Origin of the sequence: Nonomuraea sp. NPDC050383 (assembly GCF_044459125.1) — a bacterium.
In the GTDB taxonomy this organism is placed as follows: domain Bacteria; phylum Actinomycetota; class Actinomycetes; order Streptosporangiales; family Streptosporangiaceae; genus Nonomuraea.
Genome location: NZ_JBITIP010000005.1, coordinates 411,193 through 525,298, shown reverse-complemented (window position 1 = coordinate 525,298; position 114,106 = coordinate 411,193). Strand labels below are relative to the sequence as shown.

Annotated in this window: 103 protein-coding genes, 3 tRNA genes and 2 pseudogenes (2 of these 108 running past the window's edge); 57 read left to right on the top strand and 51 right to left on the bottom strand. The window is 68.2% G+C overall.

Features of this window, described 5'->3' with window-relative positions; translation table 11 throughout:
* Positions 1–831, bottom strand: the 5' portion of a protein-coding gene (locus tag ACIBG4_RS16580; RefSeq protein WP_397202486.1) for an MFS transporter. 432 nt of this gene lie to the left of the window's left edge; the window shows 831 of its 1,263 coding nt (coding positions 1–831); the start codon lies at positions 829–831; the stop codon falls past the left edge of the window.
* A gap of 191 nt (positions 832–1,022) precedes the next feature.
* Here ACIBG4_RS16580 and ACIBG4_RS16575 point away from each other — a divergent pair, with 191 nt between their 5' ends.
* Entirely contained in the window at positions 1,023–2,321 is a 1,299-nt protein-coding gene (locus ACIBG4_RS16575) for a hypothetical protein (protein ID WP_397202485.1), read from the top strand.
* A 25-nt stretch (positions 2,322–2,346) separates the two neighbouring features.
* Here the strand turns inward: ACIBG4_RS16575 and ACIBG4_RS16570 are convergent, their stop codons facing one another.
* Complete coding sequence (locus ACIBG4_RS16570) at positions 2,347–2,547, bottom strand: EF-hand domain-containing protein (protein WP_310715583.1); 201 nt, start codon at positions 2,545–2,547, stop codon at positions 2,347–2,349.
* A gap of 102 nt (positions 2,548–2,649) precedes the next feature.
* Between ACIBG4_RS16570 and ACIBG4_RS16565 the strand changes: the two genes are divergently transcribed.
* Positions 2,650–4,338 carry an alpha-amylase family protein gene (locus ACIBG4_RS16565; protein ID WP_397202484.1) on the top strand — a complete coding sequence of 563 codons (1,689 nt, stop codon included), beginning with the start codon at positions 2,650–2,652 and terminating at the stop codon, positions 4,336–4,338.
* Positions 4,339–4,384: 46 nt separating this feature from the next.
* Here the strand turns inward: ACIBG4_RS16565 and ACIBG4_RS16560 are convergent, their stop codons facing one another.
* The 4 genes from ACIBG4_RS16560 to ACIBG4_RS16545 all read right to left on the bottom strand — a co-directional run bounded on the left by ACIBG4_RS16560 (position 4,385) and on the right by ACIBG4_RS16545 (position 8,335).
* Entirely contained in the window at positions 4,385–5,125 is a 741-nt protein-coding gene (locus ACIBG4_RS16560; protein ID WP_397202483.1) for a cytochrome d ubiquinol oxidase subunit II, read from the bottom strand.
* Between the two features lie 20 nt (positions 5,126–5,145).
* Complete coding sequence (locus ACIBG4_RS16555; RefSeq protein WP_397202482.1) at positions 5,146–6,396, bottom strand: cytochrome ubiquinol oxidase subunit I; 1,251 nt, start codon at positions 6,394–6,396, stop codon at positions 5,146–5,148.
* A 131-nt stretch (positions 6,397–6,527) separates the two neighbouring features.
* A complete protein-coding gene (locus tag ACIBG4_RS16550; RefSeq protein WP_310715576.1) occupies positions 6,528–7,196 on the bottom strand; it encodes a response regulator transcription factor in 669 nt (222 codons plus the stop codon).
* Positions 7,196–8,335: a sensor histidine kinase gene (locus ACIBG4_RS16545; protein WP_397202481.1), complete on the bottom strand. Its 1,140-nt coding sequence runs from the start codon at positions 8,333–8,335 to the stop codon at positions 7,196–7,198. The genes ACIBG4_RS16550 and ACIBG4_RS16545 overlap by 1 nt, the downstream gene beginning before the upstream one ends.
* Before the next feature lie 95 nt (positions 8,336–8,430).
* Between ACIBG4_RS16545 and ACIBG4_RS16540 the strand changes: the two genes are divergently transcribed.
* Positions 8,431–8,643, top strand: a complete 213-nt coding sequence (locus ACIBG4_RS16540) for a hypothetical protein (RefSeq protein ID WP_310715573.1) — start codon at positions 8,431–8,433, stop codon at positions 8,641–8,643.
* Positions 8,644–8,662: 19 nt separating this feature from the next.
* Here ACIBG4_RS16540 and ACIBG4_RS16535 read toward each other — a convergent pair whose 3' ends face one another.
* Together ACIBG4_RS16535 and ACIBG4_RS16530 are read right to left on the bottom strand one after the other, a co-directional pair.
* The gene (locus ACIBG4_RS16535) at positions 8,663–9,694 is read right to left on the bottom strand and encodes a fatty acid desaturase family protein (protein ID WP_397202480.1); all 1,032 of its coding nucleotides are present in this window, start codon (positions 9,692–9,694) and stop codon (positions 8,663–8,665) included.
* Positions 9,695–9,789: 95 nt separating this feature from the next.
* On the bottom strand, positions 9,790–12,747 hold the full coding sequence (locus ACIBG4_RS16530; RefSeq protein ID WP_397202479.1) for a BTAD domain-containing putative transcriptional regulator: 2,958 nt from the start codon (positions 12,745–12,747) through the stop codon (positions 9,790–9,792).
* Between the two features lie 136 nt (positions 12,748–12,883).
* Here ACIBG4_RS16530 and ACIBG4_RS16525 point away from each other — a divergent pair, with 136 nt between their 5' ends.
* Together ACIBG4_RS16525 and ACIBG4_RS16520 are read left to right on the top strand one after the other, a co-directional pair.
* Positions 12,884–13,882: an NAD-dependent epimerase/dehydratase family protein gene (locus tag ACIBG4_RS16525; protein ID WP_397202478.1), complete on the top strand. Its 999-nt coding sequence runs from the start codon at positions 12,884–12,886 to the stop codon at positions 13,880–13,882.
* Positions 13,883–13,918: 36 nt separating this feature from the next.
* A complete protein-coding gene (locus tag ACIBG4_RS16520) occupies positions 13,919–14,602 on the top strand; it encodes a glycosyltransferase family 2 protein (RefSeq protein WP_397202477.1) in 684 nt (227 codons plus the stop codon).
* Between the two features lie 19 nt (positions 14,603–14,621).
* Here ACIBG4_RS16520 and ACIBG4_RS16515 read toward each other — a convergent pair whose 3' ends face one another.
* Entirely contained in the window at positions 14,622–15,560 is a 939-nt protein-coding gene (locus ACIBG4_RS16515) for a beta-ketoacyl-ACP synthase III (protein WP_397202476.1), read from the bottom strand.
* A 68-nt stretch (positions 15,561–15,628) separates the two neighbouring features.
* Between ACIBG4_RS16515 and ACIBG4_RS16510 the strand changes: the two genes are divergently transcribed.
* Both ACIBG4_RS16510 and ACIBG4_RS16505 read left to right on the top strand, forming a co-directional pair.
* A complete protein-coding gene (locus ACIBG4_RS16510; protein WP_397202475.1) occupies positions 15,629–16,255 on the top strand; it encodes a TetR/AcrR family transcriptional regulator in 627 nt (208 codons plus the stop codon).
* Positions 16,256–16,264: 9 nt separating this feature from the next.
* A complete protein-coding gene (locus tag ACIBG4_RS16505; protein WP_310715561.1) occupies positions 16,265–16,771 on the top strand; it encodes a GNAT family N-acetyltransferase in 507 nt (168 codons plus the stop codon).
* 53 nt (positions 16,772–16,824) lie between these two features.
* Here the strand turns inward: ACIBG4_RS16505 and ACIBG4_RS16500 are convergent, their stop codons facing one another.
* The 7 genes from ACIBG4_RS16500 to ACIBG4_RS16470 form a co-directional block, all read right to left on the bottom strand.
* Positions 16,825–17,037 carry a hypothetical protein gene (locus tag ACIBG4_RS16500; protein WP_397202474.1) on the bottom strand — a complete coding sequence of 71 codons (213 nt, stop codon included), beginning with the start codon at positions 17,035–17,037 and terminating at the stop codon, positions 16,825–16,827.
* 131 nt (positions 17,038–17,168) lie between these two features.
* Complete coding sequence (locus ACIBG4_RS16495; RefSeq protein ID WP_397202473.1) at positions 17,169–17,498, bottom strand: DUF3140 domain-containing protein; 330 nt, start codon at positions 17,496–17,498, stop codon at positions 17,169–17,171.
* A 57-nt stretch (positions 17,499–17,555) separates the two neighbouring features.
* Entirely contained in the window at positions 17,556–18,212 is a 657-nt protein-coding gene (locus ACIBG4_RS16490; protein ID WP_310715558.1) for a response regulator transcription factor, read from the bottom strand.
* On the bottom strand, positions 18,209–19,381 hold the full coding sequence (locus ACIBG4_RS16485; RefSeq protein WP_397202472.1) for a sensor histidine kinase: 1,173 nt from the start codon (positions 19,379–19,381) through the stop codon (positions 18,209–18,211). The genes ACIBG4_RS16490 and ACIBG4_RS16485 overlap by 4 nt, the downstream gene beginning before the upstream one ends.
* A gap of 70 nt (positions 19,382–19,451) precedes the next feature.
* Positions 19,452–20,039 (bottom strand): hypothetical protein, encoded by a 588-nt coding sequence (locus tag ACIBG4_RS16480; RefSeq protein WP_397202471.1) that lies wholly within the window; start codon positions 20,037–20,039, stop codon positions 19,452–19,454.
* Positions 20,040–20,241: 202 nt separating this feature from the next.
* Positions 20,242–20,805, bottom strand: a complete 564-nt coding sequence (locus tag ACIBG4_RS16475; RefSeq protein ID WP_397202470.1) for a bacterioferritin — start codon at positions 20,803–20,805, stop codon at positions 20,242–20,244.
* A 90-nt stretch (positions 20,806–20,895) separates the two neighbouring features.
* On the bottom strand, positions 20,896–21,705 hold the full coding sequence (locus tag ACIBG4_RS16470; protein ID WP_397202469.1) for an alpha/beta fold hydrolase: 810 nt from the start codon (positions 21,703–21,705) through the stop codon (positions 20,896–20,898).
* Positions 21,706–22,265: 560 nt separating this feature from the next.
* Here ACIBG4_RS16470 and ACIBG4_RS16465 point away from each other — a divergent pair.
* The 3 genes from ACIBG4_RS16465 to ACIBG4_RS16455 all read left to right on the top strand — a co-directional run bounded on the left by ACIBG4_RS16465 (position 22,266) and on the right by ACIBG4_RS16455 (position 25,732).
* Positions 22,266–24,179: an ABC transporter ATP-binding protein gene (locus ACIBG4_RS16465; RefSeq protein WP_397202468.1), complete on the top strand. Its 1,914-nt coding sequence runs from the start codon at positions 22,266–22,268 to the stop codon at positions 24,177–24,179.
* 78 nt (positions 24,180–24,257) lie between these two features.
* Entirely contained in the window at positions 24,258–25,076 is an 819-nt protein-coding gene (gene ppk2, locus ACIBG4_RS16460) for a polyphosphate kinase 2 (RefSeq protein ID WP_355435897.1), read from the top strand.
* Positions 25,073–25,732 (top strand): dienelactone hydrolase family protein, encoded by a 660-nt coding sequence (locus ACIBG4_RS16455; RefSeq protein ID WP_397202467.1) that lies wholly within the window; start codon positions 25,073–25,075, stop codon positions 25,730–25,732. The genes ppk2 and ACIBG4_RS16455 overlap by 4 nt, the downstream gene beginning before the upstream one ends.
* Here the strand turns inward: ACIBG4_RS16455 and ACIBG4_RS16450 are convergent.
* From ACIBG4_RS16450 to ACIBG4_RS16425, 6 genes are all read right to left on the bottom strand, one after another.
* Entirely contained in the window at positions 25,723–26,160 is a 438-nt protein-coding gene (locus tag ACIBG4_RS16450) for a hypothetical protein (protein WP_397202466.1), read from the bottom strand. The genes ACIBG4_RS16455 and ACIBG4_RS16450 overlap by 10 nt on opposite strands.
* Positions 26,157–26,318: a hypothetical protein gene (locus ACIBG4_RS16445; RefSeq protein WP_397202465.1), complete on the bottom strand. Its 162-nt coding sequence runs from the start codon at positions 26,316–26,318 to the stop codon at positions 26,157–26,159. The genes ACIBG4_RS16450 and ACIBG4_RS16445 overlap by 4 nt, the downstream gene beginning before the upstream one ends.
* Positions 26,315–26,596 (bottom strand): hypothetical protein, encoded by a 282-nt coding sequence (locus ACIBG4_RS16440; protein WP_397202464.1) that lies wholly within the window; start codon positions 26,594–26,596, stop codon positions 26,315–26,317. Before ACIBG4_RS16440 ends, ACIBG4_RS16445 begins: the two co-directional genes overlap by 4 nt.
* An 81-nt stretch (positions 26,597–26,677) precedes the next feature.
* Positions 26,678–27,127, bottom strand: coding sequence for a hypothetical protein (locus ACIBG4_RS16435; RefSeq protein WP_310715537.1), 450 nt, complete (start codon positions 27,125–27,127; stop codon positions 26,678–26,680).
* Positions 27,108–27,761 carry a DUF433 domain-containing protein gene (locus tag ACIBG4_RS16430; RefSeq protein ID WP_310715535.1) on the bottom strand — a complete coding sequence of 218 codons (654 nt, stop codon included), beginning with the start codon at positions 27,759–27,761 and terminating at the stop codon, positions 27,108–27,110. Before ACIBG4_RS16430 ends, ACIBG4_RS16435 begins: the two co-directional genes overlap by 20 nt.
* A 332-nt stretch (positions 27,762–28,093) precedes the next feature.
* Positions 28,094–28,966 carry an SPFH domain-containing protein gene (locus tag ACIBG4_RS16425; protein ID WP_310715533.1) on the bottom strand — a complete coding sequence of 291 codons (873 nt, stop codon included), beginning with the start codon at positions 28,964–28,966 and terminating at the stop codon, positions 28,094–28,096.
* 93 nt (positions 28,967–29,059) lie between these two features.
* Here ACIBG4_RS16425 and ACIBG4_RS16420 point away from each other — a divergent pair, with 93 nt between their 5' ends.
* The 10 genes from ACIBG4_RS16420 (at position 29,060) to ACIBG4_RS16375 (ending at position 41,255) form a co-directional block, all read left to right on the top strand.
* On the top strand, positions 29,060–29,605 hold the full coding sequence (locus ACIBG4_RS16420) for a YceI family protein (RefSeq protein WP_397202463.1): 546 nt from the start codon (positions 29,060–29,062) through the stop codon (positions 29,603–29,605).
* A 111-nt stretch (positions 29,606–29,716) separates the two neighbouring features.
* On the top strand, positions 29,717–30,901 hold the full coding sequence (locus ACIBG4_RS16415) for an ROK family transcriptional regulator (RefSeq protein ID WP_310715530.1): 1,185 nt from the start codon (positions 29,717–29,719) through the stop codon (positions 30,899–30,901).
* Positions 30,892–31,686, top strand: a complete 795-nt coding sequence (locus tag ACIBG4_RS16410; RefSeq protein ID WP_397202462.1) for an ABC transporter permease — start codon at positions 30,892–30,894, stop codon at positions 31,684–31,686. The genes ACIBG4_RS16415 and ACIBG4_RS16410 overlap by 10 nt, the downstream gene beginning before the upstream one ends.
* On the top strand, positions 31,683–32,468 hold the full coding sequence (locus tag ACIBG4_RS16405; RefSeq protein ID WP_397202461.1) for an ABC transporter ATP-binding protein: 786 nt from the start codon (positions 31,683–31,685) through the stop codon (positions 32,466–32,468). Before ACIBG4_RS16410 ends, ACIBG4_RS16405 begins: the two co-directional genes overlap by 4 nt.
* Entirely contained in the window at positions 32,465–33,454 is a 990-nt protein-coding gene (locus ACIBG4_RS16400) for an aliphatic sulfonate ABC transporter substrate-binding protein (protein WP_397202460.1), read from the top strand. The genes ACIBG4_RS16405 and ACIBG4_RS16400 overlap by 4 nt, the downstream gene beginning before the upstream one ends.
* On the top strand, positions 33,451–34,920 hold the full coding sequence (locus tag ACIBG4_RS16395; protein WP_310715524.1) for a sulfatase-like hydrolase/transferase: 1,470 nt from the start codon (positions 33,451–33,453) through the stop codon (positions 34,918–34,920). Before ACIBG4_RS16400 ends, ACIBG4_RS16395 begins: the two co-directional genes overlap by 4 nt.
* 4 nt (positions 34,921–34,924) lie before the next feature.
* Positions 34,925–36,340: a sulfatase gene (locus ACIBG4_RS16390; protein WP_397202459.1), complete on the top strand. Its 1,416-nt coding sequence runs from the start codon at positions 34,925–34,927 to the stop codon at positions 36,338–36,340.
* Positions 36,341–36,389: 49 nt separating this feature from the next.
* The gene (locus ACIBG4_RS16385; RefSeq protein ID WP_397202458.1) at positions 36,390–37,256 is read left to right on the top strand and encodes a formylglycine-generating enzyme family protein; all 867 of its coding nucleotides are present in this window, start codon (positions 36,390–36,392) and stop codon (positions 37,254–37,256) included.
* A gap of 96 nt (positions 37,257–37,352) precedes the next feature.
* On the top strand, positions 37,353–38,663 hold the full coding sequence (locus ACIBG4_RS16380; protein ID WP_397202457.1) for a family 43 glycosylhydrolase: 1,311 nt from the start codon (positions 37,353–37,355) through the stop codon (positions 38,661–38,663).
* A gap of 78 nt (positions 38,664–38,741) precedes the next feature.
* The gene (locus ACIBG4_RS16375) at positions 38,742–41,255 is read left to right on the top strand and encodes a polysaccharide lyase family 8 super-sandwich domain-containing protein (protein WP_397202456.1); all 2,514 of its coding nucleotides are present in this window, start codon (positions 38,742–38,744) and stop codon (positions 41,253–41,255) included.
* Positions 41,256–41,308: 53 nt separating this feature from the next.
* Here ACIBG4_RS16375 and ACIBG4_RS16370 read toward each other — a convergent pair whose 3' ends face one another.
* Entirely contained in the window at positions 41,309–44,377 is a 3,069-nt protein-coding gene (locus ACIBG4_RS16370; protein WP_397202455.1) for a DUF3427 domain-containing protein, read from the bottom strand.
* Positions 44,378–44,455: 78 nt separating this feature from the next.
* Here ACIBG4_RS16370 and ACIBG4_RS16365 point away from each other — a divergent pair, with 78 nt between their 5' ends.
* The gene (locus ACIBG4_RS16365) at positions 44,456–45,337 is read left to right on the top strand and encodes a phosphorothioated DNA-binding restriction endonuclease (RefSeq protein WP_397202454.1); all 882 of its coding nucleotides are present in this window, start codon (positions 44,456–44,458) and stop codon (positions 45,335–45,337) included.
* 727 nt (positions 45,338–46,064) lie between these two features.
* Complete coding sequence (locus tag ACIBG4_RS16360) at positions 46,065–47,048, top strand: hypothetical protein (protein WP_397202453.1); 984 nt, start codon at positions 46,065–46,067, stop codon at positions 47,046–47,048.
* Between the two features lie 409 nt (positions 47,049–47,457).
* On the opposite strand, the gene ACIBG4_RS16355 is transcribed toward ACIBG4_RS16360, so the two are convergent.
* Positions 47,458–48,432, bottom strand: a complete 975-nt coding sequence (locus tag ACIBG4_RS16355) for a helix-turn-helix domain-containing protein (protein ID WP_397202452.1) — start codon at positions 48,430–48,432, stop codon at positions 47,458–47,460.
* Between the two features lie 641 nt (positions 48,433–49,073).
* Here ACIBG4_RS16355 and ACIBG4_RS16350 point away from each other — a divergent pair.
* A complete protein-coding gene (locus ACIBG4_RS16350) occupies positions 49,074–49,964 on the top strand; it encodes an MBL fold metallo-hydrolase (protein ID WP_397202451.1) in 891 nt (296 codons plus the stop codon).
* A gap of 111 nt (positions 49,965–50,075) precedes the next feature.
* Here the strand turns inward: ACIBG4_RS16350 and ACIBG4_RS16345 are convergent.
* Positions 50,076–50,523 (bottom strand): annotated as a pseudogene (locus tag ACIBG4_RS16345) (transposase); the annotation flags it as partial.
* Positions 50,524–50,831: 308 nt separating this feature from the next.
* Between ACIBG4_RS16345 and ACIBG4_RS16340 the strand changes: the two are divergent.
* The 5 genes from ACIBG4_RS16340 (at position 50,832) to ACIBG4_RS16320 (ending at position 55,810) form a co-directional block, all read left to right on the top strand.
* Complete coding sequence (locus tag ACIBG4_RS16340; protein WP_310717435.1) at positions 50,832–51,566, top strand: NrtR DNA-binding winged helix domain-containing protein; 735 nt, start codon at positions 50,832–50,834, stop codon at positions 51,564–51,566.
* Entirely contained in the window at positions 51,563–52,681 is a 1,119-nt protein-coding gene (locus ACIBG4_RS16335) for a purine phosphorylase (RefSeq protein ID WP_397202450.1), read from the top strand. Before ACIBG4_RS16340 ends, ACIBG4_RS16335 begins: the two co-directional genes overlap by 4 nt.
* 65 nt (positions 52,682–52,746) lie before the next feature.
* Positions 52,747–54,642 carry a hypothetical protein gene (locus tag ACIBG4_RS16330; RefSeq protein WP_397202449.1) on the top strand — a complete coding sequence of 632 codons (1,896 nt, stop codon included), beginning with the start codon at positions 52,747–52,749 and terminating at the stop codon, positions 54,640–54,642.
* A 491-nt stretch (positions 54,643–55,133) separates the two neighbouring features.
* The gene (locus ACIBG4_RS16325; protein WP_397202448.1) at positions 55,134–55,334 is read left to right on the top strand and encodes a hypothetical protein; all 201 of its coding nucleotides are present in this window, start codon (positions 55,134–55,136) and stop codon (positions 55,332–55,334) included.
* Positions 55,335–55,468: 134 nt separating this feature from the next.
* Positions 55,469–55,810, top strand: coding sequence for a hypothetical protein (locus ACIBG4_RS16320; RefSeq protein ID WP_397202447.1), 342 nt, complete (start codon positions 55,469–55,471; stop codon positions 55,808–55,810).
* A gap of 67 nt (positions 55,811–55,877) precedes the next feature.
* Here ACIBG4_RS16320 and ACIBG4_RS16315 read toward each other — a convergent pair whose 3' ends face one another.
* From ACIBG4_RS16315 to ACIBG4_RS16305, 3 genes are read right to left on the bottom strand one after another with little or no spacing between them, the layout of a single operon-like run.
* Positions 55,878–56,204, bottom strand: coding sequence for a hypothetical protein (locus tag ACIBG4_RS16315; protein WP_397202446.1), 327 nt, complete (start codon positions 56,202–56,204; stop codon positions 55,878–55,880).
* The gene (locus ACIBG4_RS16310; protein WP_397202445.1) at positions 56,197–57,708 is read right to left on the bottom strand and encodes an ADP-ribosyltransferase; all 1,512 of its coding nucleotides are present in this window, start codon (positions 57,706–57,708) and stop codon (positions 56,197–56,199) included. The genes ACIBG4_RS16315 and ACIBG4_RS16310 overlap by 8 nt, the downstream gene beginning before the upstream one ends.
* Positions 57,709–57,710: 2 nt before the next feature.
* On the bottom strand, positions 57,711–57,950 hold the full coding sequence (locus ACIBG4_RS16305) for a hypothetical protein (RefSeq protein ID WP_397202444.1): 240 nt from the start codon (positions 57,948–57,950) through the stop codon (positions 57,711–57,713).
* A 539-nt stretch (positions 57,951–58,489) separates the two neighbouring features.
* Here ACIBG4_RS16305 and ACIBG4_RS16300 point away from each other — a divergent pair.
* Positions 58,490–58,894 carry a hypothetical protein gene (locus ACIBG4_RS16300; RefSeq protein ID WP_397202443.1) on the top strand — a complete coding sequence of 135 codons (405 nt, stop codon included), beginning with the start codon at positions 58,490–58,492 and terminating at the stop codon, positions 58,892–58,894.
* 254 nt (positions 58,895–59,148) lie between these two features.
* On the opposite strand, the gene ACIBG4_RS16295 is transcribed toward ACIBG4_RS16300, so the two are convergent.
* Positions 59,149–59,256, bottom strand: a complete 108-nt coding sequence (locus ACIBG4_RS16295; RefSeq protein ID WP_397202511.1) for a molybdopterin-dependent oxidoreductase — start codon at positions 59,254–59,256, stop codon at positions 59,149–59,151.
* Between the two features lie 416 nt (positions 59,257–59,672).
* Here ACIBG4_RS16295 and ACIBG4_RS16290 point away from each other — a divergent pair, with 416 nt between their 5' ends.
* Entirely contained in the window at positions 59,673–61,655 is a 1,983-nt protein-coding gene (locus ACIBG4_RS16290; RefSeq protein ID WP_397202442.1) for a hypothetical protein, read from the top strand.
* A 356-nt stretch (positions 61,656–62,011) separates the two neighbouring features.
* On the opposite strand, the gene ACIBG4_RS16285 is transcribed toward ACIBG4_RS16290, so the two are convergent.
* A tRNA-Arg gene (locus ACIBG4_RS16285) sits at positions 62,012–62,096 on the bottom strand.
* A 462-nt stretch (positions 62,097–62,558) separates the two neighbouring features.
* Here ACIBG4_RS16285 and ACIBG4_RS16280 point away from each other — a divergent pair.
* The 3 genes from ACIBG4_RS16280 to ACIBG4_RS16270 all read left to right on the top strand — a co-directional run bounded on the left by ACIBG4_RS16280 (position 62,559) and on the right by ACIBG4_RS16270 (position 67,510).
* Positions 62,559–63,221: a hypothetical protein gene (locus tag ACIBG4_RS16280; protein ID WP_397202441.1), complete on the top strand. Its 663-nt coding sequence runs from the start codon at positions 62,559–62,561 to the stop codon at positions 63,219–63,221.
* Positions 63,211–66,477 (top strand): hypothetical protein, encoded by a 3,267-nt coding sequence (locus tag ACIBG4_RS16275; RefSeq protein WP_397202440.1) that lies wholly within the window; start codon positions 63,211–63,213, stop codon positions 66,475–66,477. The genes ACIBG4_RS16280 and ACIBG4_RS16275 overlap by 11 nt, the downstream gene beginning before the upstream one ends.
* Before the next feature lie 268 nt (positions 66,478–66,745).
* The gene (locus ACIBG4_RS16270) at positions 66,746–67,510 is read left to right on the top strand and encodes a transposase family protein (protein WP_397202439.1); all 765 of its coding nucleotides are present in this window, start codon (positions 66,746–66,748) and stop codon (positions 67,508–67,510) included.
* Between the two features lie 1,543 nt (positions 67,511–69,053).
* Here the strand turns inward: ACIBG4_RS16270 and ACIBG4_RS16265 are convergent.
* The 3 genes from ACIBG4_RS16265 to ACIBG4_RS16255 all read right to left on the bottom strand — a co-directional run bounded on the left by ACIBG4_RS16265 (position 69,054) and on the right by ACIBG4_RS16255 (position 72,784).
* Positions 69,054–70,127, bottom strand: a complete 1,074-nt coding sequence (locus ACIBG4_RS16265; protein WP_397202438.1) for a hypothetical protein — start codon at positions 70,125–70,127, stop codon at positions 69,054–69,056.
* Positions 70,128–70,143: 16 nt separating this feature from the next.
* Entirely contained in the window at positions 70,144–70,638 is a 495-nt protein-coding gene (locus ACIBG4_RS16260) for a hypothetical protein (RefSeq protein ID WP_397202437.1), read from the bottom strand.
* A 160-nt stretch (positions 70,639–70,798) separates the two neighbouring features.
* Positions 70,799–72,784 carry an AAA family ATPase gene (locus ACIBG4_RS16255; RefSeq protein ID WP_397202436.1) on the bottom strand — a complete coding sequence of 662 codons (1,986 nt, stop codon included), beginning with the start codon at positions 72,782–72,784 and terminating at the stop codon, positions 70,799–70,801.
* 579 nt (positions 72,785–73,363) lie between these two features.
* Between ACIBG4_RS16255 and ACIBG4_RS16250 the strand changes: the two genes are divergently transcribed.
* Positions 73,364–74,701, top strand: coding sequence for a hypothetical protein (locus tag ACIBG4_RS16250; protein ID WP_397202435.1), 1,338 nt, complete (start codon positions 73,364–73,366; stop codon positions 74,699–74,701).
* A gap of 461 nt (positions 74,702–75,162) precedes the next feature.
* A pseudogene (locus tag ACIBG4_RS16245) lies at positions 75,163–76,406 on the top strand (IS3 family transposase).
* A 181-nt stretch (positions 76,407–76,587) separates the two neighbouring features.
* Here the strand turns inward: ACIBG4_RS16245 and ACIBG4_RS16240 are convergent.
* Positions 76,588–76,660, bottom strand: a tRNA-Arg gene (locus ACIBG4_RS16240).
* A gap of 1,225 nt (positions 76,661–77,885) precedes the next feature.
* Between ACIBG4_RS16240 and ACIBG4_RS16235 the strand changes: the two genes are divergently transcribed.
* Positions 77,886–78,977: a D-alanyl-D-alanine carboxypeptidase family protein gene (locus tag ACIBG4_RS16235; protein WP_310709531.1), complete on the top strand. Its 1,092-nt coding sequence runs from the start codon at positions 77,886–77,888 to the stop codon at positions 78,975–78,977.
* A gap of 149 nt (positions 78,978–79,126) precedes the next feature.
* Here ACIBG4_RS16235 and ACIBG4_RS16230 read toward each other — a convergent pair whose 3' ends face one another.
* Complete coding sequence (locus tag ACIBG4_RS16230) at positions 79,127–79,600, bottom strand: SAF domain-containing protein (protein ID WP_397202434.1); 474 nt, start codon at positions 79,598–79,600, stop codon at positions 79,127–79,129.
* Between the two features lie 364 nt (positions 79,601–79,964).
* Positions 79,965–80,771 carry an S-methyl-5'-thioadenosine phosphorylase gene (locus ACIBG4_RS16225; RefSeq protein WP_397202433.1) on the bottom strand — a complete coding sequence of 269 codons (807 nt, stop codon included), beginning with the start codon at positions 80,769–80,771 and terminating at the stop codon, positions 79,965–79,967.
* Between the two features lie 142 nt (positions 80,772–80,913).
* Here ACIBG4_RS16225 and ACIBG4_RS16220 point away from each other — a divergent pair, with 142 nt between their 5' ends.
* The gene (locus ACIBG4_RS16220; RefSeq protein ID WP_397202432.1) at positions 80,914–82,881 is read left to right on the top strand and encodes an MFS transporter; all 1,968 of its coding nucleotides are present in this window, start codon (positions 80,914–80,916) and stop codon (positions 82,879–82,881) included.
* 693 nt (positions 82,882–83,574) lie between these two features.
* Here the strand turns inward: ACIBG4_RS16220 and ACIBG4_RS16215 are convergent.
* From ACIBG4_RS16215 to ACIBG4_RS16205, 3 genes are all read right to left on the bottom strand, one after another.
* Positions 83,575–83,898: an FmdB family zinc ribbon protein gene (locus ACIBG4_RS16215; RefSeq protein WP_397202431.1), complete on the bottom strand. Its 324-nt coding sequence runs from the start codon at positions 83,896–83,898 to the stop codon at positions 83,575–83,577.
* A gap of 72 nt (positions 83,899–83,970) precedes the next feature.
* Entirely contained in the window at positions 83,971–85,476 is a 1,506-nt protein-coding gene (locus ACIBG4_RS16210; RefSeq protein ID WP_397202430.1) for a potassium/proton antiporter, read from the bottom strand.
* Positions 85,477–85,499: 23 nt separating this feature from the next.
* A complete protein-coding gene (locus ACIBG4_RS16205) occupies positions 85,500–86,069 on the bottom strand; it encodes a 5-formyltetrahydrofolate cyclo-ligase (RefSeq protein WP_310709537.1) in 570 nt (189 codons plus the stop codon).
* 24 nt (positions 86,070–86,093) lie between these two features.
* On the opposite strand from ACIBG4_RS16205, the gene galU reads away from it, so the two are divergent.
* The 7 genes from galU (at position 86,094) to ACIBG4_RS16170 (ending at position 90,707) form a co-directional block, all read left to right on the top strand.
* The gene (galU, locus tag ACIBG4_RS16200; protein WP_397202429.1) at positions 86,094–86,996 is read left to right on the top strand and encodes a UTP--glucose-1-phosphate uridylyltransferase GalU; all 903 of its coding nucleotides are present in this window, start codon (positions 86,094–86,096) and stop codon (positions 86,994–86,996) included.
* Between the two features lie 5 nt (positions 86,997–87,001).
* Complete coding sequence (glp, locus tag ACIBG4_RS16195; protein ID WP_397202428.1) at positions 87,002–88,189, top strand: gephyrin-like molybdotransferase Glp; 1,188 nt, start codon at positions 87,002–87,004, stop codon at positions 88,187–88,189.
* Positions 88,190–88,211: 22 nt separating this feature from the next.
* Positions 88,212–88,682, top strand: a complete 471-nt coding sequence (moaC, locus tag ACIBG4_RS16190; protein WP_357633793.1) for a cyclic pyranopterin monophosphate synthase MoaC — start codon at positions 88,212–88,214, stop codon at positions 88,680–88,682.
* Entirely contained in the window at positions 88,679–89,161 is a 483-nt protein-coding gene (locus ACIBG4_RS16185) for a molybdenum cofactor biosynthesis protein B (RefSeq protein ID WP_397202427.1), read from the top strand. The genes moaC and ACIBG4_RS16185 overlap by 4 nt, the downstream gene beginning before the upstream one ends.
* Positions 89,162–89,193: 32 nt before the next feature.
* Positions 89,194–89,847, top strand: coding sequence for a GNAT family N-acetyltransferase (locus ACIBG4_RS16180; protein ID WP_397202426.1), 654 nt, complete (start codon positions 89,194–89,196; stop codon positions 89,845–89,847).
* 124 nt (positions 89,848–89,971) lie between these two features.
* Positions 89,972–90,577: a hypothetical protein gene (locus ACIBG4_RS16175; protein WP_397202425.1), complete on the top strand. Its 606-nt coding sequence runs from the start codon at positions 89,972–89,974 to the stop codon at positions 90,575–90,577.
* A gap of 56 nt (positions 90,578–90,633) precedes the next feature.
* A tRNA-Ala gene (locus ACIBG4_RS16170) sits at positions 90,634–90,707 on the top strand.
* A gap of 247 nt (positions 90,708–90,954) precedes the next feature.
* Here the strand turns inward: ACIBG4_RS16170 and ACIBG4_RS16165 are convergent.
* The 3 genes from ACIBG4_RS16165 to ACIBG4_RS16155 form a co-directional block, all read right to left on the bottom strand.
* Positions 90,955–92,745 carry a hypothetical protein gene (locus ACIBG4_RS16165; protein ID WP_397202424.1) on the bottom strand — a complete coding sequence of 597 codons (1,791 nt, stop codon included), beginning with the start codon at positions 92,743–92,745 and terminating at the stop codon, positions 90,955–90,957.
* Positions 92,742–93,104, bottom strand: coding sequence for a hypothetical protein (locus ACIBG4_RS16160; protein ID WP_397202423.1), 363 nt, complete (start codon positions 93,102–93,104; stop codon positions 92,742–92,744). Before ACIBG4_RS16160 ends, ACIBG4_RS16165 begins: the two co-directional genes overlap by 4 nt.
* Positions 93,105–93,346: 242 nt before the next feature.
* Positions 93,347–93,838 (bottom strand): hypothetical protein, encoded by a 492-nt coding sequence (locus ACIBG4_RS16155; RefSeq protein WP_397202422.1) that lies wholly within the window; start codon positions 93,836–93,838, stop codon positions 93,347–93,349.
* Positions 93,839–94,578: 740 nt separating this feature from the next.
* Between ACIBG4_RS16155 and ACIBG4_RS16150 the strand changes: the two genes are divergently transcribed.
* Both ACIBG4_RS16150 and ACIBG4_RS16145 read left to right on the top strand, forming a co-directional pair.
* Positions 94,579–95,304 (top strand): ABC transporter ATP-binding protein, encoded by a 726-nt coding sequence (locus tag ACIBG4_RS16150; RefSeq protein ID WP_397202421.1) that lies wholly within the window; start codon positions 94,579–94,581, stop codon positions 95,302–95,304.
* Positions 95,301–96,614 carry an FtsX-like permease family protein gene (locus ACIBG4_RS16145; protein WP_397202420.1) on the top strand — a complete coding sequence of 438 codons (1,314 nt, stop codon included), beginning with the start codon at positions 95,301–95,303 and terminating at the stop codon, positions 96,612–96,614. The genes ACIBG4_RS16150 and ACIBG4_RS16145 overlap by 4 nt, the downstream gene beginning before the upstream one ends.
* 74 nt (positions 96,615–96,688) lie before the next feature.
* On the opposite strand, the gene ACIBG4_RS16140 is transcribed toward ACIBG4_RS16145, so the two are convergent.
* Positions 96,689–97,276: a hypothetical protein gene (locus tag ACIBG4_RS16140; RefSeq protein WP_397202419.1), complete on the bottom strand. Its 588-nt coding sequence runs from the start codon at positions 97,274–97,276 to the stop codon at positions 96,689–96,691.
* A gap of 577 nt (positions 97,277–97,853) precedes the next feature.
* Between ACIBG4_RS16140 and ACIBG4_RS16135 the strand changes: the two genes are divergently transcribed.
* From ACIBG4_RS16135 to ACIBG4_RS16125, 3 genes are all read left to right on the top strand, one after another.
* On the top strand, positions 97,854–98,000 hold the full coding sequence (locus ACIBG4_RS16135; protein WP_310717431.1) for a hypothetical protein: 147 nt from the start codon (positions 97,854–97,856) through the stop codon (positions 97,998–98,000).
* 299 nt (positions 98,001–98,299) lie between these two features.
* Positions 98,300–98,824 (top strand): hypothetical protein, encoded by a 525-nt coding sequence (locus ACIBG4_RS16130; RefSeq protein WP_397202418.1) that lies wholly within the window; start codon positions 98,300–98,302, stop codon positions 98,822–98,824.
* Positions 98,825–98,923: 99 nt separating this feature from the next.
* Positions 98,924–99,316: a DUF4158 domain-containing protein gene (locus ACIBG4_RS16125; RefSeq protein WP_397202417.1), complete on the top strand. Its 393-nt coding sequence runs from the start codon at positions 98,924–98,926 to the stop codon at positions 99,314–99,316.
* Here ACIBG4_RS16125 and ACIBG4_RS16120 read toward each other — a convergent pair.
* Entirely contained in the window at positions 99,299–100,273 is a 975-nt protein-coding gene (locus ACIBG4_RS16120) for a LysR family transcriptional regulator (RefSeq protein WP_397202416.1), read from the bottom strand. The two genes, ACIBG4_RS16125 and ACIBG4_RS16120, sit on opposite strands and share 18 nt — an antisense overlap.
* Positions 100,274–100,382: 109 nt before the next feature.
* Here ACIBG4_RS16120 and ACIBG4_RS16115 point away from each other — a divergent pair, with 109 nt between their 5' ends.
* The 4 genes from ACIBG4_RS16115 (at position 100,383) to ACIBG4_RS16100 (ending at position 104,874) form a co-directional block, all read left to right on the top strand.
* Entirely contained in the window at positions 100,383–101,006 is a 624-nt protein-coding gene (locus ACIBG4_RS16115) for a LysE family translocator (RefSeq protein WP_310717422.1), read from the top strand.
* 554 nt (positions 101,007–101,560) lie between these two features.
* Positions 101,561–101,998 (top strand): hypothetical protein, encoded by a 438-nt coding sequence (locus ACIBG4_RS16110; RefSeq protein ID WP_397202415.1) that lies wholly within the window; start codon positions 101,561–101,563, stop codon positions 101,996–101,998.
* A gap of 305 nt (positions 101,999–102,303) precedes the next feature.
* On the top strand, positions 102,304–103,410 hold the full coding sequence (locus ACIBG4_RS16105; RefSeq protein WP_397202414.1) for a hypothetical protein: 1,107 nt from the start codon (positions 102,304–102,306) through the stop codon (positions 103,408–103,410).
* Between the two features lie 522 nt (positions 103,411–103,932).
* Positions 103,933–104,874: a tyrosine-type recombinase/integrase gene (locus ACIBG4_RS16100; RefSeq protein WP_397202413.1), complete on the top strand. Its 942-nt coding sequence runs from the start codon at positions 103,933–103,935 to the stop codon at positions 104,872–104,874.
* Positions 104,875–105,319: 445 nt separating this feature from the next.
* Here the strand turns inward: ACIBG4_RS16100 and ACIBG4_RS16095 are convergent, their stop codons facing one another.
* The 5 genes from ACIBG4_RS16095 to ACIBG4_RS16075 all read right to left on the bottom strand — a co-directional run bounded on the left by ACIBG4_RS16095 (position 105,320) and on the right by ACIBG4_RS16075 (position 108,675).
* Entirely contained in the window at positions 105,320–106,279 is a 960-nt protein-coding gene (locus tag ACIBG4_RS16095; RefSeq protein WP_397202412.1) for a phosphotransferase family protein, read from the bottom strand.
* Positions 106,280–106,367: 88 nt separating this feature from the next.
* Positions 106,368–106,781, bottom strand: a complete 414-nt coding sequence (locus ACIBG4_RS16090) for a hypothetical protein (RefSeq protein ID WP_397202411.1) — start codon at positions 106,779–106,781, stop codon at positions 106,368–106,370.
* A gap of 199 nt (positions 106,782–106,980) precedes the next feature.
* Positions 106,981–107,547 (bottom strand): TetR/AcrR family transcriptional regulator, encoded by a 567-nt coding sequence (locus ACIBG4_RS16085; protein ID WP_397202410.1) that lies wholly within the window; start codon positions 107,545–107,547, stop codon positions 106,981–106,983.
* The gene (locus tag ACIBG4_RS16080) at positions 107,547–108,014 is read right to left on the bottom strand and encodes a DUF1348 family protein (RefSeq protein ID WP_397202409.1); all 468 of its coding nucleotides are present in this window, start codon (positions 108,012–108,014) and stop codon (positions 107,547–107,549) included. The genes ACIBG4_RS16085 and ACIBG4_RS16080 overlap by 1 nt, the downstream gene beginning before the upstream one ends.
* 388 nt (positions 108,015–108,402) lie before the next feature.
* A complete protein-coding gene (locus ACIBG4_RS16075) occupies positions 108,403–108,675 on the bottom strand; it encodes a tyrosine-type recombinase/integrase (protein WP_397202408.1) in 273 nt (90 codons plus the stop codon).
* Positions 108,676–108,790: 115 nt separating this feature from the next.
* Between ACIBG4_RS16075 and ACIBG4_RS16070 the strand changes: the two genes are divergently transcribed.
* Both ACIBG4_RS16070 and ACIBG4_RS16065 read left to right on the top strand, forming a co-directional pair.
* Positions 108,791–109,153, top strand: a complete 363-nt coding sequence (locus ACIBG4_RS16070) for a hypothetical protein (RefSeq protein ID WP_397202407.1) — start codon at positions 108,791–108,793, stop codon at positions 109,151–109,153.
* Positions 109,154–109,477: 324 nt separating this feature from the next.
* Entirely contained in the window at positions 109,478–109,783 is a 306-nt protein-coding gene (locus ACIBG4_RS16065) for a hypothetical protein (RefSeq protein WP_397202406.1), read from the top strand.
* A 621-nt stretch (positions 109,784–110,404) separates the two neighbouring features.
* On the opposite strand, the gene ACIBG4_RS16060 is transcribed toward ACIBG4_RS16065, so the two are convergent.
* Both ACIBG4_RS16060 and ACIBG4_RS16055 read right to left on the bottom strand, forming a co-directional pair.
* Positions 110,405–111,553: a hypothetical protein gene (locus tag ACIBG4_RS16060; RefSeq protein WP_397202405.1), complete on the bottom strand. Its 1,149-nt coding sequence runs from the start codon at positions 111,551–111,553 to the stop codon at positions 110,405–110,407.
* 302 nt (positions 111,554–111,855) lie between these two features.
* On the bottom strand, positions 111,856–112,755 hold the full coding sequence (locus tag ACIBG4_RS16055; RefSeq protein WP_397202404.1) for a tyrosine-type recombinase/integrase: 900 nt from the start codon (positions 112,753–112,755) through the stop codon (positions 111,856–111,858).
* Positions 112,756–112,996: 241 nt separating this feature from the next.
* On the opposite strand from ACIBG4_RS16055, the gene ACIBG4_RS16050 reads away from it, so the two are divergent.
* A complete protein-coding gene (locus tag ACIBG4_RS16050; protein ID WP_397202403.1) occupies positions 112,997–113,692 on the top strand; it encodes a hypothetical protein in 696 nt (231 codons plus the stop codon).
* Positions 113,689–114,106 carry the beginning of a LysR family transcriptional regulator gene (locus tag ACIBG4_RS16045; protein ID WP_397202402.1) on the top strand. Its footprint extends 467 nt past the window's final position, so 418 of the gene's 885 nt are visible here — the first part of the coding sequence; its start codon is at positions 113,689–113,691; its stop codon lies off the right edge, out of view. Before ACIBG4_RS16050 ends, ACIBG4_RS16045 begins: the two co-directional genes overlap by 4 nt.

Sequence of the window (114,106 nt, the reverse complement as noted above, 5' to 3'; positions counted from 1 at the left end):
CACCCCGGCGATCGTGCCGACCGCCTCGCCCGTCAGGAACGCCGACCAGACCAGCGGCCCGCCCAGGCTCTCCTTGGCCAGCAGCGGCCCCAGCACGCCGTGGCCCGCCTGGATGGCCATCACCATGATCGAGAACTGTGCGACGACCACCCAGATCCACTGCCGGGAGCTGAACTCGCGCCAGCCGTCGCGCAGGTCGGCCAGCATCGAGTGACGCGGCCCGGCCGGCCGCTCGCCGGGTGCCAGCCGCAGCGCCGCCACCAGCACGCCGGCCACCGCGAACATCACGCCGCTCACCGACAGCGCCCATCCGCCGCCGAAGAGCACCACGGTGCCGCCGCTGAGCACGGCCCCGGCCACGCGCGAGGTGTTGGCGCCCAGCCCGAGCAGGGCGTTGCCGGTCTGCAGCCGGTCGGCGGGCACCACCTCCGGGATGATGCCGGTCAGCGCGGGGAACAGCATGGCCATCGCCAGGCCGCTGATCGCGGCGGCCGTGGCCATCGCGGGCAGCGGCGTCCATCCGGTGAACATCATCGCGGCCAGGGCGAAGAAGGCCAGCGCGTTGGTGAGCTCGCCGGCCGTCATGACCAGGTGCCGGGGGAAGCGGTCCGCGATGACGCCGCCGACCAGCATGAAGAGCACCATCGGCAGCGACTCGGCGGTCAGGACCACCGAGAGCGTGGTCGCGTCGGCGCCGGGCAGGCCGAGGATGCCGAAGGCGAGGGCCACGGGGGCGAACGTGCTGCCCAGCACCGAGATGGTCCGCGCCGCCAGCAGCAGCGTGAACCGCCGCTCGCGGAGCAGGCCGAGGTCTCCGAGATGTCCGCGCACCTGATCCCCCTTGCTTCGCGGAAAACGGGGCTCATTCTTCCGGGACGCCGGTGGAGTTGTCTTCTGGTTATCCGGCAGGTGAAGAAACGGGTCAGAAAAGCGGTCAAGACCCCCTGATCTCATTGAACGTCACTGATCATCCAGATATCGTGCCTAATGCCCGACGATCACCCCTCACGTAAGGCGCCTCGATGCGACCTCGACTGCGGCAGCTCTTCGTCATAGGACTCGCCCTCTCCCTGCTCGGCATCGGCGTCCCCGCGTGGTCGGAGGACGATCCCCGCAGCTGCAACGACCTGATGGCCGGCGACACCCCCGCCTACGTCGTGTGCCGGTGGATGGCCACCCCCGACGAGGCGCTGGACATCGCCAGGTTCTGGCTGGCCAACGACGGCGAGAACCTGGAGGCGGCAGCACCGCTCGACTCCATCGGGGTCGACTGCGGCGACGCGGGCAACGTGTGCGACCCGACCCCGCCCGACGGCGTGGGCGACGGGCAGGCGCACGACGGGGGCGACCCGGACGTCGAGGGCGCCGAGGACGGCGGCACGCCGGAGTGCAAGGCGGGCGAGGAGTGCTCCGTCCCGCCGGCGGGCCTGTCGGCCGAGCAGATCTCCCAGGCCGAGGAGAGCACCACCGGCAAGGCCGTGAAGAGCGCCGTCGCGGCGGGCCTGCGGGTGTGGGTGGACGCCGAGCTGGCCGACGACTGGAAGGCCGGCAAGCTCGCCGAGGGCGCCAAGCAGGTCGCCGCGCTGGCCGCGCAGCCGGGCGTCGTGGGTGTCCGGTTCACCCGGCAGCTCGGGGACGGGCAGCTGTTCCAGAGCGCCGACGAGATGGACACGTTCGTCAACGAGGCGTCGGCCGAGCTGCGCAAGCTCGCCCCGGGCCGCAAGCTGGCCGCGCACACGATGGTGCCGCTGTTCGGCTGCGGCGCCGACGAGGCCTGCAAGACCGCGATCACCCAGAAGTACCCGCTCCTCGACCCCGAGCGGATCGGCGCCTGGCTGGCCAAGGGCAAGATCGACCAGCTCGCCCTCGACAGCGGTCACCTGGCCACTGAGTACACCACCTGGAAGATCGACGCCGCCACGGCGCAGCGCAACCAGTGGATCCAGGTCCGGGCCCGGGCGTGGGACGCGTACGCGCAGATCTCCGTCGAGGACGCGGCGCTCGCCGCGCCCGGCGCGCCCCAGCTCACCGGGGAGCAGGCCACCAAGGCCATCACCGAGCACGTGGCGAGCCCGCTGCAGGACGACGCCGCCGAGACCGTCACGCTGTGGAGCCGCTACGAGAACGGCCAGGGGCAGGTCAGCCGCGCGTACGGCGAGAAGTGGGCGGCCAACACCACCTGGGACCAGCTCAAGAAGCTGACCTCGGTCCGTCCCCGCCTGGCCACGGTCTACGACCCGGCCAAGCCGGAGGTGGACGCCGCGACCGACCTGAAGGCCCTGTCCGAGGTCTTCGGCCAGGTCTACCTCTACGCCGCCTGACCTCGGGGCCCGGGCGGCCCCGGGCTCAGTCCTTGAGGAAGGCGCCGAACTCGTTCAGATCGATCAGCCCGTCGCCGTCCTGGTCGAGCCGGGCCACCCCGGCCTGGGCCCGCTCCAGGCTGATCGGCTGCCCCAGGGCCTCCATCAGCCGGACCAGCTCCTCGGCCGAGATGCGGCCGTCCTTGTCGACGTCGATCAGGTCGAAGGTGATCGCGTGGTCGCTCATCGTGCCCTCCTGGGGGATCGTGTGGGTCAGACCTTAGTGGCGATCTCCGCTTCCCCGGGAGGCGTCCGGCATTCCGGGCGATCCTGTGGGTAGCGGCGGTCCATGCGATTGACGTACACCTCGGATCTGTGGTGGAAGAACGCCGTCGTCTACTGCCTGGACGTGGAGACGTACAAGGACGGCAACGGCGACGGCATCGGCGACTTCCGCGGCCTCACGCAGCAGATCGACTACCTCGCGGGACTGGGGGTGACGTGTCTGTGGCTCATGCCGTTCTACCCCACCCCCAACAAGGACGACGGCTACGACATCACCGACTTCTACGCCATCGACCCCCGGCTCGGCACGCTCGGCGACTTCGTGGAGTTCATGCGGACCGCCCATGACCGGGGGCTGCGGGTCATCGCGGACCTGGTCGTCAACCACACCTCCGACCAGCACCCGTGGTTCAAGGAGGCGCGTAAGAGCAAGGACTCGCCGCGCCGCGACTGGTACGTCTGGTCCGACAAGAAGGAGCCGGACGACCCCGGCCAGGTGGTCTTCCCCGACAAGGAGAACAGCATCTGGCAGTACGACAGGGGGTCGGGCCAGTACTACCTGCACAGCTTCTACCGGCACCAGCCCGACCTCAACGTGGCCAACCCCGAGGTCCGCGACGAGATCGCCCGCATCCTGGGCTTCTGGATGGAGCTCGGGCTGTCGGGCTTCCGGGTGGACGCGGTGCCGTTCCTCATCGAGAACGTCGAGCCCAAGCTCGCCGACCCGCACGACTTCCTGGCGGACCTGCGGGCCTTCATGACCCGCCGTCAGGGCGACTCGGTGCTGCTCGGCGAGGTCAACGTCCCCTACGAGGAGCTCATGGGCTACTTCGGCAAAGGACTCGGCGACCAGGTCACCATGTGCTTCGACTTCATCGGCATGCAGCGCGCCTGGCTGTCACTGGCCAGGGGCGAGGCCGAGCCGCTGGCCTCGGCGCTCAAGGAGCGGCCCCGGCCGCCCAAGGACTGCCAGTGGGCGACGTTCCTGCGCAACCACGACGAGCTGACCCTGGACAAGCTCACCGACGAGGAGCGCCAGGAGATCTTCCAGGCGTTCGGCCCCGAGGAGGACATGCAGATCTTCGGCCGTGGCCTGCGCCGCCGGCTTCCGCCCATGCTGGGCGGCGACCTGCGGCGGATCAAGATGGCCTACAGCCTGCTCTTCTCGCTGCCGGGCACACCGGTGCTGTTCTACGGAGAGGAGATCGGCATGGGGGAGAACCTCGCCGCCGAGGGTCGCATGGCGGTCCGCACCCCCATGCAGTGGTCGAGCGAGGGTGGCTTCAGCATGCACGAGCCCGTACGGAAGATGCCGGACGGAGCCTTCGGGCCCGAGCGGGTCAACGTGGCCGACCAGAAGCGCCAGCAGGACTCGCTGCTGCGCTGGATCCAACTCCTCATCGAGCGCTACCGCGAGTGCCCGGAGCTGGCGTGGGGCACCCACACGGTGATCGACTCGGGCAGCCCGCAGGTGCTGGCGCACCGCTGCGACGCCGACGGCGCGTCGGTGGTCGTCCTGCACAACCTGGGCAGGACGACCGAGGAGGTGGAGCTGAAGCTGGACGGCCTGGCGAACTACCAGCTCACCGACCTGCTGGTGGACGGCACGACCGAGGTCTCGGACAAGGGGGCGGTACGTCTGCCGCTCGGCCCGCACGGGTGCCGGTGGCTGCGCGCCTCGCCTCCCGAGGTCGCCCCTGAGGACGCCTCGGTGAAGTCGGACAGCTCCTTCACCCATCCGCGCCGCTCCTGACGCGGCGCCGCCGCTGGTGGACCTTCACAGAGTCGCTGGTGGACCTTCACAGATAGGACGGGCCGCTCACGCGGTGACGGAAGGTCCACCAGACCCACGCCTGCGAGGCCACGAGGAACGGCATCACCGCGAGGACGACCGGCGTGAGCAGCGACGCCGTGGGCCCGGCCACGAGCGGCAGCCGCAGCCCGGCCAGCACCCCGATCACGACGAGCGCGGCGGCGGTCAGCGCGTACGTGCGCGCCTCACCGGAGCCGCCCGACAGCACGGCCGCGCGCCGCCGCAGCTCGCCGCGCAGCCGCAGCGTGGCGAAGGCCAGCCCGTGCGTGCCGAACAGCGCGGCCACCACCAGCGCCGGCAGCACCGCGATGGGCCCGTGGATGCCGAGCAGCACGTCGCTCAGCAGCACCCCCCAGCTCAGCGCCAGCCCCCAGCTTCCCGCGACCACCGCCCCGTCCCAGAGGCCCTGCCAGCCGGGGCGGGTCAGCCGCCCGCGCAGCCAGAGCCCCATGTCGCGCACCACCCAGGACAGCACCAGGGCCACCACCAGTACGGGATCGCCGCTCAGCAGCTCGCCCTCCAGCCTGGGGAAGAGCCCCGCGAGCACGCCGGCGGTGGACACCAGCCACACCTCGTTGCCGAGGAAGAACGGGGCGATCGCGGCGATCACCTCGCGTCGCTCGCCGGCGCTCCGGCCCAGGTACGGCAGCACCATGCCGACGCCGATGTCGGCTCCGGCCAGCACGAGGTAGCCGAGCGCGAAGAAGGCCAGGATGAAGATCTCCATGAGGGGCTCCTCAAGCGGGGTCAGAAGGACAGGGCGGGGGCGGGCGACTCGATCGGCCGGTCGCCGAGCGTCACCGCGTCCGGTCCGCGCCGGGCGGTCCTGGCCAGCAGCCAGTAGTTGGTGGCGATCAGCACGGCGAACACGGTCACGAACGCGGTCAGCGAGATCCTCATCTGCGCCCCGGTGACCGGCGACATCGCCTCGGCCGTGGTCAGCAGGCCGTACACCGCCCATGGCTGGCGGCCCATCTCGCGGAACACCCAGCCGCCCAGCATGGCCGCGAACGGCACCGGGATCATCAGGGTCAGCAGCCAGTGCCACACCCGCAGGCCCCGCACCGCGGGCCGGAACAGCATGAGCAGCGCGCTCAGCCCGGAGAAGAAGAACATCACCGCGAACGCGATCAGCATCGTCATCGCCCCGGCCTGCACCCACCCGGCCGGGGGCAGGTAGTCGCCGGGGCCGTGCGCCGCCGCCATCTCGGCCTGCGCGGCGGCCAGCCGGCCGGCGTCACCCGTCCACGCGGCGGCCTTGGTCGGCTGGAGCGTCTGGAAGCCGAGGCCGCCGAACGTCGCGGTGAACAGGGTCGCGGGCAGCGCCACGCCGATGCCGATCCGCAGCGACTTGCGGAAGAAGTCCTGCTCGGCGGTGCGCCGGCGCAGGTGGTAGGCGCTCACCCCGGCCATGAAGAAGCCGCCCGTGATCATGGCGCCGCCGAGCACGTGGAAGAACGCCACCCGGGCCGCCGGGTTGGCCACCATCGCCCCGAAGTCGGTCAGCCGCAGCACGCCGCCCGCCAGCTCGTAGCCGACGGGGTTCTGGAGGAAGCCGTTGGAGACGAGGATCCAGAACGCCGACGCGTACGCTGTGAGCGTCACGATCCAGATGGCCGCCAGGTGGGCCCACCGGTTCAGCTTGTCCCAGCCGAAGATCCACAGGCCGAGGAACGTGGATTCGAGGAAGAAGGCCACCAGCGTCTCGATCGCCAGTGAGGCGCCGAACGCGTTGCCCGCGAACTCCGTCAGCCCCTTCCACGCCATCCCGAGCTGGAACTCCATCACGAGGCCGGTGACGATGCCCATCGCGTAGTTGACGATGTAGAGCTGTCCCCAGAATCTGGTCATCCGCAGGTGGAGCGGGCTGCGGGTGAGCGTCGCCCAGGTCTGTACGACGGCCACCAGCGTCGCGAGGCCGAGCGTCAGCGCCACGAAGAGGAAGTGCGCCCCCGCGGTGAGGGCGAACTGCAGGCGGGCGAGTTCCACGGTGTCCATGGCGCACAGCCTGCGGTGACGGCTCGGGCCGCCGCGTCATGCGGGCGCGGGCACCTGGCGTACTCCTCCGGGTGTCCGGCGGCGCCGGCCGTACCACCCAGGGTGTACGGCCGGCCGGGGCGTCAGGCGCCTCAGGGGGTGAGCCAGCCGGGGGTGATCATGCCGGCCTCGTACGCGATGACCACGAGCTGGGCGCGGTCCCGCGCGGCGAGCTTGGTCATGATGCGGCTGACGTGGGTCTTGGCCGTGGCGGGGCTGAGCACGAGCCGGGCCGCGATCTCGTCGTTGGACAGCCCGGCCGCCACCAGCGACATGACCTCCCGCTCGCGCTCGGTCAGCGCGTTGAGCCGCGGCCCCGGCTCCGGGCGCTTGACCCGGCCGGCGAACTCGGCGATCAGCCGGCGCGTGATCGAGGGGGCGATCAGCGCGTCGCCGCGGGCCACGACCCGCACGGCGTGGATCAGCTCGGCCGGCTCGGTGTCCTTGACCAGGAAGCCGCTCGCGCCCGACCGCAGCGCCCCGTACACGTAGTCGTCCAGGTCGAACGTGGTCAGGATGACCACCTTGACGCCGTCGAGCCGGGGGTCGGTGACGATCCGGCGGGTCGCCTCCAAGCCGTCGAGCTGCGGCATGCGGATGTCCATGAGCACCACGTCGGGGCGGTGCCGCCTGGCCTGCTCCACCGCCTCCTCGCCGTTGGCGGCCTCGGCGACCACGTCCAGGTCGTCCTCGTCGCTCAGGATCGACCGGAACCCGGCGCGCACAAGGGTCTGGTCGTCGGCCAGGAGTACCCGGATCATCAGGCTCCGTTCAGGGGAAACGGGGTTTTCAGGGGGAGGTCCGCGACGACGCGGAAGCCGCCCTCGGGCCGGGGCCCCGCCTCCAGGGTGCCGCCCAGCGCCGTGGCGCGCTCGCGCATGCCCTGGACGCCGAAGCCGCTGCCCTCCGTGTACGTGGCCCCGGGGCCATCATCCTCCACCCGGATCACCAGATGTCCGGATTCGTTGGTGATGGCGAGTGTGGCCGCGTCGGTCCCGGAGTGGCGGGAGACGTTCGTCAGCGCCTCGCGGACGATGCGCGCCGCCGCCAGGTCGATCTCCGTCGGCACGCCGTCCAGCGGCCCCGACAGCTCGGTGCGCACCGACAGCCCCGTGGCGGCGACCAGGGCGTCCACGCGCGCCAGGCTGTCGGGCGGGGCCGTCGGCGCCTCCTCGTCCACCTGCCGCAGCACGCCCAGCGTGGTGCGCAGCTCGCGCAGCGTCTCCTTGCTCGTCTCCTTGATCGTGCGCAGCGCCGTCTCGGCCTCCTCGGGCCGCTTCTTCAGCCCGTGCAGCGCCGCCGCGGCCTGCACGTTGATCATGGAGATGTTGTGGCCGAGCACGTCGTGCAGCTCACGGGCGATGCGCAGCCGCTCCTCGCCGGCCCGCCGCCTGGCCTCCTCCTCCCTGCCGTGCTCGGCCTCCATCGCGCGCCGCTCGGCCTCCTCCAGGTAGGCGCGGCGGGTGCGGGTGACGCCGCCGAACGCGAGGCACGCCACCACCCAGCCCATGATGGAGATGAACACGCCGTCGCTGATGTGCCTGACGTCGCCGCTCTCGCCGTACCCGAGGGCCAGCAGCGAGGCGGCGCCCGTGGCGATGGCGGCCACCAGGTGACCCCGGTCGGCGGCCGTGTAGAGGACGACGAACATGAGGATCAGCAGCGGCCCGTCCAGCCGGGCGAACGGGTAGTAGGCGACGACCGCGGCGGTCACGACGACCAGCGCCGTCACGGGATGCCGCAGCCGCGCGAGCGTGGCGGCGCCGGCGAGGAGGGGGAGGACCAGGTCCAGGGCGTTCGGCCGGGGGCCCTGCTCGAACAGCGCGATGGCCAGTGTGGCGCCGAGCACGACGGCGACCACACCGAGCGACATGGCCGTCCCGGCCCGCGATCCGCGCATGACGCCCATTCTGTACCGCATCCCCGACCACTGCGTCGACCTCCACCACGACCGCGGCGACGTGCGGCGGCCTTCCGGCTGGGTAGATCAGGAGGATGAGCACTGATGAGGAGCTGCGGCAGGTCGAGGAGGACCTGGCGCGGCTGCGCGCGGAGAACAAGGACATCCGCCAGCAGATCGGCGAGCTGGGGGCGACCGATCCGATCGAGATCGGCACCATGATCGCCATGGCGGACGATCAGGAGCAGCTGATCGCCGATCTGGAGCGGCGGCGCGACGAGCTGCGCCGCCGCCTCGGGCAGAACTGACGTCTCCGCGGAGCGCGGCTCACGACCTCGCCGGGGCCGAGCGCAGGGGCGCGCCGGCGTCGTGCAGGTGCCGCAGCGCCTGGCCGTACGAGTCGAGCAGGCCGGTCTCCAGATAGTCGACCCCGATCTCGGCGCAGTAGTCGCGGACGATCGGCTGGGCGCGCCGCAGGTTGGGCGCCGGCATGTTCGGGAACAGGTGGTGCTCGATCTGGTAGTTGAGCTGGCCGAGCAGCACGTCGACGACCGGTCCGCCCTTGACGTTGCGCGAGGTCAGCACCTGCTTGCGCAGGAAGTCCAGCTTGTCGTCCTTGGTGAGGATCGGCATGCCCTTGTGATTGGGGGCGAACGTGGAGCCCAGGTAGAGGCCGAACAGCCCCTGGTGGACGATCAGGAACACCACGGCCTTGACCGGCGACAGCGTCGCGAACACCACGCCGAAGTAGACCGCGAAGTGCGTCACCAGCAGCGCCAGCTCCGCGCCGCGCCGCTTGACGGCCGGGTTCGTGAGGGCACGGAAGCTGGCCACGTGCAGGTGCCATCCCTCCAGCGTCAGCAGCGGGAAGAACAGGTACGCCTGCCGGCGCGCGATGAACCGCGGCAGTCCCCGGCTGCGCCGGGCCTGGTCGGTCGACCAGACGATCACCGCCGGCGAGACGTCGGGGTCGTGGTCCTCGTGGTTGGGGTTGGCGTGGTGGCGGTTGTGCTTGACGGTCCACCAGCCCCAGCCGAGGCCGATGCCGAGGTTGCCCACCAGAAGCCCCATGATGTCGCTCGGCCGGCGCGTACGGAACACCTGGCGGTGCCCGAGGTCGTGGGCGAGGAAGCCGAGCTGCGCGAAGACAAAGGCGAGCACCGCGGCGACCAGAAGTTGGAGCCACGAGTCGCCGGCCCACCAGAACAGGGCCCACCCACCGAGGTAGGCGGCCGTGGCCAGGCAGGTGCGCACCGCGTAGTAGACAGGGCGCCGGTCGAGCAGGCCGGCCTCCGCGATCCTCCGGGAAAGGCGGGCGAAGTCGCTGCCCCGCGCGTCGAGTGTGACTGAGTCGGTCACAGGTCTCCTCACATAACCGAGAACGTGCTTCCCCACCCTCGCGTATTACCCGCCCGTACGGAAGATCGTCCACTACCTGTCTCCACGACCGGCGCCTACGGTGTTGACCTACGGTGATGAAGCGCGTACCTCTCGGGGTGGGGGATCGCGGCGCCCCTGGCCAGGGCCCGCCGAAGGCCCGCCTCGCCCAGGGCGTGACGGCAGCGGGCGAGCAGCGCGGGGTCGCCCGCCCCGGCTCCGCCGCGCAGCGCTCCCGCCGCCCCGGCCAGCTCGGCGGCGAGCTCCGGGTCACAGTGCTCGGCCGTGCCCTCCAGCACGGTCGCGCGGACCGTACGGTCCGGCGAGGCCGCCATGAGCTCCAGGGCCCGGCGCAGCGGCGGCCAGGGGTCGGCCGAGACGCGGGCGAGCTCCACGTGCACCAGCGCCTCGAACTGGGCGGGCGCGCCGGGCAGCAACTCCAGGGCCCGGTGCAGCAGCCGGGCCGCCGCGCCGGGATCGCCCGAGCGGCGGGCCACCTCCGCTCTGGCGTGCAGCACCCGGGCGTACGCCACGGCGTCGCCGTCGGGATCTCCGCTCACCACCTCCTCCGCCCTGGCCAGGGTGGCGGCGGCCGCTGCGAGGTCGCCCGTGCGGGCCTGGAGCCGCCCCAGCCGGGACAGGAACAGGATCGGCCCGGCGGGGGACTCCAGCCCGGCGATCTCCCCGGCCAGCCGCTCGCCCTCCTGGGCCAGCGCCACGGCCTCGGCGTGGTCGCCCTCGTTCTCGGCGGCCAGCGACAGCCAGTGCAGTGTGAACGACAGCCCCCACCGGTCGCCGGTCTGCCTGAACCCGGCCAGCGCCGCCCGCAGCGGCCCACCCGCATCGGCCGCCGAGCCGAACTCGAACCGCGCCAGGCCGCACGCCAGCGCCGCCGCCGCCCTCGTCCACGGGTCGGGGTGGTCGCGCAGGCGCTCGGCGTTCTCCTCGGCGAGCCGTACGAGGCCGGGCAGGGGGGCCGGAATGAGCGCGAAGCAGGTCACCGCCGCCGGATGGTCCGAGAGCCGGACGGCGTCCGGCGGCTCCTCGCCCATGATCACCCGGCAGAGCCCGTGGGCCGGCTCCCGCCCCGCCGGCGGCACGTCGCCCACCCGCCGCAGCACCTCGGCCGCCCGCTCGGCCGCCTCGCGCCGCCGCCCCCGCATGATCCACGGCCACAACCGGGCCAGGAAAAGCCGGAGCGGGTCGTCGGTGTGCTCCAGCGCGGCGTCCAGGTTGCCCTGCTCGGCGTCCAGCACGGCCAGCCAGTGGAGCTGCCCGCCGGTCCGCAGCCCGGGACCGGCCGCCTCGGCCAGCGCGGTGTAGTGGCGGGCGTGGGCGCGACGCACGTCCGGCAGGTCCGCGGCGGCGTACTGCCTGATGGTCTCCAGCATCGTGTACCGGTCGCCGGAGACGCCGATGAGCGACTTGTCCACCAGCGAGGCGAGCACCTCGAGCACGCCGCCCTCGACGCCCCCGGCCACGCCGCCCTGCTCGCCGCAGATCCGCGCGACCGCGTCGGCGTCCGCGCCGCCCGCGAACACCGTGAACGCGCGCAGCAGATCCCGCTCCGCGTCCGACAGCAGCTCCCAGCTCCAGTCGATCACCGCGCGCAGCGTGCGGTGCCGTGGCTCGGCGGTCCGGCCGCCGCGGAAGGACAGCCGGTCCCCGAGCCCGCTCACCAGCAGGGCGACGGACATGGTCCGCAGCCGGGCGGCGGCCAGCTCGATCGCCAGCGGTATCCCGTCGAGCTCGCGGCAGATCCGCGCCGCGTCCCCGGCCTCGACCCGTACGTCCGGCCGCGCCGCGGCGGCCCGGTCCCGGAACAGCTCCACGGCCGCCGCCTCCTCCAGCGGGAGCACCCGGTGGAGCGTCTCGCCGGGGATGTCCAGCGGCTCCCGGCTGGTGGCCAGGACCCGCAGCCCCGGCACCGCGCCGAGCAGCCACCGCGTCACCCGCGCGGCCTCGTCGATGAGGTGCTCGCAGTTGTCCAGCACGACCAGCGGCCGGCGAAAGCCCCGCAGCGCCGTCACGGGGTCGGTGGTGCGCAGCACACCTTCCAGGGAGGCCAGGACACCGGAGGCGGAGGCCAGCTCGACCAGCCACACCGCGCCGCCGAGCGTGGCGGCCGCCTCGACGGCCAGCCGCGTCTTCCCCGCCCCGCCCGGCCCCACCAGCGTCACGAGCCGCACGCCGTCTTCCGGCGGCGCCGCCGTCCCGTCGTCCCCCGCCTGCGAGGCCGTGAGGAGCGCACGGAGGTGCGAGAGATCGCCGGAGCGCCCCACGAAGCTCGTCACCCGAGCCGGCAGCCGCCCGCCACCCTCGCTCTCCGGAGGCCCCGCCGCTCCCGGGGGAGGGTCACGCAGAGCCGCGAGATGCGCCTGCCGCAGCTCCGCCCCGGGGTCCGCGCCCAGCTCGTCCGCCAGTCTCGCGCGTGCCCGCTCGAACGCCTCCAGCGCCTCCCCCCGCCGCCCCGCCGCCGTCAGCGCCCGTACGAGCAGGGCGTGGAACGGCTCCCGCAGCGGATGCTCGGCCACCAGCGCCCGCAACTCGGCCACCACCCCGTCGACCCCGCCGCCCGTGCCGCCGCGTTCGGTCAGGTCGGTGGCGATCCGCGTGGCCAGGGCCGTCAGGCGCAGCTCCTCCAGCCGCGCCGCCGGTCCGGTCGCGAACGGCAGCCCCGCCACGTCCGCCAGCGCCGCCCCCCGCCACAGCCGCAGCGCCGCCCGCGCCTCACCGGCCCGTACGAGCCGCTCGAACTCCCACGCGTCCACCTCGCCGGCCGGCACGTCCAGCGCGTACCCGGCGGGACGCGACGAGACGATCCCCGGCGCCTCACGCCGCGCCCTGGACACCAGCGACTGCAACGCCGCGACCGGATGCGCCGGCCTCTCGTCCGGCCACAGGTCGCCGATCAGCCGGTCCGCCGTCACCACGCGACCGGGGTCCAGCGCCAGCCGCACCAGCAGGGCCCGCACCCGGGCGCCGCTCACCGCGACCCCGGCCACCTGCAGCGGCCCCAGGATCCCGATCCGCATCCACCCTCCACCCGGCGGTTCCTCCCGCTTACGCCTACATTCTCGCCGCGTCTCCGAGGCGCGGCATGCGTCCGGGCTAGGCGACGTTCCCGCACCGTAAGGTCCTCGTGGCCGCGCCGGGTGTTGGATCGGCGGCATGCGCGTGTTGCTGACCGGCTCAGCCGGCTTCATCGGCCGTCACATCGCCGAGACGCTCGAAGGCGTCGCCGCCGTCCGCGACGTCGTGCCCGCCGACCTCAGGACGGGCGTGGACGTGCGCGACGCCGACGCCCTCGACCGGCTGCTGCCCGGCGTCGACGCCGTCGTCCACCAGGCCGCCAAGGTCGGGCTCGGCGTGGACCTGGCCGACCTGCCCGCGTACGCGTCCGCGAACGTGTGCGGCACCGCCGTCCTGCTCGCCGCCATGGCGCGGCACGGCGTGCGGCGGCTGGTCCTCGCCTCCTCCATGGTCGTGTACGGCGAGGGCGCCTACGACTGTCCCGCCCACGGCCCGGTACGGCCCGGCCCCCGGCGTGAGGAGGACCTGGCGGCCGGGGTGTTCGACCCCCGGTGCCCGTGCTGCGACGCCGTGCTCGTCCCGGCCGTCGTCGCCGAGGACGCCCGCATGGACCCGCGCAACGCCTACGCCACCACCAAGCTCGCCCAGGAGCACCTGGCCGCCGGCTGGGCCCGCGAGACCGGCGGGACCGTGACGGCCCTGCGCTACCACAACGTCTACGGCCCCGGCATGCCGCGCGACACTCCGTACGCCGGGGTCGCCGCGATCTTCCTGTCGGAGCTGGTGAGCGGGCGGGCGCCGCGGGTGTTCGAGGACGGCGGGCAGCGGCGCGACTTCGTCCACGTCCGCGACGTGGCCCGGGCCAACGCCCTCGCCCTGGAGGAGGACAGGCCCGGCGCCCTGACGGCGTACAACATCGCCGGCGGGACGCCGCGCACGGTCGGGGACCTGGCCCGTGCGCTGGCGGCGGCGACCGGGGGGCCGGCGCCGGTCGTCACGGGCGGCTACCGCCTCGGGGACGTCCGCCACATCGTCGCCTCGCCCGCGAAGGCGGCCCGGGAGCTGGGGTTCACGGCTCAGGTGGCGTTCGAGGACGGCCTGAGGGAGTTCACCACGGCCGCCGTCACGGCTTCGTAAGGGTTGACCCGGCCGCCGGTACGTACCGTCGGACTCGTGATCGATGTCGTGCTGCCCTGCCTCGACGAGGCCGCCGCGCTCCCCTGGGTGCTGGAGCGGATGCCGTACGGATATCGCCCGATCGTGGTGGACAACGGCTCCACCGACGGGTCCGCCCGGATCGCCGAGGCCCATGGGGCGACGGTGGTGCACGAGCCGCGCAGGGGGTTCGGCGCGGCCTGCCACACCGGCCTCATGGCCGCCACCGCGCGGATCGTCTGCTTCATGGACGCCGACGCCTCGCTCGACCCGCGCCAGCTCCCGCGCGTCGCCGAGCCCGTCCTGGCGGGGGACGGCGACCTGGTGCTGGGCCGGCGGGTGGAGCGCCGGCCCGGCCCGGCCGGTCCGGGCGGCGGCGGGCACGGCTGGCCCGCGCACGCCCGCGCCGGCAACGCCGTGCTCGCCTGGCGGCTGCGCCGCGGCGCGGGGATCCCGCTGCGCGACCTCGGCCCGATGCGTGCCTGCCGCCGCGAGGCGCTGGTGGCCCTGGGACTGGCCGACCGCAGGTTCGGCTATCCGCTGGAGATGGTGCTGCGCGCCGCCGCGGCGGGCTGGCGCGTCACCGAGACGGAGGTCGACTACCTGCCGCGCGCGGGCCGCTCGAAGGTCACGGGCACCGTCCGCGGCACGCTGCGCGCCATCGCCGACATGCGCGCCGTCCTCGCCGCGCACCGGGCGTGACCGCGGCGGCGCCGGAACCTCAGGGGCAGCGGACGACCATTCCCGCGTACGAGAGGTTGCCGCCGAAGCCGAACAGCAGCATCGGCGCGCCGCGCCGCACCTCGCCCCGCTCCACCAGCTTGGCCAGCGCCAGCGGGACGCTCGCGCCCGAGGTGTTGCCCGACTCGACCACGTCGCGGGCCACGACCGCGTTGACCGCGCCGATGCGCTCGGCGATGGGCTCGATCATGCGCAGGTTCGCCTGGTGCAGGACGACGGCCGCGAGCTCCTCGGGCGCGACCCCGCCCCGCTCGCACGCCTCGCGGGCGATGGCGGGCAGCCTGGTGGTGGCCCAGCGGTAGACGGTCTGCCCCTCCTGAGCGAACCGGGTGGGCGTGCCGCCGATGCGGACCGCGTCGCCCAGCTCCGGGGCCGAGCCCCAGACGACCGGGCCGATCTCGGGCGACGGCGCCGCGCTCACCACGGCGGCGCCCGCGCCGTCGCCGGTCAGCACGCAGGTGGTCCGGTCGGTCCAGTCGGTGACCGCCGTCATGGTGTCGGCCCCGATGACGAGGGCGTGCCTGGCCGCGCCCGCGCGGATCGTGTGGTCGGCCACGGCCAGCGCGTGCGTGAACCCCGAACACGACACTCCCACGTCCATGACCGCCGCGCCCGGCACGCCGAGCCGGGCCGCGACGATGGCCGCCACGTTCGGCGCCCGGTCGAGCTGCGTACACGTCGCCACCAGCACGAGATCGATGTCGGCGGCGTCCAGGCCGCTGCCGGCCAGCGCCTTGGCCGTCGCGTTCACGGCCAGCTCGGGCACGCCCTCGTCCGGGCCGACCACGTGGCGGGTGCGGATGCCGACGCGCTTGGTGATCCACTCGTCGCTGGTGTCCACCATGGCGGCGAGATCGTCGTTGGTCAGCACCCGGGCGGGCTGGTAGTGGCCGGTGGCGACGAGGCGTGATCCGTTCATGGGCCGGACTATAGCAACCGAACGTTCGGACGCTAAAGTGTCCTCATGAAGCCGCTCCCGGAGGCAGCATGAGTCCCCGCAGGTCCGTCGCCGACGCGCTCGGCACCCGCTCCGCCATCCTCGACCGCTCCGTGGCCATCGCCTCGGTCGAAGGGCTGGAGGGCCTGACCATCGGCCGGCTCGCCACGGAGCTCGGCATGAGCAAGTCCGGCGTGCTCGGCCACTTCGGCTCCAAGGAGGCGCTCCAGCTCGCGGTGCTGGAGCGGGCGGGCGAGGTGTTCCGCGCCGAGGTGTGGGAGCCCGTCGTGATGGTCACGCCGGGGCTGCCGCGCCTCGTCGCCCTGTGCGAGGCGTGGATCTCGTACCTGGAGCGCGGGGTGTTCCCCGGCGGGTGCTTCTTCGTGGCCGCCGCCCACGAGTTCGACGGGAGGGACGGGGCGGTGCGCGACGCGGTGGAGGCCAGGTTCGACTCCTGGACGGCGCGGCTGCGCAAGGAGGCCGGGCGCGCCGTGGACGCCGGGGACCTGCCGGACGACACGGATCCCGAGCAGGTGGCGTTCGAGCTGATGGGCGTGCTCATGGCGCTCAACCACGCCCTCCAGCTGCACCGCGACCCGCGGGCCGCCGACCGCGCCCGCCGCGCGGTGCGGGTCCACCTGAGCCCGGCCCGTACGGCGGGGGCCGCGAGTCCCTAGGCTTCGGCCATGTCTGACTTCACGATCTTCCCGGCGACCGCTGCCGACGGGGACGTGGTGGGCGAGATCCACGCCGAGGCCTGGTCCGTGGCGTACCGGCCGTTCTTCGCCCCCGCGTTCTCCGACCAGGCGGTCGCGCACCGGCGCGTCAAGTGGCATGCCGTGCTCGCCGAGACGGCTGACACCGTCCTGCTCGCCGCACGCCCCGGCGAGCGCCCCCTGGCGTACTCGTACTTCGGCGCCTCGCCGCAGCGGCCGGGCGAGGCGGAGATCTTCGGCTTCTACAACCACCCGGACGGGTGGGGCAGCGGCGTGGCGGGCGCCCTGATGACGGCCACGCTCGACGCCCTGCGGGCACGCGGCCACAGCGGCGCGCACCTGTGGACACTGCGCGACACCGCGCAGTCACGCCGCTTCTACGCCAAGTGCGGCTTCACCGAGTCGGGAGCCACCCGGCTCCACGACTTCGGCGACGGCCACCCGATCGACCAGGTCGAGTACGAGATCGCGCTCTGACCCTCAGGCCCCTCAGGCCCGTCAGCGGTCCTGAGGGGCGGCCCCGGGCCCGGTCAGGGGGCCTGGAGGCGGTCGAAGAGCTGGAGCGCAGCCTGCCGCACGTCGTCGGGCGCCAGCCCGTCCAGCGTCTGCCTGGCGTGGTTCGCGTCGCGCGTCGTGGCCAGCGTGATGGCCACCGACGTCGCGGCGGTACGGTCCAGCGACCCGGCCGGCGCGGCGTCGGCCAGCTCCTGGGCGCTGGCGGCGAGGTCGAGGTTGTCTGTCAACGGGCCTCCTCGGATGCGTACGGCATGGCCCATTGCACCATCTGTAGTCGTGTTCCATCCACCATTTGACGATTCGCCACGACGAGTCGCCCTCCTGACGGACCTTTTCCGGCCCTTCGGTCAAGCTGCGGTCACGTGGCCCGCAACGGGTCATGGCCCACGGAGAGCTGCAGCCGCCGGGCCTCGTCGTCGGTCCGGTCGTCCAGTGTCTCCACCAGATCCACGACCTGGCGCATGGTGTCCAGATCGTCCTTGGTCAGGTCGGTCTTCCGCTTGGTCAGCACCTGCAGGACCCCGCGCCCCAGCGGGTCGAGGCCCAGGTCGGTCTCCGCCGGGAAGGCCTCCTCGCCGGAGGCGTCGGCCAGCAGGTAGGCCCGGAGCTCCTCGGAGGTCATGTTGACCACTCCGTGGAACTCCTCCCAGAGCAGGTCGGCGTCGTAGTTCTCGGAGTCAACGCTCATAGACGCCCGCATACCCGCCCGTCCCCGCCTTACGCACCCGGCCCCAGGCACCCGGCCTCACGCACCCGGCACGGCCAGCCCCGCCTCGTACGCGGCGATCACCGCCTGGACCCGGTCGCGCAGGCCGAGCTTGGACAGCACGTTGCTGACGTGCGTCTTCACGGTGTGCTCGCTCACCACCATCTGCTCGGCGATCTCCGCGTTGGACAGCCCGCGGGCGATGAGCTGCAACGTCTCCCGCTCTCGTGCGGTCAGCACCGTCAGCGCCTCCGCGGGCCGCGCGGCGGGTCTGGAGGTGAACGCCGAGATCAGCCTCGTGGTGACCTGGGGCGCCAGCAGCGACTCGCCACCGGCGACCACGCGCACGGCGTTGACCAGGTCGTCGCGGCGCACGTCCTTGAGCAGGAACCCGCTCGCGCCGGCCCGCAGCGCGTCGTAGACGTAGTCGTCGTGGTCGAACGTCGTCAGCATGAGCACCCGGCAGCCGGTCTCCGCGCAGACGATCCGGGCCGCCTCGATGCCGTCCATGCGGGGCATGCGGATGTCGAGCAGGAGCACGTCGGGGTCGTGCTCGCGGACCGCCGCGACGGCCGCGACGCCGTCACCGGCCTCGGCCACCACCTCGATGTCCGGCTGGGCGTCGAGGATCATCGCGAACCCGCCCCGGACCAGCTCCTGGTCGTCGGCCACGACGATGCGGACGGGGCCGGTCACGAGGTCACCACCGGAAGGCGCACCGACACCCGGTAGCCGGGCCCGTCCTGGCGTGGCCCGGCCGTCGCCACGCCGCCGCACGCCGCGGCGCGCTCGCGCATGCCGATCAGGCCGTTGCCGCCCGAGGGCAGCCCGCGGCCCGAGCCCTGGCCGTCGTCGGTAATGTCGATCATGAGGTTGTGGTCCTCCCAGGTGAGCCGGATGTCGGCATGGAGTGCGCCGGCGTGCTTGACGGTGTTGGTCAGGGCCTCCTGCGTGATCCGGTAGGCGGCCACCGCGCAGTCGGGCGTGAGCGGCCGCGGCTCGCCGGTCTCGGAGAACGTCACGTCGAGCCCGGTGCCGGAGACCTGGCCGGCCAGCGCGGGCAGGTCGCCGACGGTCGGCTGCGGCGCCCTGGGCGCCTCGCCCTCCTTGAGCACGCCGAGCATCCGCCTGAGCTGCGCCATCGCGTCGCGCCCGGCCGCGGCGATCGCGTCGAACGCGGCCTCGGCCCGGACGGGGTTCGTCCGCACCACCACGGGGCCCGCCTCCGCCTGCACCACCATGATGCTGACCGCGTGAGCCAGGATGTCGTGCATGTCGCGGGCGATGCGAGCCCGCTCGCGCTCGGCCGCTCGCTCCGCCTCCATCTGGCGCTCCTTCTCCAATTGGGCGGCCCGTTCCTCCAGGGCCGCGGCGTGCGCTCGGGACGTGGCCGCGGTCCTGCCGATGGCGTACGCCGCGACGAACAGGACGATGCCGCGCAGCGCGGTCTCCGTGGAGCCGACCACCAGCATGCCGCCGCTGAGCGTCACGACCAGCATGACGAGCCGCTTCCACCGGGGCGAGTACGCGGCGACGGTGTAGAACGCGACGGTCGCGCCGTACCAGATGGGCTGCCGGGCGACGTTGTCGGCGAGGTCGTACAGGGCGCCGACGGACAGGCTCGTGATCAGGACGGCCACGGGCGCCCGGCGCCGCCACACCAGGGGGAGCGAGGCGCCGGCCGCGACCGCGTACCCCCACCAGTCCCACGGGCGGCCGCCATGGCTGTCACCGGACAGCAGCGGCCAGAGCTGCGCCACGAGGATCAGCCCGGTGAGCGCCGCGTCGACCAGGAGGGGCGGCAGCTCGCGCAGCCGCCGGCGGGCGGCGTCGACGAAAGGCGGATAGGACGGCAGGGAGGGCACGGCGTCCCATCCTGCCGCATACCGGGCGTGTTCCCTCGCGTGGCCTGCGGTCTCAGGCATGAGCGTGGTCTCAGGCGTGGGCGAGGGCGTGCCGGGGCGCCGCTTCCTCGCGGCGGCGCGCCATCGGCGCGAACGAGACCAGCAGCAGGAGGGCGCCGATCGGGATCAGGTTGAGGTCGATCATCGGCAGCGCGAAGTCGAGCAGGACGAGGACGGGCGTCCACACCCGGACCTGCCGCCGCGCGGCGAGCTGCGTGACGAGCACGAGCTGGGCGATGTAGAACAGGAACGGCCCGCCGTCGTAGACGGCCAGGGACACCCCGGGCACGGCCTTAACCTGGTCCCACAGCGGCCCCATCGCCGCGTGGTCGGCGGCCGCGAACCCGACGACCACGTCGATGGCGAACTGCGCGAACGCGCAGGCGATGCCGACGAAGCCCGCCGCCACGGCGGTGGTGGCCAGGGCGTTCCGGTCCAACCTCCGCCTCATTTCCCAAAATATCGGCACAAAGAGGACGAGGGCCGCCATGAAGGCCAGGTGCCCGGTGGTCCAGGCCAGACCGGGTCCCCTCTCACCGTCGAACCAGTCGACGATGCGGATCACGCCGTACGCGAAGATCAGCAGGGGGGCGGCCACGAAGGCGGTGCGGACGTTCATGATGCTCTCCAGGGTGTTTCGGGGATAGGTCAATCCTCCGATTTCCCTGGTCAGAAGGGATCGCCGTGACGGGCGATCCTTCGTCTCACTCCTGAGAGCGAGCCCCTCACCCGTAAGGCCCGGTACGTCTGACCGGGCTCGCCCCACGCCCTCACCCGCCGCCGTGCGGGGTGAGGGCCGGTGGGCGGGAACGGCCCGGCCGTCAGGCCGGAGGCGCCGGCGGGACGGGCGGGGTGGCGGGGATGCGTTCGAGCAGGCTCTGCATGTCGTCGGCGTGCTCCTCCTCCTTGGCGAGCAGCTCCTCGAACACCCGCCGCGTGGTGATGTCGCGGTCGCCCAGCCACTGGATGATCTCCGTGTAGGTGGCCACCGCGACCCGCTCGGCGACGAGATCTTCCTTGATCATCGCGATCAGCCCGCTGCTGGCGTCGTACTGGGAGTGGGAGCGCTTCGTCAGCGTGTCGGGATTGAAGTCCGGCTCGCCGCCGAGCTGGACGATGCGGGCCGCGAGCTTGTCCGCGTGCTCCTGCTCCTCGCCTGCGTGCTCCAGGAACTCCTGGGCGACGGACTCCGACTGGATACCGGTGGCGGTGTAGTAGTGGCGCTTGTACCGCAGGACGCACACCAGCTCGGTGGCCAGGGCCTCGTTGCAGACCTGGATCACCCGGTCCAGGTCTGCGCCGTACGCGTCGGTGATGGGGCCCTTCTCGATCTCGGCGCGGGCCCTCTCTCGGATGGTGGTGATGTCGGTCAGGAACTCAGCCATGGGCTCCCTATGCCCACTCGACAGGCGAAGACTCGCCTGTCCGGGCCTCGCCGGCGTGGGGTCGGCCGGCCGGGGAACGCGTGCGGTCGGCTAGGCGAAGAACTCGGCGAGGACGGGCGCGAGGGCGTCGGCCTTGACGAGGTGGGTCTGTCCCTCCAAGGTGCGGTGGCGGGCGGCGGGCAGCGCCCCGGCCACGGCGCGCACGCCGTCGCGCATCCACGCGGGGCTCTTGCCGCCGTCGATCACCAGGGTGGGGACGGTGACGCCCGCCCAGGTGCCCGCCGGGATCGGCTCGCCCCGCTGGTACCTCGCCGCCAGCGCCAGGTCGTACGGCAGCGTGTGGGCCACGGCCTTCAGCCCCGACCAGGCCGGCATGAGCCGCATCATCGCCACCATCACGGCGGGCAGCCCGACGCCGGCGCGCATGAAGGAGCGGACCGCGTCGCTGCGGCGGCCCGTGGCCACGAGGTCCCGCATCCGCTCCTCGAAGTCGGCCGGGACGGGCGGCCGCGAGCCGTCCACGACGAACGGCGGCTCGTAGACCGCGAGCCTGGACACGGGCAGGCCCGCGTCGACGGCGGCCAGGGCGAGGGCCGCGCCGGAGGAGATGCCGTACAGGCGCACGTCGTCGCCGGCCTCCTTCACCAGCGCGGCCAGGTCGTCGATCTCGTCCCGGGGGTCGAACCGCGCCTCACGGCCCGAGGGGATGTCGCCGCTCTCGCCGCGCCCCCGGCGGTCGTAGGTGTAGACGGTGAAGCGGGCGGCCAGGGCCTGGGCGAGCGCGGGGTTGGGGCCGGCGGCGCGGTGGCACAGGGCCCCGTCCACCAGGACGACGGCCGGCCCCTGGCCGACACGGTCGTAGGCGATCACGGTGCCGTCACTGGAAACGACGTTGTTCATGGCTTCCTCCCTCGTGTACGGCGAGCCTCGCACCGACAAAAAAATTTGTCAAGACTGGGCCACAAGGGGGCGAGGTGAGCTCTCGGATGTGGCGCCCGGTCCGTTCGGCGACGCTTCTCGCGCGGTTTGTCCGGCCGTTCAGGGGCGGTGCCCCGGGCGCCATGTCGGGCCGTGCCCGGATGGCGCCCGGGTCGCGCCACCTGGAGCCATGGCCGAAGGGCCGCGTATAACGAACACCACCGGTATGTAAAAACATTCTTCAGCGCCCGGCTAATCACCACTCCGGCTCACCTTGGAGGAGGCGTAACCCCAGGTCAGGACGGGGGAGACGAGTAAACCGTCGACGAAGTATCGAGTGGCGTCCCGATCTTTGCTGACGATTTACCGGGCCCAGGCAACCGTTGCTTTCCGTGGGCGTCCTGGTCAAATCTGATTTGCTCGCCCGGATTAGTGGTGATTTATCGGCTTATGGGTGGTACGGTCCGGTTTGGAAGTGAAAGTCCGATCTCGGGGGAGGGGACTATGTCCGTTACAAACGGATTCCGTCAGGGCTGGGGACCGTGCTGGAGGCGTCGCTGTGGCGGCGGCTGCGGATGGCGCCGCCGTTGGGGCGGCTGCGGCGGCGGCGGCTGCTGGGGCGGCGGCGGCTGGGGCGGCGGCTGGGGCGGCGGGTGGTGGTAAAACCACCCAAGAGCCGGCGGGTCACCCGCCGGCTCTCCCTTTCGCCCCAGGCCCGCGCCCATCGCCCGGCGATCGCACCGGCGGTGTCCATCCGCCGGACTTTCCGGGAGTTCTGGCCTGGCACGCGAGGACTGCGCCGGCTCTTCGTGGCCGGCACGGTGCTCGCCATCCTCGCGGCGGCCTGTGAGGTCGCCGCGATCGCCCTGTTCGGCCACATCACCGACAAGGTGCTGACGACCCGCGTCCTGTCCGCGTTCTGGGCCCCCGCCCTCGCTTGGCTGGGCCTCGCGATCGTGGCCGGTGTCATGTCGTTCGGCGGCGCGTACGTCACCGCGCTCGGCGCCGAACGCTTCCTGCTCGGCCTGCGCGACCGGGTCTTCGCACACGTGCAGACCCTGTCGCCGGACTTCTTCGAGAACCGGCGGCTCGGCGACCTCATGGCCAGGCTCACCGACGACATCGAGGCCATCGAGCAGCTCGTGGGCTCCGGCCTGGTCAAGGTGCTGACCACGGTCGTCAGCGTCGTCTTCTTCGCCGGCGCGGCGTTCTTCATCAGGTGGGACCTCGCGCTGATCACCATGGCGCTCGTCCCCGCGTTCCTGGTGGTGTCCAAGGTGTTCGCCGCCCGGTTCCGGGTCGCCGCCGCCAACGAGCGCCTCAGCAACGGCGCCATGAACAGCGTCATCGAGGAGAGCCTGGCCAACCAGTCGCTCGTCCAGGCGTACAACCGGCAGACCACCGAGTCGCGGCGGCTGCACCGTGAGGGCCGCGGCTGGCTGCGCGCCAACATGTGGCAGGCGCGGCTGTCCGGGATGTACGGCCCGATGGTGCAGGTCCTCCAGACCGTGTGCATGGTCGTCATCCTCGGCGTCGGCGCCTGGGAGATCGCCGAGGGCCGCCTGACGCTCGGCGGGCTGCTGGCCTTCGCCGCGTACCTGGGCCTGCTCTACCCCGCCGTGCAGGGGCTCGGAGAGATCGCGCTGAGCGTCTCCGAGGCCGCCGCGGGCTCCGACCGCGTCATGGAGGTCCTCGGCACCCGGCCGTCGGTGAACGACCGCGGCACCGCCCTGACGCTGGTGTCACGCAGCCACGGGCGGATCGAGTTCGACGACGTCGGCTTCACCTACCCGGGCCGTCACCGGCCGACGCTTCGGCACCTGTCGTTCACGGCCGAGCCGGGCGAGCTGATCGTCTGCACCGGCCCCAGCGGGGCGGGCAAGTCCACGCTGGCCAAGCTGCTGCTGCGGTTCTACGACCCCGAGCAGGGACGCATCCTGCTCGACGGCGTCGACCTCCGCGACCTGACCCGGTCCTCGCTGCGCGAGGCCGTCACGATCCTGCACCAGGAGAGCATGCTGTTCTCCGGCACCGTGCGGGAGAACATCGCCTACGGCCGTCCCGGAGCCACGTTCGAGGAGGTGGTCAGGGCCGCGGTGCTCGCCGGGGCGCACGAGTTCATCACCGCCCTGCCGCGCGGCTACGAGGCTCCCGTCGGCCAGCGGGGCCGGCTCCTGTCCGGCGGCCAGCGGCAGCGCATCGCGATCGCCCGCGCCCTCGTGCGCGACGCGCCCGTGCTCGTGCTCGACGAGCCGATGACCGGCCTCGACGAGGCCACGGCCGCCCGCATCATGGAGCCGCTGCGCCGGCTCATGGCCGGCCGGACCACGATCCTCATCACGCACGACCTGCGTCACGTCCCCGCGGGGGCCCGCACGATCGTGCTCGAACCGCTCCGCACCAGGGCCCGCATCCGGCTCAAACGCCTCGGCACCCGGCTCCCGGCCGGCGTCTGACCGGCCCCCGCCATGGACCTGCTCACGGGCTGCCCCGCTGTGCGCATCGGCAGGCGTACGGCGGGGCAGGGGTGAGCCATGGCGAAGGCCGGCGGGAAGCTGCGGCGCAAGCCGTACGAGAAGGAGCTCTTCCGGTTGCAGGGAGAGCTCGTCAAGCTGCAGGAATGGGTGCGGGCCGAGGGCCGGCGGGTCGTCGTGGTGTTCGAGGGACGCGACGCCGCCGGCAAGGGCAGCACCATCAAGCGCGTCGCGGAGTACCTCAACCCCCGCATGACTCGCATCGTCGCCCTGCCCGCCCCCACCGAGCGGGAGCGGACGCAGTGGTACTTCCAGCGCTACGTCGAGCATCTGCCCGCAGCCGGGCAGATCGTGCTGTTCGACCGGAGCTGGTACAACCGGGCCGGCGTCGAGCGCGTCATGGGCTTCTGCACGCAGGAGGAGTACACCCGCTTCCTGCACCAGTGCCCCATCTTCGAGCGGCTGCTGGTGGAGGACGGGATCCTGCTGCGCAAGTACTGGTTCTCCGTGAGCGACGCCGAGCAGGAACGGCGCTTCCGCGACCGGCTGGACGACCCGATGCGGCGCTGGAAGCTGTCGGAGATGGACCTTCAGTCGATCATCAGGTGGGAGGAGTACTCGCGGGCCAAGGACGAGATGCTCGTCCACACCCACATCCCCGAAGCGCCCTGGCACGACGTGGAGAGCGAGGACAAGCGGCGGGCCCGGATCAACATGATCTCCCACCTGCTGTCCTCGATCCCGTACCGGGAGGTGGCCAGGCCACGGCTGCGCATCCCGCCCCGGCCGCCGGGGACGGGGTACCGCCGCATGGCCCGCATGGACATCGCCGTACCCGACGCGGCTGCCGGGCTGCCGGTGAAGGGCGCTTCCCGTTGACGGAAGCGCTGCGGATCCCCGGCGACGGCGTCACCCTGGACGCGGACCTCACCGCGCCCACCGCTCCGGAACGGCCCGGGGGGCTGGTGCTGTTCGCGCACGGGAGCGGCAGCAGCCGCCACAGCCCGCGCAACCGTCACGTCGCCGAGCGGCTCCAGGCGGCCGGCCTGGCCACCCTGCTCGCCGACCTGCTCACCCCCGAGGAGGAGCGGCTGGACACGGTGACGCGGGAGCTGCGGTTCGACATCGGCCTGCTGGCCCGCCGGCTGGGGGCGCTGGTCGCCTGGGCGCGGACGGACGCCCGTACCGAGGGGCTGCCCATCGGCCTCTTCGGCGCCAGCACGGGCGCGGCGGCGGCCCTCATGACCGCCGCGGCGCTGCCGGACGGCGTGCGCGTGGTGGTCTCGCGCGGCGGCCGCCCGGACCTCGCCGGCGACTTCCTCTGGAACGTCGAGCAGCCCACCCTCCTGATCGTCGGCGGCGCCGACCCGGCCGTCCTCGACCTCAACCGCCGGGCACTGGCGCGGCTGGCTGGCGAGGCCCGGCTGGAGGTCGTACCCGGGGCGACGCACCTGTTCGAGGAGCCGGGAGCCCTGGACGCGGTCGCCCGCCTGGCCGCGACCTGGTTCACCACCCACCTGGACCCTCACGTGTAGGGCAGAGCGGTGGCGAAGAGGACCACCACGACCGACCCGGCCAGCGCCCCCAGAGCCATCACCCGGGCGAGCACCGCCCGCCCCGCCCCCGTCGCCCACCCGTGCAACCCCGCCGCCACCATGACCAGGCAGAACACCAGCAGCTTCGCCGCGAGAACCCGCCCGTACCCCGGCTCGGCCAGCGACGCCCACGTGACCCCCTTGTGCATGGCGATGGCCACCCCCGTGGCGATCTGCACCGGCAGGAACACCGCCACCGTGAACACCCCGAACCGCTGCCCCACGGCCTTCAGCAGCCCGCCACGCCGTTCCTCGTCCAGCAGCCGCCGCGCCAGCGGCAACACCACCAGCGACACGGTCAGCTGGCCGCCCACCCACAGCGCCGCCGACAGCACATGCAGGAACCGGACCACCGCCCACCAGGTCACCCGGCACCTCCACCCTCAGCCATGATCACCTCCACCGCCCGCCGGGCGTCCGTGACCACATGGTCGGGCGCGGCCAGCCGGGCCGGCCACGCGCCGGCTCCCCGATCGATCCACACGGTCCGCAGCCCCGCGTCCCGCCCACCTTCGACGTCCTTCACCGGATCGTCCCCCACGATCCAGCCTCCACCACCCGCGGCATACCGGCCCGATACCCGCCCCACAACTCCTCGACGGACTCCCGCAACGAGAACCGCTCCCGCACCCGCCGGAAGAAGACCTCCCTCGGCACCGCCCCGTCCTCGTCCAGCCGCATCATCCACTCGAACGCCCCCTCACCCAGGTCCCGCTCGGCCACGAACTCCCGCGCCCACCTCCGGAAGGCGTCCAGCCGGTCGACCAGGGTGTTGTCGAGGTCGAACAGCACCAGTCTCCGCATGATCATCAACCTACGCGTACGGGCCCATGGTGGAACGGACACGAGCGACGGGGCCGCCTGCGTACAGAACCGCGGCCGGCGTCACTCCTGTGCGGGCCAGAACTTGGGCGGTGACACGGCTGGGTCGATGAGGCTCAGACGATGTGCCGCCGTCGGATCCACGCCACGTAAGCTGATCAGCCGTTGGCCCTTCGCGGCTTCGAGTAGGGCAAGCGCACTCGGCAGCCCAGCGGACACCGTCGCGATCGCGACGCCCATGCCGACAAGGCCGGGATGCCTGTGGGGATACTCGATCCGGTGCATGCCCGAAGCAGCGATGGCCGCCACCTCGCGCGGACGCTGCATCTGGCGACCATCGTTGGTGAGGATCACATCGAACCCCTTGGCCGCCGCTCGGGGGTAGAGGCTCTCGTCCCGAGTTCCGGACCAGCCGGCGAGCTCGAGCAGATGCACGATCTCGTGATTCACGATGAAGGCGGTCAACACCTGCTGGAGGGGTTTGGGGACATTCTCATCCAGCAGCAGCCTCACGCCGCTCCCCAGAGGACTCATAGCTGTCGACATAATCCGCGAAGTCGCCCGCGTCGAGCGCCGCCGCGGCTGTCACGTTGGGGTAGTACTCGGAAATGCGCTCCGCCGGAATCCCGTCCCGCAACAGCGCCGCGACCTCGTCGTACGGCACTCTTGTGCCTTCGATCACCGGCATCCCGCCCCTGACGGCCGGATCAACAGTGACATGCTCCCGGGGTCGCAGGAGGTCCGGAATGTGCCGGCCATCACGGTAGAAGGGCTGCAGCACGTCCACCAACTCGTGGATCACCACATTCGCCTTACGGCGTACCAGGTCCGTGGCTTGGCCGTACTCGACCAGATAGATCGTCGAGTCATCGGCGACCAGCCGATAGGCCGACAGATGGGCGCGTTGGCCAAGATCGGCGCGCAAGGTGTCCAGGGCCCGGCGTATTTTCTGCAGCGAAGCGTCGTTGCGAAGTTTCACGCAGGTACGCAATGCCACCACATCGCGAAACGAGTAGAGGATCGGCCGGACTTCGGAAATCTCGGGAATGAGGACGGCTCCCAGGCTTGAGCTGGGTTTTCGCCAGTGCGCGAGTTGGCGGAGCGTGGCGCCTGACAGGCCGGCGGCGAGCTTGGGGCTGTAGGACACCGGCCTCACCTCCTTCTTGGCGCTGCACCGGCGAGATCATCATTGCAAATTACTCGCGAGTTCGCACGCGGCGGCCGCTATGTCCTCGTTCAGCGCGATCCTCTGCGGTATCCGGCAAGTCGCATTCCGTATTGCTTCACTATGTCCAGAAGTTGAATGCTGTTGTAGGGATGCATTCATCGGCCTTTGCTCTACAAGCCAGATATGCCGACAAACGGGACAGCCTAGAAATCCGTACTCTTCGCTTCGGCAAACGCGCCGAGCTCCGGGCCGAAGGAGGTGACGAGCGGGCCCCACCGTCGCGCGGGGGAGCCCGACGTCGCGCCGCTGTCTCAGTTGCCGCCTGTCCTGTTCGGAGTGACGTTGATCTGGCCGCTGTCGGAGACGATGATCTGGATGCGTCCGTCCTTGACGGCCTGCCACATGACCGCGCCCTGCGCGCCGAGCACGTCCTTGAGCGCCTTGATGGCCTCCAGCTCCGTGCGCGCCTTCTCGTTCTTCGCCTTCTGCGCGGTGTTCTCCTCCTTCGCCTGCTGTACGGCCGCCATCGCCTCGCGGACCTTCAGCGGCGGCTGCGGCTGCTGAAGCGTGACCGAGAACTTGTCGAAGAAGGCCGTCCCGCCCTGCTCGCGCAGGAACTGCGCCATGTACTCGGCGACCTTCGCCTCCCACTGCTGCTTGGCCTGGGGGTTGAGATAGGTGAGGTCACGCCAGGCGAACTCCTTGCTGGCGGCGTCCAGCGCCCGGTCGAGCGGCTGGCCGATGTAGACGCTGAGCAGCTTGTTCCAGCCGGCGTCGGTGTCGGCCTTGTACTTCAGCCCGATCTGCTCGTGGAACTGCCGCAGGGTCTTGCAGTCGCTGGTGAGCGAGAACGTCACCACGCCGGACACCCGCATCTCCAGCGGGTCCTTGGTCCACATCGTGAGCGGACCCGCCTCGGCCGCCGGTTTGGTCCTGACCCCTGAGGGATCGTTCGGGTCGGCGGCGAACTCGAAGGTGCGCTGGCCGGCCGGGTAGACATATCCCTTGTCCCCCCAGCCGGACACGTCGCGCACTCCGGGCTCGACGCAGTTCTGGAACGTGGTGTCGGAGAACATGCCGGCGTCGTAGACGATGCCCTTCTGGTCGGGCTCCGGGATGGTCACCGAGCAGCCGGCCACCAGCATGGCGGCGGCTAACGAAGCGACAGCGGTCTTGCGGTTCATGAACCCTCCTTGCTTGCCCGGCGATCACGCTAGTCCTCGGCGCGTCCTCGGGCGCGTCGGCGGCCTTCCCCGGGGCCGGGCTAGCCTGGCAAGGTGAGCATCGCCGCTGGTAGCTACACGTTGGGGCCCGAATCCGGCCGGCTCCTGGTCCATACGACGCGTACGGGGATCGGCGCGAAGGCCGGCCATGATCTCACCATCGAAGTCACCCGCTGGCGGGGCGAAGCCACCGTCGCTCCCTCCCGGTCCTCGGTCACGGTCGAGATCGACGCCGAGTCGCTGGAGGTCCGGAAGGGAACCGGCGGCGTCAAGCCGCTGACGGGTTCCGATCGCCAGGAGATCGAGAAGATCGTCCGGGAGAAGATCCTGCACACCGCCCGGCACCCGACGATCACGTTCCGGTCGACACGGGTCGACGGGACCGCGGAGTCGTTCCGCGTCGAGGGTGAGCTCTCCATCGTCGGTGTCACCCGGCCCGTCGCGGTGCGGGGCTCGGTGGCCGAGGGACGCGCGCACGGCTCGGCGGTCATCGCGCAGTCCCGGTGGGGGATCCGGCCCTACTCGGCGCTCTTCGGCACGCTCAAGCTCAGCGACGAGGTCGAGGTGCGGTTCGACGTCAGCCTCGGGACGAACCGGTAGCCTCCGGCGAGTTCGCCCTGCTCAAGGACTTCCGTAAAGGATCTGGCGGATTTCTCGATTGTTTCTGCCGGAAGGTTGACGTAAAAAAGGGACGAAGCTTACGTTTCCAGCGTGTCTACGACGCCCAACGGAGTGCACGCGCTCGTCCGCCGATCCCATGAGGAGCGAGTGCTGCGCGTGCTGCGCCAGAACGGCGCGCAGAGCCGCAACGAGATCGCGGCGCGGGTCGGCCTGTCCCGCACCACGGTCTCCGAGATCACCGGCGACCTCCTCGGCCGCGGCGTGATCCGGGTCGTCGACACCGACGCCGTCGAGCGTGTGGGCAGCGGCCGGCCCGCCGAGCGGCTCGCGCTGGACCCGGCCTCCGGGCAGTACATGGGCGTCGACTTCGGCCACCGCCGCGTCAACGTCCTGGTGGCGGACGCGGCCCACGACATCATCGCGTCGGGGACGTCACGGTACGAGGAGTCGGCGCAGTGGCCCGAGCGGCTCAGCGCCGGGCTGGCCCTGATCGACCGGCTCAGCACCGACACCGGCGTCCACTACGGCGCGCTCCAGGCCATCGGGGTCGGCGTGCCCGGCTGGGGCGACCGCTCGGGCGCCGACGGTGTGGCGGAGGTGTTCGCCGAGCGCTTCCACGCCGCGGTGATCGTCGACAACAACGTACGGTTCGCCGGGCTGGCCGAGGCGTTGCACGCCCAGTCCGACTCTGTGCGCGACCTCATCTACCTGCGGCTGTCCGACGGCGTCGGCGGCGGGCTGGTGGTCGGCGGCCAGCTCGCGCGCGGCTCCAAGGGGTACGCGGGCGAGCTCGGCCATGTGACCGCCGTTCCGGGCGGCGCCCAGTGCCGGTGCGGCAAGCGCGGCTGCGTCGAGACCGTGGCTTCGGTCCCGGCGATCCTCGGGCGGTGCCGGGAGCTGGGCGTGCCCATGGACTCGCTCGACGACCTCAAGGCGGCCGTGGAGATCGCGCATCCGGTCGTCGACGAGGTGCTCCGCGAGGCCGGCACGGCGGTCGGCCGGATGCTCGGCACCGCCGCCATGACGCTCAACCCGAGCGAGATCGTGCTCGGCGGCGACATCGTCGAGATCGCCCCCGCCCTGATCCGGCAGGTCGCGTCCACGGTCACCTACGAGTTGTCGTGGCTGGCCGACGCGGCGCCGGTGATCCGCCCGGCCCTGCTCTCGGACGAGAGCGGGGCGCTCGGGGCCATCGCCGCCCTGTTCCATGAATCCCCCCTGCTCGCCGGATACGAAGCGAACGTCACGACGGACGGAGGCCGACAGTGGCCGTGATCAATGCGGAGGCCACCAGGGCCGCGAACGCCCGGCCGCGCAAGAGCCGGACCTTCCTGGTCCTCAACATCGTCTCGGTGGTGGCCGGGGTGGCGATCTGGTGGGGGCTGTCCCTGGCGGGACTGCAGTTCCCGTCTCCGGTCGAGGTCGTCTCGGCCGGCTGGACGATGATCCAGGACGGCACCCTGATCACCGACATCGGCGCCTCGCTCGGGCGCGTGCTGGCCGGGTTCGCCCTCGGCTCGGTGGCCGCGGTCCTGGTCGGCTTCGTCATGGGGTGGTACACGGTCGCCCGTGGCCTGTTCGAGCCGTGGATCCAGTTCTTCCGGACCATCCCGCCGCTGGCGATGCTGCCCCTGGTGCTCGTCCTGATGGGCATCGGGGAGAGCCCGAAGATCTTCGTCATCTTCCTGGCGGCGTTCCTGGCCTGCGTCATCTCGACGTACCAAGGCGTGGTGAGCGTGGACAGAACGCTCATCAACGCCGGCCGGGTGCTCGGCGCGAAGGACGGGACGATCTTCGCGCGGGTCGTGGTGCCGGCCTCGACCCCGTTCATCCTCGTGGGCATGCGGGTCGGGCTCGGCTCGGCCTGGGGGACGCTGGTGGCCGCCGAGCTGCTGGCCGCGCAGGCGGGGCTCGGGCACCGGATGCAGAGCGCGCAGCTCTACTACGACCTGCCGACCATCTTCGTCGGCATCATCACGATCGGGATCCTCGGCCTGATCATGGACCGGCTGCTCATGCTCGCCGGCAACAGACTGACGGCCTGGCAGGAGAACCGATGAGCACTCCCAAGATCTCCGTACGCGACGTCGAGAAGATCTTCCCCGTCGGGAACGAGGACTTCGTCGCCCTGGGCGGCGTCTCGCTCGACATCGCCGACAACGAGTTCGTGACCATCGTCGGCCCGTCCGGCTGCGGCAAGAGCACGCTGCTCAACATCCTCGCCGGGCTGGACCAGCCCACCGGCGGCACCGCGCTGGTGGACGGCAAGCAGGTCACCGGCCCGGGCCCGGAGCGCGGGGTCATCTTCCAGCAGTACGCCCTGTTCCCGTGGCTGACCGTCCGCGAGAACGTCGAGTTCGGCATGCGTACCGCGAAGGTCCCCGGCGACGAGCGGCGGCGGCGGGCCGAGCACTTCATCCGTCTGGTCGGCCTGGAGCAGTTCGCCGACGCGCTGCCCAAGACGCTCTCGGGAGGCATGAAGCAGCGTTGCGCGATCGCCCGCGCGTACGCGGTGAACCCGTCGATCCTGCTCATGGACGAGCCCTTCGGCGCGCTGGACGCGCTGACCCGGGTGCGGCTCCAGGAGCAACTCCTGGAGACCTGGAGCAAGGACCGGCGCACGGTCATGTTCATCACCCACGACGTCGACGAGGCGGTGTTCCTCGCCAACCGGGTGGTCGTCATGGGCGCGCGCCCCGGCCGGATCGTCGAGGTCATCGACGTCGACCTCCCCTACCCACGCGACGAGGACATGAGGCTGAGCCCCGAGTTCGGGGCGCTGCGCAACCGCGTCTGGCATTCCGTGTACCACCAGCGGCAGATCAAGGAGTCCGCGCAATGAGAAAGACCTTCATGGCCGCCGCGGCCGTCGTCGTGGCGCTGTCGGCGGCCGCCTGCTCGTCGGACGGCTCCGGCGGCGCGGACGGCGACGCCACCCAGGTGAACTTCGGCTACATCGCCGACTTCAACGGCGCGAGCCTGCTGGCCGTCGCCGACGCCCAGGGCCTGTGGAAGAAGCACGGGGTCGACGTCAAGACCAGCGTCTTCACCAACGGCCCGCTGCAGATCCAGGCGCTGGGCACCGGCGACCTCGACTTCGGCTACATCGGCCCGGGCGCCATGTGGCTGCCCGCCACCGGCAAGGCCAAGGTCGTCGCGATGAACACGCTCGGCAACGCCGACCGCGTCATCGCGCAGGCCGGTACGACGACCATGGCCGGCCTGAAGGGCAAGACCGTGGGCGTGCCCGAGGGAACCTCCGGCGACATGATCCTCACGCTCGCCCTGCGCAAGGCCGGGCTGACCAAGAACGACGTCAAGATCGTCCCCATGGACGCGTCCACGATCGTGTCGGCGTTCACCTCCAAGCAGATCGACGCGGCCGGCTTCTGGTACCCGGCCATCGGCACCATCAAGAAGGCGGTCCCGGACCTGGTCGAGCTGGCCAAGAACGAGGACTTCGCCGACACGGTGTCGTTCCCGACCGCGTTCGTCGCCGGCAACGACGTCGTCGCGAAGGACCGGGCCAAGGCGGAGAAGGTCGTCGCCGTGCTCCGTGACGCCATCCAGTACCGCAGCGATCACCTCGACGAGACGATCGCCGCCACCGCCAAGATGCTCAAGCAGCCGCCGGAGCAGGTGAAGGCCGACGCGGCCAACTCCAAGGTGCTGTCGCTGTCCGAGCTGGACGGCTACACCAAGGACGGAACCATCGACAAGTGGCTGAACGGGATGAACGACTACTTCACCGGCGCCGGCAAGCTGACCGGGGCCGTCGACCCGAAGACGTACTACACCGGCGATCTGTTCACGGGCGCCGCCAAGTGAACATCCTCTTCCTGATGACCGACCAGCACCGGGCCGACACGCTGGGCGCGTACGGGAACCGGCTGGCCGCCACCCCGGTGCTCGACGAGCTGGCCCGGACCGGCACCCGCTTCGACCGTTGGTACACCCCCACGGCGATCTGCACGCCGGCGCGGGCGAGCCTGCTCACCGGGCAGGCGCCGTTCCGGCACAAGCTGCTCGCCAACCACGAGCGCAACGTCGGCTACATGGAGGACCTGCCCGACGACCAGTGGAGCTTCTCCGGGGCGCTGCGGGACGCCGGCTACAACTGCGGGCTCATCGGCAAGTGGCACGTCGGGCACCACCGGCGGGCGGCCGACTTCGGGTTCGACGGGCCTGACCTGCCGGGCTGGCACAACCCCGTCGACCATCCCGACTACCTGGACTACCTGGCGGCCAACGGCCTGCCGCCGTACGAGATCCACGACCACATCCGCGGGACGCTGCCGAACGGCGGGCCGGGCAACCTCCTCGCCGCGCGGCTGCGCCAGCCGGTCGAGGCGACGTTCGAGCACTACCTGGCGACGCGGGCGATCGAGATGCTCGAACGGTACGCGGCCGAGCCGGAGCCGTTCTTCCTGCAGCTCAACTTCTTCGGCCCGCATCTGCCGTACATCGTGCCGGACGAGTACTTCGACATGTTCGACCCCGAACTGGTCGAGCTGCCCAAGTCGATCGCGGAGACCTTCGCCGGCAAGCCGCCGGTGCAGGCCAACTACAGCGCGCACTGGACGTTCGACACCATGCCGCTGGAGGAGACGCGCAAGCTCATCGCCGTCTACTGGGGATACGTCGCGCTCATCGACGCCCAGATCGGGCGGGTCATGGACGCCATGCGGCGCCTCGGGCTGGTCGACGACACGGCCGTGTTCTTCACCTGCGACCACGGCGAGTTCACCGGCGCCCACCGCCTGCACGACAAAGGCCCGGCGATGTACGAGGACATCTACCGCACGCCCGGCATCCTGCGCGTTCCCGGCCAGCAGCCCGGAGTCGTCCGCACGGAGTTCGTCAGCCTGCTCGACTGCACGGCCACCATCCTCGAACTGGCCGGGATCGACCCCGCTCCCGCCGTCGACTCGCGCAGCCTCATGCCGCTCGCGTCCGCCGACGAGGTGGCGTGGGAGCAGGACATCGTCTGCGAGTTCCACGGCCACCACTTCCCGTACCCGCAGCGGATGATCCGGACCGACCGCTACAAGCTGGTCGTCAACCCGGACTCGACGAACGAGCTGTACGACCTGTTCACCGACCCGGACGAGCTGCTCAACGTCTACGGCCATCCGGAGATGGAGGCGGTGCGCGGGCGGTTGATGCGGCGGCTGTACCAGGTGCTGCGCGACCGGGGCGACAACTTCTACCACTGGATGACGTCGATGTACGACGTCGGCGACGTCTCCTACGACCCGACCCTGAGCGGGCTCGACGAGGCGACCTATCGGTGACCCCATGAGACGTCCCAACATCGTCATGATCCTCACCGACGACCACGCCTCGCACGCCGTCAGCGCGTACGGGTCGGTGGTCAACCAGACGCCGCGGATCGACGAGATCGCGGCGCTCGGCGCCCGGTTCGACAACTGCTTCGCGACGAACGCGCTCTGCTCGCCGAGCCGGGCCAGCATCCTGACCGGCACGTACTCGCACGTCAACGGGGTCTCGACGCTGGTCACGCCCATCGACGCCGCGCAGCCGACGTTCGTGAGCCGGCTCAAGGCCGCCGGCTACCGCACCGCCATCGTGGGCAAGTGGCACATGGGGGACGGCCCCGGTCATGACCCGCAGGGGTTCGACTACTGGGACGTGCTGATCGAGCAGGGGGAGTACTTCGACCCCTCGTTCCTGTCCGAGGACGGGCTGCGCACCGTGCCTGGTTACGCCACCGACCTCATCACCGAGATGGCGCTGTCCTGGGCGGACGGCCTCGACGGCGAGGACCCGTGGTGCCTGCTGATCTACCACAAGGCGCCGCACCGGCCGTGGGAGCCCGACGAGAAGCACGCCGGGAGGTACACCGACCCCATCCCGGTGCCCGCGACGTTCACCGACGACTACGCGACCCGCTCCTCCTCGGCCCGGCGCGCGGCGATGCGGATCGCCGAGCACCTGAACGCCGACGACCTCAAGCAGGAGCCGCCCGAAGGGCTGTCCTACGAGGAGACGGCGCTGTGGAAGTACCAGAGGTACATGGAGGACTACCTCGCCGTCGTCGCGTCGGTCGACGACAACGTGGGCCGGGTCGTCGACTGGCTCCGCGAGCGCGGGGACTTCGACGACACGCTCCTGATGTACTGCTCCGACCAGGGCTTCTTCCTGGGCGACCACGGCTGGTTCGACAAGCGCTTCATGTACGAGGAATCGCTGCGGATGCCCCTCGTCCTGAGCTACCCGCGGCGGATCCCCGCCGGCCAGGTGCACACCGGGATCGTCACCAACGTGGACTTCGCGCAGACCGTCCTGGACGCGGCGGGGGTGCCGCACCACCCACGCATGCAGGGCCGCAGCTTCCTGGCCGACCTGACCGGCGAGCCGGGTCCGCCGCCCGCGGAAGGGATGTACTACCGCTACTGGGAGCACGACGACGTCTTCCACAAGGCGCCGGCCCACTACGGCTACCGGACGGCCCGCTACAAGATCATCTATTTCTACAACGACGGCATGGGGCTCCCCGGCACGGGCTCGTTCACCTACAGCGGCGAATGGGAGCTGTACGACCTGGAGACGGACCCGGACGAGCTGCGCAACGTCTACCACGACCCGGCGTACCGCGCGGTCCGCGAGGAGATGAAGGTCCGCATGCACCGCGCCCAGGCCGCCCTCGGCGACGAGCCGCATCCCGGCCAGCCGGTGCCCGAGGGGGTCTGAGGTGTCCTGCTGCACGCCCGCGACGCCGGGACCGCCGAGGGGGCCCGCCGTGCGTTTCGCGGCGGAGGGCCGGCACGGGATCGAGCAGGTCCACCTGACCGGCGGCGCGTACCTGATGGGCGACGCCACCGGCGACGGCAATCCGGGCGACGGCGAGTCGCCCGTGCACCGGGTGGCGCTGTCGCCGTTCTCGATCGACGCCACCGCCGTGACCACGGCCGACTTCGCGGCCTTCGCCGACGCGACCGGCTACCGGACCGAGGCGGAGGAGTACGGCTTCTCCGCCGTCTTCCACCTGGCCCTGCGCGCCCGCCCCGAGGACGTGATGGGCCCCGTTCCCGGCACCCCCTGGTGGGTGGGCGTGCGCGGCGCCGACTGGCGGCGCCCCGGCGGACCCCTGTCGTCGGCGGAGCCCGACCATCCCGTGGTCCACGTGAGCTGGAACGACGCGGTCGCGTACTGCTCGTGGGCCGACCGGCGCCTGCCCACCGAGGCCGAATGGGAGTACGCCAGCAGGGGCGGCCTCGACGGCGCCCGCTACCCCTGGGGCGACGACCTGCCCGAGGACGAGTGGCGGGTGAACATCTGGCAGGGCGTCTTCCCCACCGACAACACCACGGCCGACGGCTACCTGACCACCGCCCCGGTCCGCACGTACGCTCCCAACGCGTACGGACTCTGGCAGACGGTGGGCAACGTCTGGGAGTGGTGCTCGGACTGGTACGCGCCCGACTACTACGCCTACGCACCGCCCGACGACCCCCGCGGGCCGCTTCGCGGCACGGCCCGGGTGCTGCGCGGGGGCTCGTTCCTGTGCCATGACTCCTACTGCAACCGTTACCGCAACTCGGCGCGTTCGGCGAACACCCCTGATTCGTCGATGGCCAACGCCGGATTCCGCACCGTGGCGCGCTGAGAATCGTTCTCCTTATTTGTCGTCCATTCAATGTCGAAATAAGTCTCACTAACGTGTTCCCCCAGGCACCTGCACGACACAGGAGGACGAAGACCAATGAACAACGTCGACCGGCGGTCATTGTTGGCCGGTGCCGCCGGCTTTCTGGCAGCGGCGGCACTGCCCGCCACCGCCGCGCGGGCGTCGGTGGCCTCGGCGCGGCGGTACCCGCCGAACTGGCCCGCCCTCGCCCCCTACGGCCTCGCCGACACCCGGCCGGACCTGTGGCCACGGGAGGACAACTCCTTCATCCTCCCGCTCGAACTGCGCCCCCGCGACAAGGAACGCGGCCAGGTCTGGATGCGGGACACCTACGTCAACTGCTTCGTCGTCGACGGGCGTCCGATGTACGTCGCCACGGGCACCACCCGGGTACCCGGGCTCGAAGCGGCCGCCCCGTGGAACGACGGCATCTTCGTGTGGATCTCCCCGTCCCTGCGCGGGCCGTGGAGACTCGTCGACACCACCGGCATCCGGCCCGACGCCGAGAGAGGCAAGGTGTGGTCACCCGAGTTCGCCGGCGAGAACCGCCCCGGGCGCACGGTCGTCGCTCCCTGGCAGGAGTACTGGTACGACTCCCAGTTCGGCAAGCGCGGCCAGGCGTGGGCTCCGGAGGTGCACCACTTCCGCGGCAAGTGGTACATCGTCGCGTGCATGGGCGACCACTCCCGCAAGGTCGGCTCGTTCATGCTCGTGAGCGAGGGCGGGATCGAGGGCCCGTACCGGCTGGTCGAGGGCAACCACGAAAAGCCCTTCGGTGATTCTTTCATCGGGGGACCCAAGTTCATCGAGCCCGGCGCCTACCACCACATTGACGGCGGCCTTTACACCGAGGGCGACGACGCGTGGCTCGTGCTGCACAACAATTTCTACGCGAAATTCCGGGACGACATGGAGGACATCGTCCCGACGACGAACCTCCCGCAGTTCCGGCAGACGCCCTACTCGCCCGAGCCGTATCTCGAAGGCGCGTACGTGATCAAGCACGGCGGCAAGTATTACCTCCTCCACGCCGCGTGGAACCGGACGTCGACCGATCCCGACGGCAGCACGCGCTACGCCTACGACCCGGCCGGCCCCGGTCGCACGCAGTACCAGTACGACGCGATCGTCGCCGTCTCGGACCATTTCGAGGGACCGTATTCCCAGCGGTGGACCGCGGGCGTCGGCGCCGGCCACAACAACGTCTTCGTTGATCACAGCGGCCGGCTGTGGGCGACGTTCTTCCGCAACCCCAACTTCGGCTATTGGGCCGACCCGGCACGCGTCGCCGACGCCGCCGTGGCCGGCGTCGTGCGGATGGAATGGACCGGCCCCGAGGGCGAGCGGCTGTACGTCCAGCGCCGAAACCGGAGTCACGGAGCTTGACTTAACAGCCCGGACAAAATAGATCATGTAGGGCCAGCCCGGCATCCCCCCTACGGCCTGGAGCCCGCAGTGCCGCACATGTCCCGTCGCCAGGTCCTCTCCCTGCTCCCCGCCGCCGGCCTGCTCCCCGCCACCGGGCTGCTGGCCATGGCCGCCCCCGCGCGCGCCGCGGCGGGGATCGATCACGCCCGGCTCCTCACCAACACCGTGGCGATGCTCGCCGGAACCCCCGACGTCAACGCCCGCCCTGAGGTCGCCGCCAAGCTCGCCTCGATCCTCGCCACCGCGAGGCAGAGGCTGGCCGCCATGGACAAGGCCGCCGCCGGCGAGCTGTTCTCCGGCCTGAAGCTCGGCACCGACGACGCCAACCTGCGGCTGGCCTACCAGTACCTGTACGAGATCGCTCTCGCCACGCGCACGCCCGGCGGCGGCCTCGCCGATGACGCCGCCACGCAGCGGCGGGTCGCCGACGGCCTGGTGTGGCTGCACGAGCGCTACTACGGCGACCAGTCGAAGGGCTACTACGGCAACTGGCACAACTGGGAGATCGGCATCCCCACCCACGTGAGCAGGACCCTGGCCCTGCTCCCCGAACGGGTCCGGGAGGAACGCCCCGGCCTGACCGCGACCTACCTCGCCTCGATGGACGCCTACCTGCGCAACGGCAAGAACGGCGACGTCGACCTCGACTCCCGCTTCCACACCGGGGCGAACCTGGCCGACATCACCGCGAACCGCATCCTGCAGGGCGCGCTCACCGGCGACGACGCCCGCGTCGGCAAGGCCATCGCCGACCAGGCCACCGTCTTCGCCACCATCGACCCGTACAACCTCCAGCACGGCGTCACCGACGGCTACTACCGTGACGGCTCCTTCATCCAGCACGACTCGGTCGCCTACACCGGCTCCTACGGGCGCATCCTGCTGACCCGCGTCGTACAGACCCTCAAGATGCTGGAGGGCGTGACGAGCGGCGGCACCCCGGCGGACCTGCCCGGCGTGGTCTACCGCTGGATCGCCGACGGCTTCGCCCCGCTGATCTTCGAGGGCTGGCTGATGGAGATCGTCAAGGGCAGGGCGGTCTCCCGCACCGCCACCGGCTACGCCGACGTCGGGGTGATCGTGGAGGCCGTCACCGACCTCGCCGACCACGTCGAGGACCCGCTTCCCCTGAAGAAGTACGTCAAGTTCCTCCCGGCCGCCGACACGACCGCCTTCGTCTCCCCGATCAGCATCGCCCGCTACGCCGCCATCCGCGCCGACGCCGCCGTCCCGGCCGCCGACCTGAACCCGCCCCAGCGCTGCGTCGCCTTCAACGCCATGGACCGGACCGTCCACCGCCGCCCCGGCTACGCCTTCGCCCTGGCCCGCAACTCCGACCGGATCAGCAAGTACGAGTACATGAACGGCGAGAACCTCATGCCCTGGTTCCAGGGCGAGGGCGCCTTCCACCTCTACCTCTCGGGCGAGGACCAGAGCCAGGTCTTCGGCGTCGACTACTACACGACCGTCTCGCCGTACCGGCTGGCCGGCATCACCGCGCCGGTGGAGGAGCGGCGCACGATCCCCGAGCTGTACGGCGGCCGGTTCTGGTACGAGAACCCCGGGCACCCGCTGAACTTCACCTCCTCCTCGGAGTCCCAGAACACCTACGTGTACTTCCCGCGCGCCGAGAACACGTTCTCCGGCGGCGCGACGCTCGGCGCGTACGGGGTGGCCGGCATGGTCCAGTCCGACGACGTGGCCTACACCGCCAAGCAGGCGGGCATCCTGCCCGACGACTTCGTCGCCTACCAGAACGCCCGCGCCACCAAGTCCTGGTTCATGCTCGACGACGAGATCGTGGTGCTGGCCGCGGGCGTCTCCGGCCAGGGCGGCCGCGACGCGGTGACCACGGTGGACAGCCGCATCGCCGCCCCCGGCGACGCGGTCGCGGTGAGCGGGGAGGGCTGGGACGGCGGGGCCTGGCAGACGGGCGACACCAGACCACCGCGCTGGCTCCGCTACGCCAACCCCACCCGCCGCACCGCGATCGGCTACGCCTTCCTGACCCGGCAGCCTGTGACGGCCGGCCTGGAGACGGTGACCCGCAGCCGCAGAGCCGTCCGCACGTCCAACCCCGACACGGCGGTGACCAAGAACGTCTTCACCGCGTCCGTCACCCACCCGGCGGCCGGCGGGCTTTCCGCCTTCGCCTACGCCCTGGTCCCGAACGCGACGGAAGCCGCTCTGCGCCGCTACACGCGCGGCCCGCTGACCGTCCTGGCCAACACCCGGGACGTACAGGCGATCAAGCACGAGACTCTCGGGATCATCGCCGCCAACGTCTTCACCGACGGCCCCCGCCACGCCGGCCGCCTCCTCATCGACGGCCCGGCCTCGGTCATGGTCCGGTCCGGGCGGCGCACGGTCGTCGCCTTGTCGGACCCGACGATGAAACGCGACCGCGTCTCTGTGGTTGTGCAGGGCGCGCCTCTTCGTGTGGAGGCGGCGGACGAGGGGGTGACGGTACGGCGCGTACCAGGCGGCACCCTGATCCAGGCCACCACCCACCACGCCCACGGCCGCACCTTCACCGCGACACTCCGCTGAGCCCGAGCCTAGGGCTCAGCGGGTTCACCCGAGTCGGTGCTGCTGCAGTCAGCTCAGCCGGCGGTGGCCTTGGCGTAATGGAACACCTCGGGCGGGAGCGCGTGGTCCAGGCGCCAAACGAAGCGGATGGGCCGCTCATCCTCGTGGCTTACGTAGCGCATCGGACCCGCGTAGGTGTAGGGCGGAGCGCCGAGCCCTTCGTCGCGTTTGGACTGTCTGATGAGGAGGTGGACTGTCGACTCACCCGTAAGGTAACGGCGGGCAGTGGCAGTCGAGGAGCGCAAGGTGCTCTGCGACTCCCACTGGAACAACCTCTCGCTGATCGCCCGGTCGTGGTAGAGCGTGGTGGGGGAGTAGTGGTCCTCGGACTTGTCGATGGTGACGAAGAACAGGTCCGCCTGGTGCTCCTGCACGTACTTGACCCCCTCCCTCATATGAGCGGGCTTGTCGACGCCGAAGGCGGCCAGCACCTCGTTCTTGCTGTAGCGGGCGTGGACATGCAAGGGCACCACAGGGTCCAGCGGCGACGCCACATGACGCAGCTCCGAGCGAAGCACGTCCGCCAGCTCTCCGAGTTCCGCGGCCCGAGCACCGCTGAGGCGGGCGAGCCGAGCCTCCATCCCGGACACGGGCTCGGTGCCGCCCCACAACATCGTGTCCAGCATGGCCAGCAGGCGCAGCTCGCGGGGGGACCGCGGAGCCTTTCCCGCCAGCACCTCAGTCAGGAACGCGAGCCGCTCGACGTCGTCGATATGCAGCATCCGGCCGAAGGCTCGTCCGAGCCCTGCATCAGGAGGCGTAACCGACAAACCCGCGGCGTGCCGGAGAGAGGCCCATCCCAGGCGGCTGCGGCGGTACAGATCCTCCACCTCCAGCCCCGTCTCCTGCAGGAAGGTGGCCAGACCGACGTCCCCCAACTCGCGTAGTTCGCGCGCCAGATCCCGCCAATTCAGGCTGAGCGCCTGCCGGACGTTGTCGAGAACGAGCCGGCGTACGTCCCGATCAAGGTCGATGACGCAGCCGGCGGGCAACGTGGGAAACCCCTGCTCAATCTCCCTCGCGATTCCGGTACGGCTGGCGCCGGTGAGCGCCCGGTAGCGCCGGTCGAAGCGAAACTGCTTGTGCTGGTGGCCGACGAAGTCGAGCACGGTCAGGCACGGCTTGTCGTCGGCCAGTCGCAGGCCGCGGCCAAGTTGCTGCAGGAAGACGGTGGCGCTGTCGGTAGGACGCAAGAAGAGCACGGTGTCGATCTCCGGCACGTCGACGCCCTCGTTGAAGAGGTCGACGGTGAACACCGCATTGATCCGGCGATCCCGCAGGTCGCGTAATGCCTGGTCGCGTTCGTCGCGCGAGCTGTGCGCGGTGACGGCCACGGAGGGAAGGCCGGCTCGGGTGAAGCGGTCAGCCATGAACCGGGCGTGCTCGATGCTCACGCAAAAGCCGAGAGCTCGCATCCGTCCGACATCGCCGATCTTGCGCTGCAAGGTTTCCAGGACCATGGCGGCGCGGCGGTCGTTGCCGGTGTAGACGTTCGAGAGTTGGCCGAGGTCGTAGCCCTGACCCCGGCGCCAGCCGATCTGGCGCAGGTCGGTGCCGTCGTGGACGCCGAAATACTGGAACGGGGCCAGCAGACCGCGCTCCAGCGCCTCCCACAGGCGCAGCTCGGCGGCGATCCGGCCGTCGAACCAGTGCTTGATGTCCTGGCCGTCGGCGCGTTCCGGCGTCGCCGTCAGGCCGAGCAGTACCTTGGGCTGCACTCTCGACAGCAGTTGCCGGTACGTCGCGGCCTCGGCATGGTGGAATTCGTCCACGATCACCATGTCGAACCGCTCTGGCTCCGGCAGCGGGTTGTGGTGCAGCGTCTGGATCGAGGCGAAGACGTGCCGCCACTTCTCAGGCCGGGCACCGTCCACGTACAGTTCGCCGAACGTCTCGTCCCGCAGCACCTGCCGGAACGTGAGCAGACTCTGCCGCAGAATCTCCTTGCGGTGGGCGACGAACAGCACCGACTCCGCTTGCCCGGCCGCGCGCAGCCGCCGGTAGTCGAGCCCGGCAATGACGGTCTTGCCGGTACCGGTCGCCGCGACGACCAGGTTGCGCCACCGGTCGTGGATCTGCCGTTCGGCGGCGAGTTCGTCGAGAATTTCGCGCTGGTAGGAGTACGGGCGCACGTCCACATGCGCGAAGTCGAGCACGAGCGCCCGGCCCCCGGAACGCTCGGCGGACAGGGCGCGGTCCAGCCGCTCGGCGTCCTGCGCCGGGTCGTAGGGCTCGAACGACGGATCACCCCAGTAGTCGTCGAACGTGGCGGCAAACGTGTCGATGAGATGAGGCTGCTCGGCCTGCGCGAGTCGTACATTCCACTCCAGCCCGTGGCTGAGGGCGGTCTGCGACAGGTTGGAGGATCCCACGTAAGCGGTGGACAGACCGTTGCCGCGATGGAACAGCCACGCCTTCGCATGCAGCCTGGTCATCCGGGTGTCGTAGGAGACGCGGATTTCGGCGCCCATAGCCGCCAGTCGGTCCAGAGCCAGGCGGTCGGTGGCGCCGATATAGGTGGTGGTCACCACCCTCAGCCGGCCGCCGCGCGCTAGGAAATCTTCGATCGCCTCTGCCAGTACGCGCACGCCGTTCCACTTCACGAACGCGCACAGCAGATCCACCCGATCGGCCGAGCCCAGCTCCCGCTTGAGCTCATGGCCGATCTCCGGCTGCCCGCGCCCGTTGACCAGCAACGCGCTCCCAGTGAGGGGAATGACCGGCCGTGCCGGGAATCGCACCTGCCCGGCCGCGTCCCGGCTCCTGGCGATGCCCAGCAACTCCTCGGCGGCCTCCACCAGCTCGTCAGGCGCGGCAGCCTCGGGCACCAGGTCGCCGATGAGGCTCGCGATCCGATTGACGATCTCCACCTGCCGGGCCAGCCGCGCCGTATCATTCTCGCCTCGTACGGAGCGCAGCGCCCGGCGGGTGAGCGCGCCCAGATGCCGGGCCAACGTCTCGTGGGAGTCGGCAAGGTCCAACGACCGCCGGTCAATCAACTCGTGATCGGACACCGCACGCAGCAGGCCATCAAGCTCACGAGTGATCAGGTGCTGGTAAACGCCCGGCTGAAGATCGCTCACCTGGCGACTATAGGGCGCGGCCGGCCACCGCGAAATACCGTGTGCCGGGGCCGGATAATCGCCTTACACTGGCCGATCGTGAACTGGGTCGAGCGGGTCGCCGAGATGCGACGCTGGACCAGAGGTGGCGAGCGCGCGCCGCACAAGCCGCTCCTCCTGCTGTACGTTCTGGGCCGTTTCCAGCAGCACGGCAATCGGCCCATTCCCTTCAGCGCCGCCGAGACGGAGCTGAAGAAACTGCTGAAGGAGTACGGCCCACCGCGCGAGACCAGCCCCGGCTACCCGTTCCACCACCTGACGAACGACGGCCTGTGGCTGATCGACACCCGCCACGGCCCGGGCAGCCCGGGCCCGGAGCTGGGCCGCCTCCGCGACAGCCAGGCCGCCGGCCGCCTCCATCCCGACCTGGCCCGCGCGCTGTCGGAGGAGCCGAGCCTGCTGGGGCGGATCGCCCGCTACCTCCTGGACGCCAACTTCGCCCCGTCCCTGCACGCGGACCTGTGCCTGCTGGCAGGCCTGGACCTGGAGACGCTCGAAACCGCCGGAGAGCTCAAGAAAGCCGTACGCCGTGATCCGGGCTTTCGCGATCGGGTGCTCATGGCGTACGAGTACTGCTGCGCGTTCTGTTCCTACGACGGCTGGCTGGACGGCGCGGTGGTGGGCCTGGACGCGGCGCATGTGCGCTGGTGGGCGTTCGACGGGCCCGACGATGTGGCGAACGGGCTGTGCCTGTGCGCGATCCACCACAAGCTGTTCGACAAGGGCGTGCTCGGACTGACCGGGGAGCACACCATCGCTGTCTCAGCCAAGTTCGTCGGCCGCTCGCAGTCTTCCCTGGACATGGTGCTCTCCCTGGCAGGCCGGCCCGCCCGAAAGCCTCAGCCCGGCCTGGACACAGTCGAACAGGAACACATCAGCTGGCACAGCCGTCAGGTCTTCCGCCCACCCGCCCGCGGCTGAGGTCATCGGCTGTCCGGTCTTCTGAGGCTTGCAGCCCAGCGCAGTGCATGACCGCGCTGTGACCACCGATACCTGGCGGCCCAGGCGCAGCTCGGCGTGCTCCGCCGGTGCCGCGGGTTGCGACCTCGACCGGGCTGTCTACGCCGGCCATCACCGCGATGGCTTCGAACGCCTTTGGGAAGCGCCGCCTCCCGGACCAACTCGATCACTCGGAGAGAGACCCTCAGCTCTTCAGTAACGAGCTGAGTCACCCATCTCTTGGCTGCTGTCGGATCCCGGGCTTGGAACCGATGTCCGCGGCGAGGGGACACAGCGTTCCTGCTCAAGAAGGGCAGTGACTGCACAGCCAGCTCATAGTCCTCAAACTGCGCAAATTACCGTACAATCGGCTGCAGCTCTCAAGATCATCTAGAAACCACCTCCCCGCCTTATGGGGCTTCGGGCGGGATCCGGAGATCGAGAAGGGACCCGATGTATGGCGTACTGGTGGGTGAATCAGGGTCATTCGTTTCGTCAGGAGATAGAGGCTGGGATCCTCTGGGCGCCTACCCGAACCCGGGCTGGTAGCCGCCAATCACACTGGGAAACGATGACGGCGGTGCGTCCAGGCGACACAGTGATCCACTATGCCTCCCAAGTGAGAGCGCTTAGCCTCACGACAACCACCGCGATCCCCGCGCGGCGCCCTCGGGAAATCCCTGGCCTCTGGGGCGGGGATGGCAGACTCGTGCGGACCGTCTACCGGGAGGCATCGCAGGGAGTTCCACTGCAAGACATTCCCGAAGCCTGGCGCGCCAGCCACTCGTCGGATGGGCCATTCAAACACGATGGTGGCGTGAAACAAGGTTATCTATTTCGGGTGGACGATACGTTTTTCGAGCGGTTCATGGGGCGTTTTGGTGACCTGTTTCCAGGCGCTCCTGTCGTGCTACCCGCTGAGGTGAAGGACAGCGCCACCGACCTACTCCGACGGTTACTTGGTCACGACATCTCGACGCTCCATGGACGCCGTAATCGCATCATCGACGTGCAGCCCCCGTATGTCCTCGTGGCAACGGAACGCTCGCCGAACGGGCAACAGATACCCATCGCTGACGTGGAGGCTGCGCTCGCAACTCTCCGCACCGCAGGTCGCGTGCAAATACACCCTACCGAGGTAGGATACCGCAGTGCCTTCATTGGAGCAGTCCTGCTCACTCTTCCAGGAGTTGAGTTGGTAGGAGGGACGCCGCCAGTCATCGCTGTCCGCTCTCTTGCTGCCGCTGATACGCCTGCAAAGCCTCAAGAGACACACACTTACGAGGGCGATCTAAGTCGTCCAGTGACTGCAGCGCAGCGCGGCGAACAGTCCGCCTTGCGCCAGCTTCTGTTCGGCTCTACCACCATTGCAACGTGCGCTCTCTGTGGTGATGCTTACCCTGTCCGTTTCCTGGTTGCCGCGCATATCAAAATGCGGAGCCTCTGTAGCGACGAAGAACGCCGCGACCTGGCCAACATTGCGATGCCTGCATGCCAGTTCGGTTGTGATGCCCTCTATGAAGCCGGCTATATCTCTGTTGGCCACGATGGCATCATTGTGTCGTCCGCACCAGATGCAGATGGGGTGCTTGCTGATCGTCTTGAGAGCCTCGCGGGGCGCCCGTGCCTCTCGTTCTCGGAGGATAACCGTCGCTACTTCGCGTGGCATTTTTCCACGCGGTTTCGTGGCTGATGCCCCGGGCGGCTTATTGCCCACGATCTTCGTATTGGTGAGTTGAGTGGTTCGGCTGGGGATTAATTTCACGCGGTGGTCAGCGCGAAGGGCCCGGCTGGCGCCCCGGTGGGCGGGGTTCCACGGGCCCGGATCGAAACCGGCCGGCCCGGAACTTCACCCGTGGCGGGACATGGTTCGCCCGGTCGCTGGTCGAGACCGGGTTGATCGGCGAATGCCCCCTTCTCGTCCACCCGGCCGTCCTCGGGGCGGGCGAGCGGATCTTCCCGGCGTCGCTGAGCCTCGAGCTTGCAAGCACGACCATCTTCAGCGGCGGAGCCGTCGCCCACGTCTTCGCAGCGCAGCCGTGATCGAGCCCGATCGGTAACCGCGGCCCACCCATCACCCGAAGAGCTCGTCGAGCGAGCCGTCAGGACGGGTGACCAGCCGGCGCTCGGTTAGTGTTCCGGCGTGAACGGAACCTCGCGCGATACTGCTGGGCCGAGATGCCGACCTCGCGACGGAAGATCTGGCGCAGATTGCTGGCTGACCCAATGCCGGTCAGCGCGGCGATCCTTCCGATCGGTTCGTCGCCTGCCTCGAGGAGCCGCTGCGCCGCGAGTATCCGTTCCCGCGTGAGCCATTTCTGCGGGGTAGTGCCAGTGAGGCGCTCGAATCGTCTGGTCAGCGTCCTCGGGCTCATGTGCACGCGTGCTCCCATCGAGCGCAGGGACCACCGCTGGTCCAGGTTCCGGCGCATCCAGTCGAGGAGGTCCGGCAGCGGGTCGCCGGGGTCGGGGCTGAGCGGGACGTCGACGAACTGGGCCTGGCCTCCACTCCGGTAGCCGGCGAGCACCAGCCTGCGGGCGAGGGCGGCGGCGGCGTCCGCGCCGAAGTCCCCCCGTACGACATGCAGGGCGAGGTCGATGCCGGCTGACATGCCCGCAGCGGTGAGGATGCTGCGATCGTCGACGAACAGGGCGCGCGGGTCGACGGCGGCGGCGGGGAACAGCGTGGCGAGCAGCCCGGCCGTCGACCAGTGGGTCGTGACCCGACGGTGGTCCAGAAGACCGGCGTGTCCAAGGATGAAGGCGCCGGTACAGATCGACATGATCCGCGCGCCCCGCCGGTGTGCGCGGCGCAAGGTCCGCAGCAACGCCGGAGGCGGGACGGCGTCCTCCGGAATCCATCCCGGAACGATCAGCAGGCCCGCCTGTTCCGCATCCTCAAGCCCGTACGGCGCGTGAACGCTGACCCCGCCGTCGAGCTCGACCTGGCCGGGCGTGACGGCACAGACCTTCGTCCGGTACCAGGAGCCGAACCGTGCGGAGTAGTCGACGCCGAAGATCTCGTTGATGGTGATGTAGTCGAAGCTGCCCGCGCCCGCGTAGATCAGGATGGCCACAGCTGGACTGTCGAGCGACACCGCGTACCTCCCGCACCTCGCTTGCTGTCGGTCCCATCGGGAGAGATGGGGCTAAACGAGCATCTTAGGAAGACGCAGCCTTTGGAACATCCATACGAGGTCGTGCGCTGAGCGTTCGTCAACCCGGGTGACGGTTGCTTCGGGAGGCGGTCTCAAGACGGTCTATAGCTAGCGGATTCCCGCCGCTTGTGCTCCCGGCGCTTCGCCTGCGCCTGCCCGGTTCACGTCGTCCAGAAAGAGTCCCGCTCCAACTCCGCCCGCGATGGCGGCCCGCGGAACGCCCCCGTACCCAGCTGACTTGCCCATCGGTCAGGAACTCGATCGCCACGACACCCCCGAAAATCGACAAACGCGACCCTCGAAGGCTGCCGGGCCACAGCAGCTCGCGCAGGTGTTTCCTCAACCTCAACACCCACCGGCCCGCGTGGCGACAATGTCCGGTCACGAACCGACAGGATCACGCCGCTCGCCCGCGCGGGTGGCACCGGCACGCCGCCACGGTTCTAACGTCGGTCGCGAGCCTGATCGGCTCGGTCAGTCAACAGAGGTGCACTTCGGCGAAAGGCATCGACATGCGTGAGACATCTGCCGGGCTCCGGCGCAGGACATTGCTCGCCGGCATGGCCGTCACGGTCGCCGGTTCCGTGGGCATCGCCCGACGGGCGGACGCCCGGTCGATGGAACGGACGGCGGTGCTGTCGCGATCGGTCGGCGCGTTCCAGGTGATACCGATAATCGACGCCTCGGGGCCGTTCTTCCTGGACCGGCAGCAGGCGTTTCCCGGAGCGACGCCGCACGACTGGGACCTCGCCCGGAGCATCGACCCCGACGCGTTCGGGGCCGGGGAGACCTGGCAGCTGGACTTCCGCTGCTTCCTGGTCCGCGGACCACGGGACCGGTTGATGCTCGTCGACACGGGCGTGGGGCCTGCCGACAGCCCGGCCTCCAGCTGGGCTCCGACCCCGGGCCGCCTCCCGTCCGAACTGCGCCAGGCCGGCATCGACGAAGCCGACATCGACATCGTGGTGCTGACCCATCTCCACGAGGACCACTACGGCTGGTCCGTCGGGCCGGACGGCGCGCCCATGTTCCCCAACGCCCGGTACGTCATCCAACGCAGCGAGGTCGCCGCGCTGCCGGCCGGCGATACGGCTCTCACATACGTCGTCGATCCATTGCGTGCCGCCGGGCAGCTTCAGCAGGTGGACGGTGCGGCGCGGCTCGCAACGGCCCGCGGGGGACTGGGCGGGTCGATCCGCGTGACACCAACGCCGGGGCACACGCCCGGCCACCAGTCGGTGATCATCGACGGCGACCGCGATCAGGTCGTCATCACCGGCGACGCCCTGGTGCATGCGGTTCAGCTGGTTGACCCGGCGGTGGCATACCGGTACGAGGCAGACCCGGAGACCGCGCGCAAGACCCGCGAGCGGCTGCTCGAGATGGCGCGTCGCAGACACACCGTGCTGGCCACCGCACACCTGCGCCGGCCATGGATGGCAGTCCCGTGACGGCGAACCGTCTGGTGTGCCCGGCGATAGGCCGTGGAAGTTGGTTCTGTGTAGGCATGTCGCGGGGCAAGAGCTGCAGGCGGGATCTGATGAGGGCTCCAGGCCCATCTAGCGGCGGGCTTCGATCCACTCGTCGGTCTGCTCGGCCAGCACCGCCCCGATGAGGCGGATGATGCCGAGCTGCTCGATCAGCTTGTCCACCCGCCTGGTCGAGACGCCCAGCAGAGAAGAGGTGGCCACCACGCTGATCAGCGCCTGCTCGGCCCCCCGCCTGTGTTCCAGCAGGCAGTCTGGGAAGTTACGAGCCCTGACGCAACTTCGGGATGGCCAGCTCAATCGTGCCGGAGCGGGTGCCCCACTCCCGTGCCCGGTAGCCGTTGCGGCTGTTGGTCCGCTCCGGACTGCGCTCCCCATACGGTGCTCCGCACAAGGTGTCGGCCTCGGCTGACATCAACGCCTCGGCCATGGTTTTGACCATGGATCGCAACACGTCGGGGTTGCTTGTCTCGATCTGCTTCGCCAGCCACTGGCCAGGCGTCACACTGTTGTCTACGGCCATCGCCCTCTCCTTTGATCTCGGATAGCACTCAAAGGATCACGCGATGGCCGTCCCTATTTCACGGCCGCCACACATGTGACCAGGTCAAACCCTTACACCACTCCCGTGGACGCAACCGCATGACTGACACCGAAATTGTCGGAAGGGCGGCGTACTGTCACCGACGTGCCAGCCCTGGAACGCGGTGGGAAGCAGGCGAACTCCTGCGGTCTGGGGGAGATGTTTCCGCCCGGCGCATCACTGGGGGATGGCTGAAGCTAACCCCCGCGCTACTTTTTGTCCGACTGACAAAAACGTAGGGTCGGGCCATGAGCGAAGACCGATGGGAGCCGCCAGCCATCTTGCTCGCTGTTGACCTGGTGATCCTTACATTGCGTGATTCGCGCCTACATGTGCTGCTCATCGAGCGCGGCATCGAGCCATACAAGGGCACCCAGGCGCTGCCGGGCGGCTTCCTTCAGCATTCCCAAGAAAGCCTCGTCGCCGCGGCTCATCGAGAACTGGCGGAGGAGGCCGACATGAACGTCGAGACACTCCGGCTGGAGCAACTGGGCGTCTACGACGACCCCGACCGTGACCCGCGAGGCCGCGTGGTGAGCGTCGCCTTCCTCGCCATCGCCCCGAGGCTGCCCGAACCGACCGCCGGCACCGACGCCACCGACGCCTGCTGGCAACCCACCGACCTCGTGCTCTCTGGTGATCTGCGGCTCGCCTTCGACCATCGCCGCATCGTCACGGACGGCGTCGAGCGCGCCCGGGTCAAGCTGGAGCACTCCGCGCTCGCCACGGCCTTCTGCGGGCCGACATTCACGCTCACCGACCTCAAGGACGTGTACGAGGCGGTGTGGGGCATGCCGCTCGACCCGCGGAACTTCTACCGAAAGATCAAGAAAACCGGCGGTTTCATCATCCCGGCCGGTTCGGCGCGCAAGGCCGCGACCGGACGACCGGCCCGGCTGTTCAGAGCCGGCCCGCAAGACGTCCTCTATCCCCCGATGATCCGTCCCGTCGACTCGCCGAACGGAAAGGAGCCGGTGCAGTGAGCCCCGTCGTGATCCTCACCGCCCTAGACCTGGAATACCAGGCGATCAGAGAGAAGCTGGCCGGCCTGCGCCTGCGCCGGCACCCGCAAGGCACCCTCTTCGAGGTGGGCCGCCTGGCGGATGGACGATGCGAGGTGGCGCTGGCGCAGGTCGGCAAGGGCAACCATGCCGCCGCGGTGCTGGCCGAACGCGCCATCGCCGAGTTCCGGCCGGCGGCTCTCCTCTTCGTGGGCGTGGCCGGTGCGCTGCAGACGCACATCGCTCTCGGAGACGTTGTGGTGGCCACGCATGTCTACGCCTTCCACGGCGGCACCAGTGAGGACGACGGCTTCAAGAGCCGCCCTCGCGTCTGGCAGACCTCGCACGCCGCCGAGCAGATCGCCCAGCACCTGCACCGCGGCGGTTCCTGGGCCAAAGGGCTCGACCCTCGCCCGAATGTGCACTTCGGGGCGATCGCCGCCGGTGAGGTGGTCCTGAACTCCCGGCTCTCCGAGCACGCCCGCTGGATCCGCGACCACTACAACGACGCACGGGCGATCGAGATGGAAGGCGCCGGCGTGGCACAGGCCGGACACCTGAACCGGGCGCTGCCCGTCGTCGTGATCCGCGGCATCAGCGACCGGGCCGACGGCACCAAGGAAGCCACAGACCGCGAGCTGTGGCAGCCGCGAGCCGCCGCCAACGCGGCCACGTTCGCCGCGGCTCTGGCCGAGGAGTTGTGCACCGACGAACCCACGACAAGGAGCTCCGCCATGTCCGAGACGGTCAGGAACATCGCCAAAGGGAACGCCCACGTGGGCGTGCAGGCAGGTATCGTGCACGGCGGTATCCGGATCACCCCCGAGACGTCCCGGCCGGCGGACCTGCCCGAGGCGCTGGCCGGGTTCCGTACCCGCCTTTGGCAGGCGTGGGCGGACGGGCGCCTGGACGAGGCGACGTACAAGGCCGCCGAGACGGAACTGGTCACGGCCGACCAGGCACTGGAGACGAAGACGCCAGACCGCGAGAACACGCTGACCCTGGCCCTGAAGAAGCTGCGCGGGCTCGTCGGCGACGTCGCCGACCTGGCCGCGGAGCTGACCGTCATCATCGCCCTGGTGCAGTCCCTGTCATGACAGATCCAGGGCACCGCGTCGAGAACGCGGCCACAGACTCCCACATCGGAGTGCAGGCAGGGACAGTGCACGGCGACGTCATCTACATGACGAGCCCGCAGGACCCGCCCGAGAAGAGGTTCCGGGCCGGCGTCTCCTTTCTGAAAGGCCGCATGCCCGGACCCGCCCGGCAACTCATCAACGAGGCCAGGGTCGACTTCGCCACCAACGAGGTCTACTTCTACTGGTTGCTCGCCATGGTGAGCGGCCGGACGCGGCACGAGCTGACCAAGGACGAAACCGCCCAACTGCGTGACCGGCGCGCCATCATGCGGCTCTCGGGCGACGACCCGTGGCGGGACGGCGTCCGCATCATCGACCGGCTCCTGGAATCGGCGGGAAAAGCCGAGGAGGACATACGGGTCGTCGTCAAAGACCTCGACGCGCTCCGCGAACCGCAACGCAGCCTGATCCTCGATCACCTGGAGCTATACCTCGACGGCCCGATCGAAGACCATCTGTGGCACCTCGCGCTGACCAAGGCCAAGACGGAACAGATGGCCGATGACCGAAAGGATCGGATCTGGAAGTTCTTCCACCCGGCGCCGAAAGCGCCTGAGCGCCGGGCCCCGAAGCCTCCCGACACATCGGTGGCCACTCGGGCCCAGGCCCTGACCGCGACAGTCGTGCTCGTCATGGCCACAGCCCACCTGGGCTATCTGATCCTGCAGAGCGGTCGCATTCTCACAATGCTCGCCTACGTGCTGGGTCTCGGGGGCGCCTACGTCGGTGCGCCGAACGCCGCGGACTGGCGCTTCCGCGTCGTACGCCGTCGCGCCAAAGACAGGGAGTACCTGGGACTCAAAAGCGAGGCCGAGCCCGGCAGCTTCGCCAAGAAGGCGGAGAACCGCATCGACCACTACTTCGCCACCTACCTGCCGCCAGGTGTGGACCGTGACAGCTGGATGGCCCGCACAACGGGGATCCGCCGCAGCCTGCGCGATGAGATCGCGTCGGTTTACGGAGGAATGCGGATCGGGGTCGAGCGCCTCGCCTGGCTCATCCGGCACCGGGCGAGCGAGGCCGGCGCCCGCCATCGACGAGGCACGCTGTGGAGCTACCGAGAGGAACTCGCCACGCCCGGGCCAACGAAAGCTCTGGCGATACTCGGACTCCTCGCTCTCGCAGGTGGAGGCGGTTGGGCAGCGGTAAGCGCCGTGCCGGTCGAGCCCCTGCCGGCCATCGGCACGATTCTCCTCCTGCTGATCTCCGGATGGGTCGGCTCCCGCACGTGGCTTCACATCATCCTTGAGCGCCGCCGCTACGCCGCCGACGAGAGCGAGAGCGACCAGACCTACAAGGGCGACCTGGCTGCCCTGGCCCGCTGGCGCGCGAAGATGGCGGACAAGCCCCGCGACGAGGAGATGGCCGGCTGGCTCGACTGCGACCGGAAAGCGCTTCTCGACGAGGCGTTGCGGCACTACAGGCTGACCATGAGCCATGTCATCGCGCACGCCTTCATCGAGGCTCCTGCCCGGTCGAGCGCACGCGCACGCCTACAAGGTGGCCCATGGCGCTACAAGAGGTACCAACTGCTGGTCTTCCTCATCACCCAGGAAGGCGTCCGCCAGCTCACCGTCACGCTCGACTTCATGAACGGCACCTTCCACGACCGGCAGCGGCTCAACTACCGCTTCGAAACGGTCGCCGCCGTACGGGTCAGCCAGTCGGACAACGACGAACGCGTCTTCCAGCTCTCACTCGTGAACGGTGATGAGATCAGTGTCGAGGTGAGCTCGGGGATGGAGGAGCTACAGCAGGGAGAGGTTCCCGGCGCGGTGTCCAAGGTGTCGTTGGATGCCGCAGGACTGCCCCACACCCTCCACGTTCTAGAAGGAATCGCCGCCGAGGGAAAGAGATGGGTCGAACAGCAAGAGCTACGCACGGGAAACCTCGCGGCCGCCCTGAACGACGCCGAATGAGAGCCCGCTGGGACAATGCCCGCGCGGAGGCGCTGGAATCACCGCGCGTCATCAACGTCAGTAGCTCTCGGGGTTGGCGCGGCAGGTTCAGCGAGTGTCTCGTGGGTCTGCCAGCCAGTGCTGTAGCCATTCGGGCAGCCACTTTGATCCCTGCATAGAGCTGAGGGAGGGGCTTGCTTCCCGGGGCGAGGTTCGTGGCGTGGACGGGCCGGGGCAAGGGGCGAAGGCAGGTCCGTAGTCCGGGGTGGGACCTGCTGCACCTCGGTCAGGCGTCGCTGTGCTTCGGCTGCGCAGTTGGGCCGCCCAGGAGGCGGCGTGAGGGTGACGCCTGCGTCGGTGAGGATGCTCAGGTCGAGGGTCCAGTTGCGGGTCGAACGTGATCGCCCCAGAGAAGGCTGCGTTGATGTGGGCACTGGCTTGGCCGGCGGTCATCCCGAGGACTTCACAGAAGGTGTTCGGCACCAACCCACAAGCGGACGGCGCCGAAGGCCGTGACGGTCGTCGATCCCCGCACGGTGGTCAACCCGACCCAAGCGCGGCAGCTCCTCGACGCCGTGCCCACCGTCGGGCGGAAGCGTGGGCCTCGGCTGAGAGCGCTGTTCGCGTGCATGTACTACGCCGCGCTCCGGCCGGAGGAGGCCGCGGACCTGCGGCTGAGGAACTGCACCCTGCTGGCGTCGGGCTGGGTCTGATCGTCCTGGAGAGAGCGCGGCCACAGGCAACGAAGCGCTGGACCAACTCCGGCGAGACACATGAGTCGCGCAGCCTGAAGCACCGCGCGGACAAGGAGACGCGAGAGATCCCGATCCCGCCTGTCCTGGTCGCCATGCTCCGCGAGCACATCGCCGAGTACGGGAATGCCGAGGACGGCAGGATCTTCAGCACTGGTACCGGCGGGACCTACTCCAGCTCGGCGTATTCCTACGTCTGGCAGGAAGCCCGCAGGCTTGCGCTCACTCCGGAACAGGTCGCCTCGTCGCTGGCTGCCCGACCGTACGATCTGCGGCATGCGGCGGTCTCGCTCTGGCTGAACGCGGGCGTCCCGGCTTCCGAAGTCGCCAAGCGCGTCGGCCACAGCGTGGATGTGCTGTTGCGGGTCTACGCCAAGTGCTTGGACGGTCAGCGCGAGCAGGTCAACAGCAAGATCCATGATGCCCTGGGCACATAGCTCGCGGCTCACCCCCTTTTGGCCCCGGCTCGCCCGGGGTCACTTCACGTCTGGACGACTCCAGGCATCACGGGGTAAGGCGCAACTCGAAATCTGGCGCGTACAAGGCGGGATCTAAGAGTTGACTGGCAGGGACTCCTGCTTTGTAGGCGTTGGCGAGAATCCGACGCATGCGTCCTCCCGCGTACGCCATGTCCGGCTCGGGATCTTCGATGCGGGTGAATCCAGCGGCCTGACGGTCGTCGGTCCACACATGTCCGAGCAATCGTCCGTTCCGGTCATGCACCGCGGCTCGTCGTACCGGGCCGGTGGCCTTGAAATCGTAGGATTCGCTTCTTGAGACGGTAATGGGGGTGACGTAGTCGTAGAAGCGCGGGTTCGGGGTCTCAGTCATCGTAGGGTCCTTTCCATCCGAGGTCAGCATCCATGGACGGTTGGGCGTCCCAGTCGGGGGGCTTGGTCCAGCCATCCGGTACGACGTCCGCTTCCATGTACCAGTGGCCGTCCTTACGGTACACACCACGCACGATGTATGAAGTGCCGCGGCGTAAGAGGATCTCCCGTTCGCCAATGATCTTGGTGATCGGGTACATATTGAGCGCTTCATACCCCTTGGGCACCCGTAACATCACGCGAACATCGCCGTCGAATCCGCCCCGCCGGCCCGCGCTTGTGCTCAAGTAACCCGGTTCGGTGATGACGGCGCCTTCCAGCGCTTCCATGTCCGCAGGGGAATTGGTATCGACCCCCACCGCTTCCAGGAACTTTTTGCCCACGCCTCTGTGCAGGACCACATCGGATGGCAGATGAGACTTGGCGATTGCCCTATCCATGGCGGCGATCTCATCGGCGACTTCGGGTGACCAGACAACGTTGGGGTCGGCGGCCTTTGCGCGTAAGGCTGGGTTGATTTTCATGTAGCCAGGACCACCGTAGGACCGTAATGCGATCAATTCCTCCGTGGTCAGGTCCGGCAGTGGCATGTTGTCCCGCGCCCATGCGCGTCCCTCAGCGTTGGTGGCATGCCGTACGGCGTCGTCCAGAGGATTCGCACCTGGCACCGTCGGCATGCTCTTCGGGGCGTCGATGGGGCCGTCCCCGTCGGGGATGTGGTCCCCGTTGCGGTCGAGGTGTCGCCCGAGGTTGCGGGGGCTGAGGGCGGTCGACGGCTTGGGGCGGATCACGTTCTTGGCGGCCTTGCCCAGAGCTCCGACGGCACGTGTGGTGGCTGAGGTTGCGCCGCTGGTGCCGGCAGTGGTGATTGCCGCCACGATGTCGGGGATGAGCCGGCCGAAGGCTCGATCGGGATTGGACGCCCAGGTATCCCAGTCCAGTGCCGACTTGGCGAACTCGGCAGGGTGCTCCACTCCCTGAACCAGGGCCTGAGCCAGGTCGCTCATGTTGCGTTGCCAGCCCATGAAGTCGAAGATCGCCCGATTGGGAGAGAAGTCGATCACCATCTTGCCCAGGCCGGCCACGCTCTCCACGGCGCCCTTGGCTTGCTCTGTCAGTGGGTCGCCGGAGTTCAGATTCGGGTCGAACGAAGCCTGAAGATGCTGGTTGAAACGGTCCCAGAAACCGCCTGTCACCGGGAGAACTGCTCCGGGGGCGAAGAGCGATTCGTCGACCGAGATCGGCGGTTTGCCGGCGCCGAACAGCTCCGGCTTGTCCAGCTCCATGCGTTCCAGGAGCAGCAGCCGCTTGTTGATCTCAGGGCCTTGGGTGCCGGCCCACGCCGCTACTCGACGGATCGTGTCGGCTGAGGCGGTCGACAGCCAGGCGCCATGCAAAAGGCCCCATAACTCCTCACCGACCGAGTCCAGCGACGACTCGGCCTGGCGCAACGCTTCCTTGAGGCTACGGACGCCCTCAGGAACCATGCCCTCCAGTTGGCCCATGGCTACCTAGGGCTGTCTGCCGGCGTACGGGCTAACAGCGCCCGGAGTTCTTCAACCGCACCGGCGCACGCCCCGATCAGGGCTTGGCGCTGAGCGACCAGTTCGTCGCCGAAGCGCTGAGCGGCTGGGCCGGTCCAGACGTTCTGCGCCATGAGGGTGATGGCGCGGTCGAGACCGGGCCTGGCTTGATCGGTGAGTTCTTCGGCTCGACGTATTGCCTGTTCCAGTTGCTCCCGGGTCATACGTGACTCCTTGGGTGCGACGATCAAGCTTGAGTCCAAGACGTGAGGCCATTGGACTGCGCCCGACCTAACGCGGCAACCGAATCGCCCGGATTGGTCTGAAGTGCTGCATGATGCGACGTCCGCCCATGACAACATGTCTAATGTGGGCGCTTCAGGCTCTATGGGAGTGGTGACCTGGGGGAATGCCTTCAAAAATTCATCAATCGCCTCTAGGGATGAAAGTGGGCGACATTGCGAAGTCATCGCCCGGACACTCTGGGGCAAGTGCCGCCAGCAGCGGCGGATGAACTTCTGATCAAGTCGGCGGGCAACGAGCCGGAACGGCAAGCCTGGGGCCATGCCGCACTGGACCTTCCGCTCCAGGTGCAGCGATCCGCTGCCCATCGAAGCCCCTCGATTGCTGATCAGGGACTGCATTGGGCGAAGATCCCGGTAATCTCAGGACGTATCGGTGATGCGGCCCGACGGGCTTCCGCTCTGATGGCGGATACGCCCCCATACCGCACTAGTCTTTCGTGCTGCCTGGGGGTAGATCCGTGGCCGTTTTCCGGCATTCGGCGGAAAGTCTGGTCCAGCTGGTGTCCGAGTCGGTGCCCGAGCGCGTCCTCAGTGATGTGATCGCTGACTACCTGCGCGCCACCCAAGGGATCAATCCAGGCAGGAGTGAACGAAAGTCCTGGGATCGGAGCATCCCGATTCTGGCCCGGGACCTGGTCAAAGCCGGCCTGGGGGGCGTCGAGATGCTCATCGAGTACCAGCTCCCGTTAACCAGCAAGCGGGCTGACGTCATCCTTGCTGGACGTGACCGGCGGACAGGGGCGGACTCCTACCTGATCGTCGAGCTCAAGCAGTGGAGCCAGGCCGAGCTGTACGAGGACGACGACAAAATGGTGCTGGTGTCGGGCACGGGGCATCGGCCCAAGCTGCACCCGGTTATGTAGGTGAGAGGCTACTGCGAATACCTGGCCGATTTCGTTGGAGCCCTGGATCAGCACCGGAACGCGGTGCGCGGGGTCGCTTACCTGCACAACGCCAGCGATCCGGACATCCACGATCTCTATGACCACGTCGAGGACGAGCGCACCCGGCTCTTCAGCAAGACACGTAGAGGCCAGTTCGTCGACTACCTCAAGGCTCAGTTCGCGCCCGAATCCGGTCCCCACCAGCACGGCACCTGCCGCGTACCCGATCCACCTCACGCGACCTCCACCGTGACCCACTTGGTCTGCGTGACACCCGGCCGGTTAGGCGCGATCAGCCGTACCGAGTAGCCGTGGTCGGCGTCGAGCGTCCGGCCGTTCAGCTTGAGAGCGAGCAGGGCCAGCGGGTTGTTCCAGCTACCTCGCTGCCGACCCTGCCGGGAGGCGGGCGGGGTTCACCGTCCGGCGCCATGGCCGGCACCCCGACCGCGCCGCCGCGCGCCTGGTCCCGCCTGTCGTGCCGGACATCTGTCGTTCGGTCGCCGCTTGCTCACGGTGGAGCCAGCGAGGCCGGCCGTCGTCGCATTGAGCTTGCGGGACCCATCAGGCTTCAGTTGCCCTCTGTGTTCTCGTAACCTGCCGCCAAGTGTCAATCGAGATCACTCGGCTGGTTGACAGGCGATCCCGCTCTGTGACTTGATCTACTAGTTTTCGTACTAGCGATCGAGTTGGAGAGCCCTTGCCATCACCATCACGCCGAGACGTCGGCACGACATCGATCAGACCGACAGTCTCCCGATTGGCCCACCGCCTACTCGTCCTCGGCAGCGCGTTGATCGTGTCGGCCGGCCTCGTTACAGTCCATGCACCGGCTGCCCTGGCCGTCGACACCGTGACCGACCTCGGCATTGCCTGGGGTAGCGCGGATACCGCGGTAGGCGGCGGCAAGGTCTTCGTTTCGGCGAACGATCGGATCGTCGTCGCAGACACCCAGGGCACCGTCAAGGACGCATTGACCGGGCTGCCTCGACCGTCAGGCCTCGCGATCACGGCTGACGGAACCTCCCTGTATGCGGCACTCAGCAGTGCCAACCAGATCGCCGAGATCGATACCCAGACCCTCGAAATCGCCCGGCGGATCGACCTGACCGCCTATCCGTGCCCGCAGAGCCTGACGCTGGCCGGCAAGTTGCTGTGGGTCGGTCATGGCTGCAATGACGACTGGAAGGGCGGTGTCGTCGGTCTCGACGTGTCGGCGACGGTTCCGGAGCCGTCCCGGATCCCGATCACTTTTTACCGTGCTCCCCTGGTCGTTGCGGCGGGGAATACGCTGGTCGTTGGGGAGAGGGGTGTCAGTCCCGCAGACCTGCTGGTGTACGACGCCTCCAGCACCACTGCCACCCTGCGCGGCACGATCGACGGTTCCACGGACGATCGCGGCAACCTGCAGGACCTCGCCATGACGACGGACGGCTCGACGGTTGTTTCGGCGTTCGGTTCCCCCCACCGGTTCGAAGGCTGGGACACCACCAGCCTGACGCGGGTTCGTACGTACGGTGGAGAGTCGACGTGGCAGGCAGGTGCGACCGCCGTTGCAGTAAGCCCGGATGGCGCCCATGTCGTGGGCGGTTGGTCCGCCCCTACCTCGGACGCCAAGCGTGTCGCTCTGTATGACGCGGCGACGGCGGAAAGGACGTACACGAACGACACCACGATCGGTGAACTGCTCCCGGGCAGCCTTGCCTTCTCCGGCGATGATGTCTTCGGCGTGATCGAGCAGCGAGACACCCATCAGCTCCACCTGTGGCGGATGGAGGCAACGACCCTCTCACCGTCCACGCTCGCTTTGTCGGCTCCGTCCACAGCACAAGTACTTGAGCCGCTCACCCTCACCGGCAGGCTGACACTGGGCGGCTCCGACACGGGCGCACAACCCATCGAGGTGACCCGCCGACTGCCTGATGGCACCACCGCGACGCTCACGGGTGTGACGACCGAGGCAGACGGTACGTTCACCGTCACCGACACCCCGCCGATCGACGGCACGATCAGGTATGACGTGACCTGGGACGGCAATGCGAAGTTCCGCTGGAGTGCGACCTCAGCGACGGTAAGGGTGGCCAAGCGTCTGTCCTCGCTCACCCTGAAGGCTCCGATTGATGCGCTGGCGCTCGAACCGCTGACCATGACCGGACAGCTCACCCTGTCGGACGGGTCCGCCCCAGGCGCTCAGCCCTTGGTGGCGATCCGCTACCTGTCCGATGGGACCAGCCAGATTCTCCCCAGTGTGACAACCAAGACGGATGGCACATTCACCATCACTGACACCCCACCCGGCAACGGAAGCGGGCTCGCCGTCAAGGCCATACCCCCGCCCTCCGGAAACGTCAGGTATGACGTGCATTGGGAGGGCAACGCAAAGTTCTGGGGGAGCACGGCCTCACAGATGGTTCGGATCATCAAGCGGAACGTGACGCTGACGTTGTCCGGACCGACGAAGGGGAACGTAGGCAAGCAACTCCAGTTGAGCGGAACGCTGGATGCCGGTGGTCAGCTTCCTGCAGCGGGTTCTCTGATCAAGGTGGTCCGGACAGTCACCAACCGCAGCGGAACCGTCAACACCACGCTGCCGTCAATAGCCTTCGGCAGTGCCGGATCATTCGCCTTCACCGACACCCCGGCCGTGGGCGGTGACTACACCTACACAGTCAGTTGGGCCGGGGATTGGGCCTTCCTCCCGGCCGAGGCAAGCCACCAGATCACGATTCCGGGCGCAGCCTGAGAGCTCACACACGACCGATTGAGGCCATCGGTGAGCGGGGCGGCTGGCCAGCCGCCCCGCTCACCGATGGTGCCGTTCGTTCGCATGCCCCCAGACGAGGACCTTCCTCCCGCCGCCTCACCAGATGTGACGTCCTCTAAGGGGGATCCACATCTCACCTACTGCCGGCCACAGGGGTCAGCCGCCTCGCAGACGGCCGCAGGTCTGCATGAGCATCGAACGCTTCCGTCGCTGCGGGAAGGCATTGGGAAGGAGTAGCCGCAGATGATCGGTGACGGCCGGACACACTCGGACACACAGAGAAGCCCCTGACCGGCTCTTTAACTGGTCAGAGGCCTATTTCGTGGGGTTGGATCTGGTGCCCCGGCAGGATTCGAACCTGCGGCATCCGCTTTAGGAGAGCGGTGGCCCTATGGCCGGCTCGCACGGTCTGAGCTGCGCTAATTCCTGGCACCGCCTACGCCATCTGAAAGATCATCCCGCGTATGTCCCAGTACTCGTCGAAGACAGCCCACATCCTGCTTGCGTGTAGCTACTACGTCGGCGCGTGCCCACCTCAGTCGAGAGGCTCGAGCCACGCAGGCGCTGATGGACACGCTCGGCGTGTCCCCAAAGTGGTTGCGCCCGTGGGAGTGGCTGATCGGGGGCACCTTTGCGGTGCTGGCCCGCTCCAACATGGAGGGCCAGTAGCTGCTGGAGAACTTGCCAGGGCAGGGAGCTCTCAACTACCACGTACCCGGACGTGAATCTCCTTCGGCACCAGTGATCCCAACCACGATGGCATGACCCACTGGGATCGGGGCGTCATCAAGCGCTTGCATTACGTTCCGTGCTATTTTGAACTACCTTCTCGCCTCGATATAACGGTGGATAATGGTGCCTGGCTCTGAGGATCGCAGCGCGTTGCTGGATAAGGTTGTAGATGCGGTTGGCGGTGCCTATTACTCGGAGCGGGTGCGTTCCGGTAGTAGCGCGAGAACCCGGGCGCAGACGGCGCAGTCCACGATCACCCTGTTCGCCGGCGGTCTCGTCGCCGCGCTGACCTTCACGGCGCTGGCCAGCCATCCACTTGTCACTCGGGCTGTCGGTGTCGCGGCCGTGGGGCTGTGGCTATGCGCCGCGATGATGTACGTATGGGCCATTTCCTTACCGGTCCACCAGCTCGTAAAAATTCGCGAGGCAACGGATGTCGATGACTTTGTGGCCAAAGTACTACAAAAAGCCGACATCGAAACCGAGGAGATCGATGAACGGCAGAAATGGGCTACGAGAATGGCCGCAGGGGCCCTGGGTCTCAGCGCCCTGACCTTCGGGTTGGCTGTCCTCGTCGGACCGGCTGAGAAGACCGTGCCCGGCGTCGTCATCGTCGAGCAGAAGGACTTGATGAGCATGGCTGGCGCCTGCCGGTTCCCGCCGCATAACGCGATCGAGGGGACGATCAAGGAAGCCACGCTCACCACCGCGTTCGTAGAGATCGCCGTCAAGCGGGACACCTGCGCGCCCGGCGTGACTATTCTCCGCATTCCCAGGGCAAGTATCAAGACGATCGGATTGCGTGAGCAGTGAGATGAGTACCCACCTCAACATCTTGTGTTTGGGCTCGCAAGGAAGCGACGACAAGCCGGTCATCGACCTTGTCCGCATGCTGCACAAACGGGCCGAACGCCTCGATGTGATCGTGGCGTTCGGCCGGGACTTGCTCGACGCGGTGCTGCTGGAGTGCTACGAGGACGACTTCCAACCTCTCGTGCTCCCGGTTCCGGGGATCGGTGACCTACACGAGAGCGCGGCCGGGCGGCTGGTCGAGCGGGCGCTGGTGAATAACTGGCGCGACATCGAGGCGGGCCTGTGGAGCGGCGAGTACTCCGAGATCGTGGAGGCGATGCGCGATCGGGTCTTCAAGGACTTTCTCGACTGGGCGCGCAGCTACCACGATGAAGTATGGCAGCCCGGACTGCTTCCCGGCGATGGCAGCACTCGGATCGCTGTTGGAAAGCGGCAAGTGGGTCTGATCGTGGCCAATACGGTCTTCCGCATGGTCGCCTCGCCGCCCGATCACATGCTTGCGGTCTGCGCGGTCGAGCAGCTCTCACACGCTGTCGGCGGCGACTTCGCAGCTTGGAAGGCTAGGAACGACCTGACTGTGGTCGTTGCGGCGGAGCCGGCGGCGTTGCCACTGGGCTTCCCGCTGGACGGCTCGACGTTGCTGCTGACCGGACGGCAGGGCGGCGACGATGCCTGGAGCGTCGGAGGCCAGTCATACCGCCTGATCCGGGCGCAGTTCGGGCAGACGGGCCAACCTGAAGTAACGGATGCTACCGAGGGAAAGGGGATCACACTGGCCCGCCGAGCGCCACGGCAACAGCCCACGCCGGTGCCGGTAGTCGAAGAACCGTACGACGAGGCCAAGCACTTGCAGGAGTTCTACCGGCAGGTCGAGTCCGGCCGCATGGTGCTCGTGCTCATCTCCGGCGCAGCGAAAGACACCATCGACCTCGACAAGCTGCGGGACCAGATCACCGTCACGACGTACGGCAACTTGCCCTCCTCGCAACCATCGATGCGCAGCATCTGGCCCGACGCCGTCGCTAGTCTGTCCGCGCCTCAACTCCAGAGCATCCTGCAACAACTGCGGAGCGCGCCTGGCGCCCAACTGCCAGGCGTCCGCAACCTACTGCGCAGCCCGTGGTGGCGGATCTACGACTTCACTGGCTCTAACACCCTGCAGGCCATGGCCAGCGGCGACGATCAGATTAGTGCCAGGGTCTTCAACGCCTGCTATGACCGGCCGGAAGAGGACCCCACCGTCGATGTCGAAATCATCGCCATGAACGGCATCGTCGGTGACGATCTTTCCACCATCGACTTCGGCCCGGCCAAGAGTCACGCCGACCCCAGGAGCCAGTGGTTTCGTCAATTCCAGACCGACGCGCTCCTCTATCCTATGGTCTGGATGGCGGCCTCCCCGAGCAGTCAGGCTCTGTGGGAACCGCAAGAGCTAATCGCTACCCAAGAGCACGAAAGCCTCCCAGCGCGGTTCGTCGTGACTCCCGACGGCATCCCGGCTGACCGGGCACGACTTCGCAGCAACGGCCTGATCCACATCAGGCGGGATCCGGCTGATTTCGCCGCCACCAGCCTGCGTCCCGGTATCGAACAGCTCCGTAGAGGGCGGGATCGCCGAGTGGCGTTGGTAGACGAGACGCGTATGGGTAAGGGCGTCGCGCTGGTGTCGTCCCTGATCAAGGATAGGCATGTTGGGAGCAAAGACTACCTAAAGGGGCACGATCCCACCTGGGGCGACATCGTCGACGGCAAGGCGGCGATGTTGTCGGTGGTCGAGGCCATTAGGCGTGCCACCGTACCCGGCGTCGACAGGGCCGAGCCCATCGTGCTGGTGAAGGGTCGAGCGGGGTCAGGGAAGACGACCGCGCTCATGCACTTTGCTTACTACCTGCACCGCAAAGGCAAGACGGTTGGCTGGATCGACCGCGAGACCACACGCTCGCGCAAGGCTGTCGTCGACGAGATGCTCAAGCTTAATCCGGACGCCATGTTCGTCGACGATGTGGCGATCTTCAGCAGTCAGGCCGCCACGCTGCTCCGGCACTTGAATAGGAACGGCCAAACCCTCGTGGTGGCCAGCGTGCGGAGAACTCGCGAGGACGTACTCGACGCGACCTTCCGCCCGAGCGTGGTTGCGGCTGACGACCCGCTGAACGACGATGACCTCGAGAGGCTGGTGAAAATCCTCAAGGATAATGGGCTGCTCGGCATCCTGAAGGAGTACCGCTTCATGAGGCAGCGCGTGGAGAAGCTGCGCCAGCTCAGCGGCCGGAGTTTGCTCGCCGCGATGATCGAGGTGGTCACCAGGCAGCGATTCGAGGATAAGGTACGCAGCGAGTACGAACAGCTCTCTGATGAGCGCAAGTTGATCTACGCCACGGTCAGCTTCCTTCAGTCCGAACTCGTCAACAAGCAGCACGGCATCGACGAGGGAGACCTGATCCAAGTCGTGTCGCAGGGGGCACCAGGGGTCGAGACGGTCAACGCGATTAACGTTCTGATAGGGCAGCGCCTGCTAAATCTCACGCCGGAGGGATCGTTGCGGTGCAGGCAGAAGACCTTCGCCGACACAGTCGTCGACTCGATTCTCAGGGACCAGCCACCCTTCCTGGCGGAGATCATCCGTTCGCTGCTGGTGTTTTACGCGGAACGCGGCGGCCACATCACGCGACATGACCACCCATATCGGATGGTCATGATTCGTCTGCTGAATCACGACATGATGAAGAAGACCAAGATCCCCTACGGCGATGTGCGCTCCATCTACGACTCGGTTCATGATCTGCTGCACGAGGACTTTCACTACTGGCTGCAACGCGGCCAGTTTGAACTCGAACGAGGCGATCTCTCTATCGCGGCGAATCACATGCACTCGGCAATTGGGTGTGACGGAGGGGCGACCGACCACCTCGTCCTGACAACCAGGAGCTCGATCCGCCTGCGGCATGCGACGGCGTATGCTAAGGATGCTGCATCGTTCGCTGAGGCCAAGGCGGCCCTCGACGACCTAGAGTGGATCGCGAAACGTAAGGGCTCAGACTCTCCGCACACGTTTGCCGTGATGGTCCGTGACGGATGCAACTGGATGGAGGCTTGCCGGACGGTGGTATCGAAGGATCAGTTCCTGGACCTCGGCAGCCAAATCCTCGACATCTGCGAGCTGGGCAAGGACGTCTGCGAAGACAATAATCAGTTCTTGGATGTTGCAAATCGTTACGAGCCAAAGATCCGACGCCTTATGGGCGTGCCCATGTAGCTAAACGCCGCAGCCGCCCCGGCTCGATAACAACTCAAGTCGTAAGCGCAGATCATCGCCGGATGGGGTCGTGCAGCTCAAGTTTAGTAAGCACACGCTGGTATGAATCTTCCGTGTGCTCGCTGGCACAGATTGCACAGTGAGTCTTTTTCATCCTGATGTGCCAGGTCACAGGCTTGTTGCAGGCTCCTGAACTTGATCTAAAAGCAGAGAAGCCCCTGGTAGATGCGTTGTCGACCAAGAGCAACAGCATCTCCAGGAGCTTCGCGTGCTGTTCTATCGTGCTGCGCTGCCGTTGTCACCCCGGACGTTGACGTTCCTGTCCGGCCTCAGACGTCGTCACCGCAAGAAGATCGGTCCCCGTTGGCGCCGGCTCAACCCCGGCCAGCAGGCCATGCTCGCACTCGTCCACTTGCGCAAGGGCGAGACGCTGACCGAACTGGCGGCGAGCTTCGCCGTCGGTGCCACCACCGCGTGGCGCTACATTCGGGAGGCCATCACTCTGCTCGCCGGCCGCGCACCTCATCTGGACCAGGCGTTACGCGCCGCCCAACATGCCGGCTACGCCTTCGTGGTGCTGGATGGCACCCTGATCCCGATCGATCGGGTGGCTGCCGACCGGCCGTACTACTCCGGCAAGCATAAGAAACACGGCATGAACATCCAGATCTTGGCCGCTCCGGATGGAACTCCACTGTGGACCTCCGGCTCCCTGCCAGGGGCGGTACACGACGTGAAGGCGGCGCGGGTCTGGGGTACCGTGCACCGGCTGAAAGCCGCCGGACTGATCACCCTGGCAGACAAGGGCTACGTCGGCGCAGGTGAGCCCGTGCGCGTGCCGTACAAGGGGAAGAACAAGCCGGCCTGGCAGAAGAGCGCGAACTCCTCCCACGCCAGGCTCCGCGGACCGGGGGAACGCGCAAATGCGCAGCTGAAAACCTGGCGCATCCTCCGCAAACTACGCTGCTGCCCTCTTCTCGCAGGTCAGCTCGTTAAAGCCATCCTCGTCCTGCAACTCCGCGAAGCAGGGTGAAAAGCGCTCAGTGACCGTGTTCGACTAGCCCCAGCCCCCGCTGTAGGAGAGCGGTTGCGTGAAGAGTCCTCCAAGTTACATGACCTGGGCAAATATCGTTCGTGGGCTGTCGCATCTTGAAGATCATCCCCATATGTCCCGGCGCCATGGGGGGCAGAGTCCGAACCGCGACTTCGTGAGCCACCTTCGCGGCAGCGAAACGGTGAGGCTACTGTTTCGTTCTACTCCAGGAGAGGGACATCGACGAAGGTGGCGCCGTCCCAGTAGACCAAACTGATATTTAGGTCAGTTAGCAACGCCTGAAGGTCTTCCTGGGGCTTGTCGGGGAGCAGGACCGCTAGTGCTGGCTGACGGGGCTCAACATGCCGGCGGTAATCCAAGAGCTGCCCGATGGCCATCCGCACTGCTTCGCGAGTGCAGGTGCCTTTCAGCTCGTACAGGACATGGCCTTGGACGTCGTACAGGTCGGTGAGGAGAGTGCCACTGAGGCCTTTAACGGCGATCTAGAATCGCTTGAGGTCTCGGCCGTGGGCCTTCATGAAGGCCTGGAACTGGTTGGCAAGTTTGGCTTCACGCCGCTCAGCGGTCGTCTGAGGCGCCGCAGATCGCGAGCTCTTCGTTTTCTTGTTCGTCTCCGGCTCCACAATTGCGCTGGTGGTGACGCTTGCCGGAACAACGGTGGCAGTAGTGGCAGTAGCCGGCGGGATGACATCACCTTCGACTCGCTGATAGTCCTCAGCAACAGGCCGCAACGAAACACGATGACGCGCCGCATCACGAGACTACTGTTTGGTGCCTCGCGGGTCACATAGGGCTGGTTGGCCGTTCAGTTGCCGTCAGGCATGACCAGCAGGCTTTCGATCCCGGCGAACTGACAGCCAGAAGGCTTGTGATCGGGCGATGTCAGGGGTGGCGCGTGAGCTGTCATGCTCGTGGTCGCCTGCATTGTCGTCACCGTTGCTGTCGACTCTCGTACCCATGACACCCAGTGCCGAGTCCGGACGGAGGAGGAGCTTGGTGTCGATTGCCGTCACTCCCGAAGGAGGGACGCAGTAGAAGCGATCGGTACGGCCCGAACCCCTGGACACTTGATCCGTAGGGCCCGGCGATCACCTCCGTGAGAGTACAGACATGTGATCCTTGGGACTGGGCGTTGCTGTACAGCAATTGGCGTCGGTGGCCCACCATCATGGCCGGTGGCAAGTGGACCCGCACCGCAGGGCCGCCAGGCCCGAGGAGTGGAAGCCACGCGGCAGCCCCAACGACGCTTTCGCCCGGCGAGATATCGTGCCTTTCGGGAGGGATCATATTCGCGTGACGAACGGCTTCAGATCCTGTCTAGAATAAGGTACCTCAGGTACTCGCAAAGCTGCGGGTCTACAGCATAGATTGCGGTGCCACGCATGCCGCGCATGCGCGCGTTAGTAGCACCTTGTACACGTTGCGGACCAACAGCTCGAACTCGGCGTCAGACACCGTCTTGTTGCTCTTTAAGGCGGGATCCTGGTTGTACTGACGCACCGTAGCCAGTCGACGAACAGCGCTATGAGGATGGATACGTTCGGCGGACATAAAACTGTCTGTAAGCTTTTGAAGAGGCAAACAAGCGCCACGACCGGCACTCGACCTTCAGCCGTAAGGCCACCTCCTGAACGTGCTCGAAGCAAGTGTCCGGCGTTGGATTGATCCGCATATCAAAGCAACAGAGAGCAGCCAATCGGGCCCCCCGTTCATCACGATACGAAGCAGCCTGTTCAACACCGTCATGGATCCACCGTTTAGTCTCACCGTCAGGGACTTGAGCGCCGGTAGAGCGCCGACTCCTAAGGACCTTAAGTTCCAGAATGGCGTGCCGCGTAACTATAGACCGATTCCCAGGAGACGATTCCTCTATTTCGATATCCAGTCTCCCAGATGCTTGCGGTTGCTCTGCGCGAACATAGCACGTAGGAAACGAGCCGGTTAAACCGCTACGCAGGACGACCTGAATTCTATCTTCTGCGTCAGTAATAGGGAGGTGTTGGTCCGGATTCTCCCACAACTTGCCAGCTTTCCCTTGCACATCAGGAGTGCATAGTTGCTGTTCATACAATCGGTCGATTACCTCGAAGATCTCCTCGAGAGATATAGGCTCTCCGGCAATCTTTACGAGTCTAAAGTTACTTCTATGCGCTAAGCCTTCTGGATAGTAGCGAGCCTCTGGCATCGGAGTGCGGGTTTCGAACACCACAGTAGGAACATTGCCAGCGTTCAACTCATCGATTATAAGCGTGAAGATCGATGCGTCACTATCCTCAGCTTTGATCTCGATAGACAAACCATCATTGGCCGCTTTATTAACAAACCACACATGACCTGAAATCGGCTCTATCCCGTTGTCAAGCATGGGCAGATACTTGGTGGCCCGGCCTTCTGTAATATCTTTCGGCTGTGGGTGAAGGCAGAAAACGGCCGGCCGTCGCTGACCCTGTTGCAGTTCACCACGATCAATCCGCTTGCGGAGAAGTTGCGCTACTCCGACCAAAAATCGTACGTCATCAGGGAAGTCGGCATCACTACCCACTCCTAAAAACTCATTGATAGTCTGCTGGAGAGCCGCATCCGCCCATGGGCCCATTAGGTTAGGTTGCATCCTATTCACCAGTTCTCAATGCGGAATAGAGGTGCCTTACATAAAGGTGAACGACTTCGGCGTCGGTGAGCTTGCGCTGAGATGCCATCAGGCTGCGGAATCGTTCGCTTACTTCGGTAGTCCGAGTCATCCGCGAGTTCTCCGGCGCAAGATCAATAACACTTCCGACACCGAGAAGTGGGTCTGAATACGTCGCGTCAGCGAGTACTGCGCCCCCCAGACCGTAATTGCCAATACCGGCCAGCGCGAGCGCGACTTCCCTAACAAAGTGAAGTTCTCGCGCGTACTGGTCATCTCTCTCAAGAGCAAGCAGAATTCGTCTGCCGAAATCTCGATTCAGGATATAAGTGGCGTCCAGCCGCCATGCGTCGCCCGAACGCAAGTGTTTGACTGAGGCTGGGATGAGTACACCCATGCCTACCAAGCGATCTAAATCGTGTTGCAGCTCTGGATTGATTGGCAGTTCGGCCTTTTTGAGAAGTTCCGCTTCAAGCACGGGTATGTTCCATACCGGCGCCAAAGCATCAGCAAAGTATGCTACTGCATGTATTGTGGGAAGAGGTACCGGCGCAATTCCCCCGTCCTCGCATGCCTGTACCACTGCAACCAATCTTACGAAAACCTTCAAAGTATCTGGCGCCCACGCCATAGAGAGACTATCCATTTGTGGCCTTATCGAAAATCCGCTGCAATGCTACGCTGTATTCGTCCCTCAATTTAGTTATTGCCGCCGTCGGTGACGCAATCTGAATAAGATCGACCACCCGGGGATCTTCGGTACTGGAAATACGCGAATTTCTCAGCAACGTTGGGATGAGCTCACCGTCGACCAGATTCGAGGTAAGGATGACCCTGTTGTCACTCTCCGGGTTTCCGAACTGTGTAAGGACACGGGCAGCCCTAGGTGCGAACACAGCATCCAGTGATGATTCCGGTGCATCGACAATTAGCGTGCCAACACCCCCCTCGCCGGCGACGTTCATAAGAGCCATCCTAAAAGCGAGATCGATAAACTCCCTTTGGCTTTCTGATACTTGTTCCGCTCCATTACGTCGCACCGGAGAGTTGAAATCCGTACCAGTCATGTCTACTTCGAATACGGAGAAGCCAATAGGGTCACCAGATTGCCCCACTCTTTCGGTGTGAGTGCTCCATATCAGCGCGCATGCTTCGACAAGGAAATCGTGGGCATGGGAATCAAATGCAGCTTTCACGTCAGTATGTCGCATTGCTACTTGGAAGTTCGCCCTCTCAATCCGCTCCGCATATGTGACACGAATTTCGTTTAGTTCCTCTTTCATAGTCTCTATGCGCGCGTGCATCTGATTGAACTCGCGTCGGCGCTGTCGGAGTTCCTGATCAGATGCGGGTAGGCGCTTGATAAGTGCATCGAGCCTTGCTGACGTAGCCGAAATAGCGTTCTCGAGTTGCCTCATCTCCGTGAGCGTGGCGCGATAAGCAGCTTCGGCATCTGAGCGAGCATCTGATGCCGACATAAGATGCTCGTCTGCCATCTTGAGAGCATTAAGAGCATCCTGGATGCTCACGCTCGAATATTCGCTCGCCGCGCCGTTTCTGACGGAAGATGCGCATATGACACATCGTGATGCATCAATTCTCTCCCTGAGTTGCTGAGCAAAATCAGGAACATCCGTACCGCACACGAGGCAAGAGTCACCTGCGAGGAGCTGACTCACGATATAGAGGGCGCTTTCACTATGCGTCGGAAAAGCGGTTGCTATTTCTAGTAGGCGTTGATGCTCGACAAGCCTATATGCCGACTCCCGCTCTTCCGCTGCTTTAAGTGTCTCTACTCTCGTTGTCTGACGTTGTGCATCGAGTTCATTCAGGCTGTCTTGAAGTACAGTGAGCCGCGCGCTGTCCTCGTCATGCAGCTTGGCAAGACGAGATATTTCTCTTTCCAGCTCCGATCGCTCCGCGAAGGATTTTTCTTCGGATTTGAGGTGTTTGTCTTGCTTGTTGACGACTGCCTGGAGGTTCCTAACCTCGCTATCCTTGCTTAGGACCTCACGCTCAAGCGCGAGGTATGCCTCCGTCTCGTCAGGAGGAAGAAAGAGCAGCCTCAATAGATGTCGCTGTGCGGTTGGATCCCATACCAGAGATCGTCGATCTTCGAAATAGAATACGAGGTATCTAAGGATTAGCAGCCAATCAATGAAGGAATTAAGCCCAGTTATCTCTGCGATGGACTTTCGGTATTCATCTTCGGCGATTGGCTGCGACGTTCCATTCACTGTGAATCCGCGCAGCGCTAGGTTTCTGAGGTCTCGTGTAACGGAAACCGATGTCGTACCCAAGCTGAAGCTAAGCGTTGCCGTGGCTCCTTTGGCGCCATCGTGCACACGTGTAGCAAAGGCTTTCAATTGCTGAGAACTGAGAGAACTTACCCGTAGCTGCCGATACCCTAGCTCAGGTTGCCCTGAGAAACCTGCGATATCGGCGGGGCCTGTACACATACGAAAGAGTAAGAGCACAAGAGTGCTTTTGCCGAGACCGTTAGCCCCTAGAATCAAGGTAAGTCCCGGCTGAAAGGAAGCACTAAGGCCTGGCTGACCGGCTGTGCCCGGATAGAGCCCATAGCCTTGCACTGAAAGGTGTTCGAAAACCGGGAGTTTTATCATGGCTTTCTAGGTCAACCTTCTGTGACGCGGCGATAACTGGCCCAAAACGGGCCTCACTTTGGACATATGATCGTTTTATATCGCTTGCCTGTTGTCATGGCAACAGTCGAGGAGGAGTGTCGCATGACGGCTGGAACAAAATTGCTATTTAGGCGATCCGTAACTATGAAGATTGTTGATCAGTGTCCCATTTTTAACGTATATGTCGGTTTTTACACCTACCTGCACGCGTTCTTATTGGGGCCGCTGGTCAGACAGTGCCCACTCGCCGGGACGATGGATGGGATGCCTTCGGCCTTCCTTAGGGAAGTGCTGCGGAGCCTGGCTACTCCCGTGCGTGGGATGGGTGCGCAGCTGAGTCAGGCTGGGATGGGTGCGGCTCAGCCGAGGTGAGATCGGATGGCGGCTGAGTGAGCCCCACAACTTGCGTGCGGCAGATGGAGGCAACTCATCGGTAAGGCTTGCACGACCTAGGTGTCAGGTCTGTTATCGTACCTAATCGGCTTGTATATTTGGCTCTAATCTATGTCTACGTCACCACTGCGCTGCGGTTAAGGTCGGGCACAAGGAGATACGAAGTTGTCTGCTGCCGAAGGTCTCACAGGACATTATGACGATCTGCAGTCGCGATGGACTGTGACCGACCGGATCGCTGACTACGCGCGGCTCGTAGTTCCGACCGGCAACTCGTCCGAAGCGATCCATCGCTGGTTTCATTTGAAGGAAGCTTACTCGCATCAGCTTCTTGAAAGACTTTTCAAGGACTCCAACTGGACGCCCCATCAGCATCTAGCTATTTTGGATCCCTTCTGTGGGAGTGGGACGACCGTTGTTTCCGCCCTTGCGCTAGCGCAGCAGTACTCAGTAGTGCCCAACATTCTAGGAGTGGAGCGCAACCCGTTCCTATGGGAGGTTAGCACTGCGAAGGCGCTGGGCGTATTGCAGGGAGCAAAACTAGCTCAAGATATTCGAACGCAGCTTCCTCTCCTTGATAAGCTCTATATCGAGGCGCTCAAAAAGAAATGGACAACGCCTTCGTCAACGCTTAGCAACGGAAAGTATTTTCCGCCGGAGCACTTACAAGCCCTGTTGGCACTGCGGCACTCCATCAGCGAGCTCGATACCCATGGGGTAACGCGCATCCTTAGGGTGTGTCTTGCAGCCAGCGTGGAGGCAGCGGGAAAGCTTCGACGTGATGGGCGGGCACTTCGCCACAAGCCAAAGTGGAAGCCCCAGGACCCGAAATCGGTTTTTGATGCCAACGTTACTCGCGTGCTCGAGGACCTGGAGGGTCGAAGCCAAGCGGCCCAGTCTTGGAAGTGCCGCGTTGTGCTGGGCGACGCGCGTGAGGCTCAAACCTATGCGGGGAAGCAGAAGTTTGACTGGATAATTTTTTCCCCGCCATATCCTAACAATATTGATTATACTGAAGTATATAAGACTGAGGCGTGGGCGCTAGGCCTATGGGAGCGACCGGATGAAATGAGAGCTCAAAGGCTTTCGACTATTCGCAGTCATCCTAGTGTCCGGTTTCCGGAAGAGTATAGCTATCTAGCCGGCCGGCATGCCGATGAGGTTCGTTCGCTACTCTCACCTCTCATAGCAGCCATTCCTAATGATCAATATAAGGTTGGAAGAAGGCAGATCATTCAAGGGTATGCTGACGACATGCTCCGGGTATTCTCCTCAAGTAGAAAAGTGATCAATCCCAATGGGAGATTGGTATACGTAGTCGGCAATTCCGTTCACGGGTCAATGGATAGCGCATTTGTCATCGCAGCTGATATTCTTCTGGCTCGATTGGCTGAGCTTGCCGGTTGGGAAGTGGAGGAGATTCGACTGGCGCGGAGGCTAACGCGACGTAGCTTTATCGCCGATCATCTAAGAGAAAGCGTTGTCGTTTTGCGTCCTTGCTGATCTGACGTACACGTAGAGGGGCCGCGACTTTGATTGTGGCCTCTATGCCCCGGCGCCATCGACCTGGTCGGCGCGCTGGCGGTGCCGGCCGCGACCGGCCGAAGGGCCGCAGCGCGGCCGGCGACCGCCTGGCGGGCGGCGGGCGCCGCAGGTGGCCGCCCTTGAAAGCGTGGAGAAAGTACTCATCCAAGCGGCGATCATGCGCGCGTGACCTACGATCTTCTCTGCCGCTGATGATCAGGACTTCGTTGGTGCTTGACGCCAGGTCGGAGCTGCGGACTGTAGTCAGCCGATGTGTAGACTCTGCTTCCCGTCTGCCTGCAGGTAGTGGCCGATGCGCAGGCTCATGGAGCGATCCATCCGGTAGCTCGTGAGCTCTTCCCTTGGCACCCAGCGAACTTCGCGGGACTCTGAAGCGCTCCGGCTTCGTTGGAGGCTCGTTCCTTTGAGAGGATCGAGTCATGGCAGCCAAGTCCCCCTATCCGGCGGAGCTGCGTAGGCGCGCGGTGCGGATGGTCGCTGAGGTCCGCCCGGACTACCCGACCGAGTGGGCCGCGATCAATGCGGTCGCCGCCAAACTCGGCATCGGCACCGCCGAGACACTGCGCAAATGGGGTCCGCCAAGCCCAGATCGACGCAGGACAGCGGCCGGGCACCACCACTGATGAAGCCGAGGAGCTGAAGCGGCTGCGGCGGGAGAACGCCGAGCTGCGTCGGGCAAACGAGATCCCGAAGGCCGCGTCGGCTTTCTTCGCGGCCGAGCTCGACCGGCCACACACGCACTCGTGACCTTCATCGACGAACACCGTGAACTGTTCGGCGTCGAGCCGATTTGCCATGTGCTGACCGAGCATGGCCTTGCCATCTCGCCCAGCACCTACTACGCCGCCAGGAACAGGCCGCCGTCGGCCCGAGCGATCCGCGACGCCGAGCTGGACGACCACATCAGGCGCATCCACACCACCAACTACGGCGTTTACGGCGCCCGCAAAGTCTGGCGGCAACTGCTGCGCGAGGGCCACCAGGTCGCGCGGTGCACGGTCGAGCGACGGATGCGCGCCCTGGGCCTGCAAGGAGCCCGCCGCGGCAAGAAGATCCGCACCACCGTGGCCAATCCCGGCCATCAGCGGGCGGCCGATTTGGTCAATCGGGACTTCACCGCGCCCCGGCCGAACACGGTCTGGGTCGCCGATTTCATCTACGTGCACGCCTGGTGCGGCATCGTCTACGTCGCCTTCGTCGTGGATGTGTACTCCCGGGCGATCGTCGGCTGGGCTGCCTCGCTGTCCAAGCGCGCCGGTCTGGTGCTGGACGCCCTGGACATGGCATGTGGCGGCGCGACCGAGCTGGACGCCCCGCTGGGCCCGGCCTGGTTCATCACTCGGATGCCGGCAGTCAGTACACCTGTTTCCGCTTCACCGCCCATCTGATGAGCGCGGGCATCGACGCCTCCATCGGCACGGTCGGGGACGCGCTGGACAATGCGCTGATGGAATCGCAGATCGGCCTGTTCAAGACCGAGCTGATCAAACCCCGCGGGCCCTGGCACAGCCTGGCCGAAGTGGAGCTGGCCACCGCCGAATGGGTCGAGTGGTTCAACACGACCCGACTGCACTCCTCGATCGGCAACATCCCGCCAGAAGAATACGAAGCCCTCTACTACGCTCAACACCAGCCCAACGAGAGCGTTGGAATCAACCCCTGAGCTCTCCATCGAAGCCGGGGCGGTTCACAGAGGCCCTTCAAGATCATCCCCCGCATGTCCCCTGATCAAGGTCCTATGGCTGCATGAGGATGCCTTCGGCGGCCTATGAGGACCTTGGAAAGCAGAAGACCTGCGGCCAAGAAACCGCAGGTCAGAGGCCAGAATGCCTGATGGAGAAGAGTGCCCCCGGCAGGATTCGAACCTGCGGCACCCGCTTTAGGAGAGCGGTGCTCTATCCCCTGAGCTACGGAGGCGGACCCCGTAAGCCTAGCGAAAGTCCGGCACTGTGTGGGCCGTGGGGGCGGGTGACTTTGAGGTCATGAGCATGGGATGGGGGCTCGGGCGGGTCGCGGCCGCGGTATCGCTGCGTCTGCTCCTGGTGGGTGAGCGGACTGCTCGGTGGGTCCCATCGCGTGGCGAAGTCATGGGTGGTGTGAGTAGGCGTAAAGGGATGGCGGTGATCGGGTTGGGTGGGGGCGGGGGTGGCTAACGTCGGGCGGGTGACCAGAAGGCGGCGGCAGGACGTGCATCGGCGGCCCGTGGTGTTGGGGGCGGCGTTGGTGGCGCCTGTGATCTTGGCGGGTGGGTTGCTGGCCGGAGAGCTCAGCGGGTACGAGCGTGCCGGCATGAGGCAGGAGATGAGGGTCGCTGCTGACGGTGGCGACGTGATGGTGGAGGCCGTGTTGTTGCCGGCTCCGGCGCGGGCTGAGCGGCGGTATGAGCGGGTTGTTCCGGCTCCGGTATGGGGGCGCTCTCGGTCTCAGGTGGAGGTGGATCGGGTGCCGGAGGTCATGGCTTTTTCCTCCGTTCCTGATCTGGGTGTGGTGGGGCGTTCCTCGCGTGGGGGGCGGACGGCTCCCGTTGGGGTGGATGCGATGTCGCCGGGGGTCGCTGAGCGGCGGAGCTCGGGTGAGGCGGTGGAGGGTGCTGCCGGGGCTCAGGAAGAGGAGTGTCCGGGGGAGTGGGTGGACACCTGGTTGTGGGAGGTCTGCCGGGAGCGGGAGCAGGAGCGTGCGATCGCCGAGGGGGGCGCTGATGTGCTCTCCGGGGATGAAGGGTGAAGCGGCTCGCATGCCGCGTCACTGAGTTGTGCACGCCTCGCTGGGTCGATTCGCCCGTTCGCTAGGCCTGCCCCGTTCGCTAGGCCTGCGTGGAGGCGGTGGTGGTGGCGGGCGAGGGTTCGAGTGGGCGCGGGCGGGCTCTGGACCTTCGTCGGCTGGTGCTGTGAACACCGCCTCCGGCGGGGCTTGTGGCCGGAGCTTTCCGGCTTCGGTGGCGAACCCGGTGGCGATGGTGAGCGTAGTTCAGGATATGGGTGTCGATCTTGTTCCGGTGTTCGCGCCGGTCCCGGCAGGGTGGGCGTACAAAGTGCGCTTTTGTGTCATAACGGGTCGCCGGAGTTAGGTCCGGGCACTCCGGGGGCTGTAGTAACGTGCGTGCCTGACCCAGGTAACGAGTTCGCAAACGGAGGAGTCGGACGTGCCATCCCCTCGATCAGCGGGTCTGATCGCGGTCGTCATGGTGATGGCTTCTCTGGTCGCGATGCCTCCTCCTGCTCAGGCCGTTACCGGGCGCGCCGACCGTGCGGAACGGGCGGAGAACAAGGACCCGGCCGACCTTGCCGCGTTGCGGAAAGAGGCCGAGAAGTCGGCCAAGGAGCTGGAGGACGCCACCAAGGCGCTGGAGAAGCGCCGGGCGGACATCGCGGCGGCCGAGAAGGATCTGAAAGCCAAGCTGGACAAGCTCCAGGAGGCCGACCGGAACCTTGCGCGGATCCGCCAGCCGGTGGCGCAGATGGCGGAGCTGCTGTACCAGCAGCCGGTCAGCGGCGATGGCGTCGCGCCGTTCTTGTCGGGTGACGCAAACGCGAACTCGCTGCGGGCGATGACCTATGCGACGTACATCGTGCAGGTCAAGCAGCACTCCGTCGAGCGGACCGCCGCGCTGGCCCGGGAGGCGCAACGGTTGGCGGCCGAGGCGCAGGAGATCAGGGCGAACAACCTGCTGGCCGAGGCGCAGATGTCGGCCGAGGTGGACACGTTGCGGCAGCGCTCGGACAAGATCGTCAAGTCGTTGACCGCTGCCCTGGTGAAGCTCGGTATCAAGATAGACAAGGTGGGGCGGGCGGCGCTGAGCTGCAACCCGCTTCGGGCCGCGACGGCCAACTCCTTCCCGAACGGGCTGATTCCACAGGCCATGCTCTGCCCGTTGCAGCAGAAGGGGCACAGCCTGCGGGCCGATGCCGCCATCGCGTTCGTCAGCTTGAACGAGGCGTACCGCCGGCGGTTCGGCAGGCAGATGTGTGTGACCGACGCCTATCGCAGCCTGGCCGCGCAGCAGTCGGTGTACTACCGGCGGCCGGGGTTCGCCGCGGTGCCTGGGCGTAGCAATCATGGGCTTGGCCTGGCCGTCGATCTCTGTGGTGGGGTGGAGAGGTACAAGTCGGCGGAGTTCGTGTGGATGGAGCAGAACTCCAAGAGGTACGGGTGGTTCCATCCGGCCTGGGCGTACAGCAGCCCGTTCGAGCCGTGGCACTGGGAGTACAACCCGAAGATCGACTCCCTGTTGTAGGGCGTCGTATCTGTCGGTGGTGGTTCGGTGGTCGCTCCTGCGGCGGGGATTGGCCGGTCGGCCCCCGTACAGGCTCTCTGCCAGTTGGCCTGCTTCGTCGGCCACCGGCTCTTGTGCTGAGTTCTGGCGTCGTGGTCAGGGTGCGTGGCTCAGGTTGGTTTGATGGTGATGGAGAGGCGGCCGGACGCCTGGGCTGCCGCCAGCCGGCCCGCCTGGTCCGGTGTGGTGGCGAGGACCAGCAGGGCGTCGTGCTCGTCCGTGGCCTTCGGGATGGTGACGACCGTGACGTCGTCGGCCACCAGCTGGGCGGATTGGCCTTCCCAGGCCGCCAGCACGGCGATGGTCGAGCCGGGGGAGAGCAGGCTCGCCACATCGGCGTCCGCGATGCGTACCGGTGTCGCTACCGTTCCGGCCGGCAGGTGGAGCGAGTGGAGCAGGCGGGCGTCGGTGAACGGCTCGCCGCGGCGCATGGGGCCGGCGAGGACGCGGCCGACGGCTCCGGTCCGCAGGGCTCCGTCGGGGGGCGGTGTGAGGGAGACGGCGCGTACGTCACCGGGACGGAGCACTCCTGGGGCCAGGTCGCGGGCGGCCACCAGCACCGTGGGAGCCGGGTCGGGGCGCATGGTCGCGTAGCCCAGGAGAACGGCGATGCCGGCCAGGACGGCGGCGATGAGGCGCCGTCGGCTGCGCCGGGCCCACCGGCCTGGTTTTCGGCTCGCTCCATCCGTTTTCGGGCGGCGCCGACCGGGCCTCCAGCTTCGGTTGCCGCTGAGGTTCCGGCTCGTTGCTGCTGAGGGACTCAGACGGTCTGGCTTGCGGTTGCCTGGCTCCGTCATCTCGGGCCGACCGCCTTGGGTGATTCGCCTGCCCCGGCCGGACCGGTACAGCCGGCTCGCTCGGCGGCCGGTCGATCCACGTTGGGCCGCGGCCAGCCGGTGGTCGGGGCCGAACAGCCGGGTGTGGTGGGTGCGGGGGCCTGGAGGCGGGTCATGGGAGCTCGAAAGGCAGGTCGAGACCGTCCAGGGTGGAGCCGCATGGGCACGTGGGTTCGGTGGGCAGGGCTTCGACCGTGTCGGCCACCAAAGTGCGCATGCGGGTCACGTTCTGGGCGAAGAACTTCATCACCTCCTCGTGGGTCACGCCCTCACCTGCCTCGACGCCCGCGTCGTGGTCGGTGACCAAGGAGAGGGAGGTGTAGCACAGCGCGAGCTCGCGGGCCAGGACGGACTCGGGGAAACCGGTCATGCCGACGATCGTCCAGCCGTTGGAGGCGAACCAGCGTGACTCCGCCCGCGTGGAGAACCGCGGGCCTTCGATGACCACGAGGGTGCCGCCGTCGACCGTTTCCCAGCCGCCTGACCTGGCCGCCTCGATGGCGACCGCGCGGCCCGAGGGGCAGTAGGGGTCGGCGAAGGAGACGTGCACCGCGTGGCCCGCGTCGTAATAGGTCTGCGCTCTGCCGGAGGTGCGGTCGACGAGCTGGTCGGGGATGACGAGAGTCCCGGGCCCGTGCTCGGCGCGCAGGGAGCCCACGGCGCTGGGGGCGAGCACCTGTCTCACGCCGAGCGAGCGGAGTGCCCACAGGTTGGCGCGGTAGGGGATGCGGTGGGGCGGGAACCGGTGGTCGCGGCCGTGCCGGGGGATGAAGGCGACGGAGCGCGAACCGATCCGTCCGACGGTGACGATGTCGCTGGGCGGGCCGTACGGGGTGGGGACCTGGATCTCCTCCGCGTCGTCCAGCAGGGAGTAGAGGCCGGATCCGCCGATGACGCCGATGTCTGCGCGAGTGAGCATGGCGCTGAGATTAGCGGGGGGGGGTGGTGGGGAACGCGGCTGGAACGGCGGTCTGTGGACAAGGGGACGGCAGAACGGGGTTCTGTGGATAAGCGCCCCTGGCGAGGAGTGATCATGAGATCACGGTGAGTAGGATCGGCCCATGAGGCGAAGGGGTCTCGCGTTCATCATCATCGCGCTCATGCTCGGCATGTTGCTGGCGGCGCTCGATCAGACGATCGTGTCCACCGCGTTGCCGACGATCGTGAGCGACCTGGGCGGCCTGGAGGAGCTGTCCTGGGTCGTGACGGGCTATCTGCTGGCCTCGACCGTGTCCACGCCGCTGTGGGGCAAGCTGGGCGACCAGTTCGGGCGCAAGTACCTGTTCGTGGCCGCCATCGTCATCTTCCTCGTCGGTTCGGCGCTGTGCGGGCTCAGCTCCAGCATGGGGCAGCTCATCGCCTACCGCTCCCTCCAGGGTCTCGGCGGCGGTGGGCTGATGGTGCTGGCGCAGGCGATCGTGGGCGACGTCGTCTCGGCGCGCGAGAGGGGGAAGTACCAAGGGTGGTTCGGCGGGGTCTTCGCCGTCGCGAGCGTGGTGGGGCCGCTGCTCGGCGGCCTGTTCGTGGACCATCTGTCGTGGCACTGGGTGTTCTACATCAACCTGCCGCTCGGCGCCGTCGCGCTGTTCGTCATCGTCGCCGGCCTGCCCAACGACAAGTCGCAGACCCGGCACAGGATCGACTTCGCGGGTGTGGTGCTGCTCGGCGGCGCCACCTCGTGCCTGGTCCTGCTCACGACCTGGGGCGGCACCACGTATCCGTGGAGCGATCCGGTGATCCTCGGGTTGGCCGGCGCGGCGGTCGTCCTGCTGGTCGCGTGGGCGGCGGCGGAGCGGCGGGCGCGTGAGCCGGTACTGCCGCTGGAGCTGTTCAGGATCAGGGCGTTCACGATGTCGTCGGCCGTGGGGTTCGTCGTGGGGTTCGCGATGTTCGGCGCGCTCACGTACCTTCCGCTGTACCTCCAGGCGGTCCACGGGGTCACGCCGACCCTTTCGGGCCTTCATCTGCTGCCGATGATGGCCGGCATGCTCACCATGTCCATCATCTCGGGACAGATCATCAGCAGGACCGGCAAGTATCGCTACCTGCCCATCACCGGCACCGCGTTCGCCACGGTCGGCCTGTTCATGCTCTCCATGCTGACCGAGCACAGCAGCCTGTGGACGATGAGTGTGGACCTCCTGGTGCTCGGCATGGGGCTCGGCATGACCATGCAGGTGCTGGTGATCATCGTTCAGAACGCCGTCGACTTCAAGGATCTCGGCGTGGCCACGTCGGGCGTGACGTTCTTCCGGTCGATCGGCGGTGCGTTCGGTGTCGCCACTCTCGGCTCCGTCTTCTCCTCCCGGCTCAACGACGATCTGTCCAGGCTGCTCGCCCGGACGCGGTTGCCGCCGGGGTTCGACCCTGCCCAAGTGCAGCAGGACCCGACGGCCATCCAGCGGCTGCCGCCCGAGCTCGCGGCCGACTTCCTGCACGTCTACGCCGACGCGATCGCCACCGTCTTCAAGGTGGCGGCGCCGATCATGCTGGTGGCGTTCGCGCTCACCTGGCTCATCCCGCAGCAGCAGCTCCGGGAGACCACCAAGGCCGCCGATCTGGGAGAAGGGCTCGGCGCCACCTCCGCCGAACGCTCCTCGCTGGCCGAGGTCGAACGAGGTCTGGTACGGCTGGCGGACGCCGACCTGCGCCGGGGCTTCTACACCCGGCTCGGCTCGCTGGCCGGGCTGGACGGCATCGCGCCGCAGGGCGTGTGGATCATCGCCAGGCTCGACGGGAAGGGGTGGGTGGAGGCGGCGGAACTGGCGTGCCGGGCCGATGTCAGCAGGGCCACCGGCCGGCCGTACGTGGATCAGCTCGTCGAGCGGGGGCTGGTGGAGCGGTCGGACGATGAAGATCGTCTGCGGCTGACCGGTGAGGGCCGGATGGCGGCGGGGCGGCTTACACGGTCGTCGCTTGAGAGCTTGCGGGGGTTGGTGGCGGATTGGGGGGACAGCCCGCAGTTGGAGCGGTTGTGTGAGCGGATCACGCCGGAGCTGCTGGGGGCGCATGCCGATCGGCCACGTTGATGACGGTTGGCGGCGAGGGGCGTCGCACTGGCGGAGCGAGCGGCGAGGGGCGCGCGAACGGTCGGTTCGGCGTTGCGCGTGCCTCGATGTCCAGCGTTGCTCGGTTGCGACGACTGGGGTGGACGAGGCTGACCCGGTGGGCGTGGCTTCGTGGAATGAAGACGGCCATCGAGTGACCCTTCGAGTTTTGACCTGGACTGAAGGAGCAAGCGATGGCCGCGGACAACATTGTGACCCCCGAGCAGTGGGTGGCGCGGCAGATCGAGACAAGCGGCCCGGATGTGTTGGGACTCCAGGGTGGCGAGCAGCTCGTCGCGGTCCTGGTCGGCCGAAGGGCGCGCGATTTGTGCGGAGCCTCGCGTCGGGGAGGTCGGGGAGATCGGGGCGGTCGGGGCGGCCGGGGCGGCGTTGCTGGTGCGTCGCCGTTCGGGGGCGCGCGTTTCGGCCGTTCGCCTCACCGCCCAGGGGCGTGCGCATTGCCCGGCCCGAGGGTGTGCTTGCCCAGCGAGCGGCGAGCTGCGTGCCCGGGGCGCGTTCGGGGGGCGGGGACGGGTGCGTGGTGCTTGCTGGGCCTACGAGCGTCAGGCCGCGGGCACAGTGCTACGGCTGGGCTGGCGTCTCATGTCGTGTGCGGCTTGACGAGACGCCGTACCAGCGTTGTGGATATGGGGTCGCCCGAGCGCCGGCCCAGGGTCAGTTGGTGGCGGCGGCCGCGGCCGTGCTCGGTGTGGAGGACGTCGACGAAGACGACGACTCGCTCTTGCTCGACGACGACGACGTAGAAGACGACGACGAAGAAGAGGAAGACGAGGACGAGGCGGGGGACGTGGATGACGACGCCGAGCGGCTGTCCGTGCGGTAGAAGCCGGAGCCCTTGAACACGATGCCCACGGCCGAGAACACCTTGCGCAGGTTGCCCTGGCAGGCGGGGCAGACCGTCAGCGCCTCGTCGGTGAACTTCTGGACGACCTCGAGCTGCTCACCGCAGTCGTTGCAGGCGTACTGGTAGGTCGGCACGCGCTCCTCCTTCAGGCTTGCTCTGGCACTCGAGCTATGCGACTGCTAATGGTAACCGATACCGTCAATTGACTATTCCAGTCCCCGCTCCCCGTACCATCCGGCCAGCTTGCCGCGGCGGCTGACGGCGCGCAGCCGGCGCTCCACCTGGTCGCGGCAGGAGGCGGTGGTGACCACGAGGAGCTGGTCGTCGGCGTGTACCTGGGTGGTGCCCGAGGGGACGAACGAGCGGCCGTCACGGACGACGAGCGTCACCGCGGCGCCCGCCGGGAGCCGCAGCTCGAACAGCTCCACGCCGTGCAGCTTGGAGCCGGCCGGGATCCGTACCTGCAGCAGGTCGGCCTGGAGCTCCTCCAGCGGGGCCGACTCGACCTCCAGGTCGTGCGCCTCGCCGGGGGCGGTCACGCCGAGCATCCGGGCCACGTACGGCAGCGTGGGCCCCTGCAGCAGCGTGAACACGATGACGATGATGAACACCTCGTTGAAGACGTCCTTCGACCCCTCGACGCCCGCCGCCCACGGGATGGTCGCCAGCACGATGGGGATGGCGCCGCGCAGACCCGCCCACGACAGGAACGCCTGCTCCCGCCAGCTCACCCGCGCGACGCGCACCACCCGCGCCAGCACCGAGCTGAACAGCACGGACGCCGGCCGGGCCAGCAGCACCAGGACGGTCCCGGCGATGAGGCCGGGCACGATCGACGACGGCATCTCCTGCGGGCTGGCCAGCAGTCCCAGCATGACGAACAGCCCGATCTGCGCCAGCCACGCCGCCCCCTCGGCGAAGCCCCTGGTCGCCGCCCGGTGCGGCAGCCGGGAGTTGCCGAGGATGAGGGCCGTCAGGTAGATCGCCAGGAAGCCGGAGCCGTGCAGCAGCACCGCGCCGCCGTACGAGACGAAGGTCAGCGCCAGTACGGCGATCGGGTACAGGCCCGAGGCGGGCAGCGCGACGCGGCGCAGCGCGTACGCGCCCGCGGGGCCGACGGCCAGGCCGACGGCGGCGCCGATGGCCAGCTCGACCCCGGTGTCCAGCAGGAACGTGCCGATCGACGGCGTCTGGTGGGCGGCGGCGCTCAGCAGCATCACGGCGATCACGGTGGGGGCGTCGTTGAAGCCCGACTCGGCCTCCAGCACGCCTGCCAGCCGTGGCGGCACGGGCAGCCGGCGCAGCACGGAGAAGACGGCGGCGGCGTCGGTGGGCGCCAGCACCGCGCCCAGGATGAGCGCGGTGATCGGCTCGAACCCGAGCAGCACGTGGACGGCCAGCGCCAGCACCACGATGCTGACCGCGACGCCCACGGTGGCGAGGATCAGCGCCAGCGGCACCGCCCGGCGCACATGGCTCCAGCTCGTGGTCAGACCGCCCTCGGCCAGGATCACGGCCAGCGCCGTCATGCCGATCTGCTTGGCCAGGTCGGGGTTGTCGAACGGGATGCCGAACCCCGACTCGCCCAGAACCAGCCCGAACCCCAGGAACAGCAACAGACTGGGCAGCCCGCTGCGGTGCGCGATCCGTACCGAGACGATGGCGGCGATGACGATCGCCGCACCGATCAGAAGCCAGACATCCAGTGGCATCTGGCCCCCTCTCGTACGTTCGGTCACATAAGCCTAGTGAGTTCCTCGGGACTGATCGCCCAGCCCACCCGCTGGTCATGCGGCTCGGCCGGGACCCCGTCGACCAGCTCGCCGGGGTGGAGCAGCGCGACGGTGGGCACGTTCGGGCCGACGCGGGCAAGGGCGCGGTCGTAGGAGCCGCCGCCCCGGCCCAGCCGAACCCCCGTCAGCCTGTCCACGGCCAGCGCGGGGACGATGACCAGGGCGGCGGTGCGGATCGCGTCGACGCCGCGGCGCGTGTCCACCGGCTCCATGACCCCGTACCGGCCGGGCGCGAGCGTGTCGGGCCCGTCGTACACCGCCCAGTCGAGGTCGTGGTCCTCCTTCAGGACCGGCAGGATCACGGTCGCCCCGTGCTTCCACAGCGCGAACACCAGCCCGTGCGTCCCCGGCTCCGTGTCCACCGACCAGTAGCAGGCGACGAGCCCGGCCATCTGGACCCACGGCTGGTCAAGCAGTGTTTCGCGGACTTTTGAGGCGTTCGTCCGGAGCTGTTCTGGGGAGAGTGAAGCACGTGACGACATCACTTCGCGGCGCAGGTTCAGCTTGTCCACAGGTCCCTCCACTAGGGTCTACTCATGGCTGACTTCGACCCTGTGACGAAAGCCGTCGTGCCCGCCGCGGGTCTGGGCACCCGGTTCCTTCCGGCGACCAAGGCGACACCCAAGGAGATGTTGCCCATCGTCGACAAGCCCGCCATCCAGTATGTCGTCGAAGAGGCCGCCTCCGCCGGGCTCCTGGACGTCCTCATGGTGACGGGCAAGAACAAACGGTCGATCGAGGACCACTTCGACCGCGCGTTCGAGCTGGAGGAGGTGCTCGAAGCCAAGGGCGACGAGCACCGGTTGTCCCAGGTTCGCGAGCCGGCCTCGCTGGCCACGCTCCACTACGTACGGCAGGGCCAGCCGAAGGGCCTCGGCCACGCGGTGCTCTGCGCCAAGCAGCACGTGGGCGACCACCCGTTCGCCTGCCTGCTCGGCGACGATCTGATCGACTACCGCGACCACCTGCTCCAGCGCATGATCGAGGTGCGCGGCACCTACGGCGGCAGCGTCATCGCGCTCATGGAGGTGCCGAAGGACCAGGTCTCCCTGTACGGCGTGGCGACGATCGAGGCGACCGACGAGTCGGACGTCGTGCGCGTCACGGACCTGGTGGAGAAGCCGTCGGTCGACGAGGCGCCGTCCAACTGGGCGGTCATCGGCCGGTACGTCATCGACCCCGCGGTGTTCGAGGTGCTGGAGAACACCCCGCCCGGCCGCGGCAACGAGATCCAGCTCACCGACGCGCTCCGCACGCTCGCCGGCCGCGGCTCCGACCAGGGCGGGCCGGTCCACGGCGTGCTGTTCCGCGGGCGCCGTTACGACACCGGCGACAAGCTCGACTATCTGCGCACCGTGGTGAAGTTCGCGGCGGACCGGGAGGATCTGGCCCCGGAGTTCGTGCCGTGGCTGCGCGAGTTCCTCGACGAGATCGGTTGACCTCGATGAAGTCGGTCGACGCGCATCTCGCCGACATCCTGGCCACCGTACGCCCGCTGGCGCCCCTGGAGCTGGAGCTGGAGCGGGCGCTGGGCACGACGCTGGCCGAGGAGGTGACCTCGCCGGTGCCGCTTCCGCCGTTCGACAACTCGGCCATGGACGGCTATGCCGTCCGCGCCGCCGACATCGCCGAGGCGCCGGTCAGGCTGCCGGTGGTGGACGACGTGGCGGCCGGCTCCGGCGAGCTGCGGGCGGTCGGGCCCGGGCACGCCGTACGGATCATGACGGGCGCTCCCGTGCCCGCCGGCGCCGACACCGTCGTGCCGGTGGAGTGGACCGATGGCGGCACGGTCACGGTCACGATCGAGCGCACGGCTCCCGAGGGCAACGCCATCCGGCGGGCCGGCGAAGACGTAGGGGCCGGCGACGTCGTCCTGGAGGCGGGGACCGTGATCGGCCCCGCCCAGCTCGGCATCATCGCCGGGGTGGGCCGCCGGCGCGTGCTGGCGCGTCCGCTGCCGCGGGTCGTCGTCCTGTCGACGGGCGCCGAGCTGGCCGAGCCGGGTACCGAGCTCCAGCCCGGCCAGATCTGGGATTCCAACAGCTTCACGCTCACGGCCGCGGTCCGGGCCACCGGGGCGGAGAGCTTCCGGGCCCCCACGGTGAGCGACGACCCCGCCGTGTTCCTCGACCAGCTCGACTCGCAGCTCCTGCGCGCCGACGCCGTCGTCACGAGCGGCGGCGTCTCGATGGGCGCCTACGAACCCGTCAAGGAGGCGCTCGCGCCGCTCGGCACCGTCCGGTTCGAGAAGGTCGCCATGCAGCCGGGGATGCCCCAGGGGTTCGGCGTCGTGGGGGAGGACCAGGTGCCGATCTTCGCGTTGCCCGGCAATCCGGTCTCGTCGTTCGTGTCGTTCATGCTGTTCGTACGGCCGGCGCTGCGGAAGATGCGCGGACTGGACCCCGAGGCGCCCGAGACCGTGACCGCGCACGTCGTCGGCCCGCTGCACTCGCCGTCGGGGCGGCGCTCGTTCCTGCGCGGCGTGCTGGCGTCGGACGGCACCGTGACGCCGGTACGCGGGCAGGGATCCCACCAGCTCGCGGCGCTGGCCTCGGCGAACGCGCTGATCGTGGTGCCCGAGGACGTGACGGAGGTGCCGGCGGGCACGGCCGTCGAGGTGATCCCCCTGTGACCTGTCGGAAGGTGAACCTTCGGTGAGTGAGTTCACGCACCTGGACGAAACGGGCGCGGCACGCATGGTGGACGTGTCCGGCAAGGACGTCGGGGCGCGCACGGCCACCGCCACCGGGCGGGTGCTGCTGTCGCCGGAGGCCGTCGCGTTGCTGCGCTCGGGTGAGGTGCCCAAGGGCGACGCGCTGGGCGTGGCCCGGATCGCCGGCATCATGGGCGCGAAACGGACACCCGACCTGATCCCGCTCTGCCACCCGATCGCGCTGCATGGTGTGAAGGTGACGCTCGACGTCGAGGACGAGGGCGTCGCGATCACCTGCCGGGTGAAGACGGCCGACCGTACCGGCGTGGAGATGGAGGCCCTGACCGCCGTGTCGGTGGCCGCGCTGGCGCTGATCGACATGGTCAAGGCGGTGGACCCCGCTGCGGTGATCAGCGACGTGCGGGTGGAGGAGAAGACGGGCGGCAAGACCGGGCACTGGACGCGGCCGTGATCCGCGCGCTGGTGGTGACGGTGTCGAACCGGGCCTCCGCCGGGGTGTACCAGGACCGGTCGGGGCCGCTGCTGGTGTCCCTTCTGGAGGACGCCGGGTGCTCCGTGGACGGGCCCATGGTGGTGCCGGACGGCGAGCCCGTGGAGGCGGCGCTGCGCGACGGGGTCGCGGCCGCGTACGACGTGATCGTGACGACAGGGGGGACGGGGCTGACGCCTACCGACCTGACGCCGGAGATGACCGCCCGAGTGATATCTCGGGAAATTCCCGGCATAGCCGAAGCGATCAGGCAGGTGAACCGCGACAAAGTTCCCACCTCGATTCTCTCCCGCGGCCTCGCCGGCCAGGCCGGCCGCACGCTGATCGTCAACCTCCCCGGCTCCACGGGAGGCGTACGGGACGGCGTCGCGGTACTCGTGTCCGTTCTCGGACACGCGGTGGAGCAGGTCAACGGCGGCGACCACCAGCGCTCCGCCTGAGCCGTGGCGGCGACATCCCCGATGGGGGGATGATGAGTGATGTGGATCGACTTCGTGGCTGGCCGGCGACCCTGGAAGAGGGTCCCGTGGGTCTCAGGCCGTTGCGGCTGGCCGACGTACGCGTCTGGCGCGATACGAGAGTGCGCAACGCCGACTGGCTGCGTCCCTGGGAGCCGAGCAACCCGGAGACGCCGCTGTTCAAGACCGGTCTCGGCCCGTACGTCTCCATGGTCGGCACCCTGCGCCGCGAGGCCAGGCAGGGCCTGGCGCTACCGTGGGTGATCACGTACGGCGACCGGTTCGCCGGGCAGCTCACCATCGGCGCCATCGTCTGGGGCTCGGCCCGCTCCGCCCAGGTGGGCTACTGGGTGGACGGCGCCCTCGCCGGCCGCAACATCACACCCACGGCGCTGGCCATGGCCGTCGACCACTGCTTCTTCACCACCGGCCTGCACCGCCTGGAGGCCAACATCCGCCCCGAGAACCAGGCCAGCCGCCGGGTGGTTGAGAAGCTCGGATTCCGGGAAGAAGGCATTCGTCGCCGTCAGCTCCACATCGACGGAGCCTGGCGCGACCACATCTGTTACGCGCTGACCGTCGAGGACGTCCCCGGCGGCCTGCTGGTGCAGTGGCGACGCGCTCGCGAGTCGGCCTCCCACGGCGGGTCTCCGGTAGAAGAGGTTTGACGATCTCGCGACACACCGCACCGAATGCTCGTCAATCAGTGACACGCGGTCTTACGGTGCGTGACGTGAGCACATCGAAGACGCCGAAAACACCCGGGTGTCTTCGTCGTGCCCGGAGGTGGCCGTGAGCAGCGTCCTCCTCTACCTCGCCATCGTCGTCATGTGGTTGTGCGTGCTCGTGCCCATGTGGCTGCGCCGCGACAAGACCAACTTGGCCGAACTGGCGGAGCTCGAAGAGTACTACACCGGCGAGCACCAACTGCCCGACCTGGAGCGACTGGAAGCCCAGGAAGGCGCTTTCACGCCGCCACCACCGCCGCCGGGTGCCGTCGAGGGCGAACGGGTGGACCCGCGCCAGTTCCGCGTCAGGCGCCGCGCCATCATCGTCGCCCGGCGCCGCCGGCTGCTCTTCTTCACCGGGCTGCTGGTGGTCGCCTCGGTGGTGACGGCCTCGGTCAGGATGATGCCGTGGTGGGGGGTGGCGCCCTCGGTGGTCGTCATGCTGTCGTACCTGGGGTTCCTGCGCATCGCCGTACAGGTGGACCGGGAACGGCGCGACCGCGCCGCCCAGTCCCGCGCCGAACGCGCCCGCCGCCTCCGCGACCAGCGCCGCGCCGCGAGCCTGGCGGCGGAGCAGGAACGCGCCGAGATCATCGACCTGGCGGCCCGGCAGGAGGATGCCCTGTTCGACCAGTACGCGGAGCCGCCGCGGCGCGCGGTGGGGGACTGAGGGGGCGGGGATGGCGCGAGGACCTCGGAGAGTTTGCTAATCTGGTCGAGGTTCTTGGGGATGTAGCGCAGTCCGGTAGCGCACTTCGTTCGCATCGAAGGGGTCAGGGGTTCGAATCCCCTCATCTCCACAAGGGGCCGTTCTTGAAACGGCTGGACTGAAGTTGACGGGATCCCGTCTGATCATTGAGATCAGGCGGGATCTCGTCGTTTCAGGGGTTTCCGAATCGGGTTCGTCCTGGTTTGGTGACCGCGGAGCGGGTGTCTGGGAAGGCCCGGGTGGTGTCAGGCCGCTGGTGGAGGACCGAGATCCGGCCGTTGGGCATGGCGAGGCCGACGGTGGGCGAGGCGCTGCGACAAGGTGGCGGGTTTTGCGGCTTATGGGGCGGGCGGTGGCCTGCTCTGACCTGCGGGTGGTGTGCCGTCGAAGGGCTGGGCTGGAGTCGGTGGAGTGTCGGCGAGTGTGACGAGCTGATCTTGGGGCTGGTGGATATGGCGCCACTGGTCGAGGAAGTGGTCGTTGGCGACGGTGACGAGCAGCGCGACCAGGATGGTCTGGGCGACGCGGCCGTGGGCGAGCCGGTGCTTGGGATCGCCGAGGTCGAGGTCGTGTCCCTTGAGTCGGCCGTTGATGCCTTCGGTGTTGGCGCGGATGGACTTGTAGGTCCCGATCCAGGCGGGACTGAGGTAGGGCAGATCCTGACGGAATTTGTCGAGATGGCCGAGGTCGCCTTTGCTGACAGTGACGGTCTGCTGGCGGCAGATCTTCGGCAGTTCGCCGGGCTTGTGGTCGGGGCTCGGGGGCAGGACGCGGGGTTTCGCCGCCGGGTGAGCGGCTCGCTGCCGGGCGTCGGTCAGGTCGACCGTGGTGGGACGGCTGGGCCCGCGCTGGTGCAGGCGGTCGAAGCGGGGGCAGGTGACCGACGGGGAGGTGCCTGCTGCCGGGCATTGGAAGCGGACGGTGCCGCTGGTGTTCGGGCTCTGCTTGAGGCGCAGCAAGTACGGTTCCCGCGCGCTGATCAACGCGGTGAGTTCTTCGGACGGGGCGCGGATGGCGGCGTCGTCCAGGCCGGTGGTCGCCTGGGCGAGCCTGTCGGGGATGAGCGGGCAGGCCAGGGAGCCGTCGATGAGCAGGGCGCCGTGGGCGCTGCCCTGCACCCCCCGTTGATCCACTTTGTAGTCGAGGGCGAGTCGGTAGCCGAGTTCGCGTGCGGGTTGGGCGAAGTGGGCGGGTTGCTGGTCGGTGTAGGCGCGGTCGACGACGGCGAAGGCGGTGGGGAACCCGAGGGTGGTCAGGGGTTTGAGGGTGGTGATGGCGTTGGCGCCGATACGTTTATGTGGGGTGTCGAGGACCAGTCCGAGCGCCAGTTGTGGGAACGGGCTGCCGACGGTGGTGGCGGGGCGGGCGGCGACGGTGAGGGTGGCGCTGTAGCCGTACTCGGGTGGGCCGTTTCCGGCCGAGTGGTGCCAGCCCGCGGTGATCTCGGTGGAGGCGAGGAGTTCTCCGGTGGAGCGGCGCGTGCGGGGTGGGCGGGCGAAGACCGGGGCGGCGGTGGTGTCGATGCCGACGTCGCCGCGGAAGTGACGGAGGTAGCCGCAGCCTTTGGCCCAGCGCACCGGGGTGAGCACCAGTGCGGTGACGATGTCCTGCAGCAGTTCCCGCTTGTGCGAGTGTGCTGGGTCGTCATCCGCCCAGGCGGTGGCCAGCGTGTCGACCTGATGTTGGGGCAGGCGGGCGCGCCGATCGTGGCGGGCTGGATCCAGCACGGTGGTCAGCCGGTCAAAGGCCCGGTAGAAGCGGCGGGAGGAGGCGAGCACCTGGTGGACATCTGCGGGGTTGATGTCGGGCAGGCTGAGCCGGTGGCGTGCGGCGGCGGTCAGGCAGAACGCGGCGATCCGCCAGGCCTCGACGAGAGTGGCCTTGCCGGTGTGGTTGATGGACAGCAGCAGGCAGGTCAGCACCGCGGCGATGGGCAGCCCGAGCGGGCCGGGCCTCGGGCCGAGTTCGGTGTCGATCAGCGGCATGATGCCGGAGTCGTCCAGCAGCCGGGCGTAGTGACTGACGACCGCATCGGGGATCTGTGCCGTCTGCTTGGCAGGAGGCCGGGGACGGGTGGCTCGGGCTCGGGTGGTGCGCGGCGGCCAGGCGCGTGGCTTCGCCGTACTCACATGGCGCGGCCGCGCAGCAGCGCGACCGCGGTGGGCTCGTCCAAGGCTGGGACGAAGTGTTGGTAGCGGGCCAGCGCGGAGGTGCTCATCCCGGCCGCGGCGGCCACCACGCCCAAGTCGATCCGCGCGTTCAGCAGTTCGACGATCCAGGAGGAGCGCAGCCGGCGAACCGACAGCGTGGGCAGGCCGCCGGTGGGCTGGTGGCGGGCCGTCCAGGAGCTGAACAGGTTCTTGGCGTGCCGGGCAGCGCGCCTGGGCCGGAACACGAACCGCTCGCCCGGCTGGTCGGCGGCATAGGCCAGGACGTCCTCCCAGGCGGCGCGGCAGACGATCAACCGCTCGGTGCCGGGGACAGGCATCGTCGCTCCTTCCCGCCCCGGCCCTGCCGATCGCAGGGCAGGCGAAATCCAGGCTCGACGCCTCCCCAAGAGACCCCATTCGAGTTACTCTCGGGAGTGCGCGAGGCACTATCAGTTAGAACCTGGAGGGTGCTCACGCAACCTCGGGTGCCGCCGAGGGCCTAATCTCGGCGGCACCCTGTTCGTCCGGCCCGGCGCCCACGTTCGTCGTTGAGCGCCTGACCTGCGATGTGTCTGTTGCTCTATGCCTCGTCGTTGGCGACTCCCCCCAGCGCGTGGCCGTTGATGCCCGCGGCGATGGAGAACAGGCCCGGCTCGTGCTGGGTCAGCCAGCCCAGCGCCGTCAGCCGCTTGAGCCGTGCCCGGGTGGTCTCCACCCGCCCCCGCACGTCGGGCTCGCCCAGCGCTTGAGCCACTTCCTTGGCGCGCATCGTCCGCCCGGAACTCGCCATGATCACAACGACCTGCTTGTCGAGCCCGGCGACCGGTTTCCGCGTCGTCGTGGCTTCCGCCGACGAGGCGTGCGTCGGGGCATCAGGCGTTCCGTCGGGAAGCGGCTGCTCAGGCTGGGAATGCTCGGCCAGTATCGGCGCGACTATCCTCCGGGCGGTGGCCAGGTCGCTCAGTTGCTCTTCCAGAGCCGCCACCTGCTCACGCAACGACTCAAGCTGGCCGCGGACGGACTCCTCGTCCGCAGCCAGCCGCTTCAGCAGCGATGCTTCGCCCAACGTCATGCCCGACCTCCACGTACTGGCGCCGTGCGCAACCCGCAGGAAGCCTGTGACTGCAAAGAGTCACACAGTGGCTGCAAATCGTAACTGTAGATGGCTTTGCGGCTCGCGTGAAGAGACACCTCTGCAATCGGTCCTTCCACCGCTGAGTACAGCTCTCGCTGTGCGACTACAGACCCGCTGGATGGCTCGACAACCACTCTCTGTGCGCTGCCTTGAGGCGATCCCTTGCTGCAGAGTCTGGGAGAGCGCAGTCCGCTCCGCCGTCGTAGGGGTGGTAGATGCGGCTCATCCGCAAGTCGGCGATCAAGACGCCGGCGATGACGTCATCAGCCGCTGCTCTCAGCAGCGAGTCGAGGGCTCCCCACCGCCAGCTCTGGTGTGGCACCAGCATGTGGGAGTAGCTGGGAAATTCCTCGCCCTCGTCATCCTCGGTGACGGTCATCCACAGGCGTGACTTAGGTTGACGGGATCCCGTCCGATCATCGCGATCGGGCGGGATCTTGTCGTTTCAGGGATTTCCGAATCGGGTTCGTCCTGGTTTGGGAACTGCGGAACGGGCGTATGGAAAGGCCCGGGTGGTGTCTGGCCGCTGGTGGAGGACCGAGATCCGGCCGTTGGGCGCCTGCTCGCCCTTGATTGTCGTGGTGCCCAGACTCCCTGGAGGCGTGCGGCCAGGCTAAGGGATCGATCGGGGAGATACCGGATGGCTAGGGTGCGCGCGTTCCGGCACGCTGCTGATCATGAATGATCACGCGGTTCTCCTTGAGGAAGTGACCAGGACATATGGAAAGGGTGCAACCGAGGTAACCGCGCTCCGGCAGGTCAGCGTCGGCTTCCCACGCGGCAGTTTCACCGCCGTGATGGGCCCGTCGGGGTCGGGGAAGAGCACGCTGCTGCAGTGTGCCTCGGGGCTGGACCGGCCGGATTGGGGCGTGGTCCGCATCGCCGGGCAGGACATCACCCGCTTGAGGGAGAAGGAACTAGCGGTGCTGCGCCGCGACCAGGTCGGAGTCATCTTCCAGGCGTTCAACCTGGTACCGTCGCTGACCGCCTGGCAGAACGTGATCCTGCCCAGCAGGCTGGCCAGGCGGCGGCCCGACGCGTCACGCGTGCGAGAGTTGCTGCATCGGGTCGGGCTGGCCGGGCGGGAGGGGCATCGCCCGGCGCAGTTGTCCGGTGGCCAGCAGCAGCGGGTGGCGATCGCTCGCGCCCTGCTCGGCAGGCCGGAGGTGCTGTTCGCCGACGAGCCGACGGGGGCGCTGGACCGCAGCACCGGGGGCGAGGTGCTGACGCTGCTGCGGGAGGCGGTCGACGCGTTCGGCCAGACGGTGGTCATGGTCACGCACGATCCGGAGGCGGCGGCGCGGGCGGACAGCGTGCTGTTCCTGACCGACGGGCAGATCGTCGACGTCCTGGACAGGCCTTCGGTCGACGCGATCGGCATGCGGCTGGGCGGCCGCCGGTGACACTCGTGCTGGCTTGGAACAACGTACGAACCAATCGGATGGGCTTCGCCGCTTCGTTCACGGCGGTGGTCTTGGCCGTGATGCTGGTGGGCGGTAGCGGCCTGGTGGTCGCCGGCGCGGCCACACGTGACGAGTCGAACGGCGTCATGGGGTTGCTGGTGTTGTCGGCCGTGGTGTCGGGGTTCGTGTCGGTCTTCGTGGTCGCGGGCATGTTGAGCCTGCACGTGCTGCGGCAGCGCAGGAATTGGGCGCTGCTGCGGTCGGTCGGCATGACGCCGCGGCAGGTGAGCCGCCTCATCACGGCGGAGGCGCTCGTGGTCGCCATGCTGGCGAGCGCGGCGGGCTGCGTGCTGGCCGTGCCGTACGCCGTGATGATGGCGGCGTTCATGCGGATGACCGGACTGGCACCCGGAGGCGTACCGGTGAAAGTGACGGCGGGGCCATTCATCGTGGCGCTGGTGGTCGGGCTGGCGGTGACGCTGCTGGCGGCCCGGATCGCGGCGCGCAAAGCTGTAGGTGTGGGCCCGCTGGAGGTGCTACGGGACAGCGCGGCGCAGCGGCGGCTGCTGCCCTGGACCAGGGCCGTCACCGGAGCGGCGGCGCTGGCCGGCGGCACCGTGCTGCTGTGGCTCGTGTCGCAGGTCAAGCCTAAGGACGCGGCACCGACCGCGCTGGGGGCGACGATGGTACTGTGCGTGGCCGCATCCGCGCTGGGCCCCGTCGCGCTGCGGGGGATGGGGTGGCTGCTCGGAGCCGTGGCGGCCCGGCTCGACCCGGGCGCTGGGATGCTGGCCAGGTCCTCGCTGGTCACCCAGCCGCGCCGGGCGATGTCGGCGGCGTCTCCGGTGATGTTGACCGTGGCGCTGGCGTGCACATTTTTGTTCGCCGTAGCGACCACCGATGCGGCGGCGGGTGTTACCCGTACAGGTCCGGCGGTGTGGGTTGCCCCGATGCTGGTGGGGTCGGCGGTTGTTTACACCGTGATCTCGGTGCTCAATGCGACGGCCATGACGATGGCCGAGCGGACCGGAGAGATCCGGTTGCTGCGTACGGTGGGGACCAAGCCGCGGCAGCTCGCGAGAGCAGTGTGCTGGGAGACGTTGATCGTGACAGGTGTCGGGACGCTGCTCGGAACGAGCATCGCTGCCGCCTCGCTCACCACGCTCGGCAAGGCCGCAACCGGCGAGCCGTGGTTCGCCTATTCCCTGCCACAGTACGTCGGGCTGGTGCTGGTCTGCACCGTTAGCGGCTTGGCCGGAGGACTGGCCGCCACGCGCCGGGCACGGCGCGGGGCCCTTCTGCCCGATTGACTTCGCAGACCTGACGCCGTGCTGGGACGGCTGCGGATGAGGCAGGTGGAAGCCGCGTCCGGGAAGCGATCACATCAATCCCGGGAAGCGATCTTCTTTGCCTCTCCTCCATCCCAGGCCAGGCCCATTCGTGAACACCCCACCATGAGCAGCCGCCGCTTGTCCTGCTCGAGGCCCAGGGTGTCCGCCTTGGCGGCGAGCCTGCGCAGCATGCGGAAGCGGCGGTTGTACTGCCGCTTCGACAGCTCCATGCCCGCCGCGTCGCGGGACTGCCGGTTGAGCCGGTCGGCCAGGAAGTCGGTCCGGTCCGGAGCCCACCTGATCGCGTCCCCCATGGTGGCCGCGAACTCCAGCAACGACCCCGGGTCGTCGGGGTCGACCTCGACGGACCGCTCGAACATCCGGGTGGCCGCCGCGACCTGCCGCGCCCCGCCGACCGGCCGGACGTAGTCGGCGGACATCGAGGAGAACCACTCCGTCCTACGCGAGGAGTGCTTGGCCGCACGTCCCAGCACCACCCGCTCACGCCTCGACAGCCGCCCTTCCAGCGCCTGTAACACCAGGTCGGCGACGTCCTCCGGCCGGTAGCGCCGATCCAGCGAGTCGTGCAGCTCGCCCAGGATCTCGCGACAAGAGCGATCTGGGTCCTTGCGGAACTTCATGACCGCCATCATCGCCGCCAATCCCCGGCGACTTCGACCGGATTTCTACCCGGCCCGTGCCCTTCCGCGATGAGTGGGCGTCGTGCGCCTGGTGTGTTGCGCGCTCCGTCTCGGTGACCCATTGCGTGTCCTAGGCATCGCTGACGTGCACAGTGCGGGTGGCCAACTTCACCCGGCGCTCGCCGGCGTCGTGCAAGGCCAGACGTTCAGGGACGTCTGAGCGTGGTCGGCGGTGGCAGTCGAGCAAGGCGTCCTCCTCTTGAAGGCGTCCCCAGCCGCCAACTAGCGCCGACCGCTCAGAACCTTGATCCTGTCCGATCAGCGGATCGGCATCGACGCAGGTCAGCGCATCGGCGTTGTCTCCCCCACCAACTCGGCCGCGTGCTCAGTACCGCCACCCGGTGCCGAACTACGGTCTCCGCGACGCTTGGCACAGACTCTCGTGACCTGCGCTGATCGATCCATTTTGGGGCTGGGGACAGCTTCGGGAGAAGGACGCCGTTGAGGGTCGTCGGGGGCAGAGTGTTTGCGCTGGAGAGGGGAAGGGTGTCGGGCGGAAGGGTGACAGGAGGCCGCCGTGACCGTCCTCGCGATCTTTCTTCTCGTCATTGGGACGATCCTCGTCCTCCTGGGGACGATCCTGATCGGCATCGGTGCGACCCTGGTCCTGCTGGGGATTGTGTTGATCGCCCTCGGGGCCTTCTTGCTGATCCGGAGAGAATGAGACGCCGCAGCCGGTAGCTCGGTCGAGATCCACGCCTGATCAGGCCGAGTCGCGTAGGCGATCAGCTCTCCCGAACTCGAGCTCATCAAGCCGTACATGGCCTGGGATCAAGGCTCCTGGGCGTGGCGGACGCGGCTCAACGGCTCGGACGGCGAGCGCGCCGCCCGGGTCCTCACCGCGCTGTTTGAGGCCGCGCGGGTCTACGGCACCACGGTCACGGTGGACCTGATGCCGACCGAGCGAGCGGAGGACCAGGCGATCGAAGCGTCAGGGAATCCTGACGATCAAGGAGGGGACGCATGGGTTGGGACCAGGGAGACGGACTGCATGAGGGCTGGGCGGCCGCGGTGTCCCCGGACGGCCGTGTGTCGTCGGGATCGCGGAACGGCGGTGCCTTGGTCGCCACGGTGGGGCAGGGCGGGCGCGTCGGGTACGCCGCCGACGTCCTGGACGGCCGGACCGCTGTGGGATGGCGGGGACACTGCGACTGCGGCTGGCAGGGCCCGCTCGGGGAGCGCGTGGCCACCGCCGACGAGATGAACACCACCGACCGGAAAGTCTGGTGGCCGGACCTCGACCAGTACGGCGACCCTCCAGCCGGGGTGGAGGACGGCATTCGCGCCGAGTGGGTCGCACACCTCGACCGGCCCAGCATCGTGGCCGTTCGGGAGGCTGCCCAGGCTGTACGCGACGCCGAGGCGCGCCTGGCTGGCGGTGTACGCGCTGCCCGCGAGGATGGCCGGTCCTGGTCCCGAATCGGAGAGGCGGCCGGGATGGCCAAGCAGTCCGCGCACGAGCGGTGGGGAGGGCGCTTTTCCGGGTGACGGTTCGCGGGATTGAGCGTTCGGGGCGGCCATCTCGTTGATCGTGAGGCATCCCGTGGTTCGTCTCACCTATACGGGGTCCCAGTAGCCCTGGGCTGAATGAACGCCGCCGCCGGCAGCCAGGAGATGAAAGAACTGGAACAGTTCCTCACCGACCGGGCCATGGAGCACGATTCGCCGACGTTGTTGTTCAACCTGGCGCGCGAGTATCTGATGTCGGCGAAGGTGATCCGGCCCGGGGCGATCACGTTGGCGAAGATGGTCGGCGCGGCCCGGGAGGCCGCCGGTGAGTTGACCTCGCACAAGCTGGCGCACCTGCTCACCATGCAGGTTCGTTCGGACCTGGATCTGCTGTTGAAGGTCGATGCCGGGCTGGGGCTCCGGCTACGGCGGGGCCGACGCCGGCGTCGATGGTCGGTCGGAGCGGGGCCGGCCGCTCCGGACCAGGCGGTGTCGATTCAGAACCGGGGGCTTTCAGGCTCCGTGCGGTGAGTTCGATGAGCGTTGGTCTTCTTGCAGGGGAGCCTCCCAGGTGGCGGTGATGTCGCGGGCGACATCACGTAGGAGGTCGATGAGCATGTCTGCGAGTGGTGTGAGGCTGGCGTCGGTTTTGGTCACGGCGTAGAGCTGGCGGTAGGGCCTGGGGTGGGCCAGTTCGCGATGGGTGGTGCCAGGCGCATGGGTCAGGGCCAGGCGCGAGACCAGGGCCACTGCGATGCCTGTGCCGACGAGGGCCTGGGCGACGTCGTAGGACTCGGTCTCGAACCGCGCGGTGGGAGTGAAGCCGGCCTCGCGGGCAGCGTCGTTGAACTGTTCGCGGGCGGCATGGCCGGCCAGGATGGAAACCCACGATTCGTCGCGCAGTTGTTCCAGGTGAAGTTCGGTGTCCGCGGGCTGCCCGGTGGCCAGCGGATGGTCATCGGGGAGAACCACGACCATCGGGTCCAGCAGGAGCGGGTGGGCCCGTACGTGTGGGGGCAGCGCGAGCGGCGTGCCCCAGGACGCGACGATGGCCACGTCCAGGCGCCCCGCGCTGATCTCGTCCACTCCGCGTCCGGACACCACGTCTATGACGGAGACGTCGGCGTCCGGATGGCGGTGTCGCAGAGTCGTCAGGGTCGGTGGCAGCAGGTGCAGGGCAGCCGCCTGGAACGTCCCAATCCGCAGACGGAGCGAGAGGTGGCCGAGCAGTGCGGCCAGTTCCGCCTCGGCCCTGTCCGATGCCTCCTCCACAGTTCGACCGTGGGAGGCGAGCAGCGCACCGGCCGCGGTGAGCGTTGCTCCGCGAGGACCACGGATGACCAGGGGCACCTGCCAGTCACGCTCGGCCTTTACCACCTGCTGGGTGACCGCCGCGGGCGTGAGTTGGAGTGCGTGAGCCGCCGCCGCCAGGGAGCCGTGCCGCTCGATCAACGCGAGAAGCCGCAGCTGTCCCGGATCCACCACCATTCACTAATCCTAACGCTGCACCGTTCTCTTTTAACTTCTCTTAGGGGCGCGAGACAGGAAGACTGGTGGTACACCCATCGCCGCAATCCCCGGAAGGGGTTCTTTTCCCATGCCCACGCATGTGCCCGTTTTCATCGCCACCACCTTGCTGCTGGCGATGCTGCCAGGCGCGAGTCAAGCCCTGATGATCCGGCAGGTTCTGGAAGGCGGCCAACGTACGCTCCGAGGCACGCTCGCGGGCAATGCCAGCGGCTTCCTGCTGTGGTCCACGGCCGCCGCGGCCGGGCTGTCCGCCGTCCTGCTGGCCAGCCCCACCGCGTACGCGGTGCTCCGGATCGCAGGCGGCATCGTGCTGATGATCCTCGGGGTGAAGACGCTACGGACCGCGCTCACCACCGTCTCCACCCGCCCGCCCCGCGAGGGCGGGCGCAGCACGGGCTTCGCGGGCGGATATCTCACCGGCCTGATCACCAACCTCGGCAACCCCAAGGCGGGCGTGTTCGCCGTCGCGGTGCTGCCCCAGTTCGTGACCGCGAAAGGCCCGGTGTTCCTGTCAACCGTCGCCCTGGGAGCCCTGTGGGCGCTCGTCAGCGCCTCCTGGTACATGTTGCTCACCTGGGCCGTCAGCCGAGGGCGCGCCCTGGTATCGCAGCCGACCGTCCTGCGGGGACTCAGCGTGACCACCGGCGTCGTTCTGCTGGGGCTGGGCGCCGCGGTGGTAGCAGGTGTCTGAGGGCCGGGCCGGTACTTCTTGGAACTCCGGGACTCTACTGACGGGTAGCTACGCTAAGGACGGAACGCATCCGCCGCCTCAACCAGGCACGAGGCCGACTCCCTCCTCGCGAGCCCGTTCACGGTGGCTTGCCCCGGAAGTACCGCTCCACCGGCCGAGGCGTCTGTGCGCGATGGCCCGACAGGGGGTGCCACCCGAATACGGCAGAAACGGGCCGCGGTCAGTCGAATCCGCAGGTCGCAGGTGGGGCCGAGGGCTGGGGTTTCGGCTGTGGATGACCGCGCCCAGCCTGGAGCCGGATTGCGGGCCGCGTGGCTACCGACGCGCCGACCTGCGGAGATGTCGTTCGGTGGACCGGACAGAGCCACGCTTCTGTCCGGTCATGGCTCGGCGCGGTACGTTTCCGCGGTATTCCGGCCGCACCCCTAGATCTTCTGCATCGCTCCCCCGTGAGCGACTCGCGGTTGGGTCGCCGGGGAGGATGCCGGTCCCTCCCTTAACGTCGCGTCGGCCGACTCCAGGCGCGCCCGTCGATCTATGCGCATACTGGGCGTATGGACCTAAATGATCTGTATGACTTCATCGTCGAGACGATCGCCCCCGCCTGGACCCAGCAACTGGGACTGAAGGTGGAGAGCGGGAACGATGACTATGACTCGCTCGTCACGCTCGCGCTCCCCTGGTCCGACGCCGTGTATCAGACAGGGGTGGCGCTGTCCGCCCAGGTGATCACGGCAGCCGCCGACGTCGCCGGTCGGCTCGCAGTCGCCTGGGATCGGTTTAGAAGCGAAGGCGACTTTTATCAGTCGATATGGACGGTACAGCAGGTAACGACGATTCAGGCAGGGATGTTCGACCATGAGGGTGACGTCATCATCAAGGCCAAGGTGACCGAAGGCGGCGACAAACTCGCCTTCTGTCGGATCACGATGAGGTCACGTGAAGTAGACGAGGATGTGGTCGTGGTCACAGCGACCTACCAGATGGATTAGGTCCAGGCGCAGCCGCCGGTATCGCATCGGGTGCCGCCACCGGCCGCGCTCCTGGGCGACGTCGACCAGGACCTCGACACCAGTTCGGGCGCGACCTGCCGGTAGGCGATCGGGAAAGCTGTGATCTTGTTAGCCTGTTGTGTTCGTGTTCGTCTCGCTACGGTGTGTTTTCGTCCGTTGGCGGGATGAGCCGGAAGCGTAGCCGGCCCGGCCCTGGGGCGGTGTAGCTGCGCGCCACCCGGGCGCTGTGAGCCGGTCTGGGCCACCGGCCGGGTGGTTGTCGCAGGGGGAAGTGGGGAGAGGACATGCGTTTTCTGGAGCGGGAACGCGCCACTGTGGCGCAGCTGCTGCCGGGGCTGGACGAGAGCCTGCGGAAGGTACCCCTCATGGAGCTGGAGGACCCGAGCGGCCCCGGCATCGAGCTCTTCCGCGACAGCGGCGGCCCCGGGCTGCTGGCGCCGACCGCCTACCAGGGGCGGGGAGCCACCGCCCTGGACGCCCTGCGGGTGCAGCGCGCACTGGGCAGCAGGGCACCGTCGCTGGCCGTGGCCACCACCCTGCACCACTTCTCGACAGCAACCCTGGCCGCTCTGATCCCCAACAAGGGCATGTTGTCGATGCTTGTCGAGGGTGTGGCCTCCGACAACCGCCTCGTGGCGTTCGGCTTCGCCGAGGACCGCCCCGGCGCGGGAGTCCTCTCCCCCTCGATGACAGCCACGGAGGAGGACGAAGGGGTGCGGATCAGCGGGATGACGCGCCTGCGCAGTCTGGCCCGGTCGATGGACCTGCTCATGGCTGGTGTCATGGTCCCCCGCGAGGACGGCCCGGGCGAGGAACCGGCGCTGGCGCTGGTGCCCGCGGACAGCGAGGGTATGAGCGTCAGCGGGGCAGAGGCGGAGAGCAAGCGGGTCACCCTCGACAACGTCGAGTTGGCGCCAGAGCTGCTGGTGCGCACCTCGGCCCTCGACGGGCAACTGGACGCACTGCTGACCGCGGGCTTCGCCTGGTACCAGCTGCTGATGACCGGCAGCCACCTCGGGGCCGCCAGCGCCCTGGTCGAGCGGGCGCTGCTCGACAACCGAGTGCCCGAGTCCGAGCGGGTCCAACTGCTGGTGGAGACCGAGGGCGCGATGTCGGCCGCGGAGGGAGTCGCCCGCCGGATCGACGACGGCGGCGCCGACGAGTCGACGCTCGCCGACTCGCTCTACGTCCGGTACCACGTGCAGGACACCCTCTCCCGGGTGGTCCCGCGTGCGGTTGAACTGCTCGGCGACCTCGACTCCACGGCCTCCGACGAGGTTAGCCACCTGGCCACCTTCACCAACGGGCTGGCCTTGCAGCCGCCGGCACGGTCCCGGATGACCGGTCCGCTGGCGGCGTACCTGGTCAACGGGCCGCTCACCATCGCCTGATCCCGGGCGCCCTCGCCCCGGACCACGCCCCGCCGTCCTGCTCCCCAGAGCAAGGGCTGTCCGGGGGGCTGGTAGGCCCCGGCACGCTCCGACCGTCGTCTGGGCTGAGCCGCGTATGCCCGGCCGGCACACCATTCATGGAGCTGACCGCTGACGACACTGGACTGCTCCGCACCTTCGACTGAGGGCAGATAACAGGCTCGCTGGGCGGTGTCCGGCTGGCCCTGCGAGACGCCGTCGTCAGCCAGACCGCGCCCGTCAATCTCTGAGCAGCGGCAGGCCGCGTCGCCACCGCAGACGACCGCGGCCCGCCAGGCATCATCGCGAACCCGCCGGGATGGAAGGCTTCCCACCGGCCCAGACCGAACCCGCCACACCACGCGCCATGTACGTGATAATGGCTAATTTCACGTACATGAGCGATCACGGCGGCACGGCGACCAGGAGAACTGTCCGCTGGGGCGGTGCGCGACTCCGGCACGTTATCCGGTACATCGCCACAGCCGTCGCGCGGCGGCCGGCATGAGCACCGCACCCAAGATCGCCGCACTGCGCGGCGAGCACATCACCCTTGCCGCGGCCGCCGACGCCTTCCTCGCCACGGCGCGTACGGCGAACCCGAACACCCACCGCGCCTACGCCTCGGCCATTGACCGCACGATCGCCCTGCTCGGGCGTGACCGGCCACTGGCGGAGGTCGCCAACGTCGAGGTCGGCCAGGCGCTCGCCGAGCTGTGGGGGGCGAGCGCGCCGGCGACCTGGAACCGCAACCGCGCCGCCGTCACCTCCTGGCTGGTCTGGTGCCAGACCAAGAAGCACTGGGCCGCGCCGTCCGTCCCGGCTGAGGCCGAGCGTCGCAAGGAGAGAGCCGACGAGACCCGCGCGGTGGCCAAGACCACCATCCACCGGCTGCTCTCGCGCCGCGACATCCCGCTGCGCGAGAAGACGCTCCGGCGGATGCTCTACGAAACCGCGGCCCGCGCCGCGGAGATCCTGGCGCTGAACGTCGAGGACCTCGACCCGGAGCACCGGCGTGCCCCCGTCCACTCCAAGGGCGGCGCGATCGAGTGGGTGTACTGGGACAGCGGCACCGCCCACCTGCTGCCCCGCCTGCTCCGGCTTCCGGACGGCAGCACGCGCACGCGCGGCCCGCTGTTCCTGTCCGAACGCCGCCCCGTCCCCGCCCGCCGCCCGGCGGCCGCCGACATCTGCCCGCACACCGGCCGCGCCCGCCTGGGCTACGACCGCGCCCGCGTCCTGCTGGAGAAGTACGCCGGCCTCGATCTGCACCAGCTGCGCCACAGCGCCGCCACCCATCTCGGCGAGACCGAGGTCCCCCTGCAGCTCATCATGGGCAAGACCCGGCACAAGAACCCTCGGACCGCCATGCGGTACGTCAAGCCCGGCGCTGAGGCCATCGCCAAGGTCACCGAGGTCCTGGCATCCCGCCGCCGTACCCACTGATCAACCCGGGGCGGCTCGCCGGAGCGGTAGAGGTCCCCGGCCATGACGTCACGGATCCCTAACAGGCGAAGAAGCCCCAGGTCACTATCGCTAATTCCTGCACTCAGCCTCCTCGAAGACCGGCCGCGACGCGCAGCTCGGCGTACTTCAGCGGCCTCGGGTAGAGGGGTAGCCAGCGCACTGCTCGGCGTTGGCGAGCCGGATCGACGAGCCCAAGTCCCGGTGGTGCAGCCAGACCCCGCCGTGGCAGTGGGGTGATCGCCTCCACGGCGCCCCGTCGGGCAGCAAGGCACCGCTCCCCGTCCAGGTCGGCCCGCGCAGGGAGCACCAACTGCTCGCGGTCTGAGCGGCGCCCGACTGGGCGCGGGCCCGCTCCAGTTCCCGCTCGGTAAGAGGTTGTTTTCGAACCTCCGATGGGGTTGGGCTGCACCCGGACCGCCAGGGCTCAGCCCAGCGCGTCCATCAGGGCGATGACATAGGCGTCCAGCCGCTCCTCCACGGATCGCGTCGTCAGCTCTGTCCTCCCCGCCTCACGCCAGGGCTGCGACACTAGCTGCACTTCTTCTGAGCAGGCCAGCCCGTCCCGCACCTGCCAGTACAGCCGCTCGCTCGTGGTCGCAGCCAGCACCCCGCCGGCTTCCTCATACACCTCAGCGAACCGCAGACCCCACGCCGGTCCGTGCAGCAGCGCGAGGTTGGTGGAGCAGTGCGCCACATCGAGATCCGCCGGACCCCAACAGGCCCCTGCCCAGTCGACGACGCCGGTGATCCGGGCGCCCGCCGGCGTTGAGGGCGGCACATCGAACAACACGTTGCCGGGCTGGAAGTCTCGGTGCAGGAATCGCCCTTCATAGGGCGGCGCGGGCTTGCGGATCACGTCGATCGCCGCGGCCCATGCCGCCGCGTCGGCGCCCTTCGGAACCACGACGGTGTCGGCGGTCGTCAGCGTCACATACTTCCGGGGCCGCTCGGCGGGCCGCAGCGCATGGATGGCCACGAGTTGACGAGCCAGCAGAGGAACGCGCGTCTCCACTCCCTCATCGTCGAGGACCGTCCGGCCTGCCAGATGTGTCATCAAGAGCGATGGATACTCGCAATGCGCGGCGGTCGGATCAACCGCGACCAGCTCAGGAGCCGACACGCCGGTCCCCGCCAACAGGGTCAGAGCTCCGGCCTCCCCGTTCAGCCCGCCCTCAGCGCCCCTCACCCTGAACGGGTCGACGAAACTCCGCAGCACCAGGTCACGCGTGTCTCCGTCCTGCGTGCCGATGGTCAGCCTCCGCATCTCGGCCGTGATGCCGCCGTGCAGCACCTCGGTCCTGACGATCCGTTCGCCGACCTCCAGGTGCCGGCTCACCCAGGCCAGTGTCAACGGTCGGACTGCCGCCTCGTCGTAGTTGATCACCGTGCCATCTCACCATCCCGACGGCTGCACGCGCCAAGGCTTTCTCGATCAGTGCGTGAGCGCCGCTCGATGAGGTGCCAGCTCGCCGTCAGGTGCGGTAGCGGCGGGCGGCGGTGTCAGGGCTGACCTCCAGAACTGCGCCGATCTCGTCCCAGGTGGCGCCAGCCGCCCGATCGGCGGCGACGGCCGCGGCCAGGACGGCGCGGGCCTGAGCGAGCAGGGGCAGCGCGGCCGCGGCGTAGCCGGCGATCGGCCCGGATTTCCAGCCAGTCTGCTGGGTGGGCAGGGCGAGGTCTTCCGCGTGCAGGTCGAGGGCCAGCTTCCCGGCTGCCTGAGCGAGGTGTTCAACCTGGTCACCATCGTTATCTAGGGTTGTCGGACCCTTCCAGCAGGTCAGAGGATGATGATCTCTTCTTTCACGTAGGCCAAGTTGACCGAACTCAGCCCGGATCCCAAGAAGAACCGGAATCTCGGTGCCATCTTGCGTGGTGACGAACGGCATGTCTTACTCCTTGTCTGTGCCGCCGGGGTTCGGCGGCACGCATGGCGTCTCGACAGCGTCGCCGCGACGGTGAGCTGCGCCGGTAGGACGGCAACAGCGAGGTGTGCCGGCCGGTCGGAGGTAGAGGCCGCATGCGGGCGCTGTGACGTGGGGGCGGACCGGACCGGTCGCCAGACTGACGCCCGTTTGGAGTGTCCGCTCAGCGAGTGGGACCGAGCAGGCGCTGCTCGGTGCGGGCGACGATTCCGAGGAACGTCGCGTCGTCGCCGTATGCGCGGGCCAAGATCAGCCCGCCCTGTATTGCCGCGACTGCGTCCAGCGCGCGGTCTGCCGCTTCCTGATGTGAGAGACCGCCGGTGCGCAGCGCTACCGCGAGGGCGTCGACCCAGTCGGTGAAGTAGGTCCGCACCGCGTCGGCGAACGTGTCCTTTTCTTCACCCAAGGTCATCGCGGCGAACAGGCACACGCGCTCGCGCGAGGTGAAGTACTGCGCCACCTCCTGCGACATTGCTTCGATCGCCTCGGCGGCGTCGTGGGCAGTGCGCAGGGGGGTGAAGATCCGTTCCTCGAACCACTCACTTACCTGCTCGAGGACGGCAGCGGCCATGTCTGTCTTCCCTTCGGGGAAGAAGTGGTACAGGCTGCCGCGGCCAATGCCGGTCTCCTGCTGAATGACCGACAGGGAGCCGCCTTCAAAACCTCGCTTGCGGAAGACGCTGGCGAGGGCGCGGACGACGTCCGAGCGGTCGAGGACGGTTCGTGCCATTACAGTCCGAGTTCGCTCAGGCCGGGGTGGTCCGCCGGGCGGGGGCCGGATGCGTCCCAGAAGAACTTGCGCTCGGACTCATCAATGGCGACGTCGTTGATACTCGCGTGGCGGTGGGTCATCAGGCCGTCCTTGTCGAAGTGCCAGTTCTCGTTGCCGTAGGCGCGGAACCACTGGCCGGCAGCGTCATGGTACTCGTAGGCGAAGCGCACGGCGATCACGTCGCCGGTGTACGCCCATAGTTCCTTGATGAGGCGGTAGTCGAGTTCCCGGTCCCACTTGCCGGCGAGGAAGTCGACGATGGCGGCGCGGCCCTGCACGAAGGTCGAGCGGTTACGCCACCAGCTGTCCTCGCTGTACGCGAGGGAGATGCGCTCGGGGTCACGAGTGTTCCACGCGTCTTCGGCGGCGCGGACTTTCTGGATCGCGGTGGCCTCAGTGAACGGGGGAAGGGGAGGACGAGACATTATGGCGCCTTTCGAGAGAAGGTGTGTACCGCTTGGTTCAGTGTGTACCGTGCGGTTTGGTGTGTACCTAACAGTACAGACGGTTTGTGGGGCCGTCAACACCGGATTTCGCAGATTGCGCGAATTTCGCCTCGCGCTCGAAGTCGCTACCGCTGCCCGCGCCGAGAGTTTCGCCCACCTGCAGGGTGTCAAGGCCGTGTTCGGGCAGGTCAGAGCCCGCGAAGACGGTGAAGCGACCTCGACGAGAGGGCCGTGCACCACGGTGGCGTAGCTGTCACCCGACGCGGTGCGTGCACGCGGCGTCGGCCCTTCATGGGGTGCCGGTAAGAACCTTGTCAGGAGCCCCAAATCGGGTTGATCTTCTTCTCGATGGTCACTTCCGGCTTCGTTAATGATCGGTGATGAGCGCGTCCAGGGCGGCGGCCTTGTCGGCCTCGGTGGGCAAGGCGTACCTGCGGGTGGTGTCCAGAGAGCCGTGGCCAAGGAGCTCGGCGACCAGGACGGGGTCTTTGCCGTCGCGGATGAGCTGGGTGGCGAAGGTGTGGCGCAGGACGTGCGGGTCGAAGGGTTCGGTGGGGTCGTCGTTGATCCGCAGGCTTCGCCGAGGCCGGTGATGATGTCGCGGGCGGCGCGGTCGGTCAGGCGGCCGCCGCGCTGGCAACTGCTCCTGGCTGCAGGCCACCGCCGCCGCGCAGCACACCGAGCCCGCCGAGCACGGCCCCAGAGGGGGACGTGACCGCCTTAGATCATGGGTTCTGCTGTGGTTTAGTTATCGGATGATCGCATCAGGCAGATGGACACGCTCGCTGGCGGCGCTCAACGCCACTGTGCTGATCGCCGCCGCCTGCTCCTCTGACGATCCGCACACGCTCACCTTCGATGTCACGGGCGAAGGAAGTTTCGCCATCACGTACGTCATTAACGGCCGCTCCACGACCGAGCCCCAGGTGAGGCCTCCCTGGAGGAAGGACATCACCCTCGCCGGACAGGGTGAGGACACCTGGAGCCTTTCCATACGGCACCTGGGCGCCGGCTCGGTGAGTGCCGTTGCCTACGTTGACGGGCAGTTCATCACTCAGACCGCAGGCTCAGGATCAAGCGGTGGCGGCACCAGTAGCCTTAGCGGCTCCGTCGGCTGAACTACCCTCCCGAACCCACTGGACGCTGACGTCCTTGATAGGCCCTCGAAACATGCAGAACTCACCCTGAGTGGATCTTGGTTCGCTGGTCAACCGCTTCTTCACGCCTCGTACCTTCGCGCCGGGCCGGGCCATGCTCGGCGCTTTGGGGTTTACATGCCTGACGTGCCTGACAGACCTCCATGCGGCTGACCAGCATGTTCGCTTGAGAACCCCAGATAACCATCGACCTGCTGTTTTAGCTGGTAGGCGTGTCGCGGCCACGGTTGAGTTGGGCCATGAGTTCGCGCGGGCTGCTTCCAGTTCGTCGTCGCGGTCGGCGAGTTGGAGCTGCATATCGACGTTGCGCTGTTCCAGGGTGGTGATGCGGGCTTTGAGCTGGTCGATGTCGTCGCCTCCGCCGATCCCGGCCTGGCGGCAGACCTGCTCGCCGAGGGCCTCGCTGAGGCGTTTCTCCAGTTGGCGGACCTGTGTGGCGAGGCGGGCGTTGCGGGCGTCGGCGGCCAGCAGGTCGGCTTGGAGCGAGGCGCGGGAGACGGCCGGGCCTCGGCCGCCTGCGGTGGTGGGCGGCTCGGCCGCGTGGGCGTGGATCTGGGGTCCTGGTCATATCCAGCCGGAAATTCCCGCTAAGCAAGAAGGTGCAGGTCAGCGAGGTTCGTAGTAGCGGATGGTCCATCCGTGCTTGGTGATGAGCCTGGCCAGTGCGTGCTCGCTCGGCGTTCTCCTGCCATGATCCCGATGTCCTCCATGGCCCCGCGTGCCGACGCTCGAAGGCTTAGCGAGAATTCCCGGCCGGATATGACCAGGGCCCCGTGTCAGGCCGCTGGTGGGGGAGCGAGATCCGGCCGTTGGGCATGGCGAAGCCGACGGTGAGCGGGGCGCTGCGGCAGGGTGGCGGGTTTTGCGGCTTATGGGGCGGGTGGTGGCCTGCTCTGGCCTGCGGGTGGTGTGCCGTCGAGGGGCTGGGCTGGAGTCTGCGGCGTGTCGGCGAGTGTGACGGGCTCGTCTGGGGGCTCATGGATGTGGCGCCACTGGTCGAGGAAGTGGTCGTTGGCGACAGCGACGAGCAGCGCGACCAGGATGGTCTGGGCGACGCGGCCGTGGGCGAGCCGGTTCTTGGGGTCGCCGAGATCAAGATCGTGTCCCTTGATCCTGCCGTTGACCGCGAACTCGCCTCACTCGGCGTAAAACCGCGCGGTGGCCCCTGGAATGCCAAGCGCGTTGAGGAAAGGGCGGGCTCGGAGAGAACGGTCAGCTCAGTGGTCCCCCGGCGGCCAGCAGCAGGTTGGCGTCGACCCGGGCGAGGCCAGAGACGTTCGGGCCGCCTTCGGTGTACCCGGCCTTGCGCTTCCACTGCCGCCCGTCGTAGTGCAGCAACGTGACTTCGCTTGTCACGTCCTGTTCGTAGCCCACCGCCCACACGTCGTCCTCGCCGACGGCGGCGACGCCGTACAGCGAGCCCTTCCACCTGGGGGGCTCGATCTGCGTCCAGGAGCTTCCGTTCCAGTGCAGGATCAGCGGTTTGCCTGTGTCGTACTCGTCACAGTCCCCCGAGGTGCTGCGCTCACCCACGGCCCACACGTCCGACGGCCGGTGCTGCCAGATGTGCCGCAGTGTGCCATGGCCCAGTGCGGGCAGCCGCATCTCCACCGGCGCGCTGCCGGGAGTCGCACTGTGCCAGATCGCCGGGCGAGAATCAGCGCATCGCCCGCTGGACGAACTGCCCGCGATCCATACCTGCCCGGCTCCTGCGTCCACGGCGTGGAATCTGCCTCCGCGCGGGTCTTCCTGAATGCCGAAACGCCTGCCGTTCCAGGTCACGAGGACAGGGACGGACGTCTCGCCCTCCCCGCGCCGGCCGATCAGGAACGCCCGCGAACCGTCCACGGCGACGTCGGCCAGCGCGCCGACCTTGGGGAGCTGAGCGGGTCTGAACGTCTTCCAACGCCGGCCGTCCCAGCGCAGCGCGAAGGGGAGCCGCACGTCCTCGAAGTCCTCGTCGAGGTCGCCGATGTCGCCGACTGCCCAGACCTCGTCCGGTCCGTCGGCGTCCACGCCCGACACGATGGAGTCGATCGCGTCGGGGAATCGCTCGGACAGGCGCTGGTCGACGCGCCATCCGTCGCGGTCCATCCGCAGGAGCACGCCGTTGAACGGCTCGTCCTCCGCTGTCACGGCATAGCCGACCGCCCAGGCCGCGTCCGGGCCCGCCACCGCCACGTCGAGCACCGTGGTGGCGCTGTCGTCAGAGGCATCCTCGTTCTCCTTGTCGTCGAGGCCGCTCTCTGAGGGCGACGCGGCAGGGGTCGTGCTCGCCGACGGCGCCTTCGGCACGGTGCCCGCTGGGGCTGCCGTGCAGCCCGCCAGGACGAGGACGCAGACGATCCACAAGATCTTCATGGTTTCCGGAGTCTCGCAGACGCTCAGACATGATGTGGCATTTCCGGCGCCTCCGCAGCGCGCACGTGACGGTGGCGACGACGGTGCTCAGACGGGGAGGTCGGCGGTCAGCACGAAGCGATCGCCCCGTGGCGCGGTCACCAACGCTCGGCTGGGAAACGATCACGACCATCGTGGGAAGCGATCTTCGCCAGGGTGTCGTCGTCGCTGCTCGACCACACTCGTGAACGCCCCACAAGATCAAAAGCCCGATCCTGATCTCAGGATTGGGCTTTTTTGCTGGTCAGCCTAGGTGTGGGTGGTCAGGTATCGAGGTCAGGGGCTGGCGCCTCCGGTGAAGGCTCCGAGGCCGGAGTCAGCGAAAAGTCAGCGAACACGGCACGAGCTCTGTTGTTGCGGTCGCGTGACGCGTGTGTGTAGCGGTTGAGCGTGGTGGAGATCTGCTCGCGGCCGATCAGTCCGGCGACGTCGTTGACCGGGACGCCTTCGGAGACGAGCCAGGTGCCGACGAAATCGCTGCCCGGTGGCACCACTGAGCCGAGGAGGCCGGCCCGGAAGGCGTCCCGGTGTGCGGTGAGCAGGTCGACGGCGGAGCGGGGAAGTGGAACCTCACGGCGACCGGCTCTCGACTTCGGATATGGCTTGATGCTGACGTGCCCGTTGACCTCCGCAGCGACGCGGAGCACGCGAACCGTGCCCGCGTCGAGGTCGACGGCATCCCAGCGCTGGCCCGCGCATTCACCCCACCGCAGGTCGGCGCCGGCCGCCAAGGCGACGACCGCGCGATACCGGTCGGGAACGTGGCGGAGGAGCGCAGTGAACTGTTCGCGGGTGATGATCCGGTCGTCGTCGTCCTGGCGGCGTCGCTTTGGGAGGCGAACGCCCTCGCACGGGTTGGCCCCGATGAGCCGATCGCGGACGGCGGACTTCATGACGCCGGACAGGAGGCGGTGGCATTCGATCACCGTGGCCGGCGAGAGCCGCTTGCCGAGGTCGGTGATCCATGCCTGAACGGCTGAGTGGTCGATCTTTCCATGAGGCACGTCGCGCCAGCGGGCCAGGACATGGTTTCCCATGATCGACGCGTCCTGGGCGGCCGTGGTCAACTCGTGGTTGCGGGATTTGAGCCAGGTGTCCGCGTAGGGGCCGAACGTGGTCTTGCTCGCGTGAGGGTCGACGTACGTCCCGCGTGGTCCGGGCACCCTTGGTGATCACTGGCGGATCTGGTGCCGCTGCTGGCGAAGATGTCCACCGGCCCGCCGCCCAGCGCCGAGATCAGCGGGTGCGGACCGCACTCCTGACCGCGGATGCCGCCGTCGTCGCCCCGGCTTACCTGCTCACCGCCGCCGACCTGCGCCAACTGATCTGACATGAGTGATCGCTCATGGCGGGAGCGTGGTCCGACATTGGCGCTCATGACCGGGCCGTCGCATAGTGAGGGCCATGGACCGATCCCTGCGCGTCGCGGTCATTGGCGACCGCGACCCCGCGTTTCCTCTGCACCTGGCCACCGACGACGCGCTGCGCCACGCCGCCGCGCACCTCGGTATCGGGGTGGACGTCCGCTGGCTCGCCACCGAACCGCTCGAGTCCAATCTGGCCGAGGTCAAGGCCGCCGACGTGTTGTGGTGCGCGCCCGGCAGCCCGTACCGCAGCCTGCTCGGCGCTCTGGCCGCGCTCCGGCACGGCCGCGAGCACGGCGTCCCCACCCTGGGAACGTGCGGCGGCTGCCAGCACATGGTCATCGAATACGCCCGCCACGTGCTCGGCTATGAGGACGCCCAGCACGCCGAATACGACCCGTACGCCTCGACCCTGTTCGTGTCGGAGCTGACGTGCTCGCTGGCGGGCAAGACCATGCCCGTGACCCTGGTTTCCGGTTCCCGGGTGGCCACGTTGTATGGGCGGACCGAGGTCGAGGAGGAGTACTACTGCAATTTCGGCCTCGACCCCGGCCGACAGGGAATCCTGCACGACGGCGGCTTCCTGGTCACTGGCGTGGACGGCGACGGCGAGGCCCGGGTGCTGGAGATCCCCGGGCACCCGTACTACGTGGCCACGCTGTTCGTGCCGCAGGCCCGCTCGCGTCCCGAGGCACCACATCCCTTGGTGGTCGACCTGCTGCGTGCGGCGCTATGACGTTCACCCAGCTCAGGATCCTGCAGGCGGTCGCGCGAACCGGCAACATGACCAGGGCCGCGGAGGAACTGGCCACCACCCAGTCCGCCGTCAGTCACGCGTTGCGCGCGCTGGAGAGCGAGCTCGGGGTGGCGCTGCTGGTACGAGGCAACCAGGGGGTGAGCTTGACAGCGGCGGGGCGGGCCGTGTGCCGCCGCGCCACGCTCATCCTCACCCAGGCGGAGGCGCTGGAGCAGGAGGTGGCCGCGATCCGCGGGCAGGAGCGCGGCAGCCTACGCGTCGGCGTCATCCCCAGCGCCAACGCCCGGCTGCTGCCGCCCATCCTGCGCCGGTTCGCCGAAGCGCATCCGCGGGTGCGGCTCACGGTGATGGAGGGCTCGGACAATGAGGTCCTGGAGTGGCTCGAGACCGGGG

What these genes read in the sequence shown, in the direction of transcription:
- ACIBG4_RS16575 (WP_397202485.1), top strand. Translation starts at nt 1,023, where the DNA reads ATGCGACCTCGACTGCGGCAGCTCTTCGTCATAGGACTCGCCCTCTCC.
- ACIBG4_RS16570 (WP_310715583.1), bottom strand. Translation starts at nt 2,547, where the DNA reads ATGAGCGACCACGCGATCACCTTCGACCTGATCGACGTCGACAAGGAC.
- ACIBG4_RS16565 (WP_397202484.1), top strand. Translation starts at nt 2,650, where the DNA reads ATGCGATTGACGTACACCTCGGATCTGTGGTGGAAGAACGCCGTCGTC.
- ACIBG4_RS16560 (WP_397202483.1), bottom strand. Translation starts at nt 5,125, where the DNA reads ATGGAGATCTTCATCCTGGCCTTCTTCGCGCTCGGCTACCTCGTGCTG.
- ACIBG4_RS16555 (WP_397202482.1), bottom strand. Translation starts at nt 6,396, where the DNA reads ATGGACACCGTGGAACTCGCCCGCCTGCAGTTCGCCCTCACCGCGGGG.
- ACIBG4_RS16550 (WP_310715576.1), bottom strand. Translation starts at nt 7,196, where the DNA reads ATGATCCGGGTACTCCTGGCCGACGACCAGACCCTTGTGCGCGCCGGG.
- ACIBG4_RS16545 (WP_397202481.1), bottom strand. Translation starts at nt 8,335, where the DNA reads ATGCGCGGATCGCGGGCCGGGACGGCCATGTCGCTCGGTGTGGTCGCC.
- ACIBG4_RS16540 (WP_310715573.1), top strand. Translation starts at nt 8,431, where the DNA reads ATGAGCACTGATGAGGAGCTGCGGCAGGTCGAGGAGGACCTGGCGCGG.
- ACIBG4_RS16530 (WP_397202479.1), bottom strand. Translation starts at nt 12,747, where the DNA reads ATGCGGATCGGGATCCTGGGGCCGCTGCAGGTGGCCGGGGTCGCGGTG.
- ACIBG4_RS16525 (WP_397202478.1), top strand. Translation starts at nt 12,884, where the DNA reads ATGCGCGTGTTGCTGACCGGCTCAGCCGGCTTCATCGGCCGTCACATC.
- ACIBG4_RS16515 (WP_397202476.1), bottom strand. Translation starts at nt 15,560, where the DNA reads ATGAACGGATCACGCCTCGTCGCCACCGGCCACTACCAGCCCGCCCGG.
- ACIBG4_RS16510 (WP_397202475.1), top strand. Translation starts at nt 15,629, where the DNA reads ATGAGTCCCCGCAGGTCCGTCGCCGACGCGCTCGGCACCCGCTCCGCC.
- ACIBG4_RS16505 (WP_310715561.1), top strand. Translation starts at nt 16,265, where the DNA reads ATGTCTGACTTCACGATCTTCCCGGCGACCGCTGCCGACGGGGACGTG.
- ACIBG4_RS16495 (WP_397202473.1), bottom strand. Translation starts at nt 17,498, where the DNA reads ATGAGCGTTGACTCCGAGAACTACGACGCCGACCTGCTCTGGGAGGAG.
- ACIBG4_RS16480 (WP_397202471.1), bottom strand. Translation starts at nt 20,039, where the DNA reads ATGAACGTCCGCACCGCCTTCGTGGCCGCCCCCCTGCTGATCTTCGCG.
- ACIBG4_RS16475 (WP_397202470.1), bottom strand. Translation starts at nt 20,805, where the DNA reads ATGGCTGAGTTCCTGACCGACATCACCACCATCCGAGAGAGGGCCCGC.
- ACIBG4_RS16470 (WP_397202469.1), bottom strand. Translation starts at nt 21,705, where the DNA reads ATGAACAACGTCGTTTCCAGTGACGGCACCGTGATCGCCTACGACCGT.
- ppk2 (WP_355435897.1), top strand. Translation starts at nt 24,258, where the DNA reads ATGGCGAAGGCCGGCGGGAAGCTGCGGCGCAAGCCGTACGAGAAGGAG.
- ACIBG4_RS16440 (WP_397202464.1), bottom strand. Translation starts at nt 26,596, where the DNA reads ATGCGGAGACTGGTGCTGTTCGACCTCGACAACACCCTGGTCGACCGG.
- ACIBG4_RS16425 (WP_310715533.1), bottom strand. Translation starts at nt 28,966, where the DNA reads ATGAACCGCAAGACCGCTGTCGCTTCGTTAGCCGCCGCCATGCTGGTG.
- ACIBG4_RS16405 (WP_397202461.1), top strand. Translation starts at nt 31,683, where the DNA reads ATGAGCACTCCCAAGATCTCCGTACGCGACGTCGAGAAGATCTTCCCC.
- ACIBG4_RS16400 (WP_397202460.1), top strand. Translation starts at nt 32,465, where the DNA reads ATGAGAAAGACCTTCATGGCCGCCGCGGCCGTCGTCGTGGCGCTGTCG.
- ACIBG4_RS16390 (WP_397202459.1), top strand. Translation starts at nt 34,925, where the DNA reads ATGAGACGTCCCAACATCGTCATGATCCTCACCGACGACCACGCCTCG.
- ACIBG4_RS16380 (WP_397202457.1), top strand. Translation starts at nt 37,353, where the DNA reads ATGAACAACGTCGACCGGCGGTCATTGTTGGCCGGTGCCGCCGGCTTT.
- ACIBG4_RS16375 (WP_397202456.1), top strand. Translation starts at nt 38,742, where the DNA reads ATGTCCCGTCGCCAGGTCCTCTCCCTGCTCCCCGCCGCCGGCCTGCTC.
- ACIBG4_RS16350 (WP_397202451.1), top strand. Translation starts at nt 49,074, where the DNA reads ATGGCCGTCACGGTCGCCGGTTCCGTGGGCATCGCCCGACGGGCGGAC.
- ACIBG4_RS16340 (WP_310717435.1), top strand. Translation starts at nt 50,832, where the DNA reads ATGAGCGAAGACCGATGGGAGCCGCCAGCCATCTTGCTCGCTGTTGAC.
- ACIBG4_RS16320 (WP_397202447.1), top strand. Translation starts at nt 55,469, where the DNA reads ATGCTCCGCGAGCACATCGCCGAGTACGGGAATGCCGAGGACGGCAGG.
- ACIBG4_RS16315 (WP_397202446.1), bottom strand. Translation starts at nt 56,204, where the DNA reads ATGACTGAGACCCCGAACCCGCGCTTCTACGACTACGTCACCCCCATT.
- ACIBG4_RS16310 (WP_397202445.1), bottom strand. Translation starts at nt 57,708, where the DNA reads ATGGGCCAACTGGAGGGCATGGTTCCTGAGGGCGTCCGTAGCCTCAAG.
- ACIBG4_RS16305 (WP_397202444.1), bottom strand. Translation starts at nt 57,950, where the DNA reads ATGACCCGGGAGCAACTGGAACAGGCAATACGTCGAGCCGAAGAACTC.
- ACIBG4_RS16265 (WP_397202438.1), bottom strand. Translation starts at nt 70,127, where the DNA reads ATGGGCCCATGGGCGGATGCGGCTCTCCAGCAGACTATCAATGAGTTT.
- ACIBG4_RS16255 (WP_397202436.1), bottom strand. Translation starts at nt 72,784, where the DNA reads ATGATAAAACTCCCGGTTTTCGAACACCTTTCAGTGCAAGGCTATGGG.
- ACIBG4_RS16230 (WP_397202434.1), bottom strand. Translation starts at nt 79,600, where the DNA reads ATGCGCCCCGACCCGGCTCCCACGGTGCTGGTGGCCGCCCGCGACCTG.
- ACIBG4_RS16225 (WP_397202433.1), bottom strand. Translation starts at nt 80,771, where the DNA reads ATGCTCACTCGCGCAGACATCGGCGTCATCGGCGGATCCGGCCTCTAC.
- ACIBG4_RS16220 (WP_397202432.1), top strand. Translation starts at nt 80,914, where the DNA reads ATGAGGCGAAGGGGTCTCGCGTTCATCATCATCGCGCTCATGCTCGGC.
- ACIBG4_RS16210 (WP_397202430.1), bottom strand. Translation starts at nt 85,476, where the DNA reads ATGCCACTGGATGTCTGGCTTCTGATCGGTGCGGCGATCGTCATCGCC.
- galU (WP_397202429.1), top strand. Translation starts at nt 86,094, where the DNA reads ATGGCTGACTTCGACCCTGTGACGAAAGCCGTCGTGCCCGCCGCGGGT.
- glp (WP_397202428.1), top strand. Translation starts at nt 87,002, where the DNA reads ATGAAGTCGGTCGACGCGCATCTCGCCGACATCCTGGCCACCGTACGC.
- ACIBG4_RS16180 (WP_397202426.1), top strand. Translation starts at nt 89,194, where the DNA reads ATGAGTGATGTGGATCGACTTCGTGGCTGGCCGGCGACCCTGGAAGAG.
- ACIBG4_RS16160 (WP_397202423.1), bottom strand. Translation starts at nt 93,104, where the DNA reads ATGCCTGTCCCCGGCACCGAGCGGTTGATCGTCTGCCGCGCCGCCTGG.
- ACIBG4_RS16155 (WP_397202422.1), bottom strand. Translation starts at nt 93,838, where the DNA reads ATGACGTTGGGCGAAGCATCGCTGCTGAAGCGGCTGGCTGCGGACGAG.
- ACIBG4_RS16150 (WP_397202421.1), top strand. Translation starts at nt 94,579, where the DNA reads ATGAATGATCACGCGGTTCTCCTTGAGGAAGTGACCAGGACATATGGA.
- ACIBG4_RS16140 (WP_397202419.1), bottom strand. Translation starts at nt 97,276, where the DNA reads ATGAAGTTCCGCAAGGACCCAGATCGCTCTTGTCGCGAGATCCTGGGC.
- ACIBG4_RS16130 (WP_397202418.1), top strand. Translation starts at nt 98,300, where the DNA reads ATGGGTTGGGACCAGGGAGACGGACTGCATGAGGGCTGGGCGGCCGCG.
- ACIBG4_RS16125 (WP_397202417.1), top strand. Translation starts at nt 98,924, where the DNA reads ATGAACGCCGCCGCCGGCAGCCAGGAGATGAAAGAACTGGAACAGTTC.
- ACIBG4_RS16120 (WP_397202416.1), bottom strand. Translation starts at nt 100,273, where the DNA reads ATGGTGGTGGATCCGGGACAGCTGCGGCTTCTCGCGTTGATCGAGCGG.
- ACIBG4_RS16115 (WP_310717422.1), top strand. Translation starts at nt 100,383, where the DNA reads ATGCCCACGCATGTGCCCGTTTTCATCGCCACCACCTTGCTGCTGGCG.
- ACIBG4_RS16110 (WP_397202415.1), top strand. Translation starts at nt 101,561, where the DNA reads ATGGACCTAAATGATCTGTATGACTTCATCGTCGAGACGATCGCCCCC.
- ACIBG4_RS16105 (WP_397202414.1), top strand. Translation starts at nt 102,304, where the DNA reads ATGCGTTTTCTGGAGCGGGAACGCGCCACTGTGGCGCAGCTGCTGCCG.
- ACIBG4_RS16100 (WP_397202413.1), top strand. Translation starts at nt 103,933, where the DNA reads ATGAGCACCGCACCCAAGATCGCCGCACTGCGCGGCGAGCACATCACC.
- ACIBG4_RS16090 (WP_397202411.1), bottom strand. Translation starts at nt 106,781, where the DNA reads ATGCCGTTCGTCACCACGCAAGATGGCACCGAGATTCCGGTTCTTCTT.
- ACIBG4_RS16085 (WP_397202410.1), bottom strand. Translation starts at nt 107,547, where the DNA reads ATGGCACGAACCGTCCTCGACCGCTCGGACGTCGTCCGCGCCCTCGCC.
- ACIBG4_RS16080 (WP_397202409.1), bottom strand. Translation starts at nt 108,014, where the DNA reads ATGTCTCGTCCTCCCCTTCCCCCGTTCACTGAGGCCACCGCGATCCAG.
- ACIBG4_RS16070 (WP_397202407.1), top strand. Translation starts at nt 108,791, where the DNA reads ATGATCGCATCAGGCAGATGGACACGCTCGCTGGCGGCGCTCAACGCC.
- ACIBG4_RS16060 (WP_397202405.1), bottom strand. Translation starts at nt 111,553, where the DNA reads ATGAAGATCTTGTGGATCGTCTGCGTCCTCGTCCTGGCGGGCTGCACG.
- ACIBG4_RS16050 (WP_397202403.1), top strand. Translation starts at nt 112,997, where the DNA reads ATGGACCGATCCCTGCGCGTCGCGGTCATTGGCGACCGCGACCCCGCG.